Annotated in this window: 94 protein-coding genes and 2 pseudogenes (2 of these 96 only partly in view); 32 read left to right on the top strand and 64 right to left on the bottom strand. The window is 55.1% G+C overall.

Annotation, left to right across the window (positions count from 1 at the left end):
- On the bottom strand, positions 1-93 hold the 5' end (the start) of the coding sequence (locus H7849_RS02590) for a TMEM175 family protein (RefSeq protein ID WP_251106560.1). The gene continues 540 nt to the left of window position 1, outside the view; only the first 93 of its 633 coding nucleotides appear in the window; its start codon is at positions 91-93; its stop codon lies beyond the left edge, outside the window.
- A gap of 98 nt (positions 94-191) precedes the next feature.
- Between H7849_RS02590 and H7849_RS02585 the strand changes: the two genes are divergently transcribed.
- From H7849_RS02585 to H7849_RS02575, 3 genes are read left to right on the top strand one after another with little or no spacing between them, the layout of a single operon-like run.
- Entirely contained in the window at positions 192-608 is a 417-nt protein-coding gene (locus H7849_RS02585; RefSeq protein ID WP_186743909.1) for a GntR family transcriptional regulator, read from the top strand.
- A 3-nt stretch (positions 609-611) separates the two neighbouring features.
- Positions 612-1,472, top strand: a complete 861-nt coding sequence (locus tag H7849_RS02580) for a slipin family protein (protein ID WP_186743907.1) — start codon at positions 612-614, stop codon at positions 1,470-1,472.
- Positions 1,473-1,489: 17 nt separating this feature from the next.
- Positions 1,490-2,758, top strand: a complete 1,269-nt coding sequence (locus H7849_RS02575) for an alpha/beta hydrolase family protein (protein ID WP_186743905.1) — start codon at positions 1,490-1,492, stop codon at positions 2,756-2,758.
- A gap of 6 nt (positions 2,759-2,764) precedes the next feature.
- On the opposite strand, the gene H7849_RS02570 is transcribed toward H7849_RS02575, so the two are convergent.
- A complete protein-coding gene (locus H7849_RS02570) occupies positions 2,765-3,163 on the bottom strand; it encodes a VOC family protein (protein ID WP_186743904.1) in 399 nt (132 codons plus the stop codon).
- 89 nt (positions 3,164-3,252) lie between these two features.
- On the opposite strand from H7849_RS02570, the gene H7849_RS02565 reads away from it, so the two are divergent.
- Entirely contained in the window at positions 3,253-3,573 is a 321-nt protein-coding gene (locus H7849_RS02565; protein WP_186743903.1) for a hypothetical protein, read from the top strand.
- 361 nt (positions 3,574-3,934) lie between these two features.
- Here the strand turns inward: H7849_RS02565 and H7849_RS02560 are convergent, their stop codons facing one another.
- Complete coding sequence (locus tag H7849_RS02560; protein WP_222439756.1) at positions 3,935-4,981, bottom strand: P63C domain-containing protein; 1,047 nt, start codon at positions 4,979-4,981, stop codon at positions 3,935-3,937.
- Between the two features lie 82 nt (positions 4,982-5,063).
- Between H7849_RS02560 and H7849_RS02555 the strand changes: the two genes are divergently transcribed.
- The gene (locus H7849_RS02555; RefSeq protein ID WP_186743901.1) at positions 5,064-5,957 is read left to right on the top strand and encodes an IS1 family transposase; all 894 of its coding nucleotides are present in this window, start codon (positions 5,064-5,066) and stop codon (positions 5,955-5,957) included.
- Between the two features lie 921 nt (positions 5,958-6,878).
- Here H7849_RS02555 and hemG read toward each other — a convergent pair.
- The 11 genes from hemG to cpaB form a co-directional block, all read right to left on the bottom strand.
- The gene (gene hemG, locus H7849_RS02550) at positions 6,879-8,279 is read right to left on the bottom strand and encodes a protoporphyrinogen oxidase (protein ID WP_186743900.1); all 1,401 of its coding nucleotides are present in this window, start codon (positions 8,277-8,279) and stop codon (positions 6,879-6,881) included.
- On the bottom strand, positions 8,276-9,202 hold the full coding sequence (gene hemH, locus H7849_RS02545) for a ferrochelatase (RefSeq protein WP_251106559.1): 927 nt from the start codon (positions 9,200-9,202) through the stop codon (positions 8,276-8,278). Before hemH ends, hemG begins: the two co-directional genes overlap by 4 nt.
- Positions 9,195-10,280 carry a uroporphyrinogen decarboxylase gene (hemE, locus tag H7849_RS02540; RefSeq protein ID WP_186743898.1) on the bottom strand — a complete coding sequence of 362 codons (1,086 nt, stop codon included), beginning with the start codon at positions 10,278-10,280 and terminating at the stop codon, positions 9,195-9,197. Before hemE ends, hemH begins: the two co-directional genes overlap by 8 nt.
- Before the next feature lie 75 nt (positions 10,281-10,355).
- The gene (locus H7849_RS02535) at positions 10,356-12,422 is read right to left on the bottom strand and encodes a S9 family peptidase (RefSeq protein WP_251106558.1); all 2,067 of its coding nucleotides are present in this window, start codon (positions 12,420-12,422) and stop codon (positions 10,356-10,358) included.
- A 110-nt stretch (positions 12,423-12,532) separates the two neighbouring features.
- Positions 12,533-13,357: a glycosyltransferase family 2 protein gene (locus H7849_RS02530; protein ID WP_186743897.1), complete on the bottom strand. Its 825-nt coding sequence runs from the start codon at positions 13,355-13,357 to the stop codon at positions 12,533-12,535.
- 4 nt (positions 13,358-13,361) lie between these two features.
- On the bottom strand, positions 13,362-15,155 hold the full coding sequence (locus tag H7849_RS02525) for a hypothetical protein (RefSeq protein WP_186743895.1): 1,794 nt from the start codon (positions 15,153-15,155) through the stop codon (positions 13,362-13,364).
- Between the two features lie 261 nt (positions 15,156-15,416).
- On the bottom strand, positions 15,417-15,614 hold the full coding sequence (locus H7849_RS02520; RefSeq protein ID WP_186743893.1) for a Flp family type IVb pilin: 198 nt from the start codon (positions 15,612-15,614) through the stop codon (positions 15,417-15,419).
- A 138-nt stretch (positions 15,615-15,752) separates the two neighbouring features.
- Positions 15,753-15,950 (bottom strand): Flp family type IVb pilin, encoded by a 198-nt coding sequence (locus tag H7849_RS02515; protein ID WP_186743891.1) that lies wholly within the window; start codon positions 15,948-15,950, stop codon positions 15,753-15,755.
- Between the two features lie 366 nt (positions 15,951-16,316).
- Entirely contained in the window at positions 16,317-16,763 is a 447-nt protein-coding gene (locus tag H7849_RS02510; protein ID WP_186743889.1) for a DUF192 domain-containing protein, read from the bottom strand.
- Positions 16,760-18,205, bottom strand: coding sequence for a type II and III secretion system protein family protein (locus H7849_RS02505; protein WP_186743888.1), 1,446 nt, complete (start codon positions 18,203-18,205; stop codon positions 16,760-16,762). Before H7849_RS02505 ends, H7849_RS02510 begins: the two co-directional genes overlap by 4 nt.
- A 101-nt stretch (positions 18,206-18,306) precedes the next feature.
- Positions 18,307-19,146 carry a Flp pilus assembly protein CpaB gene (gene cpaB / locus H7849_RS02500; protein WP_186743886.1) on the bottom strand — a complete coding sequence of 280 codons (840 nt, stop codon included), beginning with the start codon at positions 19,144-19,146 and terminating at the stop codon, positions 18,307-18,309.
- A 383-nt stretch (positions 19,147-19,529) separates the two neighbouring features.
- Here cpaB and H7849_RS02495 point away from each other — a divergent pair, with 383 nt between their 5' ends.
- Positions 19,530-20,921: a hypothetical protein gene (locus H7849_RS02495; RefSeq protein WP_186743884.1), complete on the top strand. Its 1,392-nt coding sequence runs from the start codon at positions 19,530-19,532 to the stop codon at positions 20,919-20,921.
- A gap of 54 nt (positions 20,922-20,975) precedes the next feature.
- Here the strand turns inward: H7849_RS02495 and H7849_RS02490 are convergent, their stop codons facing one another.
- The 7 genes from H7849_RS02490 to H7849_RS02460 all read right to left on the bottom strand — a co-directional run bounded on the left by H7849_RS02490 (position 20,976) and on the right by H7849_RS02460 (position 27,367).
- The gene (locus tag H7849_RS02490) at positions 20,976-21,404 is read right to left on the bottom strand and encodes a PilZ domain-containing protein (RefSeq protein ID WP_186743882.1); all 429 of its coding nucleotides are present in this window, start codon (positions 21,402-21,404) and stop codon (positions 20,976-20,978) included.
- 25 nt (positions 21,405-21,429) lie between these two features.
- Complete coding sequence (locus H7849_RS02485; RefSeq protein WP_251106557.1) at positions 21,430-21,858, bottom strand: DUF192 domain-containing protein; 429 nt, start codon at positions 21,856-21,858, stop codon at positions 21,430-21,432.
- 459 nt (positions 21,859-22,317) lie between these two features.
- The gene (locus H7849_RS02480) at positions 22,318-23,232 is read right to left on the bottom strand and encodes a type II secretion system F family protein (RefSeq protein ID WP_186743881.1); all 915 of its coding nucleotides are present in this window, start codon (positions 23,230-23,232) and stop codon (positions 22,318-22,320) included.
- Positions 23,233-23,241: 9 nt separating this feature from the next.
- Positions 23,242-24,138: a type II secretion system F family protein gene (locus H7849_RS02475; RefSeq protein ID WP_251106556.1), complete on the bottom strand. Its 897-nt coding sequence runs from the start codon at positions 24,136-24,138 to the stop codon at positions 23,242-23,244.
- A gap of 96 nt (positions 24,139-24,234) precedes the next feature.
- Entirely contained in the window at positions 24,235-25,515 is a 1,281-nt protein-coding gene (locus H7849_RS02470; RefSeq protein WP_186743877.1) for a TadA family conjugal transfer-associated ATPase, read from the bottom strand.
- 48 nt (positions 25,516-25,563) lie between these two features.
- Positions 25,564-26,757 carry a CpaE/TadZ family protein gene (locus tag H7849_RS02465; protein WP_251106555.1) on the bottom strand — a complete coding sequence of 398 codons (1,194 nt, stop codon included), beginning with the start codon at positions 26,755-26,757 and terminating at the stop codon, positions 25,564-25,566.
- 94 nt (positions 26,758-26,851) lie between these two features.
- Positions 26,852-27,367 (bottom strand): A24 family peptidase, encoded by a 516-nt coding sequence (locus H7849_RS02460; protein ID WP_186743875.1) that lies wholly within the window; start codon positions 27,365-27,367, stop codon positions 26,852-26,854.
- Between the two features lie 756 nt (positions 27,368-28,123).
- Between H7849_RS02460 and H7849_RS02455 the strand changes: the two genes are divergently transcribed.
- The 8 genes from H7849_RS02455 (at position 28,124) to H7849_RS02420 (ending at position 39,764) form a co-directional block, all read left to right on the top strand.
- A complete protein-coding gene (locus tag H7849_RS02455) occupies positions 28,124-29,605 on the top strand; it encodes a sigma-54 dependent transcriptional regulator (protein WP_186743874.1) in 1,482 nt (493 codons plus the stop codon).
- Positions 29,602-31,098 (top strand): hypothetical protein, encoded by a 1,497-nt coding sequence (locus H7849_RS02450; protein WP_186743872.1) that lies wholly within the window; start codon positions 29,602-29,604, stop codon positions 31,096-31,098. The genes H7849_RS02455 and H7849_RS02450 overlap by 4 nt, the downstream gene beginning before the upstream one ends.
- A 188-nt stretch (positions 31,099-31,286) precedes the next feature.
- The gene (locus tag H7849_RS02445; protein WP_251106781.1) at positions 31,287-32,582 is read left to right on the top strand and encodes a Zn-dependent hydrolase; all 1,296 of its coding nucleotides are present in this window, start codon (positions 31,287-31,289) and stop codon (positions 32,580-32,582) included.
- A gap of 144 nt (positions 32,583-32,726) precedes the next feature.
- Positions 32,727-34,058 carry an FAD-dependent oxidoreductase gene (locus tag H7849_RS02440; RefSeq protein WP_251106554.1) on the top strand — a complete coding sequence of 444 codons (1,332 nt, stop codon included), beginning with the start codon at positions 32,727-32,729 and terminating at the stop codon, positions 34,056-34,058.
- Positions 34,045-35,460, top strand: a complete 1,416-nt coding sequence (gene preA / locus H7849_RS02435; RefSeq protein WP_186743869.1) for an NAD-dependent dihydropyrimidine dehydrogenase subunit PreA — start codon at positions 34,045-34,047, stop codon at positions 35,458-35,460. Before H7849_RS02440 ends, preA begins: the two co-directional genes overlap by 14 nt.
- 46 nt (positions 35,461-35,506) lie before the next feature.
- Positions 35,507-36,922, top strand: coding sequence for a dihydropyrimidinase (hydA, locus tag H7849_RS02430; RefSeq protein ID WP_186743867.1), 1,416 nt, complete (start codon positions 35,507-35,509; stop codon positions 36,920-36,922).
- Positions 36,919-38,388 carry an NCS1 family nucleobase:cation symporter-1 gene (locus H7849_RS02425; RefSeq protein WP_251106553.1) on the top strand — a complete coding sequence of 490 codons (1,470 nt, stop codon included), beginning with the start codon at positions 36,919-36,921 and terminating at the stop codon, positions 38,386-38,388. Before hydA ends, H7849_RS02425 begins: the two co-directional genes overlap by 4 nt.
- The gene (locus H7849_RS02420) at positions 38,385-39,764 is read left to right on the top strand and encodes an aminotransferase family protein (RefSeq protein WP_186743865.1); all 1,380 of its coding nucleotides are present in this window, start codon (positions 38,385-38,387) and stop codon (positions 39,762-39,764) included. The genes H7849_RS02425 and H7849_RS02420 overlap by 4 nt, the downstream gene beginning before the upstream one ends.
- Before the next feature lie 57 nt (positions 39,765-39,821).
- Here H7849_RS02420 and H7849_RS02415 read toward each other — a convergent pair whose 3' ends face one another.
- The 13 genes from H7849_RS02415 to H7849_RS02355 all read right to left on the bottom strand — a co-directional run bounded on the left by H7849_RS02415 (position 39,822) and on the right by H7849_RS02355 (position 55,140).
- Complete coding sequence (locus H7849_RS02415; protein ID WP_186743863.1) at positions 39,822-41,372, bottom strand: CoA-acylating methylmalonate-semialdehyde dehydrogenase; 1,551 nt, start codon at positions 41,370-41,372, stop codon at positions 39,822-39,824.
- A gap of 75 nt (positions 41,373-41,447) precedes the next feature.
- Positions 41,448-42,692 carry a M20 family metallo-hydrolase gene (locus H7849_RS02410; protein WP_186743861.1) on the bottom strand — a complete coding sequence of 415 codons (1,245 nt, stop codon included), beginning with the start codon at positions 42,690-42,692 and terminating at the stop codon, positions 41,448-41,450.
- A gap of 1 nt (position 42,693) precedes the next feature.
- Entirely contained in the window at positions 42,694-43,428 is a 735-nt protein-coding gene (gene allE / locus H7849_RS02405; protein WP_186743860.1) for a (S)-ureidoglycine aminohydrolase, read from the bottom strand.
- Positions 43,421-44,713: an allantoate amidohydrolase gene (locus tag H7849_RS02400; protein WP_251106552.1), complete on the bottom strand. Its 1,293-nt coding sequence runs from the start codon at positions 44,711-44,713 to the stop codon at positions 43,421-43,423. Before H7849_RS02400 ends, allE begins: the two co-directional genes overlap by 8 nt.
- Positions 44,710-45,558 (bottom strand): factor-independent urate hydroxylase, encoded by an 849-nt coding sequence (gene pucL, locus H7849_RS02395; RefSeq protein ID WP_186743859.1) that lies wholly within the window; start codon positions 45,556-45,558, stop codon positions 44,710-44,712. The genes H7849_RS02400 and pucL overlap by 4 nt, the downstream gene beginning before the upstream one ends.
- Before the next feature lie 16 nt (positions 45,559-45,574).
- The gene (gene uraH / locus H7849_RS02390; protein WP_186743858.1) at positions 45,575-45,916 is read right to left on the bottom strand and encodes a hydroxyisourate hydrolase; all 342 of its coding nucleotides are present in this window, start codon (positions 45,914-45,916) and stop codon (positions 45,575-45,577) included.
- Between the two features lie 9 nt (positions 45,917-45,925).
- Complete coding sequence (uraD, locus tag H7849_RS02385; protein ID WP_186743857.1) at positions 45,926-46,447, bottom strand: 2-oxo-4-hydroxy-4-carboxy-5-ureidoimidazoline decarboxylase; 522 nt, start codon at positions 46,445-46,447, stop codon at positions 45,926-45,928.
- Positions 46,444-47,322 carry an FAD binding domain-containing protein gene (locus H7849_RS02380; protein WP_186743856.1) on the bottom strand — a complete coding sequence of 293 codons (879 nt, stop codon included), beginning with the start codon at positions 47,320-47,322 and terminating at the stop codon, positions 46,444-46,446. The genes uraD and H7849_RS02380 overlap by 4 nt, the downstream gene beginning before the upstream one ends.
- A complete protein-coding gene (locus H7849_RS02375; RefSeq protein ID WP_186743855.1) occupies positions 47,319-47,789 on the bottom strand; it encodes a (2Fe-2S)-binding protein in 471 nt (156 codons plus the stop codon). The genes H7849_RS02380 and H7849_RS02375 overlap by 4 nt, the downstream gene beginning before the upstream one ends.
- Entirely contained in the window at positions 47,786-50,041 is a 2,256-nt protein-coding gene (locus tag H7849_RS02370) for a xanthine dehydrogenase family protein molybdopterin-binding subunit (protein WP_251106551.1), read from the bottom strand. Before H7849_RS02370 ends, H7849_RS02375 begins: the two co-directional genes overlap by 4 nt.
- Before the next feature lie 140 nt (positions 50,042-50,181).
- Positions 50,182-51,525, bottom strand: coding sequence for an allantoinase AllB (gene allB / locus H7849_RS02365; RefSeq protein WP_186743854.1), 1,344 nt, complete (start codon positions 51,523-51,525; stop codon positions 50,182-50,184).
- Positions 51,526-51,580: 55 nt separating this feature from the next.
- Positions 51,581-53,170 (bottom strand): hydantoinase B/oxoprolinase family protein, encoded by a 1,590-nt coding sequence (locus H7849_RS02360; protein ID WP_251106550.1) that lies wholly within the window; start codon positions 53,168-53,170, stop codon positions 51,581-51,583.
- On the bottom strand, positions 53,167-55,140 hold the full coding sequence (locus H7849_RS02355; protein ID WP_186743853.1) for a hydantoinase/oxoprolinase family protein: 1,974 nt from the start codon (positions 55,138-55,140) through the stop codon (positions 53,167-53,169). The genes H7849_RS02360 and H7849_RS02355 overlap by 4 nt, the downstream gene beginning before the upstream one ends.
- A 143-nt stretch (positions 55,141-55,283) precedes the next feature.
- On the opposite strand from H7849_RS02355, the gene H7849_RS02350 reads away from it, so the two are divergent.
- The gene (locus H7849_RS02350; RefSeq protein ID WP_186743852.1) at positions 55,284-56,546 is read left to right on the top strand and encodes an MFS transporter; all 1,263 of its coding nucleotides are present in this window, start codon (positions 55,284-55,286) and stop codon (positions 56,544-56,546) included.
- Positions 56,547-56,633: 87 nt separating this feature from the next.
- On the top strand, positions 56,634-57,869 hold the full coding sequence (locus H7849_RS02345) for a vWA domain-containing protein (RefSeq protein WP_186743850.1): 1,236 nt from the start codon (positions 56,634-56,636) through the stop codon (positions 57,867-57,869).
- 4 nt (positions 57,870-57,873) lie between these two features.
- Here the strand turns inward: H7849_RS02345 and H7849_RS02340 are convergent, their stop codons facing one another.
- From H7849_RS02340 to H7849_RS02330, 3 genes are all read right to left on the bottom strand, one after another.
- Complete coding sequence (locus H7849_RS02340; protein WP_186743849.1) at positions 57,874-58,386, bottom strand: hypothetical protein; 513 nt, start codon at positions 58,384-58,386, stop codon at positions 57,874-57,876.
- Positions 58,387-58,443: 57 nt separating this feature from the next.
- Positions 58,444-59,826: a sigma-54-dependent transcriptional regulator gene (locus tag H7849_RS02335; protein WP_251106549.1), complete on the bottom strand. Its 1,383-nt coding sequence runs from the start codon at positions 59,824-59,826 to the stop codon at positions 58,444-58,446.
- A gap of 74 nt (positions 59,827-59,900) precedes the next feature.
- Positions 59,901-60,713 carry a sensor histidine kinase gene (locus H7849_RS02330; protein ID WP_186743848.1) on the bottom strand — a complete coding sequence of 271 codons (813 nt, stop codon included), beginning with the start codon at positions 60,711-60,713 and terminating at the stop codon, positions 59,901-59,903.
- 431 nt (positions 60,714-61,144) lie between these two features.
- Here H7849_RS02330 and rph point away from each other — a divergent pair, with 431 nt between their 5' ends.
- On the top strand, positions 61,145-61,891 hold the full coding sequence (gene rph / locus H7849_RS02325; RefSeq protein WP_186743847.1) for a ribonuclease PH: 747 nt from the start codon (positions 61,145-61,147) through the stop codon (positions 61,889-61,891).
- 118 nt (positions 61,892-62,009) lie between these two features.
- Complete coding sequence (locus H7849_RS02320; RefSeq protein ID WP_186743846.1) at positions 62,010-63,023, top strand: tagatose 1,6-diphosphate aldolase; 1,014 nt, start codon at positions 62,010-62,012, stop codon at positions 63,021-63,023.
- A gap of 52 nt (positions 63,024-63,075) precedes the next feature.
- Here the strand turns inward: H7849_RS02320 and H7849_RS02315 are convergent, their stop codons facing one another.
- Entirely contained in the window at positions 63,076-64,155 is a 1,080-nt protein-coding gene (locus H7849_RS02315) for a glycosyltransferase family 47 protein (protein WP_186743845.1), read from the bottom strand.
- 488 nt (positions 64,156-64,643) lie between these two features.
- On the opposite strand from H7849_RS02315, the gene pgeF reads away from it, so the two are divergent.
- Positions 64,644-65,609, top strand: coding sequence for a peptidoglycan editing factor PgeF (gene pgeF, locus H7849_RS02310; RefSeq protein WP_186743844.1), 966 nt, complete (start codon positions 64,644-64,646; stop codon positions 65,607-65,609).
- A gap of 48 nt (positions 65,610-65,657) precedes the next feature.
- Here pgeF and H7849_RS02305 read toward each other — a convergent pair whose 3' ends face one another.
- The 5 genes from H7849_RS02305 to H7849_RS02285 all read right to left on the bottom strand — a co-directional run bounded on the left by H7849_RS02305 (position 65,658) and on the right by H7849_RS02285 (position 71,863).
- Positions 65,658-65,975, bottom strand: coding sequence for an integration host factor subunit beta (locus tag H7849_RS02305; RefSeq protein WP_186743843.1), 318 nt, complete (start codon positions 65,973-65,975; stop codon positions 65,658-65,660).
- 64 nt (positions 65,976-66,039) lie between these two features.
- Entirely contained in the window at positions 66,040-66,945 is a 906-nt protein-coding gene (sppA, locus tag H7849_RS02300; protein WP_186743842.1) for a signal peptide peptidase SppA, read from the bottom strand.
- 82 nt (positions 66,946-67,027) lie between these two features.
- A complete protein-coding gene (locus tag H7849_RS02295; RefSeq protein WP_186743840.1) occupies positions 67,028-67,621 on the bottom strand; it encodes a carboxypeptidase-like regulatory domain-containing protein in 594 nt (197 codons plus the stop codon).
- Between the two features lie 25 nt (positions 67,622-67,646).
- Positions 67,647-70,796 carry an FG-GAP repeat domain-containing protein gene (locus H7849_RS02290; RefSeq protein ID WP_186743838.1) on the bottom strand — a complete coding sequence of 1,050 codons (3,150 nt, stop codon included), beginning with the start codon at positions 70,794-70,796 and terminating at the stop codon, positions 67,647-67,649.
- Positions 70,793-71,863, bottom strand: a complete 1,071-nt coding sequence (locus tag H7849_RS02285; RefSeq protein WP_186743836.1) for a hypothetical protein — start codon at positions 71,861-71,863, stop codon at positions 70,793-70,795. Before H7849_RS02285 ends, H7849_RS02290 begins: the two co-directional genes overlap by 4 nt.
- Positions 71,864-72,107: 244 nt before the next feature.
- Here H7849_RS02285 and H7849_RS02280 point away from each other — a divergent pair, with 244 nt between their 5' ends.
- From H7849_RS02280 to H7849_RS02265, 4 genes are read left to right on the top strand one after another with little or no spacing between them, the layout of a single operon-like run.
- On the top strand, positions 72,108-73,976 hold the full coding sequence (locus tag H7849_RS02280; RefSeq protein ID WP_349627452.1) for a bifunctional serine/threonine-protein kinase/formylglycine-generating enzyme family protein: 1,869 nt from the start codon (positions 72,108-72,110) through the stop codon (positions 73,974-73,976).
- A gap of 6 nt (positions 73,977-73,982) precedes the next feature.
- Positions 73,983-74,882 (top strand): DUF4384 domain-containing protein, encoded by a 900-nt coding sequence (locus tag H7849_RS02275; protein WP_186743826.1) that lies wholly within the window; start codon positions 73,983-73,985, stop codon positions 74,880-74,882.
- A gap of 28 nt (positions 74,883-74,910) precedes the next feature.
- Complete coding sequence (locus tag H7849_RS02270; RefSeq protein ID WP_186743825.1) at positions 74,911-75,609, top strand: DUF4384 domain-containing protein; 699 nt, start codon at positions 74,911-74,913, stop codon at positions 75,607-75,609.
- A 5-nt stretch (positions 75,610-75,614) separates the two neighbouring features.
- The gene (locus tag H7849_RS02265; protein ID WP_186743823.1) at positions 75,615-77,705 is read left to right on the top strand and encodes a tetratricopeptide repeat protein; all 2,091 of its coding nucleotides are present in this window, start codon (positions 75,615-75,617) and stop codon (positions 77,703-77,705) included.
- 48 nt (positions 77,706-77,753) lie between these two features.
- On the opposite strand, the gene H7849_RS02260 is transcribed toward H7849_RS02265, so the two are convergent.
- Positions 77,754-78,719: a deoxyribonuclease II family protein gene (locus tag H7849_RS02260; RefSeq protein WP_186743821.1), complete on the bottom strand. Its 966-nt coding sequence runs from the start codon at positions 78,717-78,719 to the stop codon at positions 77,754-77,756.
- On the opposite strand from H7849_RS02260, the gene H7849_RS02255 reads away from it, so the two are divergent.
- The 4 genes from H7849_RS02255 to H7849_RS02240 all read left to right on the top strand — a co-directional run bounded on the left by H7849_RS02255 (position 78,713) and on the right by H7849_RS02240 (position 82,232).
- A complete protein-coding gene (locus tag H7849_RS02255) occupies positions 78,713-79,576 on the top strand; it encodes a hypothetical protein (protein ID WP_186743820.1) in 864 nt (287 codons plus the stop codon). The two genes, H7849_RS02260 and H7849_RS02255, sit on opposite strands and share 7 nt — an antisense overlap.
- Before the next feature lie 212 nt (positions 79,577-79,788).
- On the top strand, positions 79,789-80,067 hold the full coding sequence (locus H7849_RS02250) for a helix-turn-helix domain-containing protein (RefSeq protein WP_186743818.1): 279 nt from the start codon (positions 79,789-79,791) through the stop codon (positions 80,065-80,067).
- The gene (locus tag H7849_RS02245) at positions 80,039-81,268 is read left to right on the top strand and encodes a type II toxin-antitoxin system HipA family toxin (RefSeq protein ID WP_186743816.1); all 1,230 of its coding nucleotides are present in this window, start codon (positions 80,039-80,041) and stop codon (positions 81,266-81,268) included. The genes H7849_RS02250 and H7849_RS02245 overlap by 29 nt, the downstream gene beginning before the upstream one ends.
- A 718-nt stretch (positions 81,269-81,986) precedes the next feature.
- A complete protein-coding gene (locus H7849_RS02240) occupies positions 81,987-82,232 on the top strand; it encodes a tyrosine-type recombinase/integrase (RefSeq protein WP_186743814.1) in 246 nt (81 codons plus the stop codon).
- On the opposite strand, the gene H7849_RS27280 is transcribed toward H7849_RS02240, so the two are convergent.
- Positions 82,214-82,336 carry a hypothetical protein gene (locus tag H7849_RS27280; RefSeq protein ID WP_432756559.1) on the bottom strand — a complete coding sequence of 41 codons (123 nt, stop codon included), beginning with the start codon at positions 82,334-82,336 and terminating at the stop codon, positions 82,214-82,216. The genes H7849_RS02240 and H7849_RS27280 overlap by 19 nt on opposite strands.
- Between H7849_RS27280 and H7849_RS27275 the strand changes: the two genes are divergently transcribed.
- Positions 82,283-82,423, top strand: coding sequence for a hypothetical protein (locus H7849_RS27275; RefSeq protein ID WP_432756537.1), 141 nt, complete (start codon positions 82,283-82,285; stop codon positions 82,421-82,423). The two genes, H7849_RS27280 and H7849_RS27275, sit on opposite strands and share 54 nt — an antisense overlap.
- A gap of 218 nt (positions 82,424-82,641) precedes the next feature.
- On the opposite strand, the gene H7849_RS02230 is transcribed toward H7849_RS27275, so the two are convergent.
- The 16 genes from H7849_RS02230 to H7849_RS02155 form a co-directional block, all read right to left on the bottom strand.
- On the bottom strand, positions 82,642-83,361 hold the full coding sequence (locus H7849_RS02230) for a nitroreductase (protein WP_186743810.1): 720 nt from the start codon (positions 83,359-83,361) through the stop codon (positions 82,642-82,644).
- Between the two features lie 112 nt (positions 83,362-83,473).
- Entirely contained in the window at positions 83,474-84,010 is a 537-nt protein-coding gene (locus H7849_RS02225; RefSeq protein WP_186743808.1) for a TMEM175 family protein, read from the bottom strand.
- Between the two features lie 12 nt (positions 84,011-84,022).
- Complete coding sequence (locus tag H7849_RS02220) at positions 84,023-84,253, bottom strand: hypothetical protein (RefSeq protein ID WP_186743806.1); 231 nt, start codon at positions 84,251-84,253, stop codon at positions 84,023-84,025.
- Positions 84,254-84,331: 78 nt separating this feature from the next.
- Entirely contained in the window at positions 84,332-84,913 is a 582-nt protein-coding gene (locus H7849_RS02215; protein WP_186743804.1) for a TetR/AcrR family transcriptional regulator, read from the bottom strand.
- A 169-nt stretch (positions 84,914-85,082) separates the two neighbouring features.
- Positions 85,083-85,835 (bottom strand): SDR family oxidoreductase, encoded by a 753-nt coding sequence (locus H7849_RS02210; RefSeq protein WP_186743803.1) that lies wholly within the window; start codon positions 85,833-85,835, stop codon positions 85,083-85,085.
- A gap of 103 nt (positions 85,836-85,938) precedes the next feature.
- Positions 85,939-86,319: a cupin domain-containing protein gene (locus tag H7849_RS02205; protein ID WP_186743801.1), complete on the bottom strand. Its 381-nt coding sequence runs from the start codon at positions 86,317-86,319 to the stop codon at positions 85,939-85,941.
- Between the two features lie 641 nt (positions 86,320-86,960).
- Positions 86,961-88,073 carry a sigma-54 interaction domain-containing protein gene (locus H7849_RS02200; protein WP_186743799.1) on the bottom strand — a complete coding sequence of 371 codons (1,113 nt, stop codon included), beginning with the start codon at positions 88,071-88,073 and terminating at the stop codon, positions 86,961-86,963.
- Between the two features lie 43 nt (positions 88,074-88,116).
- Positions 88,117-88,470, bottom strand: coding sequence for a response regulator transcription factor (locus H7849_RS02195; protein WP_186743797.1), 354 nt, complete (start codon positions 88,468-88,470; stop codon positions 88,117-88,119).
- Positions 88,471-88,602: 132 nt separating this feature from the next.
- On the bottom strand, positions 88,603-89,241 hold the full coding sequence (locus tag H7849_RS02190; protein ID WP_186743795.1) for a response regulator transcription factor: 639 nt from the start codon (positions 89,239-89,241) through the stop codon (positions 88,603-88,605).
- Positions 89,238-92,495: a two-component regulator propeller domain-containing protein gene (locus H7849_RS02185; RefSeq protein ID WP_186743793.1), complete on the bottom strand. Its 3,258-nt coding sequence runs from the start codon at positions 92,493-92,495 to the stop codon at positions 89,238-89,240. Before H7849_RS02185 ends, H7849_RS02190 begins: the two co-directional genes overlap by 4 nt.
- Positions 92,496-92,711: 216 nt before the next feature.
- Positions 92,712-94,043 carry a peroxidase family protein gene (locus H7849_RS02180; RefSeq protein WP_186743791.1) on the bottom strand — a complete coding sequence of 444 codons (1,332 nt, stop codon included), beginning with the start codon at positions 94,041-94,043 and terminating at the stop codon, positions 92,712-92,714.
- A 160-nt stretch (positions 94,044-94,203) separates the two neighbouring features.
- Positions 94,204-95,886, bottom strand: a complete 1,683-nt coding sequence (locus H7849_RS02175) for an FAD-dependent oxidoreductase (RefSeq protein ID WP_251106547.1) — start codon at positions 95,884-95,886, stop codon at positions 94,204-94,206.
- A 229-nt stretch (positions 95,887-96,115) separates the two neighbouring features.
- Positions 96,116-97,033: an isocitrate lyase/PEP mutase family protein gene (locus H7849_RS02170; RefSeq protein ID WP_186743789.1), complete on the bottom strand. Its 918-nt coding sequence runs from the start codon at positions 97,031-97,033 to the stop codon at positions 96,116-96,118.
- Between the two features lie 1,031 nt (positions 97,034-98,064).
- Positions 98,065-103,944 carry an ATP-binding sensor histidine kinase gene (locus tag H7849_RS02165; RefSeq protein ID WP_186743788.1) on the bottom strand — a complete coding sequence of 1,960 codons (5,880 nt, stop codon included), beginning with the start codon at positions 103,942-103,944 and terminating at the stop codon, positions 98,065-98,067.
- Between the two features lie 295 nt (positions 103,945-104,239).
- Positions 104,240-104,983, bottom strand: coding sequence for a rhodanese-like domain-containing protein (locus H7849_RS02160; RefSeq protein ID WP_186743786.1), 744 nt, complete (start codon positions 104,981-104,983; stop codon positions 104,240-104,242).
- Positions 104,984-105,785: 802 nt separating this feature from the next.
- A complete protein-coding gene (locus H7849_RS02155; RefSeq protein ID WP_186743785.1) occupies positions 105,786-108,905 on the bottom strand; it encodes a two-component regulator propeller domain-containing protein in 3,120 nt (1,039 codons plus the stop codon).
- Positions 108,906-109,580: 675 nt separating this feature from the next.
- On the opposite strand from H7849_RS02155, the pseudogene H7849_RS02150 reads away from it, so the two are divergent.
- Positions 109,581-109,820, top strand: a pseudogene (locus H7849_RS02150) (chloride channel protein); the annotation flags it as partial.
- A 24-nt stretch (positions 109,821-109,844) separates the two neighbouring features.
- Here the strand turns inward: H7849_RS02150 and H7849_RS02145 are convergent.
- Positions 109,845-110,939: an MFS transporter gene (locus H7849_RS02145; protein ID WP_285288953.1), complete on the bottom strand. Its 1,095-nt coding sequence runs from the start codon at positions 110,937-110,939 to the stop codon at positions 109,845-109,847.
- Positions 110,940-110,960: 21 nt separating this feature from the next.
- On the opposite strand from H7849_RS02145, the pseudogene H7849_RS02140 reads away from it, so the two are divergent.
- Positions 110,961-111,326, top strand: a pseudogene (locus tag H7849_RS02140) (tyrosine-type recombinase/integrase); the annotation flags it as partial.
- On the opposite strand, the gene H7849_RS27710 reads toward H7849_RS02140, so the two are convergent.
- Complete coding sequence (locus H7849_RS27710; protein ID WP_490337730.1) at positions 111,303-111,902, bottom strand: TSCPD domain-containing protein; 600 nt, start codon at positions 111,900-111,902, stop codon at positions 111,303-111,305. The pseudogene H7849_RS02140 and the gene H7849_RS27710 sit on opposite strands and share 24 nt — an antisense overlap.
- A gap of 251 nt (positions 111,903-112,153) precedes the next feature.
- Here H7849_RS27710 and H7849_RS02135 point away from each other — a divergent pair, with 251 nt between their 5' ends.
- Entirely contained in the window at positions 112,154-113,068 is a 915-nt protein-coding gene (locus H7849_RS02135; RefSeq protein ID WP_186743779.1) for a S1C family serine protease, read from the top strand.
- Between the two features lie 138 nt (positions 113,069-113,206).
- Positions 113,207-113,773 (top strand): response regulator transcription factor, encoded by a 567-nt coding sequence (locus H7849_RS27035; RefSeq protein WP_186743777.1) that lies wholly within the window; start codon positions 113,207-113,209, stop codon positions 113,771-113,773.
- A gap of 387 nt (positions 113,774-114,160) precedes the next feature.
- On the opposite strand, the gene H7849_RS02125 is transcribed toward H7849_RS27035, so the two are convergent.
- Positions 114,161-115,343: the 3' portion of a SulP family inorganic anion transporter gene (locus H7849_RS02125; protein WP_285288924.1), read on the bottom strand. It continues 476 nt past the right edge of the window; the window shows 1,183 of its 1,659 coding nt (coding positions 477-1,659); its start codon lies off the right edge, out of view; the stop codon is at positions 114,161-114,163.

Genomic DNA, 115,343 nt, shown 5'->3' with positions numbered 1-115,343 from the left:
CACCATGATCGTGATAATCACCGCAATCACGCCGTCTGAAAATGCCTCCAGCCGCCCTGCCGTCATCTGCGAATTTGCATTCGAATGCGCCATCAGTCTCCCCGGAAAAATCGTCCCCATTCTCCCTAATCAAAAATAATTTGCAAATACCCCTTGCAATGTACTAGTAAACTAGTACATTATTTATCTAGATGACACCGCCGAAACAAATCGAAGCCTTCACCTTCCGCTTCGACCCCCACAGCGGCGTCCCCGTCTTCCGCCAAATCATCGACCAGGTGCAGGCCGGCATCGCCGCCGGTGCCCTCAAGTGCGGCGATCAGCTCCCCACCGTCCGCCAGGTGGCCGTCGATCTCGCCATCAATCCCAACACCGTCCTGCGCGCCTATCGCGAAATGGAAATACGCGGCATCGTCGACACGCAGCAGGGCACAGGCACCTTCATCGCCAGCCGAAAAATCGAGCAGTCCAAAGCCGAGCGTGACCGCGCGCTCGCCCAACTCACCAGTGAATTCGTTTCACGCGCCGGAGCCGGCGGGTTCACCCTACAGGACCTGATCGATTCGCTGCGCGAATTTCAATCCGAAGCCGGCAAAAAGAGGAGATAACCCATGAGAAGATTCGGTCAGTACAGCACCGTCGGCATCGCAGTCTTCGTCGTTTGCGTGCTCGCCGGATTTCAAGCCACAGTATTCACCAGGCACGGCGTCTACGCGATCATCGGCCTTCTTGCCGGCGCTTATTTTTTCTTCGCCATCAAGGTCGTCAACCAGTGGGAACGCGTTGCCGTGCTGCGCTTCGGCCATTACAGAGGGTTGCGCGGCCCCGGCGTCTTCCTCATCGTTCCCATCGTCGACACGCTCAGCCGCTACGTCGACCAGCGCACGCGCCTCGCCACCGTCAATGCCGAGTCCACGCTCACGCGCGATACTGTTCCCGTCGATGTGGACGCCATCGTCTTCTGGCTCGTCTGGAACGCGGAAAAATCCATCTTAGAAGTTGAAGATTTTGTTCAGGCCATCACCCTCAGTGCCCATACCGCGCTGCGCGAATCCATCGGCCGCCACCAACTCGCGCAGATGATCACTGACCGCGAAAGCCTCGGCGCCGAGCTGCAGAAAATCCTCGACGCAAAAACAACCGCGTGGGGCATCACTGTGCAGTCTGTCGAAATTCGCGACGTTCGCATCCCGCTCGGGCTTCAGAACGCCATGTCGCAGCAGGCACAAGCCGAACGCGAGCGCCAGGCCCGCGTCATCCTCGGCGAAGCCGAAGTACAGGTCTCCGCCCAATTCGCACAAGCCTCAGAAGCCTACGCCGCCAACCCGGTGGCCCTGCACCTCCGCGCCATGAACATGCTCTATGAAGCCATTCGCGACAAAGGCTCGACGGTCATCGTGCCATCCTCCGCCGTAGAAACCATGGGCCTCGGCGGAATGCTGGCCATGACATCGATGGGAAAGCAACCGTAGTCAACAGGAGAGCAATCATGAACAGGGCGCTTACATTACTCGGCTGCGTTGCCGTTTCGTCTGTAATGATTCAGAGCCAGACGGCCAGCGATCCTACCGTCACTGCACCGAGTGCAGCACCTGCAGTTATGGCCCCTCAAATACCAATACCGTCCGGGCCATTTGGAATTGGCCGCACAGGTTACGACTGGACCGACAACTCGCGTCCAAACCGCTACTCAACGGATCAGCAGGCTCATCGAGAGTTAATGGTCTATGTTTGGTATCCCACCTCGCAGAAAGATGCCGAGACCACAGGAGCCTATTTGCCTGCCGCAAAGCAGATGGACGCCATACCAGATATTCAGCATCGCATGCAGCAGGAGTTTGAGGGCAACTGGCCGCTCATCGTTTCAGGCACGATTGCTTCTCATGTCAGCGACAGTGCTCCTGTAGCGAGAAATCCCAAACACTTCCCTGTAGTTTTTTTCTCGCATGGGAGCGGCGGTACAAGCTTTGAATCCACATCGTTGATTGAAGATCTGGTAAGTCATGGATACGTGGTCGTGGCAATAGAGCACACATATACCGCCATAGCAGTTGCGTTTTCGAATGGCAAGATTGTTCTTCAGGACCAAGGCCCTGCTGACCTCACTCCCCAACAACGATTCCAACGAATGATGGCGGGGGCGGCGGCGGGGATTAGTGAAGGTGCCGCTGATATACGGTTTGTTCTCGACAAGTTGACGGAATTGAATAGCGCCGATACCCAACATTTCCTGCTCGCCAGAAGACTCGACCTGAATAGCGTGGCAGCGATGGGGCATTCTGCTGGAGGTGCATTCGCGGCGCGAGCATGTCAGCTCGATGGAAGATTCAAAGCATGTATCGACCTTGACGGAGAGTTGGTGCCAGTAGCAGCGCTACCTGAATATCCTGACGGCAAAACCATACAGCAGCCTCTTCTGTTTCTTGAGGCTTATCATCCCGAATCGAGGATGGGCGGAACACACGCCCAGATCGAGGAATACTACAAGAAGAAAGAAGAACAACTCCAGAGCTGCCCTGCGGGAAGTTATGACGTGGTTTTGAAATCTCCTGGAATTTTTCACGGCAGCTTCAGCGATTATCCGCTCCTGGCGGCAGCCGGCAACGCCGATGCAACAGCGATGGCGCTTCACAACTTACATCTCACGCAGATGTTTGTTCGTGCTTTCTTAGACAAATACTTGAAGCACGAGAAAGAGCCTTTATTCGAGAGTAAAGAGTTCCATGCGGAGGCGACGATCCAGCAATACGGCCACTGAGGCCTACTAGCCCAAAGGCTTGCCAATCTCCCAATGGTGCCCGAACGGATCAACCACCCGGCCAACGCGCCAATGATACGGCTGATCCTCAACCGGCCAAACGACGGTAGCGCCGGCCGCAACCGCCCGCGCAAACACAGCATCCGGATCGTCGACCACCATGATCATCCGCACGGTTCCGCCGCCCAGCGTCTCCGGACTGAAGTTCTGGTGTTCCGGCGACTCGTCCGCCAGCCAGAAGCCAGCTCCGCCAACCGACAGCTGCGCGACCACGGCCCCATCCGGAGCGTCCACCCGCATCAGCACCGTCGCCCCAAATGCCGTTTCGTAGAACGCAACCGCCTTCGCCCCATTGCGCACCGAGAGCAGCGGAGCAATCGTAGTTTTTCCAACATTGGCACTCATACGAAGATCCTAACGCCGTCAGCATTAACGCATTCGATCCCTTGCTCCGATATAGACATTTGCACCGCGAGAAAAACACGGAGACCGTTATGCCAGAACTCAAATGCCAAACCCCAGATTGCAACAACGAAGTTGCCGACCAGAATCATTCCGAAATGGGCGAATGGGCCCTCCTGCACAAAGGCGAACTGGCAGGCCTCTACAACTCCTTTGAGAAAGCCTCGCACGAAGCAGCTACCCGCTTTCATTGCCGCCGCTGCCAAATCCGCCAGGTCAGCACACCTCCGTTGGTCTTGACGGTCTCCGCCGACAACCTCCAGTCAGCAAATAGCAAGCTGACCAAGCTGTTCCAGAAATGGACAAGATCCTTAACCCGCCGCCTCTTCGCCGCCAACGAAATGGCCTTCTAACCACACGGCCGCGAATCGATGTCATCCTGACCCTGAACGTAGTGAAGGGGAAGGACCTGCTTTTCTTGAGCACTAGCAAGAAAAAGGGTGCCTCATCCTGTCGCGCTTTCTGCGACAGAGCCTGCCCTGAGCTTGCCGAAGGGGTGGGAAAGCACGAACCTCTACCCAATGTCATCCTGAGCGAAGCCGAGGTAGTGGTGCAGTTTGAATTTCCACAGCTTTTAGGACGGAGTTAAACTTAGAGTATGGCCACTAAGAAGAAGTTGGCGCCCAAACCGAAGAAGGCGGCAAAGAAGAAAGCGATCCGCGAGGACGTGAACCAAGCCGCTGCGCGGATCGTCAAGGAAGCTACGGAGCGGAATTAATCGATCTCGTCCGGCACTGGGAACGGAATTTCCAGAGTTGCGCCTCGCCTCGGCATCACCTGATCGACCATTTTTAGAAACCGATGCCAACCATATCCACTGGCAATCGCTAACCGCTGAAACATGATAACTGAGTGCAGATGCTGTGCGAGCATCGGGTTACCAATATCGTCTGTTAGCCATTGATGCAGTTTGTTCGTCCGGTTGCCGCTATCATTCTTCGGACTCTTGCTCTCAAGCTCTTTGAGTAGACCAGGGGCGAGGCGCTCGTATACGAGGTCGCGGGTGTAATAGGCAACAACACTGTAGCGATTCTTTTTCATCCCAGGCCATGGCCAATTCTTCAGCTTGTAGATGTTCTCGTAAAATTCGTCGGGGAATTTCTTGGCCCATGCAGCTAGTTCCTTAGCGATGATCTTTTCTAAGAATGCCTGAAGGGCATCTTTCGGCCTCACTTCTTGATAGCCTGTTGCCTCATCAACGAGCGCAATGATGCCGACATGGGCCAAACCGCGCATCAGTATTTCCACTCGTTGCGCCACTGGAAGCTGAATTGTTTTTAGCGCACCATGATCTCTAGCCTTCAACCACACATCGCAAATCTGGGGAAGCAACTGCGCTTCAATCCCATACGCGACTCTTCCTTTATCTCCGTAAAAAATAGGCTTGCTCACCGCCATGCGTAACTCATCGGAAATAAAAGGGTTTAGGTTTTTTGCCCCTAGAAATTCGGGCAGTTCTCCGCCAGAGCTTCCGGTCTTTCGACGGTAATAATCCTCTCCCCCACGTCTTCGACCTAATGCGCGTCCAACCGCTCGTTGCGATATCACCCTTCGACCATCGCTCAGGACAACACAGTCGATGTCCAACCCGTTGATATGAATCTGTCCGTTATGCGTGGGCTGAATTGCGGCGTCCACTGCTTCTGAGTCTCCCCATCTAGCTAGCGCGGCCTTCTTTGCAATCTGGCTGCGCTTTTCCGGGCTAAGAACCTCAGCTCTAGCAAACCCGCCTTTTGCTTTGCCAGTCGATTCGTCGCTCATGCTTGCACCTCGATTTTGATAATAATGCTTGCAAAATAGGAATGCAAGCATTATTCTAAATATGCTTGCAGGGGGAGATTTGATGAATCGGCTAAGCACAGCAAAGCGCGTCCAAGTCGTCTCAGCTCTAGTAGAAGGCAACAGCATCAATGCAATCGTCCGCATGACGGGCGTTGCTAAGCACACAGTTCTGAACCTGCTTCGCGATCTTGGTATTGCCTGTGCTGAATATCACGACCAGAACGTGCGCGGACTTCGCGTAAAGCGGTTGCAATGCGATGAAATCTGGTCTTTTGTTGGCGCAAAGAAGAAGGCAGCTTCACCCGAACAGAAGCAGGAAGGCTGGGGCGATGCCTGGACCTGGACCGGAATTGACGCCGATACCAAGCTCTGCGTTTCATACCTCGTCGGGCTGCGGGATAAAGGCTGTACGTTTGAATTTATCCAAGATTGTGCGGATCGGATTGTTGGAAGGCCGCAGATCACTACAGACGCGTTGAAAGCATACCCAGATGCGATTGAAGCGGCCTTTGGCTCGGAAGTCGATTATGCGCAACTCCACAAAATCTACGGCGCTCCAGACAAAGAAGAAGCACGGCGATATTCCCCCTCAGCCATTATTGGAACGGACATGAAAACTGTATGCGGTAATCCTGATCCAAAGCACGTTTCTACCAGTTTTGTAGAACGCCAGAATCTAACCATGCGGATGCATATGCGCCGCTTTACCCGGCTGACTAATGGATTCTCGAAGAAACAGGAGAATCACGCTCATGCTGTCGCGCTGCACTTCATGTATTACAACTTCTGCAAGGTTCACAAGACCTTGAGAGTGACGCCAGCGATGCAAGCAGGGCTTACAGATCACATCTGGACACTAGAGGAACTGTGCGCTCTGATTCCCAAGAAAGTCGCAGCCAAGTCCACTATCGATCAGGATTTGATTCGCAGGGCACTTGAATCTGTGGAAAAGTAAACTGCACCACTACCGAAGCCGAAGGACCAGTACGAACAAAGTGAGTGCGATGCCTTGCGGCAGCAAGGCCTATCTGCATCCCCGGCAGGAAGCCTGGGTAGTGTCTCAGTTTGAAATCCACAACCCTTGCCGCCGGGCGTTACTCCGGCGAGAGAACCGGGTTATCTCATCACGTCTGGAGCTTTGAGGAAATCGCTGGATTGGCAAACTGAGGGTATATTCTCGGGGCCATTCTGCCAGCAGAGACTTTAGAGGTTATTTCTCTCGTCCGAGGGCCTTCAGCAGTATAGAAATCCCATCAGCCCCGGCGTAGCCGCCCACGATGCACCAAAAAACATGTGCTCTGATGGTGTCGTCCGGGCCCCGCATCGAGGAAAACACGACCCAGCTGGTCAGTGCCCCGGCAAGGGCCCCGATCACAAGGCGCTGCCACAGCCGTTCCTTAGCCCTGACGAATGCGAGGGCCCCGCCGGCAGCCCCGGGGACCACACCGAGCAGGGCGAAGAATGACACAACCAAGGCCGGGTCCGGCCAGGATTCCAGCAAGGCGCCCGCCATGAATCCTATCGACGTTATCATGCAGATGCGCGTAGCATACGCTCACGGCGCCCTCGCAGCGCAGGTTAATCCCTAAAATCCAAACTGAGACACTACCGAAGCCTGTCAAGAGGTCACGATGGTAACCTCGACCGCAAGCCTCTATAAAGAAAGGCTTTACAAACCAACCAGTTTGGCGTGTTTCTTCACCAAACTTGCTATCCTGAATATAGGGCAGGAAAACCCAGCGAAACAAGATAACGGACAGAACCGATTACCCGCTAAGTCATTGAAAACACTAGAAAGCACCTAAACCAAGCAAAATCAGAGGGATAGCAGGGGATGATCCCCTCGTAAGTCATTGAAAAATAAAGAAAAGGAAAATTAACCAGGGGGGAGGGGGGATATCACCCTCCGCGCCGCCTCGCGCCCCTGCCGAACCAGGTCCGGAAGCCCAACCCCGTAATACGCATTCCCAATCAACTCCAACCCAGGCAAAGCCCGCACCCGCTCCTCTAACCGAGCCATCCGCTCCAGATGCCCAACCGCATACTGCGGCAAGGAACGCGGCCAGCGCCGGACTACCGTAAACGACGGCTCCGGCAACTGCCCCAGCAGCGATGAAAGCTGCCGCAGCGCGAGCCCTGTAACCTCGTCATCCGGCGAATCGAGCAGAAGCGGCGCAGATGCGCCGCCAAAGAAGGCCCGGAGCAGAACGCCGCCTTCGGGAACGCGATGCGAGAACTTCTGGTCGACGAATGTGCAGGCAAGTAGAGAAGGCACGCTGGATCGCTCGGCGGCAGAGCGAGACTGCGGCGCCAGAAACCCGAATCCAGGCGGAATCCGCAACGATTTCGCAATCTCCGGCGCAAAAGCCAGCGCCACAACGATGGCAGAGGAAGCGTCCATTGCCAGCAGTTGGTCGAAGGCCGGATCCATCGGCGAAAGTAGCCCGCGCGTCACATCCGCAGGAGTCGCCACGACAACTGCATCAAATTCCTCTGCAAAAGGGCCAAAAATGCACCACTTTCCGCCCTTAAACTCGATTTTCTGCACACTTTTGCGCAGTCGAATCGACGATGCAGGCAAAGTCGCAACCATGCGATCGATCAGCGTCTGCAGTCCGGACTTGAGCGTAGTAAAAATCGAAGCGCTCTGAGCACCGCGAGAACTCTTCTCGAGCGCCGCAATCAAACTCCCATGCTCGCGTTCCATCTTCACGAACGCAGGCATCACGGCACGCACGCTCAGCTCATCCACATCGCCGCCAAAAACGCCAGCCAGCAGCGGAGCGCCAATCGTATCGGTCACCTCATCGCCAAAATGCCGCCGAACAAAGCTCGCAACTGATTCGTCGGATTCTGGAACAGCCGTCTTCAGTTCCTCCGCGCGCTCCGGCTCGCGCAGATACGCCTGCTGCGCCTCCTTACTGAAGAGCGGCGAACTCAGCACTGGCTCCCACTGCGTGGGAACCATCATGCGCATGCCATCGGGCATCGCCACCAGTTCCCCGCCGCGAACGATGTACGTCTTGCGCCAGTGGTCATTCGACGCGACGATCTCGTCTTCGAGTCCCAACTCAACCGCCAGCTCACGAGCCCACGGCTTCTCCGTCACCCACGAATCAGGCCCGCATTCGATGACAAACCCATCACGACACACCGTCTCGACAATCCCGCCGAGACGGCCAGAAGCCTCGTAGAGAACGAACTCTATTCCCGATTGTGCAAGCTCATGCGCGGCGGAAACGCCAGCAATACCTCCGCCGATAACGGCGACTCTCATGCCTGAGCAAGCCGCCAGAGGCCGTTCTTGGCAAGGCCTCGCAGCGCAGCCGTGAGCAGCGGCGAGCTATTGAGTGACCGCGGCCGCTCAACGCGCATTCCCAGGTTCTTGCCAAAGTCACGGAAGGCAATATCGATGTCGTACAGGATCTCCACGTGATCGCAGAGGAAGCCAATCGGGTGGATGATAACTGTCGTGTGCCCTGCCTCCCGCATCGCCGTCAGCGTGTCCTCAACCGTCGGCCCAAGCCACGGACCGCCCGACATGCCCTGACTCTGGAAGGCAAAGGACCACTCCCTCAACGTGGGAACGCAATCAGCCACATTCTCAGCCGTGAGCCTCGCCTGGTCTGCATACGGATCGGCTGGCTGATCTGGTCCCGGTTCGACCGTCCTCTGCGGAACGCTGTGCGCCGTGAACAGCACCGGCGCCGGATCTCCGATCTCCCGCGAGAGCGCGTGCCACAATGGCCGCAACCGCTCGGCAAACGCCTCGGCGAGGAGCAGATCGTCCGCCCATCCTTCGACGAAGTCAATCCGCAACCGGTCGCCTGCAGCCGCTTCCACGGCGCGCTTATACAGCCCAACGCTGGTGCGTGAGTTCTGCGGAGCCAGGCAGATCACCACTGCCGAGGTGATCCCGTCCTCCACCATCAGGTGAACGGTGTCCTTGATGTATGGCTTCCAGTTGCGCATGCCGACATACACCGGCACATCCAGCTCATTCCCCAGCAACCGCCCCTGCTCCTGCGTCAGCCGAGTCAGCGGACTCGACCCGATCAGCGAATACCGGTGCCGTATCTCCTCGATCACCGACTCCGGCATCGGCCGCCCACCAGTGACATTACTCAGGTATTGCGGTATCTCATCCAGCGTATCCGGGGTGCCATGAGCCAGCAGCAACACCGCTGCACGATCACCCACGCCCCACCTCCGCCGAGAGCTCCCGCACAAACCGCACCACGTGCTGCACGTTCTCAACCGGGGTGCCCGGTACAATCCCATGCCCAAGGTTGAAGATATGCCCCGGCCTACCCCCGGCCTGGGTAAGTATCGACTTCACTCTCTCTCGAATCAACCCCGGCTCAGCAAACAACGTAATCGGATCGAGGTTCCCTTGCACCGCGCACGCGTAATCCAGCGACTTCCATGTCTCGCCCAGGGGTGTTCGCCAATCGAGTCCAAGAACGTCTGCACCTGTTTCGCGCATCGCGGGAAGTAAGCTCGCCGTCTCGACACCGAAGTAAATGACTGGCACACCGAAAGACTGCACTTCACGGATCAGAATTTTAGCGGCAGGCAACACAAAATCGCGATAATCCTCGACGCTCAAAACACCCACCCAGCTATCGAATATCTGGATGACATCCGCACCGGCGTCTACTTGTTGCCGGACATATGCGCTCAATACGGTAACAAGCTTTTCCATCAGCAGCCGCCAAGCATCGGGCTGTCGATACATCATCGTTTTGGCAGCAATGTAATTTCGTGAGCTACCGCCTTCGATCATGTAGCTAGCCAGCGTAAACGGAGCGCCACAGAAACCGATGACTCCAATGCGCTCCTTGAAATGAGCGACTACTCTTTGAATTGCTTCGGCAACGTAGCCAAGCTCAGATGCCTTGTCCACGCGCAGGCGCGTAACGTCTTCATATGTGCGTATGGGTTTGTGAACTACCGGGCCTTCGCCTGCCTGGAACTCGAAGTCAAGCCCCATAGGCTCAAACGGCAGCAATAGATCGGCGAAAATAATGGCCGCATCCACATCGAGCCTTTCCGCCGCCGTGATTGTCACCTCGGCTGCCAGTTCTGGCTTCTTACAAATTTCCAGCAGCGAATGATGCTTTCGCACAGCCTGATACTCAGGCATATATCGGCCTGCCTGGCGCAGAAACCATACCGGAGTGCGATCGATAGGTTTGCGCTGACATGCACGTACGAAACGCGAGCCGGAGGTGAGATTATCAGGCTCAGTCTGTGTATTGGGAAAACGCTGTTTCATTGCGGAGATCACTTTTGAGGTTAGCATCCCTGCGCCCACTTCTGCAGAGCACACCAAACGAGCAACCTCCGCTGGTTATTTCTTCGCTGGTTGCTGGGGCATAAGGTATTTGTCATACCAATCGAAATAGCGCTGATAGCGGTCGCGGATGAAGCTCGGACGCGTAAATCCGTGAAACTGCCCCGGATATACAACCAGCTCCGTCGGCACATTCAGGCTGCGGAGCGCCTGATACATCTGTTCTCCGCCCATCAGAGGCACGTTGAAGTCCTTATCGCCACCCATGAAGAGAGTCGGCGTACGGATCCTGTCGGCGTGGAGCAATGGATAGCCGAGCTTCAGATAGGTATCGAGATTTTTCCATGGCGGCCCGAGTTCCTGATCGTATTGAATGATGTACTGATCCACGCCATAGAAGCCTAACGGACTGCCTGTCCCCGCACCACTGATCGCCGCCTTGAAGCGCGTCGAGCTTGCAATGGTGTAGTCGGTCAGGATGCCTCCGTAACTCCATCCACCCACGCCCAGACGATCGGGATCTGCCACTCCCTCCTTCACAGCCTCGTCCACACACGCCAGCAGATCAATAACTTCTTTGTTTCCCCAGTCGGAGAAAATGCTCCGCTGGTATGCCGCACTTCGTCCGGCGCTGCCACGGTAGTTTACGTTCAAGACGGCATAACCGCGCCCAGCGAAAAGCTGGCGCTCCGGGACAAAGGCATGGGCGTCCTGGCCGTCTGGGCCGCCGTGGATGCGCAGCAACATCGGATACTTTTGCCCGGCTTGATAACCGATGGGGAGAGTTAGCAGTGCGTGTACGTCAGCATCATCTTTTGTCTTTGTCTCTAGATCGCGAGTCTCCCCCAGCTTCAGCTGCGCCATCAACGCATCATTGTGTGATGTCAACTTTCGCAGTTTGCCATCTTCAAAAGCGAAGATCTCCCCGGGAGCCATATCGGTTGACCACACGACTGCGGAATGGTCCGCAGTCTGATTCCGCATCATCACTGATCCCGGGGTATCGATGAGCCGCTTAACCGACCCATCACCCAGAGAAACCGAAGCCAGATACTCGGAACGATCATCCGTCACCAACACAGTTACAGATTGTCCATCCTCAGTGAACATGGGCGATGAAACAGCGCGATCCAGCTTCTCGGTAAGTACACGCGGCTCGCCGCCAGATGCTGGAACCACTGCGAGCTTGTTCTGGTTGTACTCAAGATATTTCGGCTCGCTGCCATGCAGATAGGCAATCCATTTGCTATCCGGACTCCAGGCCAGCCGCCCCCCATCTTGCCCATCAAACGTCGTTAATTTCTTTGGTGTGGAATTGACTTTGGCATCGACGATAAATACATCCGTATTGGTTGTCCGGTCAGGATCAGCATCATGATTGCTGACATATGCAATGTACGTCCCATCCGGAGACCACACGGCGTTCTGCTCGTTATATTTGGCATCCGTCGTCAGTTTTTCCAGCTTATGTGTGTCGACGTCGAACAAATAAATCAATGTCGGCATCGTCTCTGATGAGATGTAGCCTTCGATGTCCTGCTTGAAGTGATAGCGGTCGATGATGATTGGTTTGGGCTTTTCTTTCTCTTTGTCTTTATCCTTGTCCTTTGCCTCGGATTCCGCCTCTTTGTCCTCGGAGATCCCGAGCAGCAGCTTCTTTCCATCTGGAGACCAGCCGTAGTAGGACAGGTGATTCTTTACATCGGTGAGCTGACGCGCCTCTCCGCCCCGCCGGTCCAGCACCCAGACCTGCGAGCCTTTTGTCTTGCCGGCGCGGTCAGAAGTGAAGGACAGATATTTTCCATCTGGACTCCAACGAGGCGCGCTGGCTGAATTCTCATTCGCATAGGTCAACCGGATGTCTGCCGAGCCATCCCAACTCACCATCCAGATGTCGGTCAGCCGCTTGTCAGCGACGGTGTCGATCGTACTGGCTGTGTATGCAACCCACTTTCCGTCCGGCGAAACCTGTGGATCACCCATATCCTGTAAATGGAAGAGATCGTCAAGCGTCATCGCATGCGGTGCGGACGGCGCAGTTGCGTTGGCCGCTGGTGTTTGACCTGAGAGCGAAACTGCGAATGGAAAGGCAACAGCAAACAGGGCAGTCGAAAAACGTATCATTTTGGTAAGACTAAAGGCTTATCTCTGTACAAACAACAGAAATAGCCGTTCGCGCTTTTGGCTACCTTGAGAGCTGAATCCGACTTCCTACTTTCTCTTCGATGAGACGATTATTGAGCAACCGGTGGCAAGGATTGCGTCAGTGCCTCAAGACTATGCGCTGGTTCTGCATAGTATTTGAGAGTTACCTTTCTTCCAGTTGTTTCAAAGGCAGGCGCTTTGATAATGCCCATCTTATGGGCCACAAAACTGGCAGTCGTCCGCAGTACTCCCAAGCCATATTTCGCGCTGCGCCTGAAGTTGATGGAAGAAGCCTCCTCGAAATATTTCGTCGGGCAGGATATTTCTCCTATGCGGAAGCCGAACATGAGAGCCTGAGCAATCATCTGGTTGTCGAAGACAAAGTCATCAGAGTTTTCAAGCAGAGGCAGCGTCTGCAACAGTTCCCGCGAGAAGGCGCGGTAGCCAGTGTGATACTCGGAGAGCTTTGCTCCGAGAAACAGGTTCTGAAATCCAGTCAGCAGACGGTTGAAGATGTACTTATAGACCGGCATTCCCCCGCGAAGAGCCCCGCCTCCAAGAATCCGCGAGGCAAGGACCATGTCATACACGCCGCTTGAAACCATCGCGGCTATGGCGGATACCAGCTTTGGCTCATATTGGTAGTCGGCGTGGACCATGACGACGATGTCTGCACCCGCTGAGAGAGCCTCGCGATAACATGTCTGCTGATTGCGCCCGTACCCGTAGTTCGCATCGTGGATAAAAGTGCGCACGCCAAGCTGTTCCGACAAGCGGGCGGTTTCATCCGTGCTTGCGTCGTCGACGAGAATCTTGATATCAACTTCTTCTGGAAGTTCCCGCACGGTCTTTTCCAGGGTTCTTTCGGCATTGTAGGCCGGCATGACAACAGCAACGCGTTTTCCGTTGATCATAAAATTAGCCTCCGAACTGCGGCTGGTTATCACCGTCCGCAGCCGAGATTGAATTCATTGAGGGGATTGCACGTGTATTCGGAAGAGGATATGGAGACAATCCGGCCGGTTGTAGATCCGGCTGTGCCAGCCACACCTTTCGATCTTTGTAGTAGCGAACTAGCTCCAGATTGCTGGCGTCATCCATTTCTCTCGCCCAGATCACTTTGGAAGTGTCTATGTCTGGAGCGTTGTACACCCATTCATTGAATGCATCGTGGCTCGGAACATATCTGACAATTACCAGTTGTTTTCCTGGTTGATGCTCCAATTCGTTTTCGATGCGAGCGCGTTCGACTCCATAATTTTCCGGGCCACCCCAATCCGCGATGGCATCCGACCTCATGACAATCATCGGATGAGACGTCGCCGCATCCAAACGCGCGATCACCAGTACAAAACACAAACTTACAGTGAGCCGCGTTATTGCCATTCCAACGGGATTGCCGCCCGGTTTCCAAACTCGCAAATGACGCATGGCCTGTAAGCCGATGGCATAAAACACGGCAGTGAAGGCTGCGATGTAGTGTGGATAGAGGAAATTTTCTATAAACATTCCTGCGGCCAGTACGAGCGAACACAGAAGCAGGAAACGGATACGACGATCAAGACAGACGCGCCGGAGCATAATCAGAGGCGGCAGCAGGGCGAATCCCGAAAAAAAGAACACGCCTCTGACGAACTTTATGAGCGTTTGGCGCGAGAAACCAAGAATGGTCTGGACTTTTCCATAGTCATGCATTTCATCGCGAGTGTAGAACTCCCGCATGACTTCGTGGTGGTACAGGGGTTCAGGTCGAGGTGATTGCCAGATATAGTAAGGCGCTACTGCGTACGTGGCGCGGTTGAGTTTATATGGCGGAGTCAGGGGGCTGCCGAAGGCGCGGTAATCGTAATATCCCATCCATGCACCCGTCGCGACAATCAACGCCAATGGAAAGACCGTCGTCCGGACAAGCACGCGCATTGTGGGCTTGTTGCGCCCTGCAAGGCTCCATCGACCCAAAACGATCGAGACGGGCACGCAAAGGAGGAGACCTTCATACGGGCGACTGACGGCAAGCAGTGAGATACCCACTGCCATCAGCAGGCTGTAACGGAGGCGCACCGTCTTTATGAACCGGGGTAACGCGCCCAAAACAAGGGCTCCCCCAAGAGCCGCGATGGAACCGGCGCCGGAGTATAGATTTATCCAATAAGTGAAAAGCCCCAATCGCACAACTGCCAGCATTCCACCCAGGAGGGCCCATGTTGGTGGCAACCAAGCCTGCAACATCCAGCAGATGCCTGCGCACATGAGTCCAACCATGAACAAAAGACCGAACCAGGGATGCCCGAGGAGCACCTTCCCCGCGGCCAGAACCAGGCCGTCCCCGGGAAAGTACATGGACATATATGTCGGCTTCATGCAGATGTGAATACTTTCAAAATGTATCCACATGGGCGGTGTCGGATTCGTCAGTCTGCCAGAAGCGAAGGTATTTGCAGAAAGCAGAAAGCTGAAATCATCGGCGCCAAACGGATGAGGAATGCAAATTACCGGTAGGATGGCAAGACGCAACAGTATTGCTGTTAGACCAACCACCAAAACTGCCAGACCTTGCTTTTGCGCTAACCGCTTGAATGAGCGTTCAACCCGAGAAAAATACTTCGCTCCAAGCGTGGGACAGAGAAATGACATTGCGACAGCTATCGCAGTGAGGCCACCTTCGAGAACCATCAGCGAAGCGGTATGTTCTGTAACGGAAGAAGCAATCATATCTCTGGTACAGGCTTTAGCAATCTGTGAACGTTGGTTGAATCGGTCTTCAGCCTTCACTGTCTCTGGATTAAGTGAGGCTGGCTTTCAACTCGTTGGGGGCGAGACTTCGTAGATCAAAATCGATAGTGCTTGTCCCACTCTTATGCCCATGTTTTCCTTGGCAAGGGAGAGCGCGCTACTTAGACAATTGCCTGCTCCCGCGTATCTCTCCCGGCAAGGAGGTGGGGGAGTTGGTTTGCAACGGTTCCCACCGTTGGACTATGTAACGTTGGCGCTAAGTGCAGTCTGGATGGAGACGAAGGCATTGTTGATGGAGCTTGCCACTGTACCCATGCCCACAGTCGCACCAAAAGCGATCAGGGCTACAACGAGCGCGTACTCAATCAGATCTTGACCTTCTTCCCGAAGGAATACGCGTTGCACCCTGGCATACAAGTTGAACCACTGAAATTGCATCACAAATCATCTCCGCAAAACTAGGATTTGTGCGCTGTCCCTAAAGGAGAGCACTTTTCGGACTGGTACCTGCTCCCAGGTATCTGACTCGGCAAAGAACTGGGGGAGTTGGTTTGCGACGGTTACCCGCCCGTTGGACTAGCTAACGTTGGCGCTAAGTGCAGTCTGGATGGAGATGAAGGCATTGTTGATAGCACTAGCTACCTTGCCCATACCAACCGTAGCTGCAAACGCAATCAGTGCAACCACCAGCGCGTACTCAATCAGATCCTGACCTTCTTCCCGCATCATCAGGGTCTGCAACTTTACAGACAACTTCAGAAAAGTATCTTTCATTTCAATTTCCCCTTCGTTGATTCCCCGGCCCTGGCCGAGCAACCTCTACATATGCAACTGGAGAGCCATTTCCATTGCCAACATTAAACACAGGAAATCAGCAAGTTACGGGGCCCTATGTAAAGGAAGGGTGTGAACACGTGTATACAAGCCCATAGCGACAGATGTGACGCGTATACAGCATCTTTCACCTATTTTGCTTTGTTGTCGAGCACGGGAGGCACTAATTCGGCTAACTAGCAGAACCATCAGGATGAAGGTTGTTAGTAGTTAATGGAATAAGTGCTCGGGAAGGTACACGACAATGGACTGAAGGCGGCCACAATACTCACTGTCGAAAGCTTTGGGGAGTGCGAGCCAGCTCAACTATTCGTGATCGCTATACAGGTCGACAGCCGAGAATTCGATCCTGTCTCCGGGCCTTGTCTGCGTTCGGCTGATGGTGCCAGGAGCGAGTTCTAGCACGGAGTGTGCAGATAGACATGCCGACAGGCGGAACGGGGGTACATCGGTCCGGACCTTTTTTACACGGTTGTTGCGATCGAGATAGATGAGATCGATTGAGAATTGCATACCGAAGGTATGAACTGCCTCACAGGGAAGTATCCATAGACCTTCTTCAGCGGATAGGCCCTCACGCCCAAGCAGGCCTTTTCTGCGCTTTGGTCCGCGATCGGCCACCTCTACGCAGCCTGCGATAACAGTTTCACGGGAGAGATTCGAGACCTTAAGGCGGAGATCAGGTCTTTCGTGATCTCCATGTTTATCGCCGTTCGAACCCCAGAGGTTGATCCAGTGGTCAATTCCCTTCATTGCTGTGAGGCACCATTCTGCGGTATCGCCAGCGTGCTACTTCCGGAACCCATCGAGCCATCAATCGTCAGCGGCTGCTCAGGCTTCATGCTCTCAACCAGCTTCTCAACCGGCATCGAAGCTGGAGAAGCTGCGAAGGGTTTTGCGCCTGTCACCTGCGGTCCAGGGTTCGTCATTGGAATATCGGAATTGGGCGACAGGAACTTGTCGCCATACTTCAATTCTGGTACGGGCGCATTGGCCGGTATGGGAGCTACGATCTCCGGGGTCACAATTACGATCAGCTCAGTGTTTGTTTTCGAGGTTGCAATCGATTGAAAGAACTTTCCTAGTATTGGAACATCTCCCAAAAACGGGATCTTCTGGAGGTTCTTGGTTGTGCGATTGTCGAGCAGTCCGCCGATGACAAAGCTCTGTCCTTCGCCCAACTCAACTTCGGTATTCACCTTGCGAACATCGATACCAGGAACGGTGAATCCGGAAATTGTTAAGCCGTTGGCGTAATCAAGGGCGCTAACCTCTGGGGCCACCTGAAGTCGAATGGTATTCCGGGGCGTAAGGGTAGGAATGAAGTTGAGACGCACGCCGAATTCCTTAAATGCAATCGTAACTGCTCCCACGCCGCCGGCACCCGTAGCACCTTGGACTGTTGGATAAGGGAATTGTCCGCCAGCGAGAAAGCTACCCTGTCTCCCATTTTCGACCAGCAGGTTGGGTTCAGCCAGAACCTGAAGTATGTTGTTTTCTTGAAGCGCTTTAATTGTGGCACCCAGATTAATGTCCGGCCGGAAGACAAAGATATTGAGCAAATCCGATAGCGCTGCTGACGCCGGAGTTGAACCACTGCCCTGCGTAACGGATGGCGCAGAGAATTGCTGCGTAGTGACCGAACCTATGGTATTTGCTGCACCCAAACTAAACAGGTTGATGCCCAGAGATTTGTTCAGTGTCCGGTCGTAGCTTGCAAAACGCACCTTAAGAAGAATTTGTTGCGTGGGCGGCGGAACATCGACATATAAGAGATTGACAACCTTCCCTACGGTCGATGCGATCTGGACTGCTCGGTCTGAGCTAGCAAGGTTCTTGACTGTCCCACGAAGGAAAATATTGCCACCCTCTGCGCTAACCTGAATCGGCTGTCCCGGGAATTCGGTTCTGAGTTCGCGGCGAAGCCCTTCAAGACGCTCTGACGACGCTTCAAGCGCGGCTCGAACTCTTACATTGAAGAATTGTCTGCCGCCGCCTGCTTCCCAAATGATAAGGCTGGTTTCGCCGAAGGCCTTGCCGTTCACCATGATCTCAGATGGGCTTACGGCAGCGGCTTCGGCAACTTCGCCCGACGCAACGGCAACTCTGGTTATCGGCTTCTCTGTGTCGACCAGCACTGACTTGCCGACGGCAACGAAGAGCGTATTGGAAGCATCCGTGCTTGCGGATTCCATCGCTCGAACAGGGGAAGCCGGAACCTGAGCCCGAAGGCTCAATTCGGCAGACCCGAATAACCACACGCTGAAACAAAGGACTGCAACATCAACTCGCGCTCTCACTGTCTTTCCTCGCCAGAGACAAATTTCTCTTCTGTCCGCTTTCCGCCATTCAACACTTCTATCGTGTAGACGCCGGAGGCCCTGTGCACCGCTGCCGACCTGACTTTAGGCACGGGCTTGATATCCGTGAAAAGGCTGGTCATTTCGCTTCCAGGTGGATGCGTCACTTCCGTATCAAGCGGATTACGGAGCACGAGTTGAATTTTGGTTTCATTGCTGGCGAGGCTTAGAAGCTCCGCTTGTTCTGGACTAACTAACAGGTTCACTACTTGAACTTGCTGAGGCTTGCCCTCATTATCCTTCTGAATGTCTGTGCCAGCCGATAACACTTCAATGTTCTGCAGAAGTGTCTTTACTTTCGGCCCTTCGTTCACATTCGTGGTTCCCGGAGGATTGCCGGAGATCAACACATCGACGCGCATTCCCGGAGTGACGAATCCGGCGACGCCCACCACTTCATCGACCTTAACCGCGCAGGCTCTCATACCAGAGCGGATAGTCGCAGCCAGCCCGCCACCGGAGCCGGGGGCCGCAAGACGACTCTCAAGAATGGGCTCTCCCTGGTAAATGTCCGAAAGTACGCCACGGCCAACCGCATTTTCCGGCTTGACGACGGCTCCTTTGGGCAGGGCTCCTACGATCTGCGTAGTGGTTAAGTCGGATGACTTTAGAATGCTTCCTAATTTGACATCATTTGCGGCAACGAGGACGTTTGTCGCTCGCGGCTGCGCTGCTGCTGCCATAATGCGATTCCCGACCATGCGATACACCACATAGCTGCACCCGAGAGCAATGGCAAAAGCGATCAGGAGAATTGTGAGTAACCTTCGATTCATGTAGATACCTATCTGAGGCAGCTTTCCGCTGCTCATCCTCCCGGGGGAACGTATGCCATATCGGCAATTGCAGTGCCAAAGAGGTGGGACCGTATCGGTGCGAAATCAGTGATTTAGGGGGATTCCCCAAAAGTAATTGTGAACGCCTGTATACAACTTGACCGGTAGGTGTATCCGCCTAGGCATGCCTAACTTCCCATATCGGCACTTTTAAGGGACTTACAACCGCATTAGTTGGCCTGGGAATTGCAACCTGTGGGAAATAGTACGTCCAGGCAGATTCGCATTCCCCTGCCTTCAATAGTTCCAAATTGGGAATAAGACCAAGTAACCCACCTGTTTGAAAAGGAGCTGGCAGTGTTAAAAATTGGGGAGCCCCTATAATGATCAAATCTTCCCAAACAATCACACTCTTCGGTGAAGCTCCGCCGCCGAGCTGGCGACCTTCCGGGTTCCTGACTTCAATGTTGCTACACGGTGTGGCGATGACTCTGATATACGCCGACCTGAAGCACATGCCTAAAGTCGTCGACCCCTTTTCTCAGAGATACACCGTTCGTATTCTGAATCTGCACAGGCCAGCACCCAAAATTCAGCTAGCTGCAATGCGAGGACTTGCTCATCCGATCCCAAAAGCTGCTAACCATACGGTGGCACGCGGTGGTGGGCGTCCTGCGCCGCCATCTGGTTCGCGGCATGAGGCAGAACAGGTTGCAGCTAAGCAGACGATTGTGCAGCCGGACCTTCCGCCGAATGTGATTCTTCCTGAGGAAACTCCGATTCCACTCGCTGTTCTGTGGTCGACAGTGAACAGCCCCGCGGTGAGGATCATTCCACCTCCGCCGCAGGAGGCTACGAATGCTAACGTTCAACCTTCCCTCGATCCGCCAAATCAAGAGCTGAAGCTTGCTGACCTCAGAATGTCCGCAACCGCTTTCACGACGGAGATGCCGCTGCCGTCTCCGAGTACGTCTTCACCTTTAACCATCCGGAGACCCAACGCACCCAATCAGGTTCCGCAAACAGGATCGCAACAAGCCGCACCACCAACTCCTGCACGGGTGATGTCTCTGTCTGATCTGCTCCTGCAACAGGGAGCGATTCCGCTGCCGATGATTAATGAGACTGCACCCTCATCCGCGTCAGATTCGCTCGCCGCTGAGAAGCCGGCAGATCTGCCGCAAGTTGGCGGAACAGACCTTGCCAGCAAGCAGAATGGAACCGGCAGCGGTGAAACCTCGGGGAATCAGGGTGACGCGATTGCGGCGAATGGCCTCGCCGGGCAGAACGGTTCGGGCAATGAACCCGCAGTCACACGTATTGTCCTGCCCAAAGATGGCCATTTTGGTGTTATAGTCGTCGGCTCTTCCCCGGTTGAAGAATATGCCGAAGCACTTGGGACATGGACCGACAGACTTGCTTATACCGTTTACCTGCACGTAGGACTCGCCAAAAGCTGGATTCTGCAGTATTGTCTGCCAAGTGATGCGGAAGCAGCAGCAGCGGGAAGTGCCACGCGTCCAGACGCTCCCTGGCCATATCTTGTTGTACGGCCTCACCTCGCGCCAAGCGACACCAACGGTGACGCCATCATGGTTCACGGTCTTATCAATGCCCGAGGTCAATTTGAAAAGCTCGCTGTCGTCTTTCCCCAGCAGTTCGCACAGACTCAGTTTGTGCTCAGCGCGCTTCAGCAGTGGCAGTTCCGTCCGGCCACACAAGATGGCCAGATTACTGCAGTCGAAGTATTGCTGATTATTCCGCGGGAATCGTAATTCAGTGTAACGACATTCGGGCCAGAGCATGGCACTCGACTGGGATCGGTGATGCTACGCTCGTTCAAGCTTTGACGCGTGGCTCAGGCGCAGACGTTGCAAGAATCGCTTGAGCGCCTTCTTGTCCACGATCCTGTTGCCATCCGTATTGGGCACGCTCTGCGCATCCAGTGGCTCAGGAAAGAGGAATTTAAAACCTACTCCATCCTCGCCCGAACGAACGACTTTGGCCAGCACCGCGACGACGTTCTCGGGACCGGCAGTTAAGGTATCGGTCCTTTGTAGCGTAATCGTGACCAACGTTCCCGGATACCAGCGTCTTTCCGTCAGCAGGTAAAGACCGCTGGAACTAATATTCCGAAGACGATGCGCTGTGGGGATGGCCCTTTCTCCATCCCAGAAGTAGATCGCGAGTGGGGGCGTCACATGTCGCGCGGATCCACGATGATCGCGGGCGATGAAATGCTTGATCCAATTCCTCATAGAACGTCCTGGTAGTTATTCCGACCTACCCCACTCTCTCTTTCCTGTTATTGCGGTAGAGCGTTTCCTCGCTCAGCCGGGTTTCCATTTCTTCTGGCGGACAAATCAATAGTTGGTCGCCTAGTTGCGTCTGCGATGAATAGATTGTGTGGATGGGGAGTTGTAGCACGCTCTCTGCGTTTGTACGCAATGGCGCGATACGAAATGTACGGAAAAATTCAATAAGATGAATGACGCGATAATTCTCGTCTAGGTAAATCAGATCGAGCGGGAAGAGCACGCCAATTGTGTGTACTCCACTTGAGGGTACCATCCAGAGCCCCTCGTCATACTTCAGCCGAAGCCTTCCGATCATCCCCTTGAGACGTGCGAAGGTAGTGTCTGCGCGATTGACATTCAAGCTCAGAAAACATTCGCGCGACTCGTTGTATACGCAATACTTCTGCTTCTCCAATAAGCCTCCTTCCTTCGGACAAATACCGGATGAACCGGATTTCGTAACAGGACCAGATATAGTTATCAGTGGCACTTTATTAATTCGACTCTTCTAACAATGACTTGCCATTCACGACGCATGGCTCGTCAGAAAATCGGGGAGGCTTCTACTCCAGAAGCGGAGCCTCCCCGTGCCGCACTGTGTTATCGCTTCATGTCGCTAATGCATTCAACCAGCCTGGAATCACCTCGCTTGGTCGTGCGCTCCGCATGAGGCGTGTTGCGCCACCAGTTCTTGCAACCTTGTCCGTGACTCTTAAAGGCACGACTAAGGGCTTTCCGCAACCGAACTGTTGGGGTTTTGATTACTGAACTCGCGTTCTGCGGCGCTGGATCAGAATGCCCAGCACTACAACAAAGAGAACGCCGGCAATTACCCGGATCAGGGTTACACTCTCCATGTCCATCCTCCTTCCTCTCAGTGACTAAAATATTTCTGAAATGATTCCGCCATGACGATACCGGCGGGGCCTAGGGTTACCAGAAACAACGATGGAAATATGAAAAAGACCAGCGGGAAGACCAGTTTGACTGTAGTCTTCGCCGCCAACTCTTCCACCTTCTGGCGACGTTGGGTTCTCAGCGTATCGGAATGAGTGCGCAACGTCTTGGCCACGCTCGTCCCGAACTTTTCCGACTGGATGAGGATGGTTACCAAGTTACGCACACTCTCGACTCCAGTACGTTCGGCAAGATGTCTCCACGCATCTGCCCTGGCAATTCCGGCCCGTTGCTCCAGTACAGTGATACTCAGTTCATCACTGATGGCAGGCTGGACTCGTTCCAGCTCCTCCGCTGTGCGCGCCGTTGCATGATCCAAACTCAGTCCTGCTTCGATGCAAATGACCAGGAGGTCCAACACGTCCGGGAGACCGCGGCGTATCTGCGCTTGCCGCCGCGAAATCTTTCGCCCCAGCCAAAAATCAGGCCCAATAAATCCGAGGCCCAACGCGAGGGCATAGACGATGAAAGGGCTGTAACTTCCAGCACCGGACACCATGGCAAGTGTGCATAGAACCAGCGGAACTAATACTTTGGCGCCATATAAAATCTTCGGCGCGGATTCGGAGCGGAGGCCTGCCCGGGTAAGTCTTTGCTGGATGACTGACGCCTCAGCCTGGCTCTTCGGCAGAAATCGCTCCAATTGGCCCATTGCACCGCCAATTGTTGATCCAGTCTGCTGAATGGCAGTCTTCAATCCTCCCGAGCGCTTTACGCGCGGCGTCACCACATCGGACAGACGCTTCATCATCGCTTCGCGATAGAAGAGCAGCAGGCCGCCACTGGCGATCAGCAGAAAGATTACGAGAAATGTAATAGCCGCGAATCCCATAGTCTCTCCTTACACATCCATCCGGACGATTTTGCGGATAATCAGCGCCCCAATGAGCGTCATGCTGCCCGATGCATAGAGAAGCTTTATGCCGATGGGACGCTTCCACAAAATGCTCATCGTCTCTGGGTTGACCATATACAGAGCGAGTCCGAGGACCACGGGAAGGAAAGATAGAATCCACCCGGTCATTCGCCCTTGCGCAGTGTGCACTCTGATCTGACGCCGCATGCGGAATCGCTCGCGAATCACATGAGACACCTTGTCCAACACCTCGGCGAGGTTTCCTCCGGTTTCCTTTTGGATCAGAATCGCTGTCGCCATCATGTTCAGGTCCTGGATCGGCACTCGGGATGTCAGATTACTTAAGGCGGTTCGCAGTTCCAGGCCGTAGTTTTGTTCCTCGCAGCAGATTCGGAACTCAGTGCCGACCGGATCTGGCGACTCCTTCGCCACGAGATCCAGAGCAGATATCAGACTCTGACCAACGCGCAGCGCGCTTACCATCATGTCGAGCGCTTCAGGCAATTCCTGTTCAAACTTGCCGAACCGTCTGTGACGCTTGTGAAGCACATAGGCAATTGGCCCACATCCGAATAGCAGCCCAATGAGCAGCGATAAGATCGCTCCGCCGGTCCGCAGATACATCAAATATCCAGAAGCCGCAAAGCAAACCACGGACATGAGAATCAGTGTGCCGGCTGTCCATTTCAAATCGGCTTGATAGAGAAGCCTGCTCAGGCGCGGCGCCAAATCAAGTTTCAGCAGCCAACGATTGATCCAGGGGACGGCGCTGAACAGTTCCTGTTTGCGGATATCAACGATTTGATCCTTAACGATGACTGGCTTCTCGACTGCCAGTGTAGACTCGAGCACTGCGAGAGTCTGCTTGGCTTCCTTAGACACGCCGACCCCGCCCCCGACGAGGACCATCACCAGGACAAGGAATACGCATGAAAATACAATCAGCAGCGGCAGTAACATATCTATCGACCTTGACTCTCAGTTCACTTCCAGCACCCGCTCAAACATACTTTGCGGGAAAATAATGCCTGCTACCCGGAGCTTCTCCAGGAACTTCGGACGTATCTGAGTCGGCTGGAAAACTCCAAGAACCCTGCCATCCGGACCAATCCCTTTCTTTTTGAAAGCAAAGATCTCGTGCATGGTGATCACGTTTTCCTCCATGCCCGTGATCTCAGAAATACTGACTACCTTGCGGGTACCGTCACTCATGCGCGAAACCTGAACGATGACAGACACAGCAGAAGCGATCTGCTGGCGCACCGACTTCTCCGGCAGGTTCATGCTGGTCATCGCAACCATCGATTCCAACCTTGATATGGCATCGCGCGGAGTGTTGGCGTGAATCGTGGCCATGGAACCTTCGTGACCAGTATTCATAGCCTGCAACATGTCAAAGGCCTCTTCACCGCGCACCTCGCCGAGAATGATGCGATCCGGCCGCATACGCAAACTATTGACGAGCAGTTGACGTTGGCGAATGGCTCCCACTCCTTCAATGTTGGGCGGACGCGTCTCCAGGCGAACGATATTCTGTTGGGCAAGCTGCAGCTCGGCTGCGTCTTCAATGGTGACAATGCGTTCTGTCTGGGGAATGTATTGCGACAGAATATTGAGAAAGGTAGTCTTGCCGGCGCCCGTCCCGCCTGATATCAGGACACTGATACGCGCGCGCACCGCACCCGCCATCAGCTCGAGCATCTCCGCTGAAATGCTTTTCAACTCCACGAGTTGATTCGCGCCAACCGGCCCGGTTCCAAAGCGACGAATCGATAATGCAGGACCATCGAGCGCCAACGGCGGAATAATTGCATTGACACGGGAGCCATCGGGCAGACGCGCATCCACCATGGGAGAAGACTCGTCCACTCTGCGGCCTACACGCGACACGATGCGGTCAATGACCTGGAGAAGATGGCGGTCATCCCGAAATGAAGCTTCTGTCCTCGTAAGACGCCCGCCACGCTCGATGAAAACCCTGTCCTTGCCGTTTACGAGAATGTCGGAGATCTTGGGATCGCGGAGTAATGGCTCTAGAGGGCCGAGGCCAAAGACTTCGTCGAGCAGATCGGATTGAATCTTCTCTTGTTCGGCATAGTTCAGCGGCACCCGCTGATCGCTAATGATCTCGGTCACCATGGCGGCCACAGCTTGCCGCGCCTGGCTGGAATTGACGCGGGACAGCTTTTCCAGATCGAGCTTAGAGATCAGTGTCCGATGTACTTCAGTTTTGAACTTTTCAAGAGTTGTATGTTCCACACTATGCCATCCGTTCGATCGTTGTGAGAAAACTCACTGGTTTCGCTGTCAAAATATGCCGAACTTCTTTTTCTTCTCCGCTGTTGGGGGTAAACCAGATGCGATTCTAGCCATCTGCCGAATGACCTGGGAGATGGGCGAGTCCTCCATTGCGAGCGGTGTGGCCGTGTTCTGTGCACGCCGCGCGGAAAGATAGTCGCTGGGAATCTTCCATTGAACGGGCCTGGTCAGCGCTTTTGTTATGTTTTCTTCGTCGATGCCCAGTGAGCGAGGAAGAAAGCGGTTGAGCACGATCTCTAGCTGCGGTCCCCCATTGGCGGAAAAGAACTCAGAGATCACCCGGTTTGAATTGCGCAGGCCGGAGATACTAACCTGCGTGATCAGATACACGGTGCTCGCATTCTTAAAAAGCGCGTTCCAATTTGAGCCGATGCCCGAACCAGCATCGACCACCACATAGTCAAACGCCTGCCGGACAATACTCAAGAGTTTCTCTACAGCCTGCTCCGACGGGGAAACAGGCGTATACCTGTCGGGTGCCGCCAGCACAAAAAGACCTGAGCTGTGCTTGGTCAAAAGAGTCTGCAGAAGGTTCGAATCCATTCGCTCGACGGTCTCGATCGCATTGGCAGTTGAAAACTGAGCAGTGATTCCGAGATCGATTGCTACATTACCCAGAGGCAGATCAAGATCGATCAGTACTGTGCTTTGACCAGACTCGCGAGCAAGGGTCAAAGCGAAATTGCTGGCGACGGTAGTGACGCCGGAGCCGCCCTTGGCGCTGGCGAACACATACAACTTCCCGCCTGCCTTTTTAGAACGAGCGGCGGGACGGCGAACTGCGGCACGCACTAAAGCTTCAGCGATGGTAGTTGGGACGATCGGAGCAGTGAGAAACTCTCGGGCTCCGGCTCGCATGCAGCGCACCAGTAACTCCGCGTCCGACTGCGCCGAATACGCCATCACCGTTGCTGGGCTGTTGCTGCAGATATTCTCTACAAGGTCGAGCGCATGCTCCGGGTTGCTATCCAGCTCGATGATAATGACGTCGAATTCCGCGCTCAGCAGGTCGGCAACATCGTCCAGGCCAGGATAGGACACGAACTCCCTGGTCACTTTAGCCTGTGATCCGACGACAGCACTCGTCATGTCTCTGCGATATGTCCCCTCGGGGCCAATCAACGCAATAGACAAGACATTCGTTCCGAGCGCTTCTGAATCCTGAGTGAACGTCGATATCATCGATTTACAGCTCCCTGCCGCTCAAGACTCTTTTCGAATGGATCCTGGATCGAAATGTCCTGAACAAAACAGTCATAGTTTCCTGTTTTCAATCTCAGCGCGAGAAGAAAGAGATCAGTGTTCCAATAGCAATCGCAGGCGCGTATGGCATTTTGCGCGTCAGGGGATTGGCAAGAACCAGTTCAGGATGGGGACGCAATCCACGCTCTTTGATTCCGAAGAGTAGATCGCCCGTACCACTGAACAGTTCGCCAAGAAACCCTCCGCAAGCAGCCCAGCTAAGGGCCATAATTCCACCAACCATGCCTGTCAGGACCAGGGCAATTACCAATTGCCCCGGCCCCACCCAGGCCCCAATGGCGGCACATAGCTTCACATCCCCCATCCCCATGCCGCCCATCCAACTGAGTATTCCGAAAAGGAGTCCACCTAAGGCCAAACCAGCAAGGCTATGTCCGACTCCGCTCCATCCGTGAGACCAGCCCGATACCGCCAGCCCAGCAATCATGAACGGGAACACAAGCCAGTTCGGAATGCGGCGGCTACGCAAATCGGTAAAGGTCGCGATGATGAGAGCAATGACAGTTGGCCACCAGGCGATCGAGTGCATATACAGACTCTTTCTCTACCCTTCAGGGTAAGAACTGTTAACGAAAAAGCAATTCTTCATCCAAATCCAAAACGCCTCCTGAGCGTCTGGATTCAGCCCTTTAACGATGAGCCTGGCATTTGAGTGTGCACGTCCGTTTACACGCTGCCTCCGATAGTGGAACAGCAGATATACACCCCTTTTTCCCTTGATCGCGTTGGGTTCATGCAGGTAAACAGCAATCGGACCTTGGATATCTGGTCACCTAGGAAGGAGTACATCGGTGCGGAAGGAGAAGCGAACGATGTCCTACTTGGAGGATCCGGCTCTATTTCTGGATGTTACCGACAGCTGCCTAGAGCGAGCCTCTAAATAATCGTTTAAGTTTGCGATGTCGAGGTTGGGTGCAATTTAGGAAGAAGTACTGTTCCATATCGGGACAATCCCTCGATGGAGCTAAAATGGAGTAACTTTTTGGTAGTATCTGCCATTCAATTACTTCTATTTCTCCAAAAGTTACCTAAGTACTATCGACCTTCGCAGCGCAATCCGATATGAATCTAAGCACACCATCCGATCTGTGACTTTCAGGAGTTCAAGCTTCTCCTATATTTTCCGGGTGGAGAAATGGCTTTACCGAACAAAAACTTTTTGCATCGCTGGCCCCCTAAAGAAATGCCTCCCCCAGTGCGATGCTACGAAACGCAGACACCACTTTAAGTGACGCTGGCATTAGTTTCGTTGCATCTTTAGCGCAATGAAGGAGCATGCTCTCTCATGATGAGGATTGGGGTTTTCTCCGAAGACTATAAACTGCAGCCTCTTTTATCTTCTGCCCTTGGTAAGGAATTTCAAGTAATCCTCGAATCTCACGAGGATGGAATCACACAGATGCTCTTTGCAGAGAGATGCGATGTTGTGATTCTCGACTTGGACTCAAATTATCGGTCGATCGAGCAGCGAATGGCTTGCTGTCGCCGTATTGCTGAGAATCCGGTTCCATCGGTGGTAATGGCTGATGATAGCCTTCGCCACGCGGCAATTGAACTGGTGCAACTTGGAGCACATGGTCACTGCCGCAAGCCGCCCTCGGTTCGCGAACTGAAGGCAATGCTATCCCGAGCTTATGAGAATGCTGCATTCACCCGGGCACCCAGAGCCGTACAGGAGCCCACCGAAGATGCGGTTCTGTCTGATCAAGCTGTCCGCTCCCCGCAGGAGCCGACCAGGGGTGAAGCGCCAATCAGCAAGCTGGCCATTCAATGCGATCAGATGATCGGGCATTCACAGGCAATGCAGCAGGTCTACGATCTGGTGAAACGTGTCGCCAATCTCAACGCCTCGGTGCTTGTTACGGGCGAAAGCGGCACGGGTAAAGAGTTGATTGCAAGAGCCATCCATAACACGGGCGCTCGCTTTCGACGTCCATTTGTCGCGGTCTCCTGCGGCGCCATTCCGGAAACGTTGATCGAAGCCGAGCTGTTTGGTCATGAAAAAGGCGCTTTCACCGGAACCGTTGGCGCGCGGGAAGGCTACCTTGAACAGGCAGGCGACGGCACTTTGTTCCTCGATGAGATTGGCGAGCTGAGCCTGAGCACGCAAGTGAAATTGCTGCGCGTTTTACAGCAACGCGAATTCTGTCGCCTCGGCAGCAGCCGGCTGATTCCTCTGCGGGCACGACTAGTCTTCGCCACGCATAGGGATTTAAGTGAATTGGTGGCGCAAGGCAAATTCCGGCAGGATCTTTTCTACCGCATCAATGTTATGCGAATTGATGCTCCAGCTCTGCAGGAACATCCGGAAGATATCCCATCCATTGCCTCGCATTTTCTGCGGCGCTACTCCGAGGAATATGACAAGCCGATGGAACAGATCGAACCGGACGCCATGTCGCTGCTGCAGCGCTACTCGTGGCCTGGAAATGTTCGGGAATTGGAAAACGTGATCCAGCAGGCCATCATCCTTGCCAAGACTCAGAGCGTCCGTTCGGAAGACCTGCCGCACAACATCCGGGAAGAGGATGTAGTCAGCATCAGTGACTATCATCCAGATGGATCTTTCGAGCGCCAGCTGCGCGAGTACAAAATTCGGCTCGCAGCAACCGCTGTGCGAGAACACAATGGGAATAAAACGCTTGCGGCGCGCAGCTTATCAATATCCCGTGCTTACCTGCACCGGCTGATCCGGCTTGCAGACCAACCGATGGAAATGGAAGAGGTTCTTGTCGCCTCAGATGGGCAGGAATTCGGCACGGCATGAGCACGGCATCCCTCACCGTCGAACAGACGACGGTCGCAACGCATGTCGGCGCGTTGCAACGTGTCTTCTCGTTTCCAGTAATGCTGGCTAGCCTCCTTGTCTTGTTGGCAACGATTACTGTCCGTGCGCGCTTCGACGATCCAGACATGTGGTGGCACCTAAAAACAGGCGAGGTCATCTGGAACTCCCACACCATCCCTACGACTGATCTTTTTTCATATACCGCCCGTCACCAAGCGTTTATGCCACAGGAATGGCTCTCTCAGGTGCTCATCTATGGCGCGTATCGAGCAGGCGGCTATGCGGGTTTGATGCTGTGGCTCTGCATTTTCACTTCTGCTGTATTGATCGCTGGCTATGCATTGTGCTCGCTGTATTCAGGAAATGTGAAGGTGGGCTGGGCCGGAGCTTTGGTTATCTGGCTATTTGGAACGGTCGGATACGCAGTACGGCCGCAGATGATCGGCTACCTATTACTCATCGTTGAGCTACTCGTGCTCCATCTCGGACGCACCCGCAATCCACGCTGGTTCTTCTGGCTTCCACCGATATTTGCAATCTGGGTAAACTGTCACGCTTCATTTTTTCTCGGATTTGGTCTCGCAGGAATACTTCTTCTCTGCTCTTTTTTCAATTTTCAGATTGGACTACTTGAAGCAACGCGCTGGAGTCCGCGCCGTCAATTGCTTCTTAGCTTGGCGTTGGTCTTTTCCGCGTCAGCACTCTTTCTAAATCCAATTGGTCTCAAGCTGGTTCTGTACCCGTTGGATTTCATGCTGCATCTGCCGATCAATCTCAGCGCCATTGATGAATGGAAGCCGCTCGCCATGAACTCTGTGCGCGGCGTTGGGTTGCTTGTCGTCTTTGCGTGCATTTTTCTCTCTGTCATCATCAGGCGTTCGCAATTGTTGTGGCATGAACTTGTCCTGCTGTCCGCAGGCACATGGTTTGCCGTCCATCATGAACGCATGACATTCGTCTTTGGTATTTTGGCAGCTCCCATTCTGGCCAGGCTTCTAGCAACAGCGTGGGATGGGTACAACGCTGAGCAGGATCGAGTATGGCCAAATGCGTTGACAATTGGGATATTTCTCACAGGCGCGTTCTTTGCCTTCCCAAACCAGCGATCTATTGCAGATCAGATGAAAGTTTCGAACCCAGTGAAGGCAGTCGAGTTTCTGCATGATCAGCATATTTCCGGAAACATGCTCAACGAGTATATCTACGGCGGATACCTGATCTGGGCCGCTCCGGAACGCCCCGTCTTCGTTGATGGACGCGCAGATCTCTTCGAATTTGCGGGTGTTCTTAAAGAATACGGAGAGTGGGCGACTCTCCAAAGCGATCCGAATGTGCTGCTCGACAAATACAAGATCGGTTTCTGTCTGCTGACCCGCGGCGGTCCCATGGCCCGCGTCCTTACGCTCTTAAAAGGCTGGAAATCTATTTATTCTGACGACAACACAGTAATTTTCGTGCGATCTAACGCATAAAGGCTGGCCTTTTAGCGCACATCTGCTTTTTCAGCATTTCTGATTCTTATCCGCACGCTCGCTTGAGGGCACGATGCCCTCGCGGAAGAGCAACCATTGAAGCATGGGACTTCCTCAGCTACTGTATTCAGGACCACGGAAATGGATCATTGTCACTCCTTCCAGTAGGATTTCTGGCTGTGGCAACAATGAAGCGGCATTCTACATCAATAGCCATCACTTCTGCATTTGAGGCTTTTGCAATGGTCGATCCGAAGACTGTACTGCGCAATCTTGATGAACTTCGCTCCCTTACATCTGACGAACATGGAGCCCAGCGCGTAGCCTGGACACCGGTCTGGCTCAAAGCGCGCGCATGGTTCGAAGAAAAACTGAAGAGCCTGCCGGTAGAACACCACTATGATTCAGCGGCCAATCATTGGATGACGCTCAAGGGCGAATCAGAAAAGACTCTGGTGATTGGCAGCCATCTTGATTCGGTGCCGAACGGCGGCTGGCTCGATGGCTGCCTCGGCGTGCTAGCGGGGTTAGAGGTGCTCACGAGCTTCGCAAAGGAGTACAACGGCAAGCCGCCGTACACGATGCGGTTGGTGGATTGGGCAGACGAAGAAGGCGCCCGCTTTGGCCGGAGTCTTTTTGGATCGTCAGCATTTGCTGGCAGCCATACTATCGATGCTGACCGGGTGCGGACGGATCGTGAAGGGACAACACTTGAAGCCGCTCTGCAAGGCTGCGGCGTCGATGTAGATCGCATTGGCGAGTCCTGTCGCGAACAAAAGAACATCGCGGCATATCTTGAGTTGCATATTGAGCAGGGTCCAATTCTCGAAAAGCTCCAGAAACCGCTTGCAGTCGTGCAGGGCACGAAAGGTGTCGAGCGCTGGGCGATCACATTTCACGGGCAGGAAGCGCACTCCGGCTCTACTCCGATGGCCGCCAGACGCGACGCATTAGCCGCTGCCGCAAAATTAGCTCTTGAAATAAGACCGATCGCGCGTAAACATTCTCAGTCGGTGGCAACGATGGGCAGCGTGAAGACTTTTCCCGGCATTGTGACAGCCGTGGTGGGCCGCTGCGAGACAACGCTCGATATGCGTGATCTCGACGCGGGGATATTGGCAGAAATGCTTCGTGAAGCCAGAGAAGCCAGTGAGCGGTTCGCTGGGGAAGAACGCTGCTCGGTTGAATGGTCGAAAATCTGGTCGATCGAACCAATCCCTTTTCACCCTGACTTGATCCAGTTGTGTGAGGAAGCCATCGTCGAGACAGCCGGAGTGTCGGAGCAGCTTCCCTCCGGACCTTTGCACGATGCAGCTGAAGTGGCGCGCATAGGCATCCCCACCGTGATGATGTTTGTGCAGTCCTTGAATGGCTTGAGCCACAATCGCGCGGAGGACACGAATCGCGCTCATATCGAGCAGGCTGTGATTGCATTCAATCGTCTGGCCCAAAAAACCATCGGCTGCTGGACCCAGCATCCATAGACCAATAGCCTCAACGTACAATTAGGACCACTCCCCGTTTGTGCAGAAATATTGCATAATCAGGACTCCGGTGGAACTTACCGGCAGACTTTAGGGGATGCCTCAGTTCTGCTGTTGAGAGGTCGAACCGGGATGAGTGAGTCGATGAGTTTTTTCGATCAAGCCCCAGACACGCCGCGGATCGCAGCCCGCTTTCCTGACTTGCATCCGCCTTTCAACAAGATAGCTGCCGTTACGGAGGCGAACCGTTGCCTCTACTGCTTCGATGCACCGTGTACGGCAGCCTGTCCTACGCATATTGACGTTCCGCGATTTATCAGGAAGATCGCCAGCGGCAACCTGGAAGGATCGGCAAAAACGATCCTTGACGCGAACATCCTTGGCGCCAGTTGCGCACGGGCCTGTCCCGTCGCCGTGTTGTGCGAAGGCGCATGTGTGATGCACCGCTACAATCAGCAGCCGATTGCGATCGCTCGTCTCCAGCGCTTCGCAATGGACGCCTTGTACGAAAGTAGCGCGCCTCTTCCCTTCGCGCCGGGTGCAGATACAGGCAAATCGGTGGCACTCATTGGCGGAGGACCCGCTTCACTTTCCTGTGCAGCCGAACTGCGGCGTCGGGGCATAAGAGCAGAAATATTCGATGCTCGGCCACTGCCTGGCGGGCTAAACACATATGGCATCGCCGAATATAAGTTGCCGCTGGCGGAAAGCCTGCGGGAGATCGATCTGCTGACGCAATTGGGTGTTCAGTTCCACTTCAATTCCACGGTGGATGCGAAGAAGCTGGCCGCGCTCGAATCCTCTCGTGACGCGATCTTTCTTGGTATCGGTCTGGGCGCGATACATCGGCTCGGGATTGCGGGGGAGACGCTGCCGGGTGTGACCAACGCGCTCGACTATATTGCTGACTATAAGAGCGGGCAAGTCACATCGGCTCCCGAACGAGTTGCCGTCATCGGCGCCGGGAACACGGCGATTGATGCTGCAAACGCTGCCGCACGCTTAGGCGCGAACGAGGTACACATGATCTATCGTCGCGGACCTGAGCAGATGTCTGCTTTCGCTTATGAATATGAGCACGCAAAACTGGAAGGCGTGAAGTTTCTGTGGCATATGAAGCCTGTCGGCATTAAGGGCACAGAGAAGGTGGAGGAGCTTGAACTTGTCCACCTTGAAGTTACGTCGGATGGGTCGCTATTGCCGAAATCTGATGCAAGGATTCGGCTGCGGGTCGATCTGGTTATTTTGGCTATAGGTCAGGGAACGCACACAGACTTTCTGGACAGTCCCAAGATCAACCTGGAGCGAGGACGCGTAGTGATCGACCGCGTGACCGGGCAAACTTCGAATCCGAAATACTTCGCGGGAGGCGACTGCGCAAACGGCGGCCGCGAAGTCGTCGACGCTGTGGCTGATGGCAAACGCGCAGGGAATGGAATCGCAGCATGGCTGGAGGGACAAGATGCCAACGCTTGAAACGACTTTCGCCGGCATCCGGTGCATGAATCCGTTCTGGCTTGCCTCCGCTCCACCTTCCAACTGCGGCGAGCAGGTTATGCGAGCGTTTGACACAGGCTGGGGGGGCGCCGTCTGGAAGACAATTGGCGAGCCGATTACGAATGTAAGTTCACGCTACTCATCCATCGACTGGAATGGGCAGCGGATGATGGGTTTGAACAATATTGAACTGATCAGCGACCGACCTATTGAAGTAAACCTTCGTGAGATCTCCGAAGTAAAACGTCGCTATCCAAAGCACGTTATCATCGCCTCCCTCATGGTCGAATCAAAACGGCACGCATGGCATGAGATTGTGCAACGCGCCGAAGATGCAGGTGCTGATGGGCTCGAACTGAACTTCGGCTGTCCACACGGGATGAGTGAACGGGGCATGGGATCCGCGGTCGGGCAGGTGCCTGAGTATTGCGGCCAGATCACGGAATGGGTGAAAGAGAAAGCGCGAACACCCGTGATTATCAAGCTCACGCCGAACATCAGTGATATCCGCATGCCGGCCCGCGCAGCCAAGCAGGCGGGTGCGGACGCGCTCTCCGCGATCAACACCATCAACTCGATCACTGGCATTGATTTGGACACGCTCGAACCGCGTCCCAACGTCGACGGCAAAAGTTCGCACGGTGGCTACTGCGGTCCTGCGGTAAAGCCGATCGCGCTCAATATGGTGCAGCAGGTTATGTCGGATGAGCAGGCTGCTCTGCCGATGTCTGGCATTGGAGGCATCGGCGTCTGGCAGGATGCAGCCGAGTTCATACTGCTCGGCGCGGGCACGGTGCAGGTCTGCACAGCCGTCATGCATTACGGTTACCGCATCGTCGAAGACCTGGCCGACGGCCTTCTCGCGTGGATGCGGCGGAAAGGTTATCAATCGATCGACGACTTCCGCGGTCTCTCACTGCCGAATGTAGCAGAATGGAAGCACCTCAACCTCAACTACAAGATCGTCGCGCACATTCACGAAAATAAGTGCATTGGTTGTGAACTTTGCTATACGGCGTGCTGGGACGGTGCACACCAGTGCATACATCTTGACCGCGCACTTCCCACGCCGAACACTTCGCGTACGCCGGAGATGATAGCTGCAGAAAGCCGAGGTCGAATCAGTACAACACCGATACCGAAGCTGGATCTCAACGGCCCGGAAAACACGGGCCCCTATTCCACGCCGCTCGCTCGTATACCGCGCGTGGACGAGCATGAGTGTGTCGGCTGCAATCTGTGCTCTCTGGTATGCCCTGTTCCGGATTGCATCACCATGGAACGCGTCGACAACGGACTGCCAGCGGAGACATGGGACGAACGTGTGAATGCCGGCCTCGTTACAGAAGGTTCAGTTACTGCCGGCAACCCAAACATATAGTCCAGGATCTGCTGCGTGGTGATCGAGGACTAAGGAGCCGACCACGATGGGAATTCTGATCAAGAACGGCACGGTGGTTAACGCTGACGGGTCGAAGAAGACCGATGTGCTGATCGACGGCGAGAAGATTGCGAAAGTCGGCGATAAGATTAACGCGACCGGCCACACGACTGTCGATGCGACAGACCTTCTTGTCATGCCTGGCGGCATCGACGTGCATACGCATCTTGATATGCCCTTTGGAGGCACTGTTTCCGCTGACGACTACACGACCGGCACACAAGCTGCAGCCGTGGGTGGAACGACAATGCTCATAGACTTCGCATTACAGTCGCAAGGCCGCACAATGCGCGAAGCCTACGATACGTGGAGAAAGAAATCGGACAACAAGGCATGTATCGATTTCTCCCTCCATATGGCAGTAACCGATCTCGGCCCGGGCGATGGCTCGCAAGGACTGCGCGAGATGGAGGAGATGGTTGCCGAGGGTGTTTCCAGCTTTAAGCTATTCATGGCCTATCCCGGCGTGTTGATGATTGATGACGGCCTGATGTTCAAAGTGATGCAAAAAGCGGCAAAGCTGAACGCCCTCTGCTGCATCCACGCGGAGAATGGCAGCGCTATCGACATCGTCGTCGCGCAGATGCTGGCCGAGGGCAAGACTGCACCACATTATCACGCGTTGTCCCGCTCGCCGAAAGCCGAGGCCGAGGCCACGCATCGCGCGATTGCCCTTGCTGACATGGCCGGAGCTGCGGTCTACATTGTGCACCTGTCTAACGCGTATGCGCTTGACGAATTGAAGCATCTGCAAGAGCGCGGTGCTAAAGCTCTGGCGGAGACGTGCACACAGTATCTGGTGCTCTCGATTGAAGACCAGATGCCGGGCAAGAGTTGGGATGAGGCCAAGTTTGTCTTCACTCCCCCACTGCGTGAGAAGTGGAACCAGAAAGTGTTGTGGCAAGCGCTCACAGACGGCTCACTTGTAGTGGTTTCCACGGACCACTGCCCATTCCGCTTCGCTGATCAGAAATCGCTCGGTCGCGGGAACTTCAGCAAGATCCCAAACGGCGGCCCCGGCGTTGAAAACCGGCTACAGATTCTGTGGCATTACGGCGTCAATGGCGGCTGGTTCACTCAAGAGAAGTTTGTTGACCTCTGTTGCACTGCTCCCGCCCGCGTCTTTGGGATGGAAAAACAGAAAGGATCCATCAAAGAAGGTCTCGACGCAGACATACTAATCTGGGACCCGAACGCCGAGTACACCATATCCGCAGCCACTCAACGCATGGCAACGGACTATTCCATGTTCGAAGGTTGGACGGTGAAGGGCAATGCAGCCAAGGTTATTTCACGCGGTGAATTGGTAGTCGACAACTCAACCAAACCGGGCAAGTTTCTAGGCACGACTGGACGCGGTCGATTCGTGAAGCGAGAAGCTAACGCAGGAGGCATGGTTTGATCCCAGCCGCCGCTGCTTCAGCGAATCCGCGGGACAGGCACCATTACGCGGCCGAATTGGCTCCCGATTCCCGACTCTATAACAAAGATCTGGCACCCACACAACCTGCACAGCGGACGTGGAGCACCTACAACTACATCGCGCTCTGGTTTTCGATGTCGATGGAAGTGACGACTTACATGCTTGCTTCGTCACTCATCGCGGGCGGCATGAACTGGAAGCAGGCGATCTTCACCATCCTTCTCGGCAATCTCATCGTACTCATTCCCATGCTACTAAACGCCCACGCAGGGGCGAAGTACGGCATCCCTTTCCCAGTCTTTGTTCGCGCCTCGTTCGGCCCTGCGGGCGCGAACATTCCTGCGATTTTGCGTGCAATCGTGGCCTGTGGATGGTTCGGCATCCAATCATGGCTTGGCGGTCAAGCAATTGCGGCGATGGTTGGAGTGCTGTTGCCGCAGACTATGCACATGCCATGGGTATTGTGGGCATGTTTCTTAGGCTTCTGGCTGCTGAATATGGCAATCGTGTGGCGCGGCGTCGAATCCATCCGCTTCCTACAAAGTTTTTCTGCGCCTTTCATGCTGCTGATGTCACTCATTTTGCTGTTTTGGATGTTGCACAAAGCAGGCGGCTTCGGCCCGATGCTGGCAGCGCCGAGTAGATTTACGTCGACCAGCAGCTTTCTCCATTTCTTCATTCCGTCACTGACAGCAATGGTCGGGTACTGGGCGACGCTTTCGCTCAATATTCCAGACTTTACACGCTATGCGAAAAATCAAGACGCACAGATCATCGGACAGGCATTCGGATTGCCCGTCGCGATGACGCTCTATTCATTCATCGGTATAGCGGTAACATCAGCGTCAGAAGTGGTCTTTGGTCAACCGATCTGGAGTCCAATCACCCTTCTGGGCCGCTTCCATCAGCCGTTCGTTGCATTTCTCGGATTGATCGCATTACTTGTCGCGACACTGAACGTGAACATCGCGGCCAATGTCGTTTCACCATCGAATGATTTTTCCAACCTCGCGCCGCGACTCATCAGCTTTCGCACAGGCGGTATGATCACCGGCCTTCTTGGGCTCGCTATGATGCCCTGGAAGTTGATGGAAACCTTCGGCAGCTACATCTTTGGATGGCTCGTCGGGTATTCTGGCCTGCTAGGTCCAGTCGCAGGGATTATGGTGGCTGATTATTTTATGGTGCGAGGAACGAAACTCGACTGCTATTCACTCTACCGACGGGGCGGAATTTATGAGTATCGACGCGGCCTGAATCCAGCCGCGCTGATCGCGCTTGTCATTGGCGTGGTGGCCGCATTGGTCGGTCGCTTTATCCCGGCTGTCGCCTTTCTGTACGACTACGCCTGGTTTATCGGCTTCCTTCTATCCGGAACGCTCTACTACCTCATGATGCTGGCTAAGCCATCTATCGTTATCGAAGAAAACGAGGCAACACAATGACTCCTAACGAAACAATGACGCAGTCTTCCGCTACAGAATTGACCTCAGAAGAAGTCGTACGAATTACGCGCGAGACAAACTACGGAACATGGCGGTTTCAGAAGGGCTGGAACCCGCTTCACATTGTTGACTCTGAGGGGTGCTACATCATCGATGCCAATGGCAAGCGATATCTAGACTTTTCGGCGCAGCTGATGTGCATGAACCTCGGGCACAAGAATCAAGCCGTTATAGACTCCATCGCTAAGCAGGCTCAGGACCTGGCCTATGCGCTACCTGGTTACACTACGACCGCGCGCGCCGAATTATCAAAGCTATTGCTTGAAGTTCTGCCGAAGGGGTTGAACAAATTCTTCTTCACAACATCCGGCACCGACGCAAACGAAGCCGCCTTCAAGATTGCTCGGATGTACACAGGCAAGACCAAAATCATCGCACGCTACCGCTCCTATCATGGTTCGACTGCGGGATCGATCGCTGCAACAGGCGATCCGCGACGCTGGTCAATGGAGCCTCGCGGCAAAGGCCCAGGAATTATTTTTGGGCCAGAAGTGCACTGCTACAAGTGCCCAATCAAACACACTTATCCGGAATGCGGAATTGCTTGCGCCGACTATCTTGAGCACATGATCCGCAATGAATCCGATGTAGCGGCGGTCTTGGTTGAGCCAATCGTCGGCACAAATGGCGTGATTGTTCCGCCACCCGAATACATGCCAAAGCTGCGCCGCATTTGCGATGAAACTGGGGTATTGCTGATCGCCGACGAAGTCATGAGCGGATGGGGACGCTCCGGAGAGTGGTTCGCAATGAACCTCTGGGACGTAACGCCGGACATTCTCTGCACGGCGAAAGGCATCACATCGGCCTATGTACCACTGGGCCTCTGTGCAACGTCAGAGAAGATCGGCGATTTTTTTCAGGACCACTACTTCGCGCATGGACACACTTATGAAGCACATCCGATGACGCTCCTTCCGGCGGTCGCCACAATTCAGGAAATGAGGCGGCTCGGCCTTGTGGAACGAACGCGGAAGCTAGGTCCATTTGTCGAAGAAAAGCTAAATACGCTCAAGTCCAAGCACCCAAGCATAGGAGATGTGCGCGGAAAAGGACTGTTCTGGGCTGTCGACTTGGTAAAAAACCAGAAAACCAAGGAGCCGTTCAACACTTACGCTGACAAAGTCTCCAGCAAGGCTCTGGTAGTCGATCAGATCGCCGCGAAAACATTGGCAGATGGCGTCATCATGCAGGCATGGGTGAGTCACTTCGTAATTGCGCCGCCCCTCATCATCACGGAAGAAGAGATCGAACGAGGGATCGATACCCTCGACAAGCATCTGCATATTGCTGACGAGCAGTGCGTAACAAACTAATCACGGTCTGGACACTAGAAGGGCCGCTCTGTCTAAGCGGCCCTTCTAGTGAGCGATCTATCCGAGCGTTGGCATGCTAGTGTCAACGCCAGTCCGAATGCCTGTAGGCCATCGTGCCGTTACCGTTTTCAATCGGGTATAAAAGCGTACCCCTTCCGGTCCGTGTACAGCATGATCACCGAACAATGACCGTTTCCACCCGCCAAAGCTATGAAATGCCATCGGCACCGGGATCGGAACATTGATACCGACCATACCGGCCTGCACACGGCGAGTAAAGTCCCGTGCGGTATCACCATCGCGCGTGAAAAGCGATGTGCCGTTACCGTATTCGTGCTCATTCACGAGCTGCAAAGCGGTCTCAAAATTATTCACGCGGACGACCCCGAGTACAGGTCCGAAGATCTCTTCCTTGTAAATCCGCATCTCCGGTTTTACGTGATCGAAGAGACAGGCACCGAGGAAAAAGCCTTCACCGTGTGGCAATGCACTTGCACGACCGTCGACAACAAGCTCGGCACCCTCCCTGCCCCCGAGTTCGACATAGTTACTGACTTTGTCGAGATGCGGCTTCGTGATGAGTGGACCGAGATCGGCCTCCTCCTTCGTGCCATCTCCGACGCGGAGCTTAGCAATGCGGCTTTCAAGCTTTTCAATCAGCGTATCGGCCGTCTGACTTCCTACCGCGACTGCCACGCTGATTGCCATGCATCGCTCGCCTGCCGATCCGTACGCTGCGCTGGTAAGTGCGTCAGCGGCCTGATCCAGGTCGGCATCCGGCATCACGATCATGTGATTCTTAGCACCACCCAGAGCCTGTACACGTTTCCCATGTTTCGTGCCTTCTCGATATACATACTCGGCAATCGGCGTTGAGCCAACAAAGCTCACGGCCTGGATCGTCGGATGCGCGAGGATGGCATCGACAGCCACTTTGTCGCCATGCACAACATTGAAGACTCCGTCCGGTAAACCGGCTTCCTTCAACATTTCAGCGAGCAGAACCGACGAGCTCGGGTCGCGCTCGCTCGGCTTCAAGATAAACGTGTTCCCGCAGGCAAGAGCGATCGGAAACATCCACATTGGCACCATGGCAGGGAAGTTGAATGGCGTAATACCTGCCACCACTCCGAGCGGCTGGCGCATGGACCAGCTATCGATGCCCGCTCCCACTTGTTCAGTGAATTCCCCCTTTAGTAATTGCGGAATGCCGGTAGCAAACTCAACAACCTCAAGGCCCCGAGTCGCCTCTCCTCTCGCATCAGACAGTACTTTGCCATGCTCTCGGTTAATCAACACAGCAACTTCCTCGATTCGCCGTTCGAATATCTCGCGGAAGCGAAACATGACGCGCGCACGCCGTAGCGGAGGCTGCGAAGACCAGTCAGGAAATGCCGCGGCAGCCGCAGCAACTGCCTTATCCACTTCATCTGCATTGGCCAGAGGTACGCGTGCCTGGACCAGACCTGAAGCAGGATGAAAAACATCGGCAAACCGGCCCGATGATCCCTCAACAGGATTCCCACCGATCCAGTGCTTAAGTTGCTTGGTGTTTGCGTCAGAATGTTTCAAAGAAGAGGTGAGCGGCGATGCAGTGACAGCAGACATGGCGTTGTCTCCTTTACAGGAAGAGACTCCATGATATCAGCGCTGTGGGACGACATGACGGCGGGCCCGGATTTGCTAGGTATCGCACGAGAGCTCAGCCAGTGAACGAGCAAGCACTTCAACGCCGTCCGCAATATCGCTGACAGACGCATGCTCGTCAGGACGATGGCTAATGCCGTTGCGACAAGGAATGAAAATCATGGCCATCGGCGCGATCCGCGACATAAAAAGTGAGTCATGATAAGCGCGACTGACAATTTGGCGAGATGATACCTTTGCTTCGGAACAAGCGTTATTGATCGCGCTTAAGACACGTGGTGACGAGGAGGCCGGAGGATCAGCATTTAGCATAATCATCTCAACTTTGATCTGCCGCCGCTGGGAAATCTCACCTGCTCCATGCCGTATCTTTTCGAGAACCATGTCACGTCGATCACCGTCCGTGTCGCGCAGATCTACGCCAAGCTTCACCCGACTGGGAATGCTGTTGATTGCACCAGGATATGCTTCACAGGTTCCAACAGTGGCCACCGTGTTACGGGAACCGGAACTTAACGCGAGCCGCTCGATTTCAAGAATCAGTTCAGACGCGGCACAAAGAGCATCACGTCTTCCAGGCATGAATGTGCTTCCTGCGTGACCGCCTTCGCCTTCAAGGGTCACCGTAAAACTTGCTGGCGCTGCGATGTCAGTAACAACTCCAATCGTAATGTTCTCGCGATCGAGAATCGGCCCCTGCTCAATGTGAAGCTCGAGAAAGGCCGAGTAGAAGCCTTGAGGCAAACGAACAGTTGAGAGCTCGCCATTGAATCCAGCGTTCATGCGGACAGTTTTTAGAGTGTCGCCTTGCCTGTCGCGCAGAGAGTCGTCCGCAAGCGGGTTCAAAACGCCTGAGAGTAGCCGACTGCCAAGGCATCCAACACCGAACCGTGTCGGCTCCTCCGAGGTGAACTGAATTAGTTCGATAGAGCGGGCTGGTCGAAATCCGCTTCTGTGTAATGCGCGAATGGCCTCGAGACCGCCGAGCACACCCACGACTCCATCAAACTTCCCGGCGTAGGGAATCGCGTCGATGTGCGAACCCGTAGCCACGGCAGGCAACTCAGAACGTGCCCCCTGCCAGCGAGCGAATACATTTCCGGCGGCATCTTCGCGCACTGAAAGTCCAGCTTCGCTAAAGCGCTCTTTCAGCCACGCTCGGGCGCGCAGGTCCTGTTCGCTGAATACGATGCGTGTGACGGCGGGGGGTTCGACATCAGAAATCGTCGCAAGCGTATCGATTTCCTGCATAAGACGTTGTTGATCAATCTCTATCTGCATTTCACGCCAAAGGGTGCCGATTCCAATCCTTATAGATCAGATATTTTGCCGGAACCTTTCCAATCGCACCAAACCATTGAGGGCAGTACGGCGCCATCCAGATAAAGTCTCCCGCAGTCACTGGATACCACTGGTCATCAAGTCGATAAATGCCTCCACCTTCAAGCATCAGCAAACCGTGCTCCATGACATGAACCTCAACCATGCTCAATCCTGCGCCCGGTGCATAAGACATGGTGTTCACTGCGAAGTCGAACGTTATGGTATCCGGCAGAAGCGAACGCACGAGCAGATCGTTGTCACCCGTTAGCGGCTGCGCCGGTACCGATGGCTCATGCCCCACCAGCAATGTTGGAGGACCCTCGCCATTCACTGAACGATATTTCTGCTCGATCACTGTGGCACGCGAGGCTTGCAAAGCGCGAATCGTATGCTCTGCTTCTTGCGGTACATAAGCGTAGTCGTTCTCAACGAGCGTGTAAGTATCGGCACCGCTCTCAAGTGTTATCGTGCCGTCGAGCACATAAAAGAATCTCTGACCTGATGCGGACCCAAGAGCGCCACCAACTTCAAATTCAACAGAATATTGTGCGAAATTCGCTCCAAGCACAGGTGAAGCATGGACGATCACGCTGGCTTTCGAGCAGCCCGGAATCTGAGTACGGATAAATGTATCGGGGGTATGAATGAAATGGCTCGCACGTCGCACGCTGCGCGTGTGTCCTAAGTTATGCACGCAAATCGCCCCCATTGTCGTTGAGGAAGGATGCGACATTGTCAAGAAAACACAGGCCGGCGTGGATAGCCGCAGCAACGTCGGATTTAAGCACGCTCTCGTCCGGATGATGACTGATACCACCAGGGCTCCGCAGAAATAACATTGCTGAAGGTAGGTGCGGAGCGATGACCATTGCATCATGCCCCGCTCCGCTGGTCATGCGGAGGAACGAATAGCCTGCCTGACGCACGGAATTTTCCGCTAGTGCGACCATCGTCGGATTAAGGTGTACAGCAGGTTGCGTGTGGTATTCCGCCGTATCGACTGTCAATCCGCGCCTGGTCGTTGTGACACGGGCTTCATTGAGGATTGCTTCCAAAGCCTTCCGGCACACGACATCGTCTGCATGCCGCACATCAAGGCTGCAACGTGTGACACCAGGAATTACATTTACCCCACCCGGTTCAACAAACACTTGGCCAACCGTCGCCACTAGACCCTCGAATTCAGAGGCGATCATTTCGACGCGAGTGATCCATTCGGCAGCGGCTGCAAGAGCATCGCGGCGCAGCATCATCGGCGTTGTGCCTGCATGTCCAGGCGACCCATGAAAGACCAGACGGCATCGTCTTTGGCCCGCGAGCGCCTCTACAACTCCCAAAGCCATGTCTTTGCTTTCAAGTACTGGCCCCTGCTCAATATGAAACTCGATATAGGCTTTCGTATTCTGAACTAACGAAGATTCCACAGCTTTTGGATGCTTTGCCCTATAGCGTGTCAAAGCTTCGCCAACCATGATTCCGTTGGCATCTTTGCAATTGAGGAGCGCATCGTCAAGGCGATTCACGAGAGCTTGGCTGCCGATGAATGGAACACCGAAGCGTGTTCCCTCTTCATCAGAAAAACCAATGACTTCGATGGAATAGGGCAATCGACGGCCACCGAGAGCTTCAACCAAAGCCAGCCCCATGAGAACACCTAATACGCCGTCGTATGCACCGGCGTTGGGAACAGTATCGAGATGAGATCCGATCAGCAAGCACGCCGAGTCTGTATCGGCTGCTGACAGGTAGAATGCACGAAAATTCCCAACGCGATCCACGTTCACCGTCATTCCTGCGGCTTCAAACCAAGGACGCATACGCTGGTGAACCTCCTCCATAGCCGGCGAAAGAAACGTTCGCAAAATTTCGCCATGTTTGTCCGTACAGGCCGCAATTGCTTTGCAGCGCACTAATATGGTTGCGGCGCCATCGCGTGCAATCGCAGCGCGCACTGAATCGTTAATGGCAACGGCGCTCAAACTTCTCTCCGCACACAAGCTTCAATCGAACCATGCGGCTCGTCTGTAGGTACGAAAATATGGTTCGGATTGTCCTGGTCGAAAGCAGAAAGATCCACGAGGTTGCAGTGCTTGTTCGGCATCTGAAGCCGAATCTCGGTAATTTCGGGAACAGCTTCCAGTGCAGCCTTACCCATGGCAAAAAGCGTCTGCTGAACAGAAAGGCTCTCGTGCTGAGCAAAGGCGTTGAGTAGCGAATCGGTAATGCTTGTTCGCAGTGCGGCATAATCTAAACCGGGCGCAGCGTAGGTCCACTCCGCGGTTGCCAGGGTTCCCAGCAGACGATCATGCGTTTCCTTGAGTGTCGTCAACCTGTCCCGAAGATACCCCGCAAATGCAGAGTTCGCCGTCTTTAGAATTGCCATGTCAGTAAAGCCCGACGTTACGGAAACCGCCTCTCCGCGTGGATAGGTAGCCGTAACCGTCTCTCTGGCTGGTCCAGTCTGCACAAATGCTGTAGGATGCCGCTGACGGCCAGCATCGATGTGTCTCCACAATGTGGCCTTGATATTTGCACTAGCTTCGTTTACTTGCGGTTGCGTGGTGATGAAGTGGGTGGCCAGCTCAATTGCAAATTCCTCGATTGTACTTGCCTTCGATGCACGTGCCGTTGAGTAGATCGTGTTCTTCATTGTGTCGGTGGGCAAAACGTGGCTGTTGTCACCATCTTCAAAACACGCCGTAAAATCCCCCTTCAGCCACACATCAACGTTCCACTCGAAGACCTCATGACGATCCGCGCATCGCTCGACCTTCATTACGCGTACGCGCGATTTTCCATATTGATTTTCACCGAGTGCGATCATCGTGCTGATAGGTTCCTCAACTTCCACGGTACGTTGAGTAGCTGTGCGGAGTTATCAGAAGTGGAACATGATAATGTTCACCAATGTCTCGGACTTGAAAAGCTATGTCAACAAAAGGATGCAAGCTTTCGATTCCTTCGCCACGAAAATAGGCGCTCGTTCCAAAACGCAGACGATAAAAGCCGCTTTGCAGCGTTTCATTCTCGGGCAGCAGGTCGCTAATGCGTCCATTCTGGTCTGTCCGGCGCGCGGCAACGGCGCGCCATCCTCCCTTTTCGTGGCGATGCAACCGTACCGCCACGCCTTCTGCCGGTCGTCCGCGTGTCAGATCAAGAATATGCGTTGAAATTCCTCTCATGCTTCCTTCTTATGCACCCAGCCATTTTCGCAGACGGAGCCGGATAATTTGTCGCTGTTGTTCGACAGCCTCGCGCAATTCTGTCTGTGCGTCATTCATCAGACGACGCTCTAAGATCTCTAGTATTTCCGCAGAGGACTTTCCGCTGGCGCAAACGAGAAAGATGCGGCCAAAGTGCTCTTCATAGAGATGGTTTCCTCGTGCCAATGCAGCGAGCACTTCCGAACTCGATGCCTCCACTCGGCTCTGCTCCTGCTGTGACCACTCTGTTGATTTTCGTGAGGCAGTAGCGGCCGCCTTGCGCTCGCCGATACGCGGATGACTTCGGAACGCCTCATCCCAATCTTGCGGTGAAAGATGCAGCCAAATGGCATCGGAGCGCTCTGACAAATCCTGCTCATCAGAGAAAGGTCTAGCCGAGACCATATCTTGCGCCCAGCGAGTAGAACCGCAACACGGCAAAATGGCTGCTACGGCCACATCATCATTCAACAAGTTCCAATCTGCTAACACTCTGCTCGCTGTAATCATGCAACCCCCTTCCATGCGGCAAGATTACGGAGGAGATCCTCCAGCAAATTGGCGGCAACACTCCGTCGGTAGTCGCTTGATGAACGGATATCGTTTATGGGTGCAATCTCTTCCGCGAGAAGGCTGCGTGCTCCAGCAATGGAATTTTCCGTCAAGGAAGTCCCCATCAGTGCATTCTCTATTTTTTGTAAACGCAACGGCGTCGGCGCCACTGCCCCGATGCCGATCTGCAAAGCTTCTACGCGTCCCTCGCGAAGCCTCCCGACGCCAGCTATGCAAATCTTTGAAATTGCCTGAGCATTCCGCGCTCCGGTCTTTTGCGCATATGTGAACCAGCCCTTAAAGCGCTTTTGGAGATGAATGGCAAGCAACAATTCTCCTGGTAGCAAGGCGGTTTTTTTGTAGCCGAGATGGAAGTTGATATAAGGAATTCTTCGTGTTCGATTCGAAGAGATTAGCTCCAATTCAGCATCATAAGCGAGCAAGGCCGGAGGAGAATCGGCTGCGGGCGAGGCGTTAACGATATTTCCAGCAATTGTGGCGCGGTTCTGATTGGCAATGCTTCCCGTCCAGGATGCTGCCTGCGCTAACAGAGGGAAGTGCATTGGTACCGCGGCACATTCTCGCAGTTGAGTAAAGGTACAACCGCCGCCGATAATAAGGGACGTTTCGGTTTCAGTGATCTGACGAAGCTCATCAACATTCCATATATTCACGAGACGATGCGCGGCCAACCTTCCTGCGCTGAATTGCACCATGATCTCAGTGCCTCCAGCAACGGGAAGCCATTCACCGGGCTCGCTTTGAAGGAGAGCCAGAACTCCCGCAAGACTGCCGGGAGAAACAAACTCGTACTCTGCCGGATGCGACCTCATTTGCCCAACTCCACGGCCCTTTCCACCGCTTGAAAAATCCGCATATAGCCCGTGCAACGACAGAGATTGCCGTTGAGTCCTTCACGAATTTGCTCTGAAGTGGGCTTCGAATATTTCTTCAACAGATATGTTGTCGCAACAATCATGCCGGGAGTACACATGCCGCACTGCGCGCCGCCACAAGTTAGGAATGCCTGCTGAACAGGGTGCAGATGGTTCCCGTCTGCCACTCCTTCAATCGTAACGATGTCAGTTCCATTTGCTTGCACAATCGGGACGAGGCAGCTATTCACCAACTCACCGTTGATCAGTACACTGCAGGCCCCGCATTCGCCCTCGCCACACCCCTCCTTCGTGCCAGCAAGGCCCATTCCATCTCGCAACACGTCAAGCAGCCGTTCGATTGGATAAGCTTCTAACTTCCTGGGCTCGCCATTCACAACTAAGGAAAACCACTGGCGTTTCATACGGCAAACGCCTCTGTAGGAACGGCATGGCTAAACCTGAGGCGCAAACAGATGTCTTCCGGCAGTAGGGGAATTCCGTTGAAGTCTTCGCCCGTAGCATGCGAGACAGCGTTAACAATAGCCGGTGCTGGCCCGTCCATCGGCAATTCGCCAATCCCCTTAGCACCATACGCACCATATGTGAACGGAATCTCTTCGAAGAAGACGCGGATAGGCGGAATGTCCTGTGAGGTAGGGATAATGTAATTCGTCATCTGCCCATTCCTCATTCGTCCCTGTTCCCATTGGACCTTTTCGTAGAGAGCGTAGCCTATGCCTTGCGCCACCCCTCCTTCGATTTGTCCTGTGGCGAGCACCGGGTTCAATACGCGACCCACCTCCTGCACGGCGACAAAGTCATCAACGGTGACGCCATACGTGACCATATCTACGGTCACCTCTGCAACGTAAACTGCCCAGGCAAATGCCGGATATGCCTCTCCGCGGTAGTTCACGTCATCCCAATAAACATTGGGCGGCGGTTCATAGCGGCTGCTCGAATATAGTCGGCCATGTCTTGCGATGTATTCTTTTGCAGCAGCAGAGAATTCATCGGTCGTCCAACTTTCTCCGAGCAAGCCACTCGCCTGCAGAGTCTGTTGCAATCCGATCGCAGCAGAATGCACTAGTTTGCCGACGATCATTGTCGTTCGCGACGCCACGGTAGGCCCCGTGTTGGGCACCATACTGGTGTCCGGCTGCACGATCTCAACGGCTTCATAATCAATGCGAAGCGCCTCTGCCGCAATCTGACACAGGATCGTATTCGTTCCCTGACCAAATTCAGTGCTTGAGACGAGCACGCGTACCTTTCCCTCGGCCGTCGCGTCCACAGCAGCTACAGAATTCAAATAGCGTTCGCCCGAGCCAGTAAACCCGGAGCCATGCAGGAAGGCCGCAATGCCGATTCCCTTTTTCTTCTTCGCACCCGGATTCTCCCGGTCGAAGCGCTCGCGCTTCGCATAATAATCGGATAGCTCGAGCGCGCGGGAAAGCAGGTGCTCGAGATCCACATCCTCACGAATTTCCTGACCTGTAGCCGTAGTCAAACCCTTGTGTAGGAAGTTCCTTCGCCGAAGTTCTTCTGGCGCCATACCAATGGCCTCTGCCACGCGATCCATGTGGCGCTCAATAGCAAAGAGACTCTGCGGAGCTCCAAATCCGCGGAAAGCTCCATGTGGAGGGCAATTCGTGGCAAACGCCTTCGAACGTACGCGTATGTTGGGCCAGCAATATGGACCACCGGCGTGTATCGTTCCACGCGACAACACGGTGGGCGATAGGGTCGAGTACGCGCCGCCATCGAGTGCAAAATCAATGTCAGCGGCAAGCAGCTTGCCGTCCTTGCTAACTGCAGTGCGAATGCGACTGCGCGATGGATGCCGCTTGGTGGTGGCGACCATGTCCTCCAAACGGTCGTACATGATCTTCACCGGACGTCCGGACTTCATCGCAAGGAGCGCGGCGTGCGCTCCGATCATCGATGGATAGTCTTCTTTGCCGCCAAAGGCTCCTCCAGTTTCAACTTGAATAATACGGACCTTGTCCTCCGGTAATCGCGTCAACCCGACGAGCGACTTATGCACATAATAGGGGCATTGCATCGAGCCCCAGATGGTCAGGCCTTCTTCTGGCGTATAGGCGGCAATCACGCCATTGTTCTCGATGTATAGATGTTCCTGTGCACCAGTTGTATACTCGCCCTCGACGATGAAATCGGCCTGGTTCCACGCCGCGTCCACATCGCCCTTGTGGATCAGAAACTTTTTGAAGATATTATCCTCGCCCCAGACGATCACATCACCGCGCTCGCTCTCTTCTATGGAATGAACACTAGGTAGTGTTTCGTATTCGATCCGCACAGCCGCCACAGCCTTGGGGAGCAGATGGCGATCCCGATGTCCCAGCAACAAGATTGGCTCTTCAGGATGGTTTACTTGCTCACTGACGAGGCACGGCCAATCCTTATTGATAAGTGCAATAACGTTTTCACCGGGAATATCCCTCGCGCTCACGACTACAAATTCATCCCAAGGGATGCCTTCTCCGAATTCGATTTTTACGACGCGTCCGCGTGGGACACTGCTGCGCACGGTGGCGCCATAGATCATATCGGGAAACGAAATGTCATCGATATAGCGCGCCTCGCCGCGCACCTTCGCCACTCCTTCTTTACGAAGAGCTGGTGTCCCGACGATACGCTCCTTCAGCAAGCAGTCTCCCGATACCGGGCGGCTCCGCCCATTCTGGGGAAATGGCAGATAACCTCCGCTGAAATTTACTTATGTTACTACGGGTTGGCTGCATTCCCAAGATCGACCCATTGACTGGTTGGAATGCCATAGTCCACTTTTCAACGGACTTCCCTGCCCCTACAACTACTGGGAAACTTGCCGTCAACGAATACTTGCTCTCCTCGAAGCCAGGTTGCTAAGACCTTTCCATACATCCGTTCGCCAAGATACGGCGAGACGAGGTGGCGCGTATGTAAGCCTTCCGCTACGACTCCAATCTCTCTATCCGGGTCGAAGACGACAAGATCTGCATCGCGACCCTCGGCAATTGCGCCCTTGTGATGGTCGATGCTTGCCAGGGCTGCAGGATTTGCGCTCATCCATCGCGCAAGGTCGCCAAGATTGAAGCCCCTAATACGCATCCCGCTCCAAACCGCCGGCAGCGCGACCGAGAGACTGGCAATCCCACCCCATGCGGTCTGAAAATTGCCGTCATTTAGTCGCTTCAACGTCGGTGGACACGGTGAGTGATCGGTTCCAATCAGGTCGATCACACCTTCTTTCAACGCCTCCCACAGGGCTTCGCGGTTCGCAGCGCTTCGGATCGGAGGTGCGCACTTATGCAAAGTGCTTCCGTCGGGAATTGTTTCAGCGGCAAAGTGCAGATAATGTGGACACGTTTCAATTGTGACGCGGACGCCCCTCTCACGCGCCCTGCATAAGTCTGGAATGGCATAGGCGGTGGCTAGATGAACGATGTGTAATCGGAAGCCATATTCCTCGCTCAGGCCCAACATAAGGCGAATGGCTTCGATCTCCGCCTCATCAGGACGCGATGCCAGCCAAGTCCCATATTTCCGCCAGTCTGCTTGGGTCAGGGTGACTCCAGCCAACTGAATTGGCCCAGGCAGTTCGGCATGAGTAAGCAACGGCAGTCCCGTCCGGACGATATGCTTGGCGGCGGTCCGCAATTCGGCTTCATCCACACGCGCAAAGCCATCGATTCCGGGATCAGCAAGAAAGCATTTAAAGCCTCGAACCCCATTCGCTGCCAACAACTCTAGATGTTCGGTATTGTGCTCGGAAATGCCACCCCACGCGCACCAATCCACCATGCACTTGCCGCTCGCTGCGTTTCGCTTGGCTTCGAGCGCGGCAACCGTTGTTGTTGCCGGAAGGCAGTTAAGAGGCATGTCGATCAGAGTAGTAAATCCGCCGGCAGCGGCCGCCATGGTTCCGGTTTCAAAGCCTTCCCAATCAGTCCTGCCCGGTTCGTTGATATGTGTATGCGCATCGACAAGGCCAGGCAGAAGAGCATAGCGACCACAATCTACAGTCTCGACATTCGGGGGAATTTCGTGCAGTTCACGGAGACCAACGATTTTTTCTCCGTCAACAATCACCGCTGCGGGGCGAATGCCAACTGGAGTCAGGACATGCTGAGATATGAAGACCTTGGTCATATTCTCGATGCTCTCGCATTTGCCATAGCGGCGCTGAGCCAGAGAAACTGACTAGCTAGCTGAGGTCTCCCCAGCCTCCGCCACCCGGAGTTTCGACACGAATGATATCCCCCTTGACAGCCCGGATACTGCATTTCCCAGGAATTCGCTTCTCCTCACCTTCGTGCCGAATGAAGACTCGCCCTGGAGTTCCATCCGCCCCTCCATGCAGTCCGTATGGCCCGATTCTCTGCCGATCCGCCAGCAAAGTCACCTGTGCGTCCGTAAGCAACTCAAGTTCTCGAACTAATCCGTCACCGCCGGAAAAACGGCCTTTTCCTCCCGAACCAGACCGATAGCCATACCGCACAGCACGGAACGGATACGCGTATTCCAGGGCCTCAATCGGCGTGTTCAGTGAATTCGTCATGTTGGTGTGAACCCCTGCAATGCCATCGCGATCGGGTCGAGCGCCAGCTCCTCCCGCCGTGGTTTCATAGTAAGCAAAAGGACGATGGTGATGCGGATCGATACCGCCAATTGTCAGGTTGGTCATCGTGCCACTGCTTGCAGCAGGCACACGACACGGCATGACCGCAGCTAGCGCGCGAAGCAGTACGTCAACAATTCGCTGGGAGGTTTCAACATTTCCCCCAGCCACTGGCGCGGGAAGTTGAGCGTTGACAATCGTATCCTCTGGCGCTGTTAGCGTGATCGGCCGCATCAAACCTGCCGTTGCCGGAGCATGCGCGGGCAACAAACAGCGGAAGACATAGAAGACCGCGGAATAGGTAATCGCCAGGACGGCGTTCAGGCTGCTCTCTATCTGCGAGTGGGTACCGGAAAAATCAACCTTAGCCGCTGCTGCGACCGGATCGATTGTTAGCCTTACCCGAATCCGAAGCGGTCCACTGCCGTGTCCATCATCATCCAAAAAGTCCTCTGCATCAAACTCTCCCGCAGGCATTCTTGAAAGCTCTGCGCGCGTAAGGCATTCAGAATAATCGAACAATTCCTGCGCGAGGTGTTGGATCATCGGCGGCCGATATTTCTTGATGATTTCCTTAAGTCGTAGCTCACCAACACGGCAAGCTCCAATCTGCGCCTGCAAATCCCCTTCGCGTTCGATCGGTGTACGAACGTTGTGCAGCAGAATTTCCAAGACTGAGCGATCGATCGAGCCGCCGCGAACAATCTTGACCGGTGGAATCCGCAGACCTTCCTGGTAAACCTCGCGGCACAATCCCATGGATCCGGGATACTGCCCACCGACGTCAGCGTGATGGGCCCGTGTAGCTACGTAAAAGGTTGGCTGGACTTTCTCTTCGGTTGCGGCTTCGTCAAAGACCGGCATCACCATTGTGATATCCGGCAAATGTGTCCCGCCGCGATATGGGTCATTCAGAATCCCAATATCGCCGCACTCCAGCGAAAGCGCGTCGACTGCGGCTCTCACCGACATTGGCATTGATCCCAGGTGTACGGGCATGTGGTCACCCATGGCGATCACTTGCCCCAGCCCATCGAAAATGGCGCACGAATAATCGCGCCGCTCCTTGATATTTGGCGAGAACGAAGTTCGCCGCAACGCGGCACCCATCTCTTCAGCAATCGAATGCATCGCGCTTTGAAAGATTGACAGCTCGATGGGACTGATGGGATTCACGCGTGTACCACCTCAATGATCACGTTGCCAAATTGATCCACAAATACAGAATCCGCGGGCGGTATGACCGTCGTTGCGCTGTATTCGGTAATGATGGCCGGTCCCGTGAAGCGGTCCCCAGCCGTCAGAAGATCGCGCACATACACCCACGCCTCCATCGGCTCTTCTCCAAAATAAACGCTCGTCTTCTTCATTCGCGCCTCTTTGCCATCCCCTGGCTTGATTGGCAGCGCCGGAGGTTCCCATGGCTCAGCTTCTACCATGAATCGGACCCGAAGGTTAACAATCTCAATAGCGCGCGTTTCATCCGCGTACCCGTATCGCTTCCGATGCAAAGAGTGAAACCGACCCGGCACGGCTTCTCCCGCAGGCACGTTCACTTCGTATCCCTGGCCCACATAGCGTAAGTCGATCGACCTGCTCACTCGTCCCGCCAAACCTTCCTGAGCCATCGCCTTAAGTCCGTGCTGTTCCAGTTCGAGGAAATACGCTTTTATCAGGACTTCATCGTAAGGAATCATGATTGTCCGCGAGAAATCGCGAACGTGGTCGGCCAGCAGGATCCCCAATGCTGAAAGAGCCCCGGGCATTGGCGGGATCAGCACACGCGGGATGGCTAGCGACCGCGCAAGCGCACACGCATGAAGCGGCCCCGCGCCGCCAAATGATAGAAGAGTGAACTCGCGTGGGTCATGACCGCGCTCCACTGAAATCACACGAATAGCCTTTTCCATTGCTGCTTCCGCAAGCCGAATCGTTCCCAGAGCGAAAGTCTCAACCGAGCCCAGCGGCCCGGAAACCTTCTTCGTCCAATACCGGGTCCGCTCTTGATCCAGCTGCAGTGACCCGCCGAGAAAATTGGCGGCGTCCAGTCGCCCGAGCAGCAGATTCGCATCCGTAACTGTGGGACGCTCGCCTTTGCCATAGCAAATCGGTCCAGGTTCTGCGCCAGAAGATTCCGGACCTACGTGCAGCAAACCGCCGGCGTCGAAATAGGCAATCGACCCGCCCCCGGCGCCCACAGTATGGATGTCGAGCATCGGGACAGCAATCGGCAGGCCTGAGATGTGCGATTCATTCGTCGTTCGTGCGTCCTCTGAAGCCAGGTCGATCAATGACACATCGGTCGACGTTCCTCCCATATCGAAGGCGATGATTTTTGACAGTCCAGCGCGAGCAGCTATCCTCGCGGCACCGATCACACCACCAGCAGGTCCGGAAAGAACAGTCCGCACCGGCTCCTCAGATGCGACTGCGGAGGAGATGATGCCGCCTGAAGACTGCATCACATGCAGTCCTGCGCCCGGATAAGCCGCGATCAATGACTCTTGCAAGTTATGGATATACGACCCAACCTTTGGACCAAGATAGGCATTCACAACCACCGTCGAAGCACGCTCGTATTCGCGGAATTCCGGCAAAATCCGGTGGGAAACCGAAAGCGGTAGGCCCAGTGGTTTTAGCGCCTCAGCCACCAATCTCTCATTGGTCGAATTGGCGAATGAAAAGAGTAGAGAGAGCGCAATCGCTTCAGCGCCGCTTTTACCGATGGATTCGCGCAGATCATCTAACTCGCGATCCGTTGGCCTGCGCAAAATAGCCCCCTCGGCACTGGTTCGCTCCGGCACCCCAAATCGAAGAGCAGCAGGAATCAGGCAAGGCGGGGCCTCCATGAACCAGTCATAAAGTACTGGACGCGCTTGTCTCCCTATGGCAATCGTGTCTTCAAATCCCGCCGTCGTGACGAAGGCAACCTTGGCGCCCTTGCGTTCCAGAAGGGCATTCGTTCCCACCGTCGTGCCGTGGCGTACAGAAATGCGCACTCCCGAGGGCGCCGCCTGATGGACGGCAGAAAGAATGGCATCGGTAGGATTAGCAGGCGTTGAGAAGACCTTCGTAATCTTCATCACTCCGCGCTCAAACGCAATGCAATCCGTAAAAGTGCCCCCGCTATCGATCGCAACCCGCATGCATTCTATCGCTCCAATTGTTATCAGCTGCTGTTACAAAATACGGCAAAGGCGTCCAGTAGGCTACGACCGAAGTCTATCAGCGCCGAATCACATTGCTCTTTTGCTCGACTGAAAGGCAATAATGATACGGAGCGCTACGCATGAGTACCATCTCGTCCACTTCAGCGAGTTCGTCCAACCATCCTCTGGCTTGGCTCCAGCAGGCAAGCACGATGCAGCGCCGCGTACTGCTGGCTGCGTCACTAGGCTGGATGCTCGACAGCATGGACGTCATGCTCTATGCACTCGTCGTGCCCAGCGTAAAAGCAGACTTGCATCTCACTTCTGCTGGCGCCGGACTCATCATGTCGGCGACGCTCATCTGCGCGGCCATCGGTGGGATGCTCTTTGGTGTCTTCGCTGACCGTTTTGGACGTACCCGCGCGCTCATAGCCAGCATTCTTGTCTATTGCATCTGTACCGGACTTTGCGGACTTGTACAAACCGCGGTCCAGTTAACTGTCTGCCGTATGCTCCTGGGCTTTGGAATGGGAGGCGAATGGGCTGCGGGAGCCGCATTGGTGGCGGAAAGCTGGCCGGATGAGCATCGAGCGAAAGCCCTGGCACTCATGCAAAGCTCCTGGGCTATTGGTTATGCCCTCGGAGCAACCATTGTCGCCCTGATCTTGCCTCATTTCGGCTGGCGCGCCGTTTTCTTCGCTGGACTTCTACCGGCTGCCTTTGCCATCTGGATACGCCACAAGGTGAGCGAACCTGAACGCTGGACCAATTCCTTGAAAACAGCAGGCTGGATGAGATCGCCGGCACAAATCTTTCGCGGGCGGAACGGGCGCCTGATCGCAATTGCCACGCTCGTAAATGCCGCAACTCTCTTTGCCTGGTGGGGACTCTTCTTCTGGGTACCGTCCTATCTATCGCTACCCATAGCTCAAGGTGGCCGCGGACTCAGTATTGTCCAAACTTCAACCTGGACGATCCTCATGCAGGTTGGCACCTTCCTGGGCTACGTCAGTTATGGGTTCCTGGCCGACCGTTTGGGCCGCAAGTGGGTCTATATCGGATATTTGTTCATCGCAGCCATCGTGGTCCGGCTCTATGCGCACGCAACTACTCCGCTGGAGCTCCTCTGGCTGGGTCCCATGGTTGGATTCTGGGGAACGGGCTATTTCAGCGGCTTCGCCGTGATCGCAAGCGAACTCTTTCCCACGGCGATACGCGCTACCGCCATGGGCTTCGCCTATAACACCGGAAGGATTGTCAGCGCAGCCGCCCCGCTTCTTGTTGGAAAAGCATCGGACCGAAACGGAATGGCCTCGGCGCTGGGAATTACCTCGATCAGCTTTCTGGGAGCAGCGCTGCTCGCCATACTCATTCCCGAGACACGTGGTAAGCCCCTGGAATAACAGGCCCTCCGTATCCAGACATCCAGCCGAGACGCTCAATCCCCGGCGTCTTTGCCCAAAACGCCGATTCAGGCGCACACTAACCTTATGAAGCGCGTCCGCTACACCAAGTATGAGGGCAGCCTGGCTGGAGAGATGAGCATGGAGGACCTGCTCAACGCACTCTCCGATTACCTGCTTGACTCCGGCTTCCAGAACCCGTGGATGGAATTCAGCGATCTTGACCACACCATGGATGCGCTGCGTGATGCGCTGAAGCGGGCGCTTGAATCAGGCGAATTATTCGATGAAAAATTGCAGCAGCAGATTGATGAGATGACCGCCGAGGGCAAGCTCGACGAGCTGATCGAGCAGCTCATGCAGCGCATGGAGCAGGAGAATTACATCTCCGTCGAGCGTCCGCGCGATCCGTCACCCACTTCATCTCCTTCTGGACAGGTTGGAGAGAACGAAGGCCAGGTACGATTCGAAGTCACCGACAAGAGCCTGGATTTCCTGGGCTATAAAACCTTGCGCGATCTGCTTGGCTCATTAGGCAAATCGAATTACGGACGCCACGACACCCGCCACTGGGCCACGGGTATCGAAGCCAGCGGAGCATCGCGTCCCTACGAATTTGGCGACACTTTGAACCTCGATACCGTGGCCACGCTGACCTCGGCCATCGCCCGCGAAGGCATCTCCCTGCCGCTCAACATGGAGTACAGCGACCTGCACGTTCACCAATGCGAGTACCAGAGTTCCTGCGCAACGGTGGTTATGCTCGATTGCTCGCACTCCATGATCCTCTATGGCGAAGATCGCTTCACTCCGGCAAAGCGCGTCGCCATGGCGCTCTCGCATCTCATCCGCACCCAATATCCGGGCGACTCACTCTCTCTTGTGCTTTTCCACGACTCAGCCGAGGAGATGCCTGTCTCGCAATTGGCCCGCGTGAAGGTTGGCCCCTTCTACACGAACACGCGCGAGGGTCTGCGCGTAGCCCAGCGTGTCCTCGATCGGCAGAAGAAAGACATGAAGCAGATCGTAATGATCACTGACGGCAAACCCTCAGCGCTCACGCTGCCCGACGGACGCATCTATAAGAACGCTTTCGGCCTCGACCCACTGGTCGTGAGCGAGACGCTCGAAGAAGTCTCTCACTGCAAGCGTTCCGGCATTATGATCAACACCTTTATGCTCGCGTCCGACTTTGGCTTAGTGCAATTCGTGCAAAAGGTTACTCAAATGTGTCACGGCAAAGCATACTTCACTACTCCGCACACGCTCGGCGAATACCTGCTGATGGACTACATGCAGCGAAAGATGAAGACAATTCACTGAGAAATCAGCTCGCTGGCTGCAAGCCTGCTCCATGTCCCAACCGCTGCTGCAAGTTTCCCGCTAGTTCAGCAACGGTCTTCAGCTTGGCCGACAACTCCGGCGACAAGGACGGCTCATTGAGCGCCAGCTGAGAGTGCAGAATCAGCCCGGTCACGGTGTCCCGCAATTCGCTTTCCACGGCAGCGGCAGCAGCGCGCATGGCAAGCGACTGCTCCTGCTCTCGGCGTGCAAGAACAGCCCTGACCTCGCGTACGAGACGCGCTGATCCCGAAATGGCGAAGTTGATCTGCAGCGGGACGGCAAGTCCCGCATGTTTCCAAAGCATCTCGGCTCCCTCGGGGTCCGATTCGGCGATCGCGTCGTCGACGACAACAAGCGTGTATTCGCGACGGCGGAGTCGCGCCAGCCCCTCCCTGCGGTTGGCAACAATCTCGACAGAAAATCCAAGCTGGTTGGCTAGAACCGTGGCGCAATTTTCAGCACCGAGAATAGAAGTAATCATCAGCAGGCTTTGCATAGAAATTTCCTCAAGGCGACGTGTGTTTGCATTTGGTGAAAGACCCTGAATTGGGCTTTAAGCCTCACTCAACCCATATTCCTTGAGCTTGCGATACATCGTGGTTTTACCAATGCCGAGCAGCTTTGCCGCCGCCAGCTTGTCACCTTGCAATTCGCTGAGAGCTGCAAGAATCGCCTGCTTTTCAAGCTGAGCCAGGGATGTAATGGATGGCGCAGCCAGTGTCGTATCGTTCAGCACGGGAGGTTTCGCCATCCTTGGCCGCGTGTTCGAGTAATAGTCGACAATCGGCGTTGAAGAGTCGCCCAGTTGCAGAACCGTACCCGAGCAATACGCGCACGCACGGTCGATCGTGTGCTCCAACTCGCGCACGTTACCCGGCCAATCGTAATCCATCAACACCCGCAACATCTCATCGCTAACGCGGAATGTCTTTTCGTATTCGCGGTTCTTGCGGTCCAGAAAATGCGCGATCAGCAGAGGAATATCCTCACGCCGCTGACGCAGCGCAGGCAGACGTAGATTGACGACATTTAAGCGATAGTAAAGGTCTTTGCGAAAGCGCCCTTGCTCAACCATATCCACCAGATTGCAGTTCGTTGCAGCAAGAATGCGCGCATTGACGGGGACGCGATGCGTTGCACCGACAGGCCGGACCTCTTTCTCCTGCAAGGCGCGCAACAGCTTGGCCTGGAGGTCGAGCGGCAGTTCTCCGATCTCGTCCAGAAATATGGTTCCGCCGTCGGCTGAGACCAGCAGTCCGTCCTTCGATCGGTTCGCACCCGTGAATGCGCCTTTCACGTAACCAAATAACTCGCTTTCAACCAGCGTCGGAACAAGCGAGCTGCAATCAACGGGAATAAACGGCTTGGCAGCGTTCGGCCCGTTCGAATGGATCGCGCGTGCCACCATTTCCTTACCCGTTCCGCTCTCGCCAAGAATCAGAATGGGATGCGCGGTAAAAGCCACCTTAGAGAGAATTCGATAGATCTTGTCCATCTCCGCGCTGCGCCCAATCATGTTCCCTAGCCCCTGCTGCGTGCGCAGCTTCTCACGCAGACGACGGCTGGCGAGATCCAGTGTCCTCCGCTCCGAGGCACGTCCCAGTACCGTCGCCAGCTCATCGAGCGCAAAGGGCTTGGTCAGATAGTCGGTTGCACCTGTACGCATCGCCTCGACCGCCGATGTCACTGTAGCGAAGGCCGTCATGACGATAACGGCTGTTTCTGGATGCAGGGTCTTGATCTCATCCAGAAGCTCAAGCCCGGGAGCGCCTGGCCCCTTCAAATCGAGTAGTAGGATATCAATGCTGTGCCCGCGCAACAGCTCGCGGGCAGCAACAACATTCGCAACACTTTGCGAAAGGAATCCGTGCTTTACGGCGATTTCGCAGCAGGCATCGCGCACTGCGGCGTCTTCGTCCACAACGAGAACACTCATTCGCGGCGATTGGCCGGATGACAGATGTTCCCTCGTCAGAGGAAAGGCAGAAATATTCATAAGTGGAACAGTGCTTAGCATTTTAAGGTTGCCCTTTCTGGAAAGTCAGCAGGAAAGCCGCTGTTTGCCCGTTCGCGATGAATCAGAGGTAACTCCATCTCAAAGCGCGCTCCGCCTCCCGGAGCCGATGTGACGCGAACGCGACCCCCGACAGCCTCTACCAATCTGCGCACGATGTGCATGCCCAAGCCGCGCTGCATTCCATGCAGTCCTCCAGCGCTGTGTATCTTTGTGGTGAATCCAGCGTCAAAAAGTCGGTCGATGTAGCCCTGCGGAATCCCGGGACCGGAATCCTGCACACAGAGAAGTACCGTTTCAGGCGGATGCACCGAATCCAAAAAGCTGCCGCCGTCACCTTGCTGTACGGTGATCCGAATACGTCCACCATGCGGCATGGCTTCGGCGGCATTGCGCGTAAGGTTGATAAGAATGCGAGTCAAGTCTTCGTGCGAAAGCCCGACGCGCCCAAAGCAAGTCAGGCATTCCATTTGCAAGTCGATCTTTGCCCCTGCCAGTGCGGCGAGAGGTCCCTTAAGCTGCTCGACGGCAGCGGCCAAATCATCGATGGAATCTGAGTGCGGAAAAGTATTCGCAACGCGACGAATACTCCTGAAACCCCGTTCCATTCCGCTGGCCAATGGAGGAATTGTCAGCTTTTCTACAAGAGCGCAGCTTGCAGAGGCTATAGCCTGCAGTTCCTCAGCGAAGTGCTGATTTCCCTCCGCCAGTACTCCGGGCTCGGCCAGCAGATCGCAGCAGAGCCCGAGCGCAGCCGCGACATTACGGGCATCATGCGCAATGGCAGCGAGCGACTCGCCGCCTTTCAAAGGCGAACGCCGCCTTCCAGAGCCTAATTTTCTTGTGGTAGACGCGCGTTGCGCTTTATTACGGAGCGGTGGCTTCAGGGGGGAGGGGGAGGGCATATTTTTTCGAACTCCAATGGCAACAACTTGTTGCCATACACCCTATGTGCACATGCCATGCCAAAGTGGAATCCCTGAACTAAGCCACTGACTTCGCTGGAGTTAGCCATAAAAAGGAAGGGAGCATGCGGAAGCCACCGCAAAGATAAGCTTTTTCCCAAATCGGAACAGAACCCCCTTTGCAGCCTAGGAACTTATTGATCTGCAAAGGGTTGCGCTCCTGGGCCCATTCTGAGACGCAATTCCTGTGAATTCCAAATTGGAACTGCTGGAGATTCATGGTAGCCACCTGTTCCAACTCGGCGCGTTCCATCCGACTTGCTTACAATAAATCGATGCCAGATCAGTCAAAGACCTTTTTTCGCTCTGTCGGCCGCGCCACAGACGCCCTGCGCCCCGTTCGGCTGACGCCTCATTACGTTGCCGCAGCCGAGGGTTCCGTTCTTATCGAAATTGGGAACACACGCGTGCTGTGTAACGCAACCGTTGAACAGGGCGTACCGACGTGGCTGCGAAACAGTGGTCGCGGCTGGGTCACCGCCGAATACGGGATGCTTCCCCGCGCTACGCTCACCCGTAGCCCGCGCGAGGCGGAGCGCGGAAAAGTCGGCGGCCGAACCCACGAGATTCAGCGGCTCATCGGCCGCTCGCTACGTGCCGTCGTCGACATGAAGGCACTTGGCGAGCGCATGGTGATCCTCGACTGCGATGTCCTTCAAGCCGATGGCGGAACCCGCACGGCAGCGATTACCGGAGCCTGCGCCGCATTGGGAATTGCTCTGAACCGCATGGTTAAAACCGGAGCGCTGTCGAAATCTCCCTTGACGCAGTTCGTCGCCGCAACCAGCGTCGGCGTGGTGGAAGATACCGTGCTGCTCGACCTGGCCTATGAAGAAGACTCTCAGGCCGAGGTAGACATGAATGTCGTCATGACAGAGGATGGCGGCCTCGTAGAAGTGCAGGCAACGGCCGAGCGCACACCGTTCGCGCGCAGCCGCATGCTGGAAATGATGGATCAGGCTGCACGCGGTATCGAACAGTTGTTGGAAGCGCAGCGCGCTGTGCTCAAAGAAGCGGTCTGACGTTAAAGCGGCTGTACCCCGTGGAGTTCGACCCCCGAACCTGAGTTAAAATCATCGGTGAAATTCGTTTCCGATATTTCTCGCACCTTAACCGATTCGAAAGAGCAGGAGAATTACGATGTCAACCAAACTGACCCCCGGAAAACTGGCCGGACTAAAATCAGTCTCTAATGAGCGCGGCGTCATCGCCGCAGCCGCCATGGACCAGCGCGGCTCGCTGAAGAAGTCGCTGGCGAAGGAAAAAGGCGTGGCTGAAATGCCCGATTCAGCCTTAGAGGAATTCAAGATCCTCGTAACGGAAGTCCTGACCAAACACGCCTCGGCCATTCTGCTCGATCCTGAGTACGGACTCCCCGCTTCCAAGAGGCGCAACGGTAAGGGTCTGCTGCTCGCCTACGAGAAAACCGGATACGATGCTGCTCTACCTGGCCGCTTACCTGATCTGCTCGACGTCTGGTCCGTGCGCCGCCTCAAGGAAGCGGGCGCAGATTGCATCAAGATCCTGCTCTACTACACGCCCTTCGAAAAGTCCCCGATCAACGATCTCAAACACGCTTGGGTCGAGCGCATCGGCGATGAGTGCCGCGCACACGACATTCCTTTCTTCCTTGAAACCGTTGGCTACGCCGTACATGGCGAAGACGAGAAGAGCGTCGAATACGCAAAGCGTAAGCCCGACGTCGTTACCGGATCGATGGAGGAATTCGGTAAGGAGCGTTATGGCGTTGACGTCCTGAAGGTCGAAGTTCCCATCCAGATGGAGTTTGTCGCCGGGACCCGTGCCTTCAAAGGCGAACAGGCTTACACACGCGCCGAAGCCCTCGAACATTTCCGGATTGCTGCTTCTTCCACACACAAGCCATTCATCTACCTCTCGGCCGGCGTCTCAAACCCGGTCTTCATCGAAACCCTTGAACTAGCCGCTGAAAGCGGCACTACATTCAACGGCGTACTGTGCGGCCGGGCAACGTGGAAAGATGGCATCGCTGTCTACGCCAAGCAGGGCGCGAAGGCATTTGAAGACTGGCTCAACACCGAAGGCGTCAAGAACATCGAGAACGTCAACCAGGCCCTCAAGGCTGCGCACTCCTGGTATGACAAGGTTGGTCTAAAGGCCGAAGCGTTCGTTTAGCCTGAACTAGGTTCTAATGAGAAAACGCCGCGTTTCATATCGCGGCGTTTTTTTATTTTGCTTCCGGACGGTAGGCAATCCGTAATTTTCGCTCTCGGAGGAGACGCGATGCCTGCTTCTTCACGCGCCTTAGGACAGCATTTAAATTATGATGGCGAAGCAGTTCGACAATCCTCCAGCCTGGGATCGAATAAACACGTTTCATGATTGGCTCGCTGACAGGTTCAGCGCTGATGGCCCGTTGGCCTATGAAATCAATCAACTGTTCCCGGTAATTCTGCTTGTAACCATCCCACCAAGACATGCAACGCTCCTGCAATGCGTCCATCTCCGTCGGATGCTGCCGCATGCGTTCAATAAAGTGGCGCGCCTCCGGCCATGAGCGCACGGTTGGCATTGGATGTTCTCCAAGCAGATCACGGTAATAATCCATCGTGAGCCGCTTCTCCACAATTGGGATCGACCCAGCTTCCAGGGCTTCGTATGGGCGAAAGCATTCGAGTTGCACGTTGCCCATCGGGCACGGAGAAAAGGCAGTAGCGAGTAGCAGATTGGAAAAATCCGAACGAGTCAAACGCTTCTGCTGGTAGTCTTCGCCCGTCAGAAATTTCAAGTCAGAAATTTCGTCGCTCGTGGATAGAAAATACGGCTTCAGCGGAAGCAGAGCCTTCGCCATATCCGGACGCGTGGATTTCGCAAGCTGCCCGGAAAATGACCACAGATATTTCCGCTGGCTGGCGCGGTCGATATGCCGTCCGCCTCGCCCCATGCCAACCGAGTAACCGATCGGCATCTTTCTCACGAATTTCTCATTGAAGGCATTCGACCAGTGGCAGCGAAAAACTGCACGGAAGTTCCTGTAAATCTCCTCGTAACGCCCCTCGAAGTTTTCATCCAGAAAATGAACGAGAAATGCATTCTTGCCGCGAAATTGTTCATAATACCTCGGATCATTGCAATAGACGAACGCCTCGCAGAGAATCGCGTTATCTTCGACCATCTCATGTTTTCCGTCTGTTATCTGAGTCCGGAAAAAAGGTCCGAAGATTTCGTCTATCCACTCACGCTCTACTGGATTCACGGCTTGCCATATAGCGGTGTAGCTCGCGAGCGGAGAAGTGACCTGATCCATGCAAAATCGTTCCTCGATAAAGCTGCTCTGTTCCTATTATCTAGAAAGTATGATGATCATGCTTAGTCCACGTCTGAAGTAATCGAATCTTCGGTTCTAGACAAAATTTTTAGTAATCCTGTACGAATTTCACTCCAAGGTTGCGGAAATTCTTTGCACCAAGGTCTATCAGCCCAAAGATCGCTGAACTGGTTACCTTCGATTAACCACTCAGTTTCAATAAGATATCGGCCCTGATCGAGCCTGGAAAAATAAAACAAAGAACTGGCAACTCTGGAGCTTGATTTGCACTCATATAGGCAACATTTAGAGGCAACTTCAAATCAGTACCTCACGTTGAGTATCACTCTCGAATTGTTCGCATTTGCGGACCCTCGGTCACACTACCCTTTGGCTACCCATCCATACTGCCTCTGAAGCGGGCCCGCTGGAAAGCGGGCCCTTATGCTTTTGCGGCTCAATACTCAGCCTCCTTCTACAATAAAGGTATGCGTCAAGCTGCAGAGTCGCTGGATTGCCGCAATTGGTCCGAAGGGCCTCGAAGGCCCGCTCCGCAAAAGCAGAAACACCTAGGTGTGGACAAAGAGCGGATTGAGGTCGTACAGGCACCCGCCTGGTCAGAACTTCCTTGGCTGATGCACGGCTTCAGCACACGTACCGGCGGAAAGAGCACCGCATACCGACCAGACCAACCGGAAGGCGAACTTAACCTCGGGTTCACTGCATCGGATTCCAAAGAGACCGTGCTCGCCAACCGCAGACTCTTCGTGTCCGCTGTGGCAAAGACTGCGGACACACCTGCGTTAGTGACGCTGAAACAGGTCCATTCATCCATTACCCATGTCGTAGGAAAGGCAGACGCTGACGACGTGGCCAAGCACAAAGGCGATGGCATGATGACGATCGAACCCGGCATCCTGTTGGGTATTCAAACCGCAGACTGCATTCCTGTCATCATCGCCGACCGCCAGAAACGGGCGGTAGCTGCTTTCCACGCCGGATGGCGTGGGACCTTAAAGCGCATTGTCGAAAGCGGAGTTGGCCGGATGCGTATGGAATTTGGCAGCCGTCCAGAAGATCTTATCGCTGCTATCGGTCCCGGTATAGGAGCGTGCTGCTATGCCATCGGCGAAGAAGTTCAGAATGAGTTTGAATCGCAGTTCAGCTATGCGTCAGAGCTATTCTTCGAGGCATACGATTCTGACCCCATCAAGGAAAAATACCCGCTGCTTTTTCTCACCGCCCGGGCTCCGGGCCACTCCAACATCGGACCTAAGCTGCATCTCGATCTGGTAAAAGCCAACGGTCGTCAGTTACTGGATGCCGGCCTGCTTGCCGACAGCATTTTTGTTCAGGGCGATTGCACCAGTTGCCGCACTGACCACTACTTCTCTCACCGTGCCGATCATGGATTCACTGGTCGTAGTTTGTCGGTCATTGGAATCAGAGCATAAAAAAGGCATGGATGAATCCATGCCCCTGTTGCGGATACAGTGAACACCTTAGGCCGAGTGTGTCTCCGGGTTGGGAGCCGGACTCTCAGCCTTGGGATTCACTAAGTCCCGTAATTCTTTGCTGGGCTTGAAGTAAGGTACGCGCTTGGCCGGAACTTCGACCTTTGCGCCTGTTTTGGGATTGCGTCCAATCCGCGGCTTGCGTTGCCGGATACGAAAGCTTCCAAAGCCACGGATTTCGATTTTATCCCCGGTCTTGAGCGCGTGAATGACGGAATCGAAAATTGTATCCACGATTACCTCACCATCGCGCCGCGTCAGGTCGCCGAGTTGGGTCACTTCCTCCACCAAGTCTGCTTTGGTCATGGTAAGTTTTGCTCCGAAACTAGGTTACGCCTGTTAACCATAATAGATGCAACAAATTTAACCTTTATCTCCAAAGAAAATAGAACCCCGCATGTTTTTCCAATAGCTGCTCCGGATTTTGTAACAAATCATCCGCATCTGTAGTCACTAGGTCCCAAACAGAACGCCCTTTTTTGGTGGGTTTTACGACATTTGGCTCTCCCGAAATGCCGACCTGCTTCGCCGTGTCCAGAAGGGCATCGCGGAATCCACCTTGTTTATCAATTAGATGCAGCGGCAGCGCCTGCTGCCCTGTCCAGACCTGCCCGGTAGCGAGCGGGCTCAGCGTATCGACGCCGATCCCACGCCCTGAAGCCACATCGCGAATGAATTGAGAGTGCATGTTATCGATCAGCCCCTGGAAATACGCACGTTCCTCAGGAGTCATCTCGCGTGTTGGCGATCCAGCATCTTTGAGGGATCCGGCCTTCAAAACTTCGGGCTTCAGTTTTGCCCACTTCAGCAGATCTCCATAGTTGGTCCATTCCATGATGACGCCAATCGATCCGACGATACTGGCGTCATTGGCGTAAATCTTGTTCGCGCCCGAAGCTATGTAGTAGGCGCCACTCGCGCCGACGCTCTGGATGGACGCGATGATCGGCTTCTTCTTTTCATCGCGGATGCGCCGGACCTGCTGGTAGATCTCCTGGGAAGCGGCAGCTCCACCACCGGGAGAATCAATGTGCAGGATAATCGCCTTGATCGAATCATCCTGATCGAACTTGCGCAGACTGTCGACAGTTTTATCCGCAGCCAGAATGACTCCGTCTACATCGATCACACCAATACTGTCGCCAAAGCTCGTATTGCCGCCGAGCGATTGCACGGCAAAGTATCCCAGCACGCTTACAACTGCAACAAAGGCAACAAAGAGTCCGCCGCCTAAAAATACCCAGAACCATGCCGAACGGCGTTTTCCTTCAGTCATAGCGGCGAGTGTAGCACTTCCGTTGTGGCCGCGTGGAAAACCTGTCGAGTTCTATCGTAATAACCTGTTCAGGAGAGAAGAATTAAGGCGCTCCCACAGTGGGCTGACCCGCAGTGATGGAGGTAGAATGTGTTCCACTCTGCGATACTGCGATCCCAATGGCAACTCCTGCGCCTGCGGCAGCGCCGCCAATCAACAGCCATTTCATGAGCGCATGACCACCTACATGAGACGGACCCGTGCTCTCTCCCACATTCTCTTGAGCGATCGTCGCTTCTGTCGTCAGGTCGTTATATTTCGCGCGGACCTGAATCTGATATTTACCCGTAATATTGTTTGGCCTCAGGCCTTGCGCAACCGCCTTACCGTCGGCGTCGGTGATTGTAGAAAAGCTCAGTGCACCGTTAAAGGTTCCGCCGGCGCCTGAGTTAGGCAACAGAAATATAACGGCCGCTCCTGCGACAGGCTTATGATTTTCATCCTGCACTTCCACGATGGGCTCATGAGCCGTGCGCTGCTTAATGTTGTTGAGAGCACCCTCGCCGTCCAGGATCACAATCTGCAGGGACTTCGGTGGCGGCGCAGCCTGCGCCCAGGTAAGGCAAGCCTCACCCGCAGCCATCAGGAAGCAAAGCGTCAGCGCAAGCGTTCGGAACGGCAAAGTATGTTTATGCATAAAATCCTTCATCTCTCACCAGGCATCATTGAGCAGTAGCAGGTTGTGATGGGCCCACAGAATTTGTAAGGGTCACGGTGACGCTTTGAACATCGGTAGCATTACTGTCGAGCGTAAACGGCTGCGTATATTGGAATGCCGTGCCAAATGCGTCCGAAGTTGCATCTGAATACCACGTGGTGAACGCCCCCGACAGCGACACCGTTAAGTCTGTTGTTTTGAGAGTCGCGCCAGACGCAGGCGTGAACTGGAACTCCGCCTGTGACATGTCGCGCGTCGAGGAGATCCCTTCGATTACCAACTGGATAGACTGGCCATTCCGGGTAAGCTTCGCACTGGTGATCACCGGAGGCAAAGCAGGCACCGTAACCACGATCGGAGCAAGCGTCGACGGAGTGACGTTCGCTCCGCCAGCCGTAAGTTGAAAGGTAATCGTGATGGTTCCGGCGGTGGTGCCGGTTTGGAAGCTGACCGGAGCAATCGCTGCCGTTGAATTGGCGGGGACGACAAATGTATCCACGGTCGTGCCATTGGCAAACAGAACCGCCGGGTCACCGACTGTATTCGGCGGTGTCGGCGCAAAACTAAGCGTGAGCGTAACTGTTATGTCGGCCGGATACGGACTCAGCGTAAGCTGAACACTCTGGTCCGTGGCCGGATCGCTGGTTTGCGGCGCGGTTGCTGTAGCAACTGCAGGTGGAGGCGTAATGGTAAATATTGCCGAGCCAGCGACAGGAACTGAGGCCGGATCCATGACAGTAACGGTTGCTGTTCCCACCGTTTTGAGCAATGAAGCCGGCACCTGAGCTATCAGATGGTTCAGGTCGACGTAAGAGGTGCTCAGCGGTGAACCGTTCCACAGAACAGTTGCGCCCTGGGTAAATCCCTGCCCGACAACAGTCAGGTTAAAGGCCGCGCTTCCAAGATTTGCGTTGGTCGGAGCGATGCTGACCAGGGAAGCTCCGTTAACGCTAATGGACACCGTGGCGGTCGCCGGATTGTAGTCAACGGCATTCGCAGGAGTGAAGGCTACGGAGAGGGTCGAAGTGCCCGGAGTGAGGATGGTCCCTGCGGCGGGCGTATAAACGAAGGTGCCCGGTATGTTGGCAGATGCATTGAGCTGTGTAGCTCCGAGCGGAGTTCCATACTCTATCGCGGCAGGAGGAGGCCAGGTGATGACAGAAGGAGCTTTCGTGACAGTGATGGGCACAGTCGCCGTCGCGTTGGAGTAATTGAAATTATCTGTTGGAACGAAGAGCGCGGAAAGCGTCTGAGTACCGGCATTCAAAACGGTTCCCGCCGGGGGCGTGTATGCGAAGGTTCCGGGCAAACTCGCGGTGGCGTCCAACTGTGTTGCGCTGAGCTGTGTACCGTATTGGATAGCAGCCGGTGCGAGCCACTGGATGACTGACGGAGTTTGCATGACAACGACGGCATCGCCGGCAGATGTACTGCTGTTGAAATTCAAGTCGCCGGGGAAATTCGCAGTGAGCGTACGATTGCCGGAGGGCAGCGTCATCATTGCCGTGGTCAACGTCGCCTGCGCTGATGCTGAATTCAGAAGAACCGCCACATTGTTCGTTGCGGCGGCAGCAAGAGCGGCTGTTCCTCCGTCCACTATCAAGCGAGACGACAGCGCCGTCAGGTCTGCAAGTCCATCTCCATTCATATCCTGCGCAAGGATGGCGACTGGCTCCGCAGCAATGCCGGCGTAGACATTGACAGGCGCCAGAAGCTTCCCAGTTCCATCGTTCAAGAGAAGATAAACAATGCCGTCCGCATAGTCGCCGATGGCAACGTCGGGGTAGCCGTCGCCGTTGAAATCGGCAACCTGTATGCTGTCCGGACCATTTCCAGCAGTGATTGTGAACGGCTGTGCAGAGAACGTTCCGTCTCCTTTGCCGTAGAGAATTTCAACCGTGTTGTCTACCTGATCCACCACAACGGCATCGAGGTTGCCGTCCTTGTTAAAGTCCCCAACCCCGACCGCAGCAGGACTACTTCCGAGTTGAATGGGCGTCTGGCTGGTCAGGTTTCCTGTGCCGTCGCCCAGCAGCAGCACCAGGTAGCCAGGCGAAGAAGGCTGAGTACAATAGTTCGTGTAATAGCCGCCTGTATAGGAGTTGTAGTACCAGACGCTTTGCCTACCCACCGAGACAACATCTTTGCTCCCGTTCTTTCGAAACTGGCCGGTCGCGATCGCTTGTGGGCAGTAATAATCCGTGGCCCCCGTATTCACCGTGTCCACGAAAGTGGGAAGCGTTGCGTTCGGACCAAACGAGAAAAAGGGGACACCAGCGGTTCCCTTGTTATTGATACCGATGCGGATGCGAGGCTGCGTAACCGGATTGTAGCCGAGATAGTTTTGCAGAACTCCGAAATAATTGGTTACAAGCACACCGACGTCGGCATAGCCGTCTCCATTGAAGTCGTCGACTGCAAGCACCTCATTATCCTGGTCGTTGAAATTGCAATTCGGATCGCCCTCTGCGCACGGCGGCGGCACGCCGATGAAGGTATCGGTAAGCTTCGAATCTACCATGTCATACGCGCTCGGCACTGGACCTGACGATTCGCCGTATTCCTTTAGATGAAGCAGGAATTCCTGGTTGCCATCGTTATGGAAATCCCCGCTGGCGATTGCGTCGATGTAGGCGCCATTGGGCAGTGTTTTGTTGATCTCTACGGTATGCGGGGTTGGAGTACCGAATCCGCCCCGCCCGAGTCCGGGAAAGATCGTGACGATGGGACTGCCGTCAGAGGTGGATAGGTTTTGATCGATGATCGCAAGATCCATCTCCGTCGCGCTGAATAAGCTCGTCGCCCAAAAGGGAAATGGTTCAGTGCCGAACGCAAACGCATTCGAGGGTGCCGTCGGAAAGGCCTCGGTTTTCGTGAGAATAGTGAGGTTCGCAGTTCCGAGCGAGTTGGTCGTATCGTAGTCGAAGGTCACCTTGCCGGTGGGAACACCTCCACCATTCGGAGCTGAAACCACGCTCGTCAAGGTCAGGCTGCCGGGCAATGTCAGGGTAGGGCTATTCGATGTGAGCGAAGTCGCGCTATTGTATGCCGGTGGCGGCTGTGGCTGCTCTTGTGCGCCTGCACACAACGGAGCAAGCATGAATAACCCGATGAACGAAGCGACGCGCGGGAATTCACTCCTGAACGTTCTCATCGCGCCACCCCCGCTGTGGTGCTCGCTTTGATTGCGGGAATAAAGACGATGCGCGGCGACGGCGAGTCTCCGTCAAATGTCCAGATCGGTCCCGAAGTCAGATCAGATAACAGGAACGTGCTGTTGCCACCAAGCGGAATAAGTTTTGGCGCAGTACAGCTTTTACACACAGCTTGCGCAGGCGCGCTTTGACGAGTCAGATCGAGCCGCAGAATCGTTCCGCTCTGGTTCGCGACAACAATCCAGCGTCCATCGCTTGACGATGCAACCGCTACCGGCTGTGTCACGCCGTCTGCCGTAGAAGCAACACGATTCAACGAGTTTGCGGGAAGATTCGAGGCCATCCAGATCGTGCTCCGTCCACCGTCAGCAATGAGAGCATTCTGCGTCGACGGAAGAAAACTCATTCCTCCAAAGCTCGCTACAGTCGTGATCTGCGTCGCACTTCCATCTGTCGATATAGCGGTCACGCTAGTTGCTCCGGCTGTCTGGCCAGATGCTGCGAGGACCAATCCCGTGTCGCTCACCACGGCGCTTGTGATCGCGCCCGCTTGCGATAAATCGAGGGATTGCGCCTTCGGAATTGCAGGCAGTCCGAGAACCAGAGTCGCGTTAGAACTACCGGGCGCGTACAGGAGCGCCGCTGAGCAGGTAGGACTGATCGCAATCTGCTCTTTTGCTGAGAGGTGATCTGCCACCTGCACCGGCATGCCTGAAGGCAGAGGCGCCACTGCTGCCTGTCCGCCAGAATTGGTCAGCAACGCGAATTTCTTATCGGCGCACGCAACAGCGTTGTTGTACGCTGCCCCTCCGTAGATCGGCGATCCAAACTGAGCCGCACCAGGCACCCCAAAAATCGGGCGAAGGCCTGTGGCCGTCTGATCCCACACATATCCGAGAATCGCACCAGTGGCGACGTTGCTCCCCGCAGTAGTGGTAGGGGATGGCAGCGTTGGAGAGGGCGAGTTCATCGGCGCTGTCCCGCAACCAAGCATCGTGAAGAGCGACACAGCGGATAGACAATCGACCAGACGCGGAGAAACAACGCGCAATTTTTTACGTAGCATGGGAGGGCCCTCGGAGACACTTGCCGGGGCGACCTACAAAAGGCCCAACCCCTCAGCGCGAGTCATTATCACCTTCGCTGCGCAACCTTACAAGACATTTCTTGCTGTACCCCGGAAGCTACCAGCTTCTGCAGCAAAGCTTTGCGGGATAGTGCGCCGTCCCCCCGAAGCGTTTCTCCGTTCTATGCGATACGGGTTATTCTGCACAAAAGTCTGCTGACGCGAGTCGTATAATTGCCAACCAATGCTAACTGAGGATCAAAAGATAGCTGGACTCGAGACGCTTCTCGGGGACAAATACCAGGTCATGCGCCGAATCGGCGGAGGGGGCATGGCTCAGGTGTTCCTGGCCAGGCATCGCCGTCACGGTGGCGTCTTTGCGATAAAGGTTTTGGCCGAATATCTAGCCCAGGATGCTAACATTGTCGCCCGTTTCGAGCAGGAGGCGCGTACCGCAGCTTCCCTCTCCGGCCACCCGAACATCGTTCCAATCTTTGATATAGGCCAGGGCGATGGCCTTCACTATCTCATCATGCAGTACATCTCCGGCGAGGATATGGCAAGCTATCTGCGCCGTCATGGCAAGCTCACCCCTGGAGACGCAGCAAACATAGTTGCGCAAACCGCTGAGGCGCTGGTTTGGTCTGAATCCAAGCGTGTCGTTCACCGCGATCTAAAGCCGGCCAACATGCTCCTCGATACCAATGGCCGGATCATGATCCTCGACTTCGGCATCTCGAAGGCCGTCGACTTAGCCGATGGCCTGACGCGTCCGGGTGAAAGCCTCGGTACTCCCTATTACATGAGCCCGGAGCAGATTCGAGGCGAAGGGTGTGATGTTCGCAGCGACCTCTATTCTCTCGGCGTTGTCTTTTTCGAGCTTCTCACCGGCCAACGGCCGTTCGACAACGAATCTGTTACAGCAATTCAGATCGCACACATTTCAACGCCCCCGCCTTCTGTCCTGAGCTATGATCCGGCGCTTCCGGAGGTGTGCGACAAGCTGCTTCAGAAACTGCTGCAAAAGCGCCGCGAAGACCGTTATCAAAGCCCCCTAGCCTTGCTCGAGGAACTGCATGCACTGGGCGCATCTTCCGCAGCAGGCTCTCTAAGGCCTCAATTGAATCCCGTCATCGAAGCTGAGTTGTCACAGCCGGTCACGCCCTCGCAGACACCCGCTCCTACGGTCGCCCGCGAGGTCACCAGAGCTCAAACTTCCGTTGAAACGCCAGTACAACAACCTGTCCCTATTTCCGCAGGGGTTCCGACGCGTGTTGAATCTACGTCAGCCGACAGCCCACGCAAGAAAAGCAAACTACCATGGATTGCAGCTGCTTTAGGCGCTTGCGTAATCGCTGTCCTGTTGGCATTGTTCCTGATCCCGGCGGGAGCGCCATCAGTGTTCCAGGATGCTCACGGCAAAATGGATCTGGTGCCAGCGGGCAATTTCATTTTTGGAGACGACTCGCCCGAATCACCGCGACCGAGACAAACTATGGCGCTGAATGGCTTCTATGTCGACGAAACAGAAGTCTCAAACCAGGAATACAAGCGCTTCGTAGACGCCACCGGGCATCAGGCTCCCAAATCGGCGGATTTCACCGCGAAGCCTGATAATCCCGTCTACGGCGTGACCTATGACGATGCGAAAGCATATGCCGCGTGGGCCGGTAAGCGATTGCCGACTGAAGAGGAGTGGGAAAAAGCTGCAAGAGGAACCGATGGCCGTCCCTATCCCTGGGGACAGCAACCCTGGACCGATGGCGTGCCCACAGATCTGCAGCCGGTGAATTCCTATCAGGATCGCAAGAGTCCCTACGGAGCGCTCAACATGGCCGGAAATGTCTTTGAATGGACGGCAACCACATTTCCAGCCGGACAGCGTGAATTTGATGATATGCATGTCCAGCTTGGGAGCATAGACTTCTCCAAGACGTGGTACTCGATTAAAGGCGGGAGCTTTTCCCCGCACGGCGATCGATTCTTCAAGAGCTTTTTACGGAGAGGTTTTCCCTCCGATCAGAGTTCGGCGATTATAGGATTTCGTTGTGCGCGAGATCTTCCAAAACCGGGCGCCTTGGCCCGTTTACAGTCTTTACTACACGGACGGTAACTTACTATGCGTGGTTCACTCTTCTTTGCAGTCTTTCTTGCCGCTGGAATCGCCCTTGGTCAGGAATCAAGCCCGCCGTCGGGCATGAGCGCACGTGACATTTTCTGGTCGGCCAGCGACCTGGTGAGCGGAGGCGTCACTCCCAACCCCGGCACAACTGGCGCAAAGGCCGCAAAACCCTCCAGCCCCAAACCAAAAAAGACCACTACGTCTGCGACAACCACATCCGTGAAACACATCGACCCGCAGACGGTTGTGGCAAACGGCTATGGCGCACAACCGCACCTCGTGAGCCTGACGAGCGACCGCATCGGGCTTCGCTACACACTCCTGCAGCGCGATCCCTCAGGGAAATACGTTGAGGTTCTGCCGTCGACGGTCTTCCACAGCGGCGATCACGTGAAGATCAGCATCATGGCCAATCATGCGGGCTATCTCTACATCATCCAGCAAGGATCGAGCGGCACATGGTCGCCGATCTTCCCCAGTCAAGACGCGGCGCAAGGCTCAAACTACGTTGAATCCGGCCAGGTGTACGAGATTCCCAATGATGGCGCATTTGAGTTGAACAAGCAGGCAGGCAAAGAACATCTGTTCATCATGCTGAGCGTCAACCCCATCAATGATCTCGACGGAGCAATCTTCGGACTTAAGGATCAGAAAACAGCGCCTACTCAACCGGCCCAGCCTTCTGCCTCCGAAACGCTGGAAGCGTCGAACCAAATCACCGACACGCTAGTACAACAACTCCAGAGCCGCGATCTGGTTCCAGTTCGGGAGCAGGTAAACACAGCGGCCAACGATGATACCCAGCAAAGTGAAAAAGCCGTCTATGTCGTGAATTCACTTTCTGCTGAATCGCATGGATCGAGGGTCGTCGCACCTCTTGTGCTGGATCATGAATGAAAGTCCGTCCCTGAGGGCGAATCAAATCATGCGAAGACGCTTGTTTCATGCCTCCCTATTGGCTCTGATCTTTTCACTGAGCGCTGTCTCCCAAAATCTTTTGTACGCGCAACAGACTCCTCGGATGGAGATCAGGGTCGAGCGTCAGACGAAAGACAAGAACGTTGAAGTCACCAGTCCGCAGCACGTCTTTCGTTCCGGCGACCTGGTACGCTTCCGCTTTAAGCCGTCCTTCGACGGCTACCTCTACGTTATGGATCAGAGTACGTCGGGCAAGTACATTGTCCTGTACCCCGGAAAAGACGCGCAGGACACAAATCGCGTCGAACGCGACATCGAATATCTGATTCCGCCTGCCCAGGGCGAGTGGTTTCGCGTCGATGATCCTCCGGGATACGAGACCGTCTACTTCGTCATCAGCCCGGTAAGGCTGACGAAGACCACACCAGCACCGTTGCCTCCCGAACCGCCGCCCCCGGGCGCTCCGGCTGAACTGCTTCCGCGTTGCGATGACTCCGTATTTCGCGCGCGCGGCGAGTGTATCGATGTCATGGCCGGCCCACACGCCGTAAGCAAGGATGACCCTCTGCCCGCGCAGCTCCCGGCCATTCCCGGAACCAGCGCGCGCGACATCACCGTCATCAACAAGCCGACGACCACAGTTGTCGCCCCCAGCAGCGGAGAGAATGGTCCGCTGATTTATGAGTTTCGATTGGCACACAAGTAGGACCTATGCGCGGCATTCTTTCTTTGGTACTTGCTCTTGGCATGAGCGCCGTTGGCGCGGCGCAAAATCCCACACCGCCACCCGACCAGCAAAATCGCGACCTCACACATGTAAAGGAATCCGCCCCCGAACCTCCCACTCCGGCCGCTCCAGTCATTCCGCATAGCTACGCTCTGGTTGTTGGAATCGCGCATTACACACACCTTCCTGCGAAAGCACAACTTCAGTTCGCCGACCGCGACGCCGAAGACGTTTACACCACGCTCATCAGCGCCGAGGGCGGCAACTTCCCTGCCGAGAACGTGCACAAGCTGACCAATGAACAGGCCACGCTACAGAACCTGCGCAAGGAACTCGAACAATGGCTGCCATCGGTCACCGGACCGCAAGACCGCGTCCTCATCTATTTTGCTGGTCACGGATTCATCGCAGGCGGCAAAGCCTATCTCGCACCGACTGACGTTGACATCGCGCACCTCTCGACTACAGCGATGCCGATGGAGGACTTGGGCAAAGATATCGGCACAGAGATTCACGGCAAGTGGAAAGTTCTCATCACCGATGCGTGTCATAGCGGAGCAATTACACCAGAAGATGACACCGCGCAAGTGAACCACAGTCTTCTCGACCTCAATACTTCCATGTTTTCGCTCACTGCCAGCCGCGATCGCGAGCAAAGCTTCGAGAGCCCACAGTGGGGCGGCGGCCACGGAATCTTCACCTATTACGTCATTCGCGGATTGCAGGGAGAAGCCGACGCTTCGGGCGATGGCATCGTGACCGCGGACGAACTTGCTGAATACGTCCACAGCAACGTGCGTCTCGCAACGAAGACACTGCAAAATCCAACCTCAGATCGTGGAAGCTTCGACCCAAATATGGTGCTGGCCTACAACCCGGGGCGCTCCGCAAAATGCACCGGACCGAATTGCCCGGGAACTCCGCGCTACGGCACCATGGTGATCCAGACCAACATGGACGGTACTGAAGTCTGGCTTGACGACAAGAGTCTGGGGATCATCGACAAGGCCAAGCCGCAGCGTTTCCCCGGCATTGCTCCCGGACCGCATACGATCAAAGGCGTCCATCTCGGCTATGAGCCAGATGGTCCGCGCGAGGAGCAGATTTATCCGGGGCAGGACACAACCGTCAGTATCCGCATCCTGATCGCTAGGCACAAGGATCACGCAGCCGAAGTGCCCTTCAACAAAGGCATGGAACTCTACACGCGCGGATTCGCGGACAATTACAAGGCAGCGGCGGTCGAATTCGAAAAAGCATTGCAGATCGACCCCGAATACAGTCAAGCAGCGCTCTATCTCGGACGCACTTGGCAGGCGCTTTACGATCCGGAAAAAGCAGAGGTTTATCTGAAGCGCGCCATCGATATCGATCCGGACTACTCTGAAGCGCGCCTCAGCTATGCTGCCGCACTGCTCGACACCGGAGGGTTTGACGAAGCTATACGCCAGACCAATGCCGTCGTTCAACTCGATCCCAAAAACGGCATGGCATGGTATCTGCAATCGCAGGCGTTCTATCGCAAAGGCACTTTCGATCAGGGAATCGACTCAGGAAGGAACGCCGTCAAATTCACCCCGGCGAACGCTGAAGCGCATCTCTGGCTCGCGGAATCGCTGCGTCAGGCCAATCAATGCTCAGAGGCGAATGTCGAATACACGCAGTATCTCTCGCTCAGCAACTTCAACAGCGCCCTCGGAGGTCAGCTCAATTACTACCTCCTGGGAAGCCTCTTCGGAGTCGGAAAGAAAAAGCGAGCGGCCCAGCAAGACATCTGGCGTGAGTTGCGGGCGCAGGCCGACGTAGGCATCTGCGATTGCCAATGGATGCAGAAGCAATTTCAGCAAGCGGCGGAATCATGCCAGAAAGCACTGACCTATGTGCACGACGACCCTTATGCCAACTACCGGCTGGGCATAGTGTATGCGGAAGAATACAACGGAAACGGCAACACGGAATTGCTTAAGGAAGCCCGTCTTCACTTCAGCACGGTGATCGCCCTGATCCCCGATACAGACGAAGCGCAGCGCTCACGCAAGTACATCGCGAATATCGACGCAGTACTGCCCCACTGAACCCCACCCGCTTAGAAATCAACTCGCGAAACAAGCCAGCGTGCGACCCTACTTAGACGGAGCCTCGGTTGGCGCAGTCGATCCTGAAATCAGACTGGTAAGACTCTGAGACAATTGTGCATTGTCGATCGCATAAAACGTGCCGCCTCGCCCGTTCTGGCTACTTCCGCAGTCACTTCCCGATATCGCGCCCTGCTGGTTCATGTCGCCGAAGATCGCGTAGTGATACGTATCGGACGTGGACACACCGAGCTTCGCATGATTGAAATTCGTGCCCAGGCCGCCGGTCAGACCGAATGTCTTTCCCTGCCATGTTCCCGTCGTCGCAATCTCGACCGGTCCCGGCTTGCCCAGCGAATTGCTCCAGCAGCCGATGTCGGAGGTTGCCGTAGTCGAATAGATCTCCGGGGAGGCCCACCATGTGGCAGTTCGCAACGGAACGCCACCGAGGATCGCGGACACCATTTGCCATGGCGGAACATTCAAGTGTGACGGCTTCGAGATCAACTCGACGCCCGTTGACAACTGAACGGATGAGTAGCTCTCGCTCTTCGAGAGCACGCCCAGATTTTCGACCAACTGCTGAACATCGGGTGGCCCACCGTTACTCACAATCTGAGGATTCTTCGGATCAGTCACCACGCTCGCATTGCCAAGCGCCGTCAGGACCTTGACCAGATCATCCTTGGACAGCCGCAAGGCGAAAAAGTGTTGGCTGACTTCGACATCATCATCCTTCACACAGCCCAGCGTGTTGCCATCAGTCGTCCTCGGCGATCTGGCACTGCCCGATGCTGGCCACGAAGGCGTGGAAACCTGCATTACAAATCCCTCGCCCGCTTCATTCCAGGCAACCATCCCTTTTGAATGTCCCCAGGGTGCGCCGCACTCCTTTGTGCATCCGTTGATCTTGGGATCATCATAGAACTGATCGTTCCAGATTACGTAATGATAGGCGCCATTGTAGATTTCATCGAATGTAGCCCCAACCGGAGGCCGCTCAGAACATGTCATTTTTTGCCGATACAAAGGAAACTGTAAGCAGGTTCAAGAACCATATTGACGAGTTTCAGAATCTTTTTCATCGCCACCAAGTAGAGTTCGGAAGTCCAAAGAATATTTGGCGATTCATCGTCAAGCTGAAAAAGGACACGACATTTCGAAGAGATGTCGTCCGGCTTGGGAACGCAGTAGTTCGACGGGAAGGTGGAAAGGTATCCCTCACGATTTTGTTCACCATCATTGCGATTGCGATCGGTGGAATTGGTATTGCCAGCATGGGATGGGCAGTCGGTTTGCCGGCTGCTGCGCTTGCGGCATTATTGGGGTCAATAGGTTTTGGAGTGGGACAAGAGATCGATACCGCAATCAAACCACAGGGGAGTCAAGAAGCCTCCCGCGTTGATCCAGGAACCACCGAGCAACATGAGAGTCCTGATGCCATCACCCCACCGGAAGGGATAATTGTCGATGGTGTGTCGCAATTCGAGCTGAGCATCGCTACCGAGGAATCCGTTTACGCCATCACCGAGGCATTGAAGATCCTGGACGAAACTCTATCCTCGGAGGCCGCAAAGGCTTCAGAGGGTAGACGCAAGTTAGACCAGATTCTGAGCCGTCTAGAGAAACTTGACGGCGACTTTAGTGCCACGTCGAAATACGTATCAGAAGCTCTGCCGTCTCTGGCTCAAACATTTGAAGGTGTCAAGGGTGATCTAAATGCCCAGATCGAAGATATGCAGTCTGCCGTCGAGGCACAAACAGCTCAGATCGGAAAGTTACGGCTTGTGGTCGTCGTCCAAGCAGGTATAACGTTTGTCGTCCTGGCGATTGGGCTCTGCGTCCTGCTGCGCTCTTTTCATGTCATTTAGACTTCCCAATAGATAGGGCTCGAAAGTGCAACTGACCGTCAAACTGGAGCCAGAGGTTGGGAATCTTGATTTGAGTAGTTCGATTCGTGGCGACTCATCCGGGCAGATTTCACCAGGCGGGCTACCGGTTCGTTGTTTGTGGCTGACGTATAATACCTCATATATAAGGTTAATCCATTGACGGGTTACTATTTACCTTATATATTGGGTTCTTGTTAACGCTGTCCTCTATAGGCGAGCAGATCGCCGCACGACGCAAAACGCTGGGCCTCAGCCAGGCTGCGCTGGCGAAACAGGCCAAGGTCGGGCATTCCACGCTCGACGCGCTGGAGAATGGTCGTCTCGGGGAACTGGGCCTCTCCAAGATTGTCCGACTCCTGTCGGCCCTCGGAGTGGAACTCCATATCCAGGAATCGGCTGGGCGTCGGCCAACGCTGGAAGAACTGATGGAAGAGGATCGCGATGATCAAAGTCTGGACCGACGGCGCTGAGGCAGGACTGCTCGACCGCTCTGGCGATCGCGGCAGCACGTTCCTCTATTTGCCCGAAACCATTGGAGAGCGCACGGTCTCCGTAACCATGCCGGTGCGCCTCGCGTCCTGGGACATGCGTTTTGGTCTTCCACCCATTTTCGAGATGAATCTCCCTGAGGGCGTGCTGCGCGAACGGTTGCGGCTCACGTTTGCGAAAGCCACCGGCACGTTTGATGACTTTGATTTGCTGGCCATCGTGGGCCGCTCACAGGTCGGTCGCATCCGCTACACCGGCCAGAAGCAAAATCTCGAAGAAGATGTTCCCTTCCAATCCGTCGATGAAATTCTGGAGCGTCGGCGCGGCGGCGACTTGTTTCGCTACCTAATTGAGCGATTCGCTTCATTCTCCGGCATCAGTGGGGTTCAGCCTAAAGTACTGGTCCGTGATGAGCAAGCTTTCGCGGCCGATTATAAAGATGCGCGGCTCTCGCAGAGCTATCGGGGTGCGACGCATATCGTGAAGTTCTGGGAACCGAACGAATATCCGCAACTGGCGGCGAACGAGTACCTTTGCCTGAAAGTTGCGAAGAAATGCGGGCTCGACGTTCCCCCATTCCAACTCTCCGATGATGGCGGCACGCTGGTAATCGACCGCTTCGACCTTCGCCTCGACGGAACGTACCGTGGCTTTGAAGATTTCTGTGTGCTCAATGCACGGCGCACCGATCAAAAATACAGCGGCAGCTATGAAACCTCAATCCTTAAACGCTTCCAGCAATTCGCGAACTCGCCTCACGTCTACACAGATCTCGAAAAGCTCTTCACGTTAATCGCCCTTAACTGCGCGCTGCGCAACGGCGACGCGCATCTGAAGAATTTCGGAATCGTTTATGAAGATGTACTTGGTGAGGCCCGCTTGGCGCCGGTCTACGACTTGGTTACAACCGCCGTTTACCTGCCCAGAGACAGCATGGCGCTGACACTCAACGGAAGCACCCGGTGGCCGGCCACAAAAGACCTTCAACGCCTCGGTGAAACACGAATCGGCGGCTCGCCGTCGCAGATTAGAGGCATCCTGGAGCGCATCGCGGAAGCAATTGACAGTATCTCGAATGAAGTGCGTGCTTATGTGAAAGAACATCAGGACTTCGCAGACATTGGCGAGCGCATGCTGCAGGAGTGGGAAAAGGGCGCAGCCCACTCGCTCAAGCCGGTTTAAGAGACGCCAATCTTTACCCCTTAGATTTACTCGCGGCACTGCTTCCCCTAACTAAGTTGCGGAGGCTTACCGCGGAGTTGAAGGCCATCTCAGAAATCGGACTGCCATGGAAAGCTGTTTGGCGGATATTGCGAGACGTTGGCTACCAAGGGACGTACAGGCAGTTCGTAACGATGGCGAATCGGCTCACAAGCAAGCCTGGCCAGACTAAGAAGCGGGTCACGGAACCGTTGGAAGTGACGGAATTCCGTGCGCTCATGCTGGAGTTGCCCCAGCGGGGAAGCGCAAAGCCGGGTCTGCGAATCCGCTAATTGTTGGGTTTATTGGTGGACCTGGTCGGGATCAAACCGACGACCTCTTCCATGCCATTCAAACCACAAATTATCGACGGCACAGCACTTACGAGTCGGCTGAGTCGGCAAAACCGGCACAATGGGCGGTGTTTGCGGGCAAAATGCGGGCAACATTACAACGAGTGGCCAGTGGGCTGATCCGTCTGGGATCGGCCCGAACTCCTTCATTACGTCCCCAGCAATTGTGCGGCAACCTGCTGCACAATTGCCGCGGGACACTTTCACGAAAGTACAAAGAAGCTCCCTACAGCCCATCGGAACCATTTGATCCAAGATCAAATGTTGGAACGAGGATCGGGAACACAGTAAGGGGACAGGCTTGACGGTATTCTGACGTTGAAAGTCAGCGACATCGACAGCCCCGCATGGTTGTCCATATTCAGGGAGGCAAGGGGCGCAAGAACCGCGATTTCATGTTGAGTCCGAAGCTGCTCGATGCCCTGCGCGTCTACTGGCGCTCCAGGCGCCCTCGCGTCTACCTGTTTCCGAGCAGCAGCGGCCATCGGGGAGTGGACCAGCCGATCTCCGACAAGACGATATGGAACATATGCTGGACCGCGGCTCGCCGCGCCGGACTCGGGGACAGGCACATTCAGCCGCACACCCCTTGAGGCACTGCTTCGCCACGCATCTTCTGGAAGCCGATGCTGACCTGCGCGCCATCCAGATGCAGCTCGGTCATCGCGACCTTGAGGAAACGACGATCTATCTGCATCTGTCCCAGCGGCATCTTAGCGCAACAGCTAGCCCTCTCGATGCACTTACGTTCTCTGCGCAAGGAGGACCGATGCACAGTTCATGAGCCGGCCTCTGCTGGAGATGGCCGACATGTGTTCGCTGTGCCGGACAAGCATTTCTTGAGCACAGCCGCAAGTGGATGAACTGGCAACACCGAGAAGTGCTGCTGGCCATTGCACGCTGCCGCACGGCTGCGATGGGCGGATATCGCGATCGCTGCTTTTACTTGGCGGGCACAACCGTGGAGCGCCTTTGTCCCTCACCAAGAACAACAGAAACTCGTTAGGTATGATCGGATTGCCACTTTGGGTTCTCACCTTCCGGGAGGCGAGCAACTAAACTGTCGACGAACATGACCGTCTCGTCGAGGGGCGCCCGGCCCGTATGGTCTTCACGCACCGAGACGTCCTCGAACCCGATCGACATGCCGCTATAGAGGATGAGCTCATCCGGGGGGGACAGGACCTCCGCGACGGTCCTGCGATACACCGACCACCCAATCTGCAGGCAACTGTGCAGCCCCTCGGCGCGGAGCAGCAGCATGACGGTCTGCAGATACTCGCCGACGTCGGCCCATTGGGGCAGGCCCAGGTCACGGTCGATGTAGCAGAACAGCCCGGCAGGCGCGCCGAAAAAGTTCCAATTCGCGGCCGCGATCCTCCGGCGCGCCTCCTGGTCCTCGCGCGAAATACCGAGTGCGCCGTAGCGCTGCTTGCCAAAGGCGGCTCGGCGCTCGTGGTACGGGGACTTCAGTGCAGGCGGGTACATCTCGTACTCCCGCTCGTCCCCGGGGTCGCCTGCGGCCACGCGCTCGCCGGCGCGCCTCTTGAGCTCGACAAGCGGGCCGCCGGTCAGCACGTAGACATGCCACGGCTGGATATTCGATCCGGAAGGCGCCCAAGCCGCGGCGGACAGCACGCGCTCCATCACCTCCCTCGACACAGGCTCGTCGGTGAATGCGCGCACCGCCCGTCGGCTTCTGACTGCCTTATATACGTCCATGATCACCTACTTACCGCCTGCCATCCGTTACGTACCTAACTTTCAGTCACTAACTATGTTGATGGATCCTTTTGGCACGCGTCATTTCCATGACCCTTTTTGGTGGGATAAGTCATAAAATCGCAACAGCAGCAAGCATCGCCATCGCAGTTGTAAGCGAGTGGTAAGAAATCGGAATGACTCCTACATAAACGGCCGAGGAAGCTGCCTGCTTCATCGGACTGCCGGCAAGAGGGATATAAGTTCGGTGTCGAACCACGAGCGAGAGCACAATCCAGGAAACCGCCGGGAGTGCGCAACAGATCGTATAGAGCGACAAAGCGAACGGAGTAAGACCGCGTTCGCCGACCCACGCGGTTCCGAATGGGGTCAGCGACAGTGTGAATAGAAAACCCAGGTTGGCCCAGAGCAGGCCGTGACTGACTTGTTCCACATCATCAACCATGTAGTGATGATTGACCCAATAGATGCCCACTTCCACAAAGCTAAGAGCATAGATCACGAGCATCGGGAGTGTCTTGCGAATAGCATCCAGGTCCTGCAGATCGTGGGCTGGAACCTTAAGCTCGAGTACCATGACGGTGATGATGACGGCAATCACGCCGTCAGAGAATGCGGCCATGCGCCCAGCTGTGAGTTGAAGCGACATCTGTCGTGATCCTCATTCCTGAAATAGACTTGCCTGCGCCTCTCGATACGATTCGAATGCTGTTTCAAGCTCCTCACCATCGTCTGGTTGTGGGCGATCGTTCTGTGGCGCATCCGAGATCAATTCCGAACGTAGTTCTTCTTCTATTTCTTCAAGGTATATCTCTTCTTCACTTGCAAGTGCCTCGTAGTAAGACTCGTCATATGTTGGAATTACTTCGTCGCTATGGCTCTCGATTGCCATTGTGTTTTCCTCTCTTCCCAATCTCCAAATCGCACTTACCAAGCTTCGCATCCTCTTCAGGAACGAATGTGTGTTCACTCATGCGTGCTGAAGACACTGAAGGAGTAGCCGCGCAGTCTGAACCTCTGCCAGGCTTCCAGTTCTCAGAGTGCGCACGATCGTTCGTTCGATTACAAGAACAGCCGCAGATGCGGCCATATCCGGCTGTTGGAGACCCATTTTTACGGCAAGCTGTTCAATAAACCGTCCCAAGTGTTCCTTCTGCTCTCTGGCGATTACAAAAGGTTCATTGTCGAAGTCGCCTCCATCGGTAACGATATTGATAAAAGCACAACCAAAACACTTCGGATCTTCGAACCCCGCCTGTAAAACGTCAGCAATGATTTCCAGGCCGCCGCCAGTGGCTTTGTAACTCGCCTCGATCTCGTTCTCAAACCAGCGCATCCAGATGACATGGCGATCTTTCAGAAATGCTGAGACGAGATCTTCTTTTGATTGAAATTCTTCATAGAAGGCAGACTCTGACACTCGGACTGTTGCTATTACCTCCGAGATCTCAGCCTCTAGACTGGTGTCTTGACAGAAAACATCCCAAAAGGCCGTGATCATCGCATCCTTGACTCCAACGCTTTGTTCGATCCCCAGCATGATTTCCTCCATGGCATTGAATCGGGGGTTGCGCAATGACGGTCCGGGCAGGGATGCCATCTTATGACTGCCGGCGACCTCGCCAACGGATTTTCCTCCGCTCCAACCGCAGTCAAGCCCGGCACGAGAGGCTACCGTTACGCTTCGCGTGCCGGCTCCGAAAACAAAGAAGACTACTTTTTTAAGCCGAAACAGGTTGGGCAAGCCATTCGTCGAATCGGATCTTGCCAAGACTTGCGTTGCTTTCGGGAACGAGTGCGCGTTCAGTCAGCTTTGTGCCGTAGTACGTTGCCTGCGGGTCAGCGACAACTTTTCGCGGGTCCTTGTATGCGGCCAGGCCGTGCCGGATAAGTTCATCGAGGCGGAATTGTTCCGGCCCACCCACTTCCACGATGGCATTCACCGGTGAACTCGTCGCAATTCGGCCTACTGCACTCGCGACATCGTCAGCGGCCATAGGTTGGATAAGTGCAGTGGGCAGGTGCACCTCGTTGCCCTTGGTGGAGAAATCGGCAATGCCCTTGACGAATTCATAAAACTGCGTCGCGCGGACGATCGAGTAAGGGATGGATGAAGCTTTGATCAGCTTTTCCTGAGCGATCTTTGCACGGAAGTAGCCGCTTTCGAGCAGACGTTCGGTTCCTACGACCGACAACGCAACGTGATGTTTCACACCTGCAACTGTTTCAGCGGCAAGAAGATTACGGGTTGACGTCTCAAAGAAATTCAGCACAGCCGCGTCTTCCCATACGGGGGCATTGGATACGTCTACGACTACCGATGCACCCTTCAGCGCTTCGGCCAATCCCTCACCAGTCAGCGTGTTGACGCCGGTATTGGGTGATGCCGCTACCGCTTCGTGCCCGTGCTCACGAAGCTTCTTGACGAGCTTTGATCCTATGAGTCCAGTGCCGCCGATGACTACGATTTTCATGACTGTCCTTTCGTGATGCCCGCAATCGAGCAGGTTGAGTCCGAGATCTATCGGAGATGAGTATTTACTTCTCAAGTTGTGGTTAGCGATGCATCCGCCAAACCTACTTGACCGGAATCAGAACAGGCGCATCTTTGTCTTTGAGCAGGAAAACGATGAATCTGGCTGGTTTGGTATTGCTGGCATTGCGACCAACAACGTGAATGTCATTAGGACCTTCATAGAAGGTCTGTCCAGGTGTCAGGGTGACAGGCTTTCCACCTTTGACCTGCATTACGATGGATCCCTCGAGCACGTAGAGAAACGCATGAGCATTGTGCCGATGAATGGGGTCCGAAGCGCCTGGCGGATATTCGACGTTGATCATCAGGCCTTCTTTACCACTGTAGTCCGCCAAATCCTTCGACATAAGCGGGGTCACCTTTGCATCCTGTGCAATCAGCGGGCTGCATGCCAGGAACAATATGAACAGAATCTTTTTCATCGCTAGCTTTCTCCTGCCTTATGAGTTGTGGTTCTCATTTCCTAATGCCTTAAAAGAATGCACACGCCTTGCCAAACGAATGCACATCGCTGCTAACGGCTATCTGGCTGGAACAAAGGAACCTGGCGCGAGTGGATGATCAGAAGCGCTCAAGACAACTTACGACATTTCGTCATCCGCCCATCGTGACGCCCTCTCTCTCACGACATATCGTGCGTCGCAAAAGACGTGCGGAATTGGGCGATAGCTGCCGCCGGGGCAAAGCGGAAACCGTCATGGTTGTCTTGACGCGGTGGTTGGTTCTCAACCATGGTGCTCACTGAGGACGGCAAGCAACTATTCACCGCAGTTCAACTCGTGCTGTGTTTGTAGCTCAGCGCGGAGTGAGGCCCATGAGCCCGGGCACAAGATTCCGATATCCTGGCGCGCATCGAAAAGATCCAGAACCTGCCGGTATTCAAACACTCGTCACGGATCTTCTATTGACGCTTCCTATAAAGGAGTTCGCCGTGGGCATGCCAGGGCCGATGTGGACCACGTCGGTCGTTTGCTCGATTGTCCATGCCAGAAAATGGCGACTGGATATCTCCGGACCATGGTCACAGCGGATCGTCGCAAGATTGTCGAACTTGAGGATGGCCTTAGTCAGGACACGCGTCGGGCACCGGCTGAGAAAACTCACGTCGAGTGCGTGGCACTTCCTGGTGCCGAATCCCCAGCCTGCTCATCAGACTGCGAAGTGTATTGGGATGGACATTGAGAATAGCTCCAGCGCCGTTAGGTCCGCTGATCACCCAGCCGGTTCTCTCGAGCACTCGCAGAATATGTTGGCGTTGTACATCCTCGAGTGAATCCATGGACCGCGGCTCGGACATAATTTCCGCTTCTATTCTCCTGCCAGATTCCTCCGCCGATAGAGGATCCGCCCCGAGTTTGAGGGCAGAGCTCCAAGAGGACTGTGATGTCGACAGCGGGTTCGGAAGCACTCCATTATCCGATCGGATCACGGCGCGTTCAACCAGGTTCTGGAGTTCTCGCACATTGCCGGGCCAATGGTATGTAGAGAATGCATTCATTGTTGTTTCTGGTATATGCTCAATTCGCTTCCCCATACGCCTGGAGAACTCCTCTACGAAGTGCAGGACCAGCTGAGGTATGTCATCCCGGCGCTCGCGAAGGGGCGGTATTGCGACAGGAAATACATTCAGCCGATAGTAAAGATCGCCGCGGAATTCATCGCGTGCGACCATTTGCTCCAGGTCGCGATGAGTGGCAGCCAAGAGACGGATGTTGATGCGATGTGTGCGGCCGCCGCCCAGCCGCTCGAACTCCTGCTCCTGTAAAACGCGCAAGAGTTTCGGTTGCAGGGCTAGCGGTAAGTCTCCGATTTCGTCTAGGAAGAGAGTGCCGGTATCAGCCATTTCGAAGCGGCCCACTCTTTGTGCTACGGCCCCCGTAAAGGCACCTTTCTCGTGCCCAAACAACTCACTCTCCAACAGATCGAAGGGAATGGCTGCGCAGTTTAACTTCACGAATGGATGTCCATAGCGTGAGCTTATGTTGTGAATAGCGCGCGCGATCAACTCTTTGCCTGTACCGGTTTCTCCCAGGACCAGCACGGTGGAATCAGTTGGTGCTACGCGCTCAACTTCGGCGAGTACAGACTCCAGAGCAGTGCTACTGCCTACGATTTGGGCAAATTCGCGGTCTCTCTCGTCTTGTTCGTCACACCGAAGTCTCGTGAGAGAGCTCACAAATACCTTCCACTAAGTCTGTGCCGGCAACAAGGATCAGCTCTCAACCGTTCAGGGCCACTCGAACAGCCTCAAGTAGAGTTTCGCCGTCAAAAGGCTTCGCGAGAAATTTCACGGCACCGCCTCGCATTGCCTGCAGGCGCATCTTTTCGTCGCCGTGTGCGGTGATGAAGATGGTCGGGATCCGGCAATGATCAGAATTCAGCTTGGACTGGAGCTCTAGCCCTGACATCCCCGGCATTCTGATATCACTGATCAGACACCCAGTTTCGTGTTGCTGGCCAGAATTCAAGAAATCCTCCGCAGAGGCGAACGATTGCACTGAAAAGCCTGTCGACTTCAGCAAACGTTGGACGGCGACTCGATACGATTCGTCGTCTTCGATAACTGCAACCATTTTTTCCTGCCTCTCTCTAGCCATACAGGTACAGGATTGATCAGTTATCCGTCGAACGCAATTATGGATTGTGATAAGGGTACCGATATGTATGTATAAAGGCGATCGAGTAAAGCGAGTTGGGAAAGGTCCTCAGCCGTTTGGGCTAGCCGTTGTCGGCAGCTTAAGCTTTTCTGCCATTCTTCCCAGTTCAGCGGGGGAGTTGGCTTGCATCTTGTGCATTACTTGCCCACGCTGCACCGTCACAGTGATTTCGGTCGTACCAAGTGTCGAGGCGATCTGTTTTGTGAGCATACCTGAAACTATCAGTCGCATTACCTCGCGCTCGCGTGCGGTCAACTTCGCGTAGCGTGCTTTCAATTCCGCAATCTCGTTCTGCTGTCGCCTTGTTTCGCTGTCACGCTTCAGAGCCAGCTGAATCGCATCTATCAGATCCTGATCCCGGAAAGGCTTTGGCAAAAATTCCACTGCTCCTGACTTCATTGCTTTCACAGTCATTGGGATGTCTGCATGGCCCGTGATGAAAATGATAGGGATCTGCGCTCCCGCTTCAATTAATTTGTGTTGGACCTCCAAACCACTCATTCCAGGGAGTCGCACGTCTAGCAAAAGGCAACTGGGACCATCTGGAAGCTTGCGCCGTAGAAAATCCTCCGGCGTAGCAAACGACTCGGAATGCAAACCTACTGTCCTTAATAAACGCTGCGTGGCCGCGCGCATGCGGGCATCATCATCAACAATGAACACAGTAGGAGTATCGGGAGAGGTCATGCAGCTCCTGCCTGTCTGATCGGCAGCGTAAATTGAAACGTTGCCCCGGGTCCGGAGTTCGCGGTGGCCCAGATACGGCCGCCATGCGACTCGACAATGGAACGAGTGATCGCCAAGCCCAGACCGGTGCCTTGCGACTTGGTGGTAAAGAACGCATTAAAGATCTCGTCGGCGTTTTCAGTGGGCAGCCCCACGCCGGTATCGCTGACCGCGATCAGCACTTGACCGTCGTCCCTCAACTGCGAGTTGATGCTGAGCTCGCCGCTCGTGTCCCCCATGGCCTCAATCCCATTGAGCATGAGATTCATCAATGCCTGCTGTATCTGCACACGATCCGCCATCACCTTGGGAAGTCCTTCGGAAGGATTGGTACGCATCGTAACGGAATGTCGATTTGCCTCTTTCTGGAGCATCACAACCATCTCTTGGATGACTTCGTTTAGGTCAATTATTTCCTGGTGTGACGAATCCTTTCGGAACAAAGATCGGACATGGTCGATGATATCGGCTGCACGCCGAGCATCTCTCGCCATCTCCATGGCAGCTTCGCGTGCCTCCGGCAGATCGGGCTGATTACGATTGAGTAGTCGCAAGCACGCTTCCGCATTTGCGACAGCCGCCCCAATCGGCTGTTTGATTTCGTGCGCCAGCGAGGCGGTCAGTTCGCCCATGGTACTCACTCGGTTCATGTGTGCAAGCTCTGCCCGGGCGTGCCGAAGCATTTCTTCAGCGCGATTGCGTTCGAGATGACGTTGCTCGATGCTGCGGACCCGCAGCAGGTAGAGCGACCACAAAACCGCCACTAGGGCGAGGACACAGAGAATTCTGAATGTGACCGTTTGGTAGAACGCCGGCAGCACAACAAAATCCAGCACTGTTCCAGCTTCATTCCAGACCCCGTCGTTGTTACATGCGATCACACGGAAGTGATAAGGTCCCGGATCGAGGTTTGTGTAGAAAGCCTCCCGGCGCGTTCCTGCATCCTGCCACTCCTTATCTTGTCCTTCAAGCCTATAGCGAAAGCGAACCCGTTCGGGAACAGTGAGACTTGTAGCCGTATAGGCGATTTGCACATCTCCAGCTCGTGGCGGCAACTTCAAAGAAGTTGAGATCCCGTATTTCCTACCGTCAGCAATAACAGACTCGATCAATACTGGCGGAGGCACTGCGTTCCGTACGATACGCTTCGGATTGATCCAAGCTACCCCATTTGTTGTGGCGAACCAGATGCGGTCGTCTGTTGTTTGTACAGCCGACGGTGAAGAGAGGGGGCCCCTGAGGTCTGCGGTCAACCCGTCTAGGAAACCGAAGGTCTCGAATTCCACTTTACTGGAGCCCACCTGTCGAAGCTGAGCTTCGGGAATGTGAATGATTCCCCGATTTTCTGAAAACCATAAGCCATCTTCAGGAGCGACAACGATTCCTGAAACGCCGCCTAAGGCGCTGCCATCCGATGGATGTACTGGGTGAAAACGGCTGCCATCAAAAAACTCTAATCCCAACTCGCCACCAATCCAAATCTTCGTTCCTTTGCCCTGGATCGATGTAACGGCTCCGACTTGAACGCCGTCCTTCCCAGAAAAAATCCTGACTCCGTCTCCGTCCAGCATCGCGACCATATTCGCGAACCCGAACCATATTCGCTCCTGCGAATCAGTGAACTCTGCAGTTGCGGTGCCCTGCGGACCTCCCAAGCTCTCGAGGCTTGTCCAACCGGCCCGCTCTAATCGAAAGGTTCCGGACTCCATCGATATCCACAGCCTGCCCAAAGAGTCCTCAGTGAGAGCTTTAACGCGCGGTCGGGGATTCGGAGTGATCCCACCTGCTGTTGGCAAATCGCGGCGGCGCAGTGTCAGTCCCTGCCCATCAGGCTCGGCGCCATCGTAGTTATAAGTAATTGCTCCTTGCTTCAGACCAATCGCGTCCAAACGCTCGTCTGAAAGACGGAAAACGGAATAGGGCGTCGCGAACCAGACAACTCCATTTGAATCACGATAGGCGCATTCAGCCGGATGGTCGCGCAGTTGCGTCGCGATGCTGTCCTTTTGAATCTTCAGCAGGAGCTGAGGTCCCACACCGGCAGCCCAAAGCGACCCTTGGTCGCCCACTGCCAGCGCGCTCGTTGTAAAAGAGTGCAATGATGGGATCGGCAAAGCACCACGGTAAGAAATTGGCTGAAGAGGCACTGAAACGACGGGACTCTCACGGAATCGATCTAATCCGCCGCTCGCGCCGATCCATACGTTGCCCTCGCGGTCCTCGAGCACGCTATATATGTAATCGCTTGTAAGACCATCCTTTTGCGTGAACGCCTCGATCTCGGAATTGTGGAACTGCCACGCAGACGGACTTATTGTCTGCGTTTGATGCAGATGCTCGGGATACGGAACTCGACGGATTCCACCGCCCAAGCTGGTAATCCAAAGACTTCCTTGCTTGTCAAATGTGATTGCCTGAGATCCCACAAAGATTGCCGGGCTCGGCTTTCCATGACTTTTTGCTGGCAACGGAACAGCCCGTACCCCGTAGCCCGTTTCGGCCATCCACAATTTGCCGTCTGGCGATTCGGCAAAATTATAGACAGCTGCCAAGCCCTGTGCAGCTATCTGAAAACGGTTTCCCGCCTCCATGAGATATACGACACTGGTCGGCGTCCCCACCCAAACCGTGCCGGTGTGATCTACGAAAACGGTGTTGGCTGGTCCTGCGAAACCTAATTCAGGACCAATCTTTCTCCAACGTGAGCCCTCGAGTCGAGCGAGCCCATCTTTCCCTGCTGCTATCCAAAATACCCCTTTCCGGTCACGCGCGAAGGCCAACACTGGACGGGAAGGAAGCCCCTCCTCCTTCCCGTACTCGGTCACTGTCCCATTCTTAATGAAACTGGCCCCTCCGTACCAATAACTCACCCATAGGCCGCCGTCTGGCTCGGCGAATAGAGAGGAAATGCTACGTTGGGGAAAGGCCTGCCCGGATTGCGGTTTGTAGGGTTCGAATCGAATTCCATCGAAACGAAATAATCCAGTTGCAGTCCCTAGCCACAAATAGCCGTCCGCGGTTTGGGCCAACGCGCGTACCTCACCCGGCGCTCCTTCCAGATGGGTCCAGGCAGTGTGGTAGAGCTGGTTGAGGCTGCGATCACGGTCAATCCCGTAAAGGGGAACGCAGAGAAATACGAGCCAAGACCAGAGCCAGAGGTCGAATCTCCTCTGACGGGTTGTGTTCCGGGCAAAGAACCTTACGACATCGGTCAATCGTTCTGGATTTCGTCGAATAGCCCGCATTGCCGATTCGGGGTCAGTCGTTTGGAACTCGGAAAAATTCATGGCAAAAAAGACCGAAACAGCGTAGGAGCCCAAGGAACGACAGCGTGCCACCGTTCGTCACATTCATTAGGTTAACGGGGTCTTTGTACTGCGGCAAAATAGTTTGGCGCGCTTCACCGAGGAGCGCAACAGTCTCGTTCGCCATTAAGGGGCCAGCAACTCGGTAAGTCTTTTTCGAGGCCGCCATTCCTCATGGCTCCGGCGAAACGATGTCGCGTCTGCATCGATAAGTGCGATCAAAACCTCTGCCACGATCAGGCCGCCAACTGGACCAAGACGATGACCACCCGTACAGACGTCAGCTTCGCGGAGAACGTAGTACCACAAAGGAGTTTCACCACGCCAACCCATGGGAGCGAGGCCGACCTGCTCCGCGTTGAGCGGCGCGATTCCGATATGGCGGGCTACGGCCTCGCCAGACGGTAGCCCGACACCTTGTCCCCGTTGCAGGTCGCGCACGGCGAGTGAATGATAGTCTTCGATCTCGCACTCACCGGTGACGGCTACTGGCAACTTAATGAGTGCTCGCACAAGCTTTCCATCGATCTTCTTGGATCGCTGGGCGGATGTCGAACCGGGCGCGTCGAAGAACAGCCTCCAGTCGACCGTGCGCTGACGCGGTACCTCACGGAATCCCAGGAGATCAGGAAAGAGCGGTATGGGATCACTATGCAAGTTCAATTGGTAGCGGTGGCGAATCTGAGAGTGGCCATACCGGTAGGCTGCGTCAGCAAACTCGAGCGGTATGAATGCGCCATGACTCGAGCGAAACCATTGCGGGCCTTCTCGAAGCACCTCGTCTGCAAGCGACCGCCCGACGAGCGTAGGTAGAAATTCGTTGAGAACAATCCATTGATAGTGGCACCGCATCTGCCGAGCCGCTTCTTCAAACACGCGATCGTTCGCTACTCCCGCGAGCCGAGCTTCATCGACAAACGCGTTGTGTGCCTTGAGCATGGCGAGATGCAGTTGCGACATGAGCATGTGCGAATCGTTGCGCGGGTCACTGATAATCGCGATGCCTTCTGAATTTCGTTGGAGGTCCGCTTCGTCCAAGCCAAGCAGGAACTTCGCTGGATCGTCACGCCGGTAGAGGAATGGATGACCGGTCGGCCCGTCACCATATAGGCATTCAAGGTTGAGTTGCGGGCTGCGTGCATTGCGTAATTCTGCAGTTTGGGTATGAGATCGCAAAATGGAGCGGTCAGCTGTTATGTCGTGAGCCACGAATTGGCCGAAGATAGGCCAACCAGCCGCAGTGTCCCCCAGAGAGGAGGGGGAGTCATCGACGTCACCGCAATCGCAGAGACCGCCCCCACGACCGAGTGCGTGAAGGAATTGCTCGTCGGCCTGAAAAGACGGCAACTCGGGAAACATCCGAGCATACATTGAGGGGTTCAGCGATGCATCGATTGCCACTCCGGCTCGCGCCTGGGTTGGGCAGTGATTTGGGACCGATGTGGCGCATTGATTCATGAGCCCTTCCATTTTAGCGTTGCCTCGTTCAGGCTTAGATTTCAGCGTTTTCGTTAAGCGTGGTGAAGATACGGAAATAGTAGCCGCGCAGTCTCAATCTTCATCAGCTTCCGGTCATCAGAGTGCTCACAATTGTTCGTTCGATTACAAAGAGTGCAAATCAAATCGCGCGGTCAAGCGCGCGATGGACAAACGAAACCGCGATCGATCCTTCACCGACTGCCGATGCCACGCGTTTGACATTGCCGCACCGAACGTCACCCACGGCGAACACGCCCGGAAGTGAGGTTTCGAGCAGATATGGTGAGCGGTCGAGCGGCCAATGGGCAGCGGCGAGATCTTCCTGCGTGAGGTCCCATCCGGTCTTGATAAAACCTCTCGTATCGAGCGCGACACGGCCATTCAGCCAACCGGTGTTGGCTTCTGCGCCCGTCATCAAGAATACGTGCTTAATATTTTGATTCGTTACCGCGCCCGTGCCGTCGCGCCACCGCACACGCTCTAGATGTCCGTTTCCCTCAAGAGCCACGATTTCGGTTCTCGTCTTGATCTGGATTGTTGGGGTCTCCTCGATACGCCGAATCAGGTATCGCGACATGCTCGCCGAAAGACTGCTGGAGCGGACGAGCAGATGCACGCGTCTCACCGTCTGCGCCAGAAACAACGCGGCCTGGCCGGCCGAGTTCGCTCCGCCTACGACTATGACTTCATCGCCGTCGCAGAGCTGCGCTTCCATGAAAGTCGCGTTGTAGTAGACACCCACACCTTCGAACTGACCGAGATTCGCGAGCGACGGCCTACGGTATCGAGCCCCAGTGGCAATGACCACTGTGCGAGCCGGGATGGTCACGCCGTCGTCGAGTCTCACGCCGTAGGCGTTGTGTTCGCAGGCCAACTCCGCGGCGCCTTTCGCGATCATGACCTCGGCGCCAAACTTCTGTGCCTGGGCGTAGGCGCGTCCGGCCAGCTCTCCCCCTGAAATCCCTGTTGGAAATCCAAGGTAGTTCTCGATTCTCGAGCTCGAGCCCGCTTGTCCTCCAGGCGAGCTCGCCTCGATAACCAGCACATCGAGTCCCTCGGAAGCCGCGTAAACGGCGGCCGCAAGACCCGCTGGTCCGGCGCCAACGATGACGACATCGCGCCGCTGGGTGCGATCGATCCCCATATTGAAGCCGAGACAGTCGGCGATCTCCTGATTGCTGGGATTCTTCAACACCGCCTCATCGCGGCAGATCACGACAGGTATCTCCGCCGGCTCCGCGTGAAAGCGATCGAGCAATTGCCGTACATCGACGTCCCGATCAAGATCGAGGTACTTGAAGGGGTGGCCATTGCGCGTTAAGAATTGTTTGATTCGTAGCGTTGCCCTGGACCCGACGGAGCCGATGAGCAGCACGTCACCGATCCCCTGCGCAACCACCGCGACCCGTCGTTGGATCAACGCTCTCATCAGCACTTCGCTGATTTCGGCGTCGGTTTGAATGAGGGCGTGCATCTGGTCGCGTGTCAGTTGGACGACTTCGCCAGAGTCACTCACACGGAGGCGCATCTGCGCGGGGCGACCGAGGATCATGCTGATGTCACCGGTGAACTGAGCCGGCCCGACAATCGCGACCAGAATCTCGTCCAGTGCCGATGGGCGAATGACCTCGATCTCACCGGCCTTCACTACAAAGAACGGCACGTTGGTTTGGCCATTCTCGATCAACACTTCGCCGCGGGTGATTGGACGAATCACTCCGTGCGAAGCAATCCGTGCAATCTGCGCAGAACTCAACACCGGAAACATGAGCGCTGCATTCGCGGCGTTTGAGAGCAGCGTCGAGCGTGCGGTCTCAGTCACACGTCACTCGCTTTGGACAGCAAAGTGCGAGCGGAACGTCGACGCACCCACCTTCGCTGATTCGAAATTCGTTCTTCTTCATACCGCACCTCCACGTAGCCTAGGGGTCTGATGAGAGATCCGGTTTATGTGAACCGCTTGACGAACTCGAGGGCGTTACACTGCCTTTACGCTCCCCGGTGCCACTTTGGTGTAATCCACTCTTGTCATCTGTCGCCTCCTTGAATACTCAGCTTGGTGACCCCGCCGATCGCCCCCCATCAGACTGCCGCCTGCGGTAGTCGGTCACGAAGAACCCGTTGATGTCGGCGTACGACACCAAGCTCGTGAAGCCTGCGAAACTCCCCTCCGACTTCAACTTCTGCGCTGCGCGCATGAAACCGGTCCATGCAGCAAGCGCCAACGCGCCGCCGACACTGATGCGTCGCACGCCGAGCGCCGCGATGTCGGCGACGCTCAAGCCACTGTCCCGAACCACCAGGACGTTGATCGGCTTCGGCCGAACCGCGTCAACGAGCGCTTTGATCGCTGTGGGATCGTGGGGGCCGGGCGCGAATAGCACGTCCGCCCCCGCCTCAGCGAATGCCTGCAGACGCCGGACCGACTCGCGAAGCGCATCATGATGGCCAACAAGGAAACATTCTGCCCTGGCCGTCAGCAGGACGTCGGCACGGGACTGATCGATCGCCTCGCGCGCAGCGCGCACACGCTCGACGGCGAGCGGCAGCTCGTAAAGCGGCGACGATGGATCGCCAGTTGCATCCTCGATCGACAGTCCCGCGACGCCGGTCGCGATGCAGCGTGTGACATTACCGGCCACGTCTTGCGGTGACTCTCCATAGCCGGACGCAAAGTCCGCATTGACCGGAACATCGACCGCGCCCGCGATATCGGCAATGTATGCCAGGTTACGCTCACAAGTGAGCGCAACTTCGGAGTCAGGAAGCCCCTTCGAGAACGCGAAGCCCGCGCTGGTCGTCGCCAGCGCGGGGAATCCGAGCTGCTGCAGGTACCGTGCAGAGCCGATGTCGCACGGATTCGGAATCACGAAACAGCCTGCCTCATGCAGAGTGCGGAAAGCCCGGCGACGGGCTCTGAAGTTCTCTTGCGATCCCAGGCCTTCCGTTTCGATAGGGTGCGTTGTCATTGGTTTCTTGAACGTGTTCATTGCATCTCCGATCGCAGTCAACCCTGCCAGATCGAGGGAAACAGCGCGATCTGATGCGGGTAGGAACTCTGATTGCTTCTAGCGACGGAAACCGTTAATCGAGCTCTGAGCCCGAGAATCTCTCGGAGGTGAGTGATCTACTTCTCAAATTGTGATTACCGATTCATCCGCCGAACCTCTTTCACTGGAGCTGCGGGGATCTCATTCCCTGATGTCGTAGAAGTTGCACATTCATTGCCAAATGATCTGGTCGGATGCTTATCGCTGATCTACGTAGTACAAGGAGACTTAGCGCGAGGGGATGTCAGAGCGAGCCAAAGGGAACTCACGACATTTCGTCATCTACCCATCGTTGCGCCTCCTTAGCTCACGACATATCGTAAGTCGCGCGGGTGCCGTAACGACCGTAATGCCCTGCACCTCCAAGCACGGAGCGCGCTCCTGCTCTGACCGCGATCACAGAGGATCGACTCCGATTTGCTGGCCGCACTGGGGTCCGTATCGATGATCACGAAGGGCGGTATCGAAGCCGTCACCCGCAGCGTTGCGAGCGAGTACGCAAAAAAACATTCGCTTCAACGAAGTTGGGCTCGGCATTGTCGACACTCCAATGCACGCCAACACCTCGAAGGACTTCTTCAAGACGCTATCATCGATGGGTGCGATCTCCAGCGTCAGTGATGTCGCTGACGCCGTCGTTTATCTGACCGAGGTATGCAACATGACCAGGGAGGTACTCCACGTGGACGGTTGTGCGAACCAGGGCCGGTAGTGAGCGCGCAGCAAGACAACGAAAAACCAGGGCAGAGACTGTGCAACTATCTGAGTTTTCAGTATCTCCGGTAGCGTGAACGTAACGCGGAGTGTGACGCTTGCGGCTGCGGAATACCCAATCACTTGGCCCGGTACCGGTGTGTTTCGTTTCGTCCTACCGTCTTCAATAGGCGCTGCATTACCGCACATGTGGGTACCGTCGCCGACGATCATCACAATAGCTGAATAAGGGGAGGTCATCCGCCGGCTGGCTCCCTAATGGGCAGCGTAAACTGAAACGTCGCCCCTGGTCCGGAGTTAGCGGTGGCCCAGACGCGGCCACCATGTGACTCGACAATAGAACGGGCAATTGGCAGTCCGAGACCTGTACCTTGATACTTCGTAGTGAAGAATGCGTTAAAAATCTTGTCGATGTTCTGGGCGGGCAGTCCCACACCCGAGTCCGTGATTGAAATCAGCAGTTCATAGTTCCCGGTCAACTGTGACTTGATGGTGAGCTCACCGCTCGTGTCCTGCATCGACTCAATGCCGTTGCGCATGAGATTCATCAATGCCTGCTGCAACTGCACTCGATCGGCCTGCACCGTGCAGAGCCCTTTGGCAAGATCCGTGCGCATCGTAACCGAATGGCGATTCGCCTCACTGTGCAGCACAGTGACCATCTCTCTGATGAGTTCGTTCACATCAACTACATACAGATGTGGAGAACCCTTCTGGTAGAGCGAGCGGACGCGGTCGATGATATCGGCTGCACGTCTGGTATCTCTGGCCATTGCCGACGCAGCTTCTCGCGCCTCGGGCAGGTCCGGCTGATCTCGATCAAGTAGTCGAGAACACGCTTCCGCGTTGGTTACCGCCGCTCCAATTGGTTGCTTGATTTCGTGCGCGAGCGAGGCGGTCAACTCGCCCATCGTAGTCACCCGAGTTATATGCGCAAGGTCCGCCTCTAGCTGGCGCAGCCTGTCGCGTGCTTCTTCGGCAAGCGTGCGCTCTGTAACATCGACCATCGTGCCGAGCACTTGAACAAGCTGCCCAGAGGGACCCAAGACAGGATGGCCGATGGCATGAATGTGCTTGACCGCTCCGTCAGGCTTCACGATTCTGAATTCGACGTCCCAATTCACTTCGGTGCGAAACGTCGTATCGCTCGCAAACCTCACCTTCTCGCGATCTTCTGAGTGTATCTGCTCCAGGAATTGCTCCCAAGTGGGTGGGCCCTGTTGTGGATCGACGCCGAAGAGTCGGAACATTTCGTCAGACCAGTAAACGGTCTCTCTGCTGGTGCCATCAATGGCCCAACTTCCTGTGTGGGTTTGCCTCTGCGCTTCGGCTAGATAAGCCTCGCTCCGCCGCAGAGCTTCCTCGGCTCGCTTTTGCTCGCTCAAATCGAGAATGTAGGCGACTCCTTGGTTGGGTTGGCCTTCGAAGCAAGCTGCCCCGATCAGCACAGGCACACGGCTGCCGTCCTTCCGGAAGTACTCTTTCTCACGGGCTTGCATCATGCCCGTCGCCTTGAGCTCCTCGGCCTCGTAGCGAGCGTGCACCTCCTGCCAATCCGGAGGTGTCATGTCGAACCATCGAAGCCCTGCCTGCAAATCCGCGCGCTCGTACCCCACAATACGGAGAAACGCGTCATTGGCATCGATAAGTCGTCCGTCCAGATCCCAGATGACGATCCCGATGATATTCGAATCGATCAGTCGCCGGATTTTCCGTTCATGATCTTCAAGATCGCGATAAAGCCGCGTATTCTCGAGCGAGATGGAAGCCTGCGAAACAAGTACCCTCAACACCGTAATCCGGTCAGGCGTGAAGACGCGCGCAGCCAAGTTGTTTTCTAGATAGAGAACACCTGTGATTTTTGTTTGGTTAATCAACGGTAAACAGAGAATGGATCTCACGCGAGACTGAAGGATGTAGGAATCGGCGGAAAACGGGTTCCCTAGGCTGGCATCGTCGAGAATTACGTCATTTCGCGTGCGCATCACGTAGCGAACAACAGACTCAGGTACCACATCCGCATTGATTGAGGCATCTCGCTGATGCACCGTGACGTCGTTTCCGCCGCTGGTAGCCTCTGCTTCAACCTGGAGCTGATCACCTCGTGAAAGGATCAAGAGCCCTCGTTCGGCGCCAGCGTGCTCGATCGCAGCGCGCATGAGACTGTCGATCAGCTTTTCCAAAACCATCTCGCCAGAAACAGCCTGTGAGACCTTCATCACGGTAGCCAGATCTAGGAGTTCGGTAGGCGCCAGGATTGCGCTTGCCGGTGTCGAGATCAACGATTCCTTCTTGAGCTGAGGATACAAACGGTCCAGTTGGGCTACTTTGCCATCAGCACCCCAGCGCTGATAGCAGTACCGGGCTTCGAGCAGATACGCATCTGCGAATTTTTGGAAACCACGTGCTGCGTAGAACCGCGCGGCGAGTTCATAGGCGATCGCCTCACTATTAACAAATCCATTGCTGTGCGCCGAGCGGATGGCCTGTTCATATAGCTGCTCGGCGTCGAGCACGCGGCCTTCAATCCGAGCGATCTCCGCGCCTATCAGTGCGGCCCGGTTCTCAAAGTTCTCCGGGCAATGCTGCGCCCATATCTCCTGCTGTTTCTGGTGAACAACCAGGGCCTCGAAATGCAGCTGGCGCAAGTCGTGCGTCGCGGAATCAAAGGACGCAGCTCGCGAGAGTGCACTGTAAAATTGATACTCGGCTGTCTCGAAGAAGGCGGGCGATGCCCAGAGCAGTCGTTCTGCATTCAAAGACGCCTCAATCGCGGAAGGGTAGTCTCCCGCAAAGAAACGCGCTTGCAGCTTTCGGATCCAATACCAACACTCGGGTAGCGCCAAAACGGGGTCACTCGCCAAATGCTGCTCGAACCGAAGCTCGTCGAAGCGCTCGTCATTGAACAACCCGAATCTTGCTGTCAAGCCACGAAGCGTCCGGATGAGGCCGAGTTGCGCCGTGATGGTATCTATGACATGTGCGAATCGGATGTCAACCGCAAATTTGAGACCCGCCTCAGCTTCACGCTGTACATCCGCTAATGGTTCTCCTGTCGCAAGGAGATTTGTGTATAAGGTGTTGCAGCTGTATCCGGCGTAAGTAAGATCACCAATCCTGTTCGCGGCGACGAAACAGCGGCGGTGGAGCTCTCGAGCGGTCTTGACGTGTCTCGTCCAGGGAATAATAAGAGTTCCAAAAGACATATAGGTGCGGGCTTGATAGCGAACCAAACCACGCTTCTCTACCAAATCGTAGCCAAGCTTCCCAAACCGGAATCCGGCCTGATAGTTTCCGAAGTGAGGTCCAGCGAGCATACCCAACCATACGTAGGCGTAACACGATCCATCGCAGTTGCCATGCTCCAGACTAAGGGTGACCATCCGACAAATCACGAGAGCAAGAAATTTGGCGTCAATGAACAACGCAGGTGTCACGATTTCAGTGAAAACATCGAGAACATCGAGCACTTCTTGATCGGTTATCAAAGGCAACTCAACGAGATCCTCGATCTGACGGTTTCCCAGCAAGAACCAGATCTGGTCGTACTCTCGTTGTACTTCCTCCTCAGTAGGGTGCGCGGACCAATCCGTGCCGCGAACTCTCCAGTATTCAAGAAAGACCTCCGCGGCGCGATAGCTGCGGTCCATGGTTGTATAGAGCGTCAGGCGCAATCGCGTGACGAGGGCGATATCATGGGCGTTTTTTGCCTCCTCGGCCAACATGGACAGCCTACTTTCCGCAGCAGCCATATCCGTGGTCAATAATTCGCACTCGGCCAGGAGATATTCGATCGAGAAGACAAGATCGTAGTTAACGTCCCATGTTTCGTCTGTCAACAACCCTCTTGCGGTGTGAAGGTACTTAAGCGCGGAGTCGTACGCGGTTGAGATTTTTGCGCGCCTACCCGCAATGAGGTTCAATTCTGCAATGCGTTCACGCTCCGCACGCGACGTGATCAGGTGAGAGCCGCGGTTGAGTTGGTTGACGATTTCGAAGATTCGTTCTTCAAGCTCTTCTGGAGGCGTGTGTGATGCCATCAACGTGCCGATTCGAAGATGCGCCTCTGCGCGCAATTCTTGCGGGATCAGAGAATACGCTGCCTCTTGAACGCGATCGTGAAGGAAGCGATAGGAGACTTTCGAGCGCATGATAAAGCCCGCTCTGACCGCTTCCAGAAGTTGAGCATGCATTTGCTCCATGGAGTCTCGGTAGACTACGCGTAGCATCGTGAATTCCGCACTGTTACCCAAGCAGGCGAGCTGCTTCAATGCGTTCTGGGTCTCGGGAACCAGGCGGGTTAACTTTCGGGCCATGAGGTCCACCACATTATCGGTGTACCCCTTGGCGTGAATCCAATTCAGATCCCAAGACCATCGTCGTTCGCGAGGATCAAAAGTCAGCAAGCCCTCTTCAAAGAGCGCAGAAATGAACTGGATGGCAAAAAATGGATTGCCTGTTGTCTTGTCATGAACCAGCTCCACGAGCGGGCCAACATGCCACGGTTCACAATGGAGAGAATCCGCAATCAACTGCTTCAGGTCTTCACGAGCTAGAGGCGCCAGGACGATGTCATCTAGTAACGCTCCCGCCCGGCGGATGCATTGTAACTTGCGCATCAACGGATGTGTGGCGTCCACCTCGTTGTCCCGATAAGCGCCGATCAAAAGCAAGTGTTTCACATCCGGCTGCACCAGCAGGTCCTCCATCAGGTCCAACGTCGCAGTGTCGAGCCATTGCAAATCGTCGAGAAACAGGGCTAACGGATGTTCCGGCCGCGCGAATACCTTGATAAATCTCCGGATTACGAGATGGAACCGGCGCTGGGCGTCCTGCTGCGGAAGTTCGGGCACCACTGGCTGTTCTCCAATGATGGCCTTTAGTTCCGGGACCAGCCCGACGATCAACTGCGCGTTCGGATCGAGCGCCTCACGAAGGACGTTGCGCCACCTGCCTAACTCATCTTCGCTCCTGTTAAGTAGTGGGCGGATAAGACTCTGAAAGGCCTGCGCGAGCGTGGCATAGGGGATATCCCGCTTATACTGGTCGAATTTGCCCGATGCAAAAAGGCCACGAGGAGGAACCAGCGGTTTGTGAAGCTCATTGACGACGGCGGATTTGCCGATTCCGGAATAGCCGGAAACCAGTACCAACTCCGGTCTGCCGCCGGCTACTACACGATCAAACGCAGTAAGCAGGGTCTCAATCTCGCGTGCTCGCCCGTACAATTTCTCAGGGATTAGTGGACGATCTGGGACGTCGAGCTGGCCGGGTGTGAAATCCGTGATATCGCCGTGCGCTTCCCAATCGGCGAGGCAGCGCCGAAGATCACTCTCCACCCCGGACGCAGTCTGGTAGCGTTCCTCGGGAGTTTTGGCCAGCAGTTTCATGATGATCGCAGAGACACAGGCCGGCACACCCTCTGCTCGTTCATGAGGTGGCACCGGATACCTTGCGATGTGGCAGTGTACCCATTCAATCGGATCGGAAGCTGTGAAGGGCAGCTTTCCGGTCAGCATCTCGTAAAGCGTGACTCCGAGGGCATAGAGGTCGCTTCGCGAGTCGATCGAGCGATTCATCCGCCCGGTTTGTTCCGGAGCCATGTAAGGCAGTGTTCCGGCGATGAACTCGGGAGGTTCGGGGGCCTGGTGCTCGCGCCGAAGGCGGGAAGCGATCCCAAGGCCCGTGAGCCAGACCTGACCGGTCGTAGAGTTAACCAGAATATTGGTGGGCTTTATATCCTTGTGGATCAATTTCCGTTCGTGCAAACCGCCAAGAGCTGTTGCGAGACCGACCGCGAAGCCTAAGAACTGCCTCATCTCCATCGGCCCCGAAAGGATTCCATCGAGGGTTTCGCCGCCAGGATCTTCAAATACGAGCTTTGTCTGCCCGTCTCGCTCCGAAAGGGCTAAGGGACGCACTGCCCAAGCTGAGTCCAGTTCGCTCCTTAAAGAGTATTCGTGATCAATCTTCTTGAGTGTCTCCGAGCTGGGCCGAGTTGAAGCCGGAGCCAGCAACAGAACAGGAGGAAGCTCTGGTTGCCCCGCATGGGCTCGGTACAGAATGAATTCTCCGTCATCACGAAGACGCTCGAGGGAATACCCCGAAAGTTGCATGACGATCCCTCACGGGCATCACCGCGCTTATTGGCTTTGATTGGTCCACACCGAGCACGAGGGACGACGATGCCTTTTGAGGCGATTCTAAAACCACATTCCGACAGCAATCAACAACTGACTACATATACGCAGAATGACCATTTCGCGGCAGAAGCGAGAAAGATTGAGTGTGAGTCATAGTTGCAATCTCCATTTGAAATCCCCGTGCCCTTGACTCATGACGGTGCAAAGCTCATGCCAAATGTCACAGTGAATTTAGTGATTGAGCTCTAAAGCATCGCCGCAAGATCGCTCAAAAGTGTTTGAAAGCCGACGAGAGACGCCAGTGAATCTTGTCGCTTGCATCCTGGAGTTTGAAGCCGAGCTGTTTCCAGGCCTGGAAGCCCCCCGACAGAAGGCGTATGCGCGTAAGACCCGTGTTCCGGAGCTTGAGAGCAACATCAATGCTCGATTCCTGGTTGGGGCAGGTGCAGTAGAGGACAAGATCGCAATCGTGCGGCAAGGTGGAAGCTGCCGTGGATATTTCTTCCTGGGTGAGGCGAATGGCTCCCGGAATCATCCGAGGATCGGCGAGCATATCAAGCGGAGTTCGCAGGTCAATGATCAGGGGATTGTGTCCGTTACTCATCATGTCGTGAAGTTCCTGGGGCGAAATCCGCGATGACCAGATCCGGCGGCGTAGGGCTCGCCGCTTCCAATAGACGAACCCAAGGAGCGTCAGACCGGCGGCGACAAGTGCGCCGACGGCGAAATGTTCAAGTCGGGTGGGCATTTGCAATTGATTCTCGAGAATGCGTCCTGGCAAAAGCCAAGAGCCGATGCCAATCACCCCGTCGTCGTGGACGCTAAGTGGCCACCGTTCACCAGAGCCGCTCAGAACGAAGGCTACCTTCCGTGCTGCGCCATTTCCATCCGCAGCTCTGCCGTAAAGAGCTGTCGGCTGCAGGCTATGTCCGAAAGACTGAGCACTTCTGGTAACTGCCGGACACAATGCGGCGATCAACAGAAAGAGAAAGCGGATGGTACGGCGGTTCACTTTATCATCTCCTGTCCCCATAGAGCGTGACGTGGACCATAATTCCGGCCGCAATCACACCTACAGCAATAAGGCCACGAACATGATGAGCGCGTAGAAGAGATAAATACCGGGTTCATCATCGGGATCGCTTTTCATTTGAATTCCTCCTTGGTCTCTGTCACGCCGATCCATGGCTCCTCGAGCCTTTCAATATTATGATTTTTCCTTGACAGTGCTGCGCATTCAACTGCGTGCTCATCGCGGTTACGATGACGCCTGTGAATCCGATCAGAGGTGCTTTGTCCACCGGGTACTCTCGTTGCTCAGATTTTGTTGTTGCACCGCATTGAGCATGTTGATGTCTCAGCAACTGACTTTGAAGAGTGCACACGCCTTGCCAAAGAATCTGATTGGCTGCCTATCGTTAATCTGTTTAGAACAAATAGGCTTTACTCGAGGGATGTCAGAATCGCTCAAGGCAGCTCACGATATTTCGTTATCCGCCCCATCGTGACGCCGTCTATCTCACGACATATCGTGCGTCGCAAGACATGTGCGAAATCGAGCACTATCCGCCGGGCTTGGCGATGAACGAAAGGAATTAGGTTTGAAGATTGTTAACCAAGCTCGTGGATGGCACGTGTGTCGGAACGACCGGTACTGCGGTCCACATCTTAAGCAGGGAGTACACTCCTGATCTGACCCCCTAACTCCGTCCGGCTCGAAATGCAAAACTACTACCTTTAATAAACGCTGGATTGCGACACACACACATGGATATGGGCGTCGACGATCATCGCAATAGGTGAATCGGCAGACGTCATCTGCAGACTGCCTCTCTGATGGGCAGCGTGAAATGAAACGTTGCCCCGGGTCCGAAGTTCGCGGTGGCCCAGATACGGCCGCCATGCGACTCGACAATGGAACGAGTAATCGCCAGTCCCATACCGGTGCCTTGTGGCTTGGTGGTAAAGAACGCGTTAAAGATCTGGTCAGCTTTTCCAGTGGGCAGCCCCACACCGGTATCGCTGACCGAGATCAGCACTTGACCGTCTTCTCCCAACTGTGACTTGATGCTGAGCTCACCGGTTGTGTCCCCCATCGCCTCAATCCCATTGCCCATGAGATTCATCAATGCCTGCTGTAGCTGCACACGATCGGCCATCACATTAGGGAGCCCTTCGGTGAGATCGGCACGGATCGTAACCGAATGCCGATTCGCCTCTTTCTGGAGCATCACGGCCATCTCTCGGATGACTTCGTTTACGTCAACTATCTCCTCGTATGAAGAGTCCTTTCGGTACACGGAACGAACATGCTCGATGATGTCGGCTGCACGCCGAGCGTCTCTGGCCATCTCCAGGGCAGCTTCGCGCGCCTCCGGCAGATCGGGCTGATCGCGATCGATTAATCGTACGCACGTTTCCGCATTTGTGACGGCCGCTCCAATCGGCTGTTTGATTTCGTGCGCCAGAGACGCGGCTAATTCGCCCATAGTGATAACTCTGCTGGCGCGGGCAAGGTCCGTCTGCGCTTGACGTAGCCTCTCGATTCGTTCGTTTTCCTCTTCCCTCAAATGTCTTCGGTGGATATAAATCGCGGTTACGAGCAGAAGCAGGGCGGCAAGGCACACAATTCGAAACCACTCAGTGTTCCACCACGCTGGCAGAATCTCGATATGGAGAATTGCTCCCGGCTCATCCCAGAGGCCTCGGCTCGTAGCACCCTCAACGCGAAATGTGTATTTCCCTGCTGGCAACGTCGTATAAGTTGCGAACCGCCGATCGCTTCCAACTTCATTCCAACTTCGATCAAGACCCTCCAGCATGTAACGATACCGATTCGTTGTTGGGTTCAGGTAGCTCAAAGCCGAGAAGCCAACCGAAAATATGTTCTGCTCATGTGAAAGTGTTATTGCGTTAGTATGGTTGATCGATTTGTGAAGTGGCGACTTGGTGCCAGGCTCTACTTCACCGCCGAAGAGCCTGAAGTCCGTCAGAGAGATAGGAGGGATATATTGGCGATCTCTCACGTCCTTCGGGTAGAATGCGGTCGCTCCGCTGAATCCGCCAAAGAACATTTCACCCGTTTTACTTTTTAAGCATGTTCCCCATCCGGTTAGATCCGGGCCAGGAAGCCCGTCCGCGGTGGAATAGTTCTGCACCGAACGCGTTCGCTGACTGAACTGCGCCACTCCGTTATCGGTGCTCATCCAAAGGTCACCGAGATCATCTTCGAGAACACAGGCCACATCATTGCCGGGCAAGCCGTCGCGCTGTGAAAGGGTGCTAAATCTACCTGTACCGCGGTCGAATCGATCCAGTCCTTCCTGAGTGCCGACCCACATAGTGCCCGAATGATCAAAGTGCACCGAATTTACTCGGTTACTACTCAATGTTCCGGGACGGTCGATGTCACGTTGAAAGACCATGAATTCGCCGGTGGCTGGATCGAACCGCAAGAGCCCAGAAGATTCCGTTCCCAGCCAGAGTCTTCCTTCACGATCTTCCGCAATGTCCAGGTAATAGGTGTGCTCGGCTTGCGGCCTAACCCTATAAGTTGTGAAGGAGTTCGCGGCGGAGTCGAAACGATCCAGCCCATCGCTCGTAGCTGCCCAGAGCGTTCCGGTATGGTCCACAAAAACGCGAGGAACTATATCATTGCTCAGGGTCTGAGGGTTTGCAGGGTCGTGTTTGAAATTTTTATAACGGCTAGTTCGGGGGTCAAATTGAAATAGTCCATGACCATAGGTGCCCACCCAAAGGTAGCCTGAGCGATCTTGACAGATCGTGATGGCATCGGTGCCCTTCCCAGGGCCAGTAAGGTGAAAATCCTTGTATTGCTGTTTCTTTCTGTCGATACGATGAAGCGCATCATGGGTGCCGATCCACAGGATTCCCTGAGAGTCCTCGAGGATAGCACCTACGAATGGTTCATCTCGATCGGCAGGATTGCCAAAGTCGTGACGATAGCGTTTGAATGGAAGTCTTTTGGTCGTAAAGCGTGTCAGTCCAAAACCGCCCAGGCTCGCCCAGATGATCCCCTCGCGGTCCTGAAAAATACTGCGAACACTGTCTTGAGCCAGGCTCTCGGGATCACCGAGGCTATGGCGATAACGAATAAATCGTCGATGCCCTCGGTCAAACTTGAGGAGACCAGCACCATTGGTCGCCAGCCACAGGTCACCATTCTGGTCTTCCAGCATTCCGGTAATACCTGTCAATTTCGCGCCTTGTGAAGGCTCTTGTTCGAAGGAAAACTGAGTCAGAGTGTTTGTCTTCCGATCAAACACCAATGGATTTCCAGAAACGTGGTAGATCCAAAACACCCCAAACCGATCCTCATAGAACGAGAGAAATAGGGAAGCCTCGTAAACGGGTATATGCAGTGTGACCTTTCCGGAACTTCGATCGAACAAATCAAGCCCTTCGCTTGTGCCGACCCAGAATCTGCCCTCTCTGTCTTCACCGCTGGATTTGATGTCGTTGCTTTCAAGGCTGGCCGGATTGGCAGGATCATGGGAATACCGTTGGATACGGCCGTTTGCGGGACTCAGCGCGTACAAACCGGTTGGTGCGGAGAGCCACAGGAAGCCGTGGCTGTCCTGGCTAATGTGATTCACGTGCGGAACAGGATAGCGAGTAAAGGTTTCATTCTCGCTATCGAATCTGTTCAAATACTGATCGCATCCTACCCAGAGCGTCCCACTGCGGTCCGTAAACAAGGCATGGACGTACGAACTACTAATACTCTTGGGATTTGCGGGGTCGTGAACGAACACCTTGAAGGTGTAGCCATCGAATCGGTTAAGGCCGTAGGGCGTGCCGAACCAAATAAATCCCTGGTTATCTTGCGCGAAGGGCCCTGTATTTGATTTGGAGGGGCCTTCAACGGTATAGAAGCGAGCGAAGCGAATATCCGTGCCGTCGATCATGGGCATGCGAATCTGTCGGCGATCAATACTCGCCTCCTGAACGACGGTTCTTGCGACTGATTCGTCAGCTGCCCAGCCGTGTCCCGACGGTAAGAAACAAAACGAGCCAATTAAAATGAGCCCAAACATCATGCGAAGGTATAGCTAATTCTCCGTATTACGGAGGCTCTTGGGGAGCGAACCTCGCTTTAATCGCAGTGCCCATTCAGGGATCCAAGGTTTCTGAATCGATATTGAATATCCGCTCCGATCAGCCATTTTGTCCCCTTTTTCCATTTTCAGTTTCGGACTGCCGAAATCGATTTCTATACTTCAACCGGCAGAGTGAATTTGACCGTAACCCCTCTCCCGGCACTAGGAGTGAACCACAAACGGCCACCTTGAGACTCGATAATCGAACAGCTATCACCAATCCATGCCGGTGCCAACCTACTTGGTGGTGAAAAATGCGTCGAAGATGCGCTCGGCCTGGGCCGGATGGGATGAGAGCCTATGCGAGAGAGGGTGACCACCGGTGGATTCCGCGATCGCTTGGCCACCCGTTCAATTCAACCGTAGCATCCTGGTCCTAACAAGGTCGTCGATACCAGGCCGAGGCACCGATGTTGGTGGTGGGAGCCACTCTCGGCGCGCTTTTTGGCGAGGTGCTGAACCACTTCCTGCCCGCACTGCAGATCACCTTTCGCTTGTGCTGTGGTCGGCATGGCCACACTATTTACCGCCTGCGTGCGCGCGCCGCTCACCGGCATTGTACTGGCGGTAGAGATGACACGACGTGGCGACATCACGCTCCCGCTCCTTGCGGGTTCGCTGACGACGATGTTGATAACGATGCTGCTGGACAGTGAACCGATCTATGAGACCCTGAAACGCCGCAATTGCTCGAACCTGGAAGATAGTTTGAGTCTCGCCTCCGATTGAGAACGGTTGCATGATTTCTCAGAGTCAGTAAACCCGCCGGGTCATAAAAGCTCTCGGAAGCATAAGCCAGGCAACTGCGGCACTTCCTAACGATAGGCCGGCGCAGAACAACATTACCAGGCGGAATCCGAATACGAACGCTTGCCGAATCGAATTGTTGATGGCGGCTCTTATATTCGGATCGAGATTGGCGGGTGCCTCCAGGGCGGCGAGCCTGGACTCATGAGCGCGAAGATCGTGCAGTATCGCTGGCGGTAGAGCGAGGTGATCCAACGCGTGATTGAGCCGTATGCGAAAGGCATAGACGATCACAAGCCCGAGGATTGCGATGGCAAGAATACCGGCCACACGAGCGATTGCATTGTTGATTCCAGATGCTGTGCCGACGTGCTCCTGGTCCGCTGAATTCATCACTACAGTGGTGAGAGGTGCCACGGTGACCGCCATCCCGAATCCGAGAATGACCACCGGGGGAAAAAACATCAACCAGTAGCTATGCGCGATGGCGGGTATGGCAAAGAGGACGAAGCCAAGCGCAACAATGAGGGGGCCGACGATCAATGGCCTTCTTGCGCCGTAGCGAGCGACAAGTCCGCCAGACCAACGCGAAAGAAGAAAGACTAGGAGAATGAGCGGCAGGATCGCTGCGCCGGCTGAAGTTGAGGAGTATTTCTGAATCTGGATCAGGTTTAGCGGAAACAAGAAGAAGAAAATTCCGAGGGCTGCGTACAGGAACAAAGTGAGCAGGTTTGCGCCACTAAAGCTCGGATTCTTAAAAAGAACGAGCGGCACCATTGGAAAAGCAGTGCCGATTTCGAGCGCGGCGAATCCAATGAGACAGCCAAAGGCGACGATTAAAGTGCCGAAGACTAAAGGATTTCCCCATCCAAGGTCGGTTGACTCGATAAAGCCAAAGACAACGCCGCCCAGTCCAACGGTTGCCAGGAGTGCTCCAGCCCAATCGACTCGACGTGCGGCCGTGCTGTTGGTTTCCGGGATTCGCCACATCGAAATAGCGATCACAGCCGCTGCAAGCGGAAAGTTAATGAAAAAGACCCAGCGCCAGGAAGCATGCTCAACGAGCCACCCGCCTAGAACGGGACCAACTGCCATGGTGATCGCAGTAAATCCGACCTGCGGTTGCGGGGACGCCAGGAGAAGTCCCAGTCATTTGCGCAACTGCACGGGAAGGGGAACAAAGTTCGCTTGTGTCCGCTTTGGGCGTCTACCGCAGCGGTTCTCAAGGAGTTGATCCGAGGGCGTGGCGAAGAGGAGCGGGTGTTTCTTGGCCGCTCTGCACGCGCCATGACCCGATTCGGCGTACACAATGTCGTTACCCGCTGCGCCAGGAAGGCGAGGGACAATCATCCCGGCTTACGGAATAAACGAATCGGGCCGCACACGATTCGCCACACCACGGCCACCCATCTGTTGCGGGCAGGAGTTGACATCAACACCATCCGGGCTTGGCTCGGTCACGCCTCAATCGATACGACGAACATCTACGCGGAAAGCGATCTGCAGATGAAAGCGAGGGCGCTTGGCATGTGCGAAGGCGTATCGTCCCGGAGACGGCGCTGGCGGGATAATCCGGATCTGCTGCAGTTCCTGGCTCAACTCTAACCAACTTATGTGACGTTCGGCTGCGCTTCGCCCTTTATGCACCAAGCCCGCCCGAACATCACATAAATGCGGGGACAACATAATCCATGATCGACTTGACATAGCCCAGTTCTTGATTCCCCGTCCAGCCCGATGGTTCAAACCGCGTATGCGAGAGTTTGTCAAAAGAACCCTGAGAGGTACCCCATGCTGCAGGCTTACGGAGACGACAGTGCCGAAGCACTCCATCAATCCCGCGATCGTCGAGCCCTCCTTTGCCATCCGGATGAAGATTTCACCCGGCTGCCCGTTGGGATAAAGGCCTACAGTCAAATACCCCTCGTGACCAGCGATAGAGAAGTGGTGTGTGATGCCCGCCCGCTCGTCCGGCAGGCGATGGCGGTTGGCGGCCGGCGGACCGGACGGATCCTCCTGCTGTGACGTTTCTCGATCAGCTGCCGCACTCGCAAGCTGAGACATAAAAAACCTCCTTCCTTGGTGCAACATGCGCACCGAAGCATGGTTTGTACCCCAGGTTCAAAACTCGGTCAAACGGCACACGAAAGGGCTGCCCTCGAGTGTGTTTTCAGGGGAAAAAAGTGTTCGATTTCCTATCTGCCTGCGAACCGATCTCATCCCTTGCGACCCCTGAACGATTCGGCTGTGCCCTAGTCAACTGGCGGATGTGCGCGGCATGCGGACGTGTCACGATAACTTCGCAGGGGAATGTCGTGACAAATGGAACGGAAAAGTCAGTATGGACTCAACTGTCGAGTGCTTTTGCGGACGCAATCACGGAACTTGAGAGCAGCATCGTCGCGATTGACGGAGGAGGAAGATCGACTTCGAGCGGCGTGGTTTGGCGGCCGGGCGTGATCGTAACGACGCATCACGCCCTTCGCTTTCGCGAGAACCTCAAGATCCTTCTCGCAGAAGAATCGCTCAGCGCACGTTGGATCGGGAGCGATATAACAACTGATCTCGCCGTGCTTGGCATCGACTCGGATAAGTTGACGCCGGTTTCAAGTACGAACGATCTCGTCACGCGCGCCGGAGAAGTAGTGCTGTCGATCGGACGTTCCCGGTTGGGAGATATCTCTGCGAGTTGTGGAATTATTGCCCGAACCGGAAGCGCATGGCGAAGCTGGCGGGGAGGAGCGATCGACCGTCTCATCCGTCCGGATATCCGGCTGTACGTGGGTCAGGCAGGCAGCGCACTGGTCAACGAACAGCGACAGGTGCTGGGCATCAATAGTCCGGCATTGGCCAGCCAGGCCGTTATCACCATTCCGGCTCAGACCATCAACCGCGTTGTTAAAGCCATCCTGGAACTGGGTCATGTGCCTCGTCCATTTCTTGGTCTTGCCATGCAGCCGATTCCCATCCCCGAGCCGGCGCAGGGGCTTTTTCCTAACGGGGTAGATGAAACGCTTCTGGTAACGCATGTTGAACCGAAGGCGCCTGCTGCCCTGGCGGGTGTGATGGTAGGAGACGTAATCGTCTCATTCAATGGAGGGCCTGTTCCTGGCTTGCGCGAAATCCTGCATCGGCTTCGTGCCTCGCGCATCGGAGACACTATCTCCCTGACTGTCTCCCGCGGAGGTGCAAGAGTGGATCTGACTTTGAGTGTCGCTGATCGCGGCTGATTCAACGCTCATGGCAAGCCACCGAGAACAGAGGTAGGCGTGATCGCCCGTTCCAACCCCTTGCGAGTATTGCCATGCGTTGATGCAAGTGTGCGGACGCATTCGATCACCTTTCTTCGATCCACGATAGGAGTCGAGATGCTCGCGATTGCACCGGTTTCGACTCTTGTCTATCGCGCATTGAACGATGATCCGGATGCAATCGTGATCATCGCGGAAGATGTCGCAACGTTTGCAGGCCAGAACGACAGCGATCTGATAGAGGTGTTCTCCTCAACGCCGACTGTTCTGCTGAGCGGCCGAATCCACGCCGTTCTCAAGAAGCGCGCCGCAGCCTTGCATATTCGTTCCGTCCTTCCTCTCGACGTGACATCGGATCAACTGCTCGCCGCAATCCAGGCTACGGTGGCGGGCCTGGCAGTTACATTGGAGCCGCTCGTACAAACGAGAGAAGCATATGCCGCCTCAAACACGGCGGAGGGAATCGGGCTAGCAGGTAGGCTTGCCAACCATCTGACGGCACGAGAGACAATAGTATTGCGCTTGATGGCACTTGGCTTGGGAAATAAAGAGATCGCCGCGAGGCTTGATATTTCTGAACACACAGCGAAGTTTCACGTCAGTTCCATCCTGGCGAAACTCGGCGCAGCCAGCCGCACGGAAGCCGTCACCATCGGCATGACGCGTGGTCTGGTCGCGATTTGAGAAGCTGCGGCCCAAGAAGCTGACTGCTCAAGGCTCTGCGAATGTATCTAACCTACAGCTCAACAGCAGACTATTTCTCAACACTGAGTTGTAAAAGACGTTCGGGGGCTACATGCAACCGTCACTTGTACGAGTAGCCGGTTTATCGGACAAGTGGCATCACATAGTTCCTTGAGAACGAGGCTTCTAAGCAATTCGCTCCAACGATCGATCCGAATCCCTCGGTCGCGACTGGGACTGATACCGTTGCCAGGCTCAAGGGGATGCATGGAGCTGGGTCATGCCGTGCATTCCGGGATAGGGTCGAATCAGGATCTGCGGCGCACAAGTTTCAAATGCCGCTCGACCTTATTCATGCTCGGAATCGATTCGGCAAGGGGCATCGTTTCAAGAGCTCCGTCGCCTCTCGAAGGCGGCCAATGCGTCATGCAGCCGATTGAATAGTCGCGAGGGGGCGATGACCTCGATCAGGTGATGACGGGCGAAATCCGCTCTCAGGTCCCCAGACATCCGGGCAAAGCCTAGTTCGGTTCCGCAGTTCATCAGGTTCTGCTGCAACTCCCGCACTACGTGCGCCGCCGAGTAATCCAAACGTGTGATAGCCTCGGCATCGACAATCAGCCAGCGGACCTGCGAAGGCGGTTGTCCCACCAGACAATTCACCTCTTCTGCGAACCGGTTGGCATTTGCATAAAAGAGTGCCGCTCCGAAGCGGTACATCACCAGTCCGGGTTTCGTCACTGCGCCTGGCGCCAGGGGATTTAGATTCCAAGTTCCGTCGTCGTTTAGAACCATGACTCCGGTGTGAGGGTGGTAGCTGTGCTGGACGATGCGGAACAACGAGAGAACCATCGCCAACAATATCCCCTGCTCGACACCCACCGCGACCACCACTACCGCAGTGGTTAGAGCTAAAGCAAACTCCCCCGGACTCTGGCGGCGAATCGTCAGGAGGGCTCGCAACTTGATCAACCGGATGGCGATCATGAACACCAGGGCACCAAGCACGCAGTGCGGTAGATACTGGAGCGGTTTGGTGAGAAAGAGCAGAACCAGCGCGACGCTCACTGCGGTTGCAAGCTGAGGTATCTGGCTCTGAGCGCCTGCGCTTTCGACCAATGCGGTCTGCGTGGGGCTTCCATTGACTACGAAGGTCCCGCTCAATCCGGCCATGGCGTTTGCCGCGCAAAGACCGACCAGGTCCGCGTTCGCATCCAGATGCTGCTGATGCCGTGCCGCATAGACTCTGGCAGTTGCAGCACTTTGCGTGACGATCATGATGCAACACGATGCGGCTATCGGAATCAGCGGCGGAATATCCCTCCAACTTACGGCAGGATATCCAAAATGAGGAAGGCCGCCGGCCACCGGTCCGATGATGGCAATGCCATGCTCGTTAAAGTTCCAGATCGCGCTCGCCGCCACTGCTCCGACAACCGCTATGAGCGCTGCCGGCACTCTTGGCGCAAAGCGTTGAAGCAAGAGAAGAGCCCCCACAACAAAGACGGAAACGGCTAGGGTCGGCGGATGCACGTCCGGCAATCTCCCGCAGACTTCAGCCAATTGCGGA

The organism is Alloacidobacterium dinghuense, assembly GCF_014274465.1.
Taxonomy (GTDB): Bacteria; Acidobacteriota; Terriglobia; order Terriglobales; family Acidobacteriaceae; genus Alloacidobacterium; species Alloacidobacterium dinghuense.
This window is presented reverse-complemented; position numbering and strand designations above follow the sequence as displayed.

Coding starts and splice junctions, on each gene's coding strand:
- H7849_RS02585 (WP_186743909.1), top strand. CDS start 192: ATGACACCGCCGAAACAAATCGAAGCCTTCACCTTCCGCTTCGACCCC.
- H7849_RS02580 (WP_186743907.1), top strand. CDS start 612: ATGAGAAGATTCGGTCAGTACAGCACCGTCGGCATCGCAGTCTTCGTC.
- H7849_RS02575 (WP_186743905.1), top strand. CDS start 1,490: ATGAACAGGGCGCTTACATTACTCGGCTGCGTTGCCGTTTCGTCTGTA.
- H7849_RS02570 (WP_186743904.1), bottom strand. CDS start 3,163: ATGAGTGCCAATGTTGGAAAAACTACGATTGCTCCGCTGCTCTCGGTG.
- H7849_RS02565 (WP_186743903.1), top strand. CDS start 3,253: ATGCCAGAACTCAAATGCCAAACCCCAGATTGCAACAACGAAGTTGCC.
- H7849_RS02560 (WP_222439756.1), bottom strand. CDS start 4,981: ATGAGCGACGAATCGACTGGCAAAGCAAAAGGCGGGTTTGCTAGAGCT.
- H7849_RS02555 (WP_186743901.1), top strand. CDS start 5,064: ATGAATCGGCTAAGCACAGCAAAGCGCGTCCAAGTCGTCTCAGCTCTA.
- hemG (WP_186743900.1), bottom strand. CDS start 8,279: ATGAGAGTCGCCGTTATCGGCGGAGGTATTGCTGGCGTTTCCGCCGCG.
- hemE (WP_186743898.1), bottom strand. CDS start 10,280: ATGAAACAGCGTTTTCCCAATACACAGACTGAGCCTGATAATCTCACC.
- H7849_RS02535 (WP_251106558.1), bottom strand. CDS start 12,422: ATGATACGTTTTTCGACTGCCCTGTTTGCTGTTGCCTTTCCATTCGCA.
- H7849_RS02530 (WP_186743897.1), bottom strand. CDS start 13,357: ATGATCAACGGAAAACGCGTTGCTGTTGTCATGCCGGCCTACAATGCC.
- H7849_RS02525 (WP_186743895.1), bottom strand. CDS start 15,155: ATGATTGCTTCTTCCGTTACAGAACATACCGCTTCGCTGATGGTTCTC.
- H7849_RS02520 (WP_186743893.1), bottom strand. CDS start 15,614: ATGCAATTTCAGTGGTTCAACTTGTATGCCAGGGTGCAACGCGTATTC.
- H7849_RS02515 (WP_186743891.1), bottom strand. CDS start 15,950: ATGAAAGATACTTTTCTGAAGTTGTCTGTAAAGTTGCAGACCCTGATG.
- H7849_RS02510 (WP_186743889.1), bottom strand. CDS start 16,763: ATGAAGGGAATTGACCACTGGATCAACCTCTGGGGTTCGAACGGCGAT.
- H7849_RS02505 (WP_186743888.1), bottom strand. CDS start 18,205: ATGGAATCCGCAAGCACGGATGCTTCCAATACGCTCTTCGTTGCCGTC.
- cpaB (WP_186743886.1), bottom strand. CDS start 19,146: ATGAATCGAAGGTTACTCACAATTCTCCTGATCGCTTTTGCCATTGCT.
- H7849_RS02495 (WP_186743884.1), top strand. CDS start 19,530: ATGATCAAATCTTCCCAAACAATCACACTCTTCGGTGAAGCTCCGCCG.
- H7849_RS02490 (WP_186743882.1), bottom strand. CDS start 21,404: ATGAGGAATTGGATCAAGCATTTCATCGCCCGCGATCATCGTGGATCC.
- H7849_RS02480 (WP_186743881.1), bottom strand. CDS start 23,232: ATGGGATTCGCGGCTATTACATTTCTCGTAATCTTTCTGCTGATCGCC.
- H7849_RS02465 (WP_251106555.1), bottom strand. CDS start 26,757: ATGATATCGACGTTCACTCAGGATTCAGAAGCGCTCGGAACGAATGTC.
- H7849_RS02460 (WP_186743875.1), bottom strand. CDS start 27,367: ATGCACTCGATCGCCTGGTGGCCAACTGTCATTGCTCTCATCATCGCG.
- H7849_RS02455 (WP_186743874.1), top strand. CDS start 28,124: ATGATGAGGATTGGGGTTTTCTCCGAAGACTATAAACTGCAGCCTCTT.
- H7849_RS02450 (WP_186743872.1), top strand. CDS start 29,602: ATGAGCACGGCATCCCTCACCGTCGAACAGACGACGGTCGCAACGCAT.
- H7849_RS02445 (WP_251106781.1), top strand. CDS start 31,287: ATGAAGCGGCATTCTACATCAATAGCCATCACTTCTGCATTTGAGGCT.
- H7849_RS02440 (WP_251106554.1), top strand. CDS start 32,727: ATGAGTTTTTTCGATCAAGCCCCAGACACGCCGCGGATCGCAGCCCGC.
- preA (WP_186743869.1), top strand. CDS start 34,045: ATGCCAACGCTTGAAACGACTTTCGCCGGCATCCGGTGCATGAATCCG.
- hydA (WP_186743867.1), top strand. CDS start 35,507: ATGGGAATTCTGATCAAGAACGGCACGGTGGTTAACGCTGACGGGTCG.
- H7849_RS02420 (WP_186743865.1), top strand. CDS start 38,385: ATGACTCCTAACGAAACAATGACGCAGTCTTCCGCTACAGAATTGACC.
- H7849_RS02415 (WP_186743863.1), bottom strand. CDS start 41,372: ATGTCTGCTGTCACTGCATCGCCGCTCACCTCTTCTTTGAAACATTCT.
- H7849_RS02410 (WP_186743861.1), bottom strand. CDS start 42,692: ATGCAGATAGAGATTGATCAACAACGTCTTATGCAGGAAATCGATACG.
- pucL (WP_186743859.1), bottom strand. CDS start 45,558: ATGATCGCACTCGGTGAAAATCAATATGGAAAATCGCGCGTACGCGTA.
- uraH (WP_186743858.1), bottom strand. CDS start 45,916: ATGAGAGGAATTTCAACGCATATTCTTGATCTGACACGCGGACGACCG.
- uraD (WP_186743857.1), bottom strand. CDS start 46,447: ATGATTACAGCGAGCAGAGTGTTAGCAGATTGGAACTTGTTGAATGAT.
- H7849_RS02380 (WP_186743856.1), bottom strand. CDS start 47,322: ATGAGGTCGCATCCGGCAGAGTACGAGTTTGTTTCTCCCGGCAGTCTT.
- H7849_RS02375 (WP_186743855.1), bottom strand. CDS start 47,789: ATGAAACGCCAGTGGTTTTCCTTAGTTGTGAATGGCGAGCCCAGGAAG.
- allB (WP_186743854.1), bottom strand. CDS start 51,525: ATGACCAAGGTCTTCATATCTCAGCATGTCCTGACTCCAGTTGGCATT.
- H7849_RS02355 (WP_186743853.1), bottom strand. CDS start 55,140: ATGCGGGTTGCGATCGATAGCGGGGGCACTTTTACGGATTGCATTGCG.
- H7849_RS02350 (WP_186743852.1), top strand. CDS start 55,284: ATGAGTACCATCTCGTCCACTTCAGCGAGTTCGTCCAACCATCCTCTG.
- H7849_RS02345 (WP_186743850.1), top strand. CDS start 56,634: ATGAAGCGCGTCCGCTACACCAAGTATGAGGGCAGCCTGGCTGGAGAG.
- H7849_RS02340 (WP_186743849.1), bottom strand. CDS start 58,386: ATGCAAAGCCTGCTGATGATTACTTCTATTCTCGGTGCTGAAAATTGC.
- H7849_RS02335 (WP_251106549.1), bottom strand. CDS start 59,826: ATGAGTGTTCTCGTTGTGGACGAAGACGCCGCAGTGCGCGATGCCTGC.
- rph (WP_186743847.1), top strand. CDS start 61,145: ATGCCAGATCAGTCAAAGACCTTTTTTCGCTCTGTCGGCCGCGCCACA.
- H7849_RS02320 (WP_186743846.1), top strand. CDS start 62,010: ATGTCAACCAAACTGACCCCCGGAAAACTGGCCGGACTAAAATCAGTC.
- H7849_RS02315 (WP_186743845.1), bottom strand. CDS start 64,155: ATGGATCAGGTCACTTCTCCGCTCGCGAGCTACACCGCTATATGGCAA.
- pgeF (WP_186743844.1), top strand. CDS start 64,644: ATGCGTCAAGCTGCAGAGTCGCTGGATTGCCGCAATTGGTCCGAAGGG.
- H7849_RS02305 (WP_186743843.1), bottom strand. CDS start 65,975: ATGACCAAAGCAGACTTGGTGGAGGAAGTGACCCAACTCGGCGACCTG.
- sppA (WP_186743842.1), bottom strand. CDS start 66,945: ATGACTGAAGGAAAACGCCGTTCGGCATGGTTCTGGGTATTTTTAGGC.
- H7849_RS02295 (WP_186743840.1), bottom strand. CDS start 67,621: ATGCATAAACATACTTTGCCGTTCCGAACGCTTGCGCTGACGCTTTGC.
- H7849_RS02290 (WP_186743838.1), bottom strand. CDS start 70,796: ATGAGAACGTTCAGGAGTGAATTCCCGCGCGTCGCTTCGTTCATCGGG.
- H7849_RS02285 (WP_186743836.1), bottom strand. CDS start 71,863: ATGCTACGTAAAAAATTGCGCGTTGTTTCTCCGCGTCTGGTCGATTGT.
- H7849_RS02280 (WP_349627452.1), top strand. CDS start 72,108: ATGCTAACTGAGGATCAAAAGATAGCTGGACTCGAGACGCTTCTCGGG.
- H7849_RS02275 (WP_186743826.1), top strand. CDS start 73,983: ATGCGTGGTTCACTCTTCTTTGCAGTCTTTCTTGCCGCTGGAATCGCC.
- H7849_RS02270 (WP_186743825.1), top strand. CDS start 74,911: ATGCGAAGACGCTTGTTTCATGCCTCCCTATTGGCTCTGATCTTTTCA.
- H7849_RS02265 (WP_186743823.1), top strand. CDS start 75,615: ATGCGCGGCATTCTTTCTTTGGTACTTGCTCTTGGCATGAGCGCCGTT.
- H7849_RS02255 (WP_186743820.1), top strand. CDS start 78,713: ATGTCATTTTTTGCCGATACAAAGGAAACTGTAAGCAGGTTCAAGAAC.
- H7849_RS02260 (WP_186743821.1), bottom strand. CDS start 78,719: ATGACATGTTCTGAGCGGCCTCCGGTTGGGGCTACATTCGATGAAATC.
- H7849_RS02245 (WP_186743816.1), top strand. CDS start 80,039: ATGATCAAAGTCTGGACCGACGGCGCTGAGGCAGGACTGCTCGACCGC.
- H7849_RS02240 (WP_186743814.1), top strand. CDS start 81,987: ATGGTTGTCCATATTCAGGGAGGCAAGGGGCGCAAGAACCGCGATTTC.
- H7849_RS27280 (WP_432756559.1), bottom strand. CDS start 82,336: ATGCAGATAGATCGTCGTTTCCTCAAGGTCGCGATGACCGAGCTGCAT.
- H7849_RS02230 (WP_186743810.1), bottom strand. CDS start 83,361: ATGGACGTATATAAGGCAGTCAGAAGCCGACGGGCGGTGCGCGCATTC.
- H7849_RS02225 (WP_186743808.1), bottom strand. CDS start 84,010: ATGTCGCTTCAACTCACAGCTGGGCGCATGGCCGCATTCTCTGACGGC.
- H7849_RS02220 (WP_186743806.1), bottom strand. CDS start 84,253: ATGGCAATCGAGAGCCATAGCGACGAAGTAATTCCAACATATGACGAG.
- H7849_RS02215 (WP_186743804.1), bottom strand. CDS start 84,913: ATGGAGGAAATCATGCTGGGGATCGAACAAAGCGTTGGAGTCAAGGAT.
- H7849_RS02210 (WP_186743803.1), bottom strand. CDS start 85,835: ATGAAAATCGTAGTCATCGGCGGCACTGGACTCATAGGATCAAAGCTC.
- H7849_RS02205 (WP_186743801.1), bottom strand. CDS start 86,319: ATGAAAAAGATTCTGTTCATATTGTTCCTGGCATGCAGCCCGCTGATT.
- H7849_RS02195 (WP_186743797.1), bottom strand. CDS start 88,470: ATGGTTGCAGTTATCGAAGACGACGAATCGTATCGAGTCGCCGTCCAA.
- H7849_RS02190 (WP_186743795.1), bottom strand. CDS start 89,241: ATGACCTCTCCCGATACTCCTACTGTGTTCATTGTTGATGATGATGCC.
- H7849_RS02180 (WP_186743791.1), bottom strand. CDS start 94,043: ATGAATCAATGCGCCACATCGGTCCCAAATCACTGCCCAACCCAGGCG.
- H7849_RS02170 (WP_186743789.1), bottom strand. CDS start 97,033: ATGACAACGCACCCTATCGAAACGGAAGGCCTGGGATCGCAAGAGAAC.
- H7849_RS02165 (WP_186743788.1), bottom strand. CDS start 103,944: ATGCAACTTTCGGGGTATTCCCTCGAGCGTCTTCGTGATGACGGAGAA.
- H7849_RS02155 (WP_186743785.1), bottom strand. CDS start 108,905: ATGCCCATGATCGACGGCACGGATATTCGCTTCGCTCGCTTCTATACC.
- H7849_RS27710 (WP_490337730.1), bottom strand. CDS start 111,902: ATGTCTCAGCTTGCGAGTGCGGCAGCTGATCGAGAAACGTCACAGCAG.
- H7849_RS27035 (WP_186743777.1), top strand. CDS start 113,207: ATGCTCGCGATTGCACCGGTTTCGACTCTTGTCTATCGCGCATTGAAC.